Annotated in this window: 108 protein-coding genes and 2 tRNA genes (1 of these 110 running past the window's edge); 56 read left to right on the forward strand and 54 right to left on the reverse strand. The window is 65.8% G+C overall.

Annotated elements, in window-relative coordinates; all coding sequences use genetic code 11:
• Positions 1-120, reverse strand: partial view of a L,D-transpeptidase family protein gene (locus SOM61_RS18745; RefSeq protein WP_320475479.1) — the start only. The gene continues 897 nt to the left of window position 1, outside the view; the window shows 120 of its 1,017 coding nt (coding positions 1-120); its start codon is at positions 118-120; its stop codon lies off the left edge, out of view.
• A 123-nt stretch (positions 121-243) separates the two neighbouring features.
• On the opposite strand from SOM61_RS18745, the gene SOM61_RS18750 reads away from it, so the two are divergent.
• Positions 244-546, forward strand: coding sequence for a 2Fe-2S iron-sulfur cluster-binding protein (locus SOM61_RS18750; RefSeq protein WP_320475480.1), 303 nt, complete (start codon positions 244-246; stop codon positions 544-546).
• 5 nt (positions 547-551) lie between these two features.
• Here the strand turns inward: SOM61_RS18750 and SOM61_RS18755 are convergent, their stop codons facing one another.
• The gene (locus tag SOM61_RS18755) at positions 552-1,583 is read right to left on the reverse strand and encodes a GlxA family transcriptional regulator (protein ID WP_320475481.1); all 1,032 of its coding nucleotides are present in this window, start codon (positions 1,581-1,583) and stop codon (positions 552-554) included.
• Positions 1,584-1,722: 139 nt separating this feature from the next.
• Here SOM61_RS18755 and SOM61_RS18760 point away from each other — a divergent pair, with 139 nt between their 5' ends.
• On the forward strand, positions 1,723-2,829 hold the full coding sequence (locus tag SOM61_RS18760) for an S-(hydroxymethyl)glutathione dehydrogenase/class III alcohol dehydrogenase (protein WP_320475482.1): 1,107 nt from the start codon (positions 1,723-1,725) through the stop codon (positions 2,827-2,829).
• On the opposite strand, the gene SOM61_RS18765 is transcribed toward SOM61_RS18760, so the two are convergent.
• The 5 genes from SOM61_RS18765 to SOM61_RS18785 form a co-directional block, all read right to left on the reverse strand.
• Positions 2,823-3,701: an extracellular catalytic domain type 1 short-chain-length polyhydroxyalkanoate depolymerase gene (locus SOM61_RS18765; protein ID WP_320475483.1), complete on the reverse strand. Its 879-nt coding sequence runs from the start codon at positions 3,699-3,701 to the stop codon at positions 2,823-2,825. The genes SOM61_RS18760 and SOM61_RS18765 overlap by 7 nt on opposite strands.
• Before the next feature lie 76 nt (positions 3,702-3,777).
• Positions 3,778-4,989, reverse strand: a complete 1,212-nt coding sequence (locus SOM61_RS18770; protein ID WP_320475484.1) for a sensor histidine kinase — start codon at positions 4,987-4,989, stop codon at positions 3,778-3,780.
• Positions 4,982-5,692, reverse strand: a complete 711-nt coding sequence (locus SOM61_RS18775) for a response regulator transcription factor (RefSeq protein ID WP_320475485.1) — start codon at positions 5,690-5,692, stop codon at positions 4,982-4,984. Before SOM61_RS18775 ends, SOM61_RS18770 begins: the two co-directional genes overlap by 8 nt.
• 16 nt (positions 5,693-5,708) lie before the next feature.
• Entirely contained in the window at positions 5,709-6,716 is a 1,008-nt protein-coding gene (locus SOM61_RS18780) for a Kelch repeat-containing protein (protein WP_320475486.1), read from the reverse strand.
• Between the two features lie 17 nt (positions 6,717-6,733).
• Positions 6,734-7,627 carry an alpha/beta hydrolase family protein gene (locus SOM61_RS18785; RefSeq protein ID WP_320475487.1) on the reverse strand — a complete coding sequence of 298 codons (894 nt, stop codon included), beginning with the start codon at positions 7,625-7,627 and terminating at the stop codon, positions 6,734-6,736.
• A gap of 208 nt (positions 7,628-7,835) precedes the next feature.
• Between SOM61_RS18785 and SOM61_RS18790 the strand changes: the two genes are divergently transcribed.
• Positions 7,836-8,042, forward strand: coding sequence for a hypothetical protein (locus SOM61_RS18790; RefSeq protein ID WP_320475488.1), 207 nt, complete (start codon positions 7,836-7,838; stop codon positions 8,040-8,042).
• 13 nt (positions 8,043-8,055) lie between these two features.
• Here the strand turns inward: SOM61_RS18790 and SOM61_RS18795 are convergent, their stop codons facing one another.
• Positions 8,056-8,295, reverse strand: a complete 240-nt coding sequence (locus tag SOM61_RS18795) for a hypothetical protein (protein ID WP_320475489.1) — start codon at positions 8,293-8,295, stop codon at positions 8,056-8,058.
• A 186-nt stretch (positions 8,296-8,481) separates the two neighbouring features.
• Here SOM61_RS18795 and SOM61_RS18800 point away from each other — a divergent pair, with 186 nt between their 5' ends.
• The gene (locus tag SOM61_RS18800) at positions 8,482-8,622 is read left to right on the forward strand and encodes a hypothetical protein (RefSeq protein WP_320475490.1); all 141 of its coding nucleotides are present in this window, start codon (positions 8,482-8,484) and stop codon (positions 8,620-8,622) included.
• Positions 8,623-8,681: 59 nt separating this feature from the next.
• The gene (locus SOM61_RS18805) at positions 8,682-9,053 is read left to right on the forward strand and encodes a hypothetical protein (protein WP_320475491.1); all 372 of its coding nucleotides are present in this window, start codon (positions 8,682-8,684) and stop codon (positions 9,051-9,053) included.
• A 269-nt stretch (positions 9,054-9,322) separates the two neighbouring features.
• Here the strand turns inward: SOM61_RS18805 and SOM61_RS18810 are convergent, their stop codons facing one another.
• From SOM61_RS18810 to SOM61_RS18835, 6 genes are all read right to left on the reverse strand, one after another.
• The gene (locus SOM61_RS18810) at positions 9,323-9,544 is read right to left on the reverse strand and encodes a hypothetical protein (RefSeq protein ID WP_320475492.1); all 222 of its coding nucleotides are present in this window, start codon (positions 9,542-9,544) and stop codon (positions 9,323-9,325) included.
• A gap of 151 nt (positions 9,545-9,695) precedes the next feature.
• Positions 9,696-12,527, reverse strand: a complete 2,832-nt coding sequence (locus tag SOM61_RS18815) for a bifunctional diguanylate cyclase/phosphodiesterase (RefSeq protein WP_320475493.1) — start codon at positions 12,525-12,527, stop codon at positions 9,696-9,698.
• A gap of 138 nt (positions 12,528-12,665) precedes the next feature.
• Positions 12,666-13,442: a fused MFS/spermidine synthase gene (locus SOM61_RS18820; RefSeq protein ID WP_320475494.1), complete on the reverse strand. Its 777-nt coding sequence runs from the start codon at positions 13,440-13,442 to the stop codon at positions 12,666-12,668.
• Positions 13,443-13,496: 54 nt separating this feature from the next.
• A complete protein-coding gene (locus SOM61_RS18825) occupies positions 13,497-15,020 on the reverse strand; it encodes a CitMHS family transporter (protein WP_320475495.1) in 1,524 nt (507 codons plus the stop codon).
• Positions 15,021-15,169: 149 nt separating this feature from the next.
• On the reverse strand, positions 15,170-16,621 hold the full coding sequence (locus SOM61_RS18830) for a sensor histidine kinase (protein ID WP_320475496.1): 1,452 nt from the start codon (positions 16,619-16,621) through the stop codon (positions 15,170-15,172).
• 4 nt (positions 16,622-16,625) lie between these two features.
• Positions 16,626-17,312 (reverse strand): response regulator, encoded by a 687-nt coding sequence (locus tag SOM61_RS18835; protein WP_040777660.1) that lies wholly within the window; start codon positions 17,310-17,312, stop codon positions 16,626-16,628.
• A 123-nt stretch (positions 17,313-17,435) separates the two neighbouring features.
• Between SOM61_RS18835 and SOM61_RS18840 the strand changes: the two genes are divergently transcribed.
• Complete coding sequence (locus tag SOM61_RS18840) at positions 17,436-18,497, forward strand: porin (RefSeq protein WP_320475497.1); 1,062 nt, start codon at positions 17,436-17,438, stop codon at positions 18,495-18,497.
• 23 nt (positions 18,498-18,520) lie between these two features.
• The gene (locus SOM61_RS18845; RefSeq protein WP_320475498.1) at positions 18,521-19,519 is read left to right on the forward strand and encodes a tripartite tricarboxylate transporter substrate binding protein; all 999 of its coding nucleotides are present in this window, start codon (positions 18,521-18,523) and stop codon (positions 19,517-19,519) included.
• 1 nt (position 19,520) lies between these two features.
• Here the strand turns inward: SOM61_RS18845 and SOM61_RS18850 are convergent, their stop codons facing one another.
• Positions 19,521-20,129 (reverse strand): PEP-CTERM sorting domain-containing protein, encoded by a 609-nt coding sequence (locus tag SOM61_RS18850; RefSeq protein ID WP_320475499.1) that lies wholly within the window; start codon positions 20,127-20,129, stop codon positions 19,521-19,523.
• Positions 20,130-20,350: 221 nt separating this feature from the next.
• On the opposite strand from SOM61_RS18850, the gene SOM61_RS18855 reads away from it, so the two are divergent.
• The 4 genes from SOM61_RS18855 (at position 20,351) to SOM61_RS18870 (ending at position 23,592) form a co-directional block, all read left to right on the forward strand.
• On the forward strand, positions 20,351-20,974 hold the full coding sequence (locus tag SOM61_RS18855; RefSeq protein WP_123068905.1) for an exopolysaccharide biosynthesis protein: 624 nt from the start codon (positions 20,351-20,353) through the stop codon (positions 20,972-20,974).
• Between the two features lie 92 nt (positions 20,975-21,066).
• On the forward strand, positions 21,067-21,342 hold the full coding sequence (locus SOM61_RS18860; RefSeq protein WP_320475500.1) for a hypothetical protein: 276 nt from the start codon (positions 21,067-21,069) through the stop codon (positions 21,340-21,342).
• Complete coding sequence (locus SOM61_RS18865; RefSeq protein ID WP_320475501.1) at positions 21,332-22,516, forward strand: GGDEF domain-containing protein; 1,185 nt, start codon at positions 21,332-21,334, stop codon at positions 22,514-22,516. Before SOM61_RS18860 ends, SOM61_RS18865 begins: the two co-directional genes overlap by 11 nt.
• Before the next feature lie 89 nt (positions 22,517-22,605).
• Positions 22,606-23,592 (forward strand): Ppx/GppA phosphatase family protein, encoded by a 987-nt coding sequence (locus SOM61_RS18870; RefSeq protein ID WP_320475502.1) that lies wholly within the window; start codon positions 22,606-22,608, stop codon positions 23,590-23,592.
• Here SOM61_RS18870 and SOM61_RS18875 read toward each other — a convergent pair.
• On the reverse strand, positions 23,566-24,663 hold the full coding sequence (locus SOM61_RS18875; protein ID WP_147936724.1) for an AI-2E family transporter: 1,098 nt from the start codon (positions 24,661-24,663) through the stop codon (positions 23,566-23,568). The genes SOM61_RS18870 and SOM61_RS18875 overlap by 27 nt on opposite strands.
• Before the next feature lie 278 nt (positions 24,664-24,941).
• On the opposite strand from SOM61_RS18875, the gene SOM61_RS18880 reads away from it, so the two are divergent.
• Positions 24,942-25,445, forward strand: a complete 504-nt coding sequence (locus SOM61_RS18880; protein WP_320475503.1) for a hypothetical protein — start codon at positions 24,942-24,944, stop codon at positions 25,443-25,445.
• Between the two features lie 7 nt (positions 25,446-25,452).
• On the opposite strand, the gene SOM61_RS18885 is transcribed toward SOM61_RS18880, so the two are convergent.
• The 6 genes from SOM61_RS18885 to SOM61_RS18910 all read right to left on the reverse strand — a co-directional run bounded on the left by SOM61_RS18885 (position 25,453) and on the right by SOM61_RS18910 (position 29,931).
• Complete coding sequence (locus tag SOM61_RS18885) at positions 25,453-25,743, reverse strand: hypothetical protein (protein ID WP_123068909.1); 291 nt, start codon at positions 25,741-25,743, stop codon at positions 25,453-25,455.
• Positions 25,744-25,919: 176 nt separating this feature from the next.
• Entirely contained in the window at positions 25,920-26,564 is a 645-nt protein-coding gene (locus SOM61_RS18890; protein ID WP_320475504.1) for an ABC transporter ATP-binding protein, read from the reverse strand.
• A 15-nt stretch (positions 26,565-26,579) separates the two neighbouring features.
• Complete coding sequence (gene phnE, locus SOM61_RS18895) at positions 26,580-27,374, reverse strand: phosphonate ABC transporter, permease protein PhnE (protein ID WP_320475505.1); 795 nt, start codon at positions 27,372-27,374, stop codon at positions 26,580-26,582.
• On the reverse strand, positions 27,371-28,201 hold the full coding sequence (locus tag SOM61_RS18900; protein WP_320467768.1) for a PhnE/PtxC family ABC transporter permease: 831 nt from the start codon (positions 28,199-28,201) through the stop codon (positions 27,371-27,373). Before SOM61_RS18900 ends, phnE begins: the two co-directional genes overlap by 4 nt.
• Before the next feature lie 16 nt (positions 28,202-28,217).
• Entirely contained in the window at positions 28,218-29,033 is an 816-nt protein-coding gene (locus SOM61_RS18905) for a phosphonate ABC transporter ATP-binding protein (RefSeq protein WP_320467769.1), read from the reverse strand.
• Between the two features lie 19 nt (positions 29,034-29,052).
• Positions 29,053-29,931, reverse strand: coding sequence for a putative selenate ABC transporter substrate-binding protein (locus SOM61_RS18910; RefSeq protein ID WP_320475506.1), 879 nt, complete (start codon positions 29,929-29,931; stop codon positions 29,053-29,055).
• 307 nt (positions 29,932-30,238) lie between these two features.
• Between SOM61_RS18910 and egtD the strand changes: the two genes are divergently transcribed.
• The 3 genes from egtD to SOM61_RS18925 are packed head-to-tail and all read left to right on the forward strand — an operon-like array spanning position 30,239 to position 33,356.
• A complete protein-coding gene (gene egtD, locus SOM61_RS18915; RefSeq protein ID WP_320475507.1) occupies positions 30,239-31,189 on the forward strand; it encodes an L-histidine N(alpha)-methyltransferase in 951 nt (316 codons plus the stop codon).
• Positions 31,186-32,412 carry an ergothioneine biosynthesis protein EgtB gene (egtB, locus tag SOM61_RS18920; protein WP_320475508.1) on the forward strand — a complete coding sequence of 409 codons (1,227 nt, stop codon included), beginning with the start codon at positions 31,186-31,188 and terminating at the stop codon, positions 32,410-32,412. Before egtD ends, egtB begins: the two co-directional genes overlap by 4 nt.
• Complete coding sequence (locus SOM61_RS18925; protein ID WP_320475509.1) at positions 32,409-33,356, forward strand: YihY/virulence factor BrkB family protein; 948 nt, start codon at positions 32,409-32,411, stop codon at positions 33,354-33,356. The genes egtB and SOM61_RS18925 overlap by 4 nt, the downstream gene beginning before the upstream one ends.
• Before the next feature lie 51 nt (positions 33,357-33,407).
• Here the strand turns inward: SOM61_RS18925 and SOM61_RS18930 are convergent, their stop codons facing one another.
• Positions 33,408-34,373, reverse strand: coding sequence for a TerC family protein (locus SOM61_RS18930; protein WP_320475510.1), 966 nt, complete (start codon positions 34,371-34,373; stop codon positions 33,408-33,410).
• A gap of 148 nt (positions 34,374-34,521) precedes the next feature.
• On the opposite strand from SOM61_RS18930, the gene nhaR reads away from it, so the two are divergent.
• Positions 34,522-35,466 carry a transcriptional activator NhaR gene (nhaR, locus tag SOM61_RS18935; RefSeq protein WP_320475511.1) on the forward strand — a complete coding sequence of 315 codons (945 nt, stop codon included), beginning with the start codon at positions 34,522-34,524 and terminating at the stop codon, positions 35,464-35,466.
• A 33-nt stretch (positions 35,467-35,499) separates the two neighbouring features.
• Here the strand turns inward: nhaR and selD are convergent, their stop codons facing one another.
• The 3 genes from selD to SOM61_RS18950 all read right to left on the reverse strand — a co-directional run bounded on the left by selD (position 35,500) and on the right by SOM61_RS18950 (position 40,075).
• Positions 35,500-36,555, reverse strand: coding sequence for a selenide, water dikinase SelD (gene selD / locus SOM61_RS18940; protein WP_320475512.1), 1,056 nt, complete (start codon positions 36,553-36,555; stop codon positions 35,500-35,502).
• Between the two features lie 238 nt (positions 36,556-36,793).
• Entirely contained in the window at positions 36,794-38,377 is a 1,584-nt protein-coding gene (locus SOM61_RS18945; RefSeq protein ID WP_320475513.1) for a DEAD/DEAH box helicase, read from the reverse strand.
• Positions 38,378-38,743: 366 nt separating this feature from the next.
• Complete coding sequence (locus SOM61_RS18950; protein ID WP_320475514.1) at positions 38,744-40,075, reverse strand: transglycosylase SLT domain-containing protein; 1,332 nt, start codon at positions 40,073-40,075, stop codon at positions 38,744-38,746.
• Between the two features lie 325 nt (positions 40,076-40,400).
• Between SOM61_RS18950 and SOM61_RS18955 the strand changes: the two genes are divergently transcribed.
• Positions 40,401-40,967 (forward strand): DUF1415 domain-containing protein, encoded by a 567-nt coding sequence (locus tag SOM61_RS18955; RefSeq protein ID WP_320475515.1) that lies wholly within the window; start codon positions 40,401-40,403, stop codon positions 40,965-40,967.
• Positions 40,951-41,181, forward strand: coding sequence for a DUF1289 domain-containing protein (locus SOM61_RS18960; protein WP_320475516.1), 231 nt, complete (start codon positions 40,951-40,953; stop codon positions 41,179-41,181). Before SOM61_RS18955 ends, SOM61_RS18960 begins: the two co-directional genes overlap by 17 nt.
• 24 nt (positions 41,182-41,205) lie before the next feature.
• Here the strand turns inward: SOM61_RS18960 and SOM61_RS18965 are convergent, their stop codons facing one another.
• The gene (locus SOM61_RS18965; protein ID WP_320475517.1) at positions 41,206-41,715 is read right to left on the reverse strand and encodes a DUF1993 domain-containing protein; all 510 of its coding nucleotides are present in this window, start codon (positions 41,713-41,715) and stop codon (positions 41,206-41,208) included.
• Positions 41,716-41,866: 151 nt separating this feature from the next.
• On the opposite strand from SOM61_RS18965, the gene SOM61_RS18970 reads away from it, so the two are divergent.
• Positions 41,867-44,728 carry a sensor domain-containing protein gene (locus tag SOM61_RS18970; protein ID WP_320475518.1) on the forward strand — a complete coding sequence of 954 codons (2,862 nt, stop codon included), beginning with the start codon at positions 41,867-41,869 and terminating at the stop codon, positions 44,726-44,728.
• Positions 44,729-44,732: 4 nt separating this feature from the next.
• Positions 44,733-46,997, forward strand: a complete 2,265-nt coding sequence (locus SOM61_RS18975; RefSeq protein ID WP_320475519.1) for a xanthine dehydrogenase family protein molybdopterin-binding subunit — start codon at positions 44,733-44,735, stop codon at positions 46,995-46,997.
• A 3-nt stretch (positions 46,998-47,000) separates the two neighbouring features.
• On the opposite strand, the gene SOM61_RS18980 is transcribed toward SOM61_RS18975, so the two are convergent.
• Positions 47,001-47,900 (reverse strand): LysR family transcriptional regulator, encoded by a 900-nt coding sequence (locus SOM61_RS18980; protein ID WP_320475520.1) that lies wholly within the window; start codon positions 47,898-47,900, stop codon positions 47,001-47,003.
• A gap of 122 nt (positions 47,901-48,022) precedes the next feature.
• On the opposite strand from SOM61_RS18980, the gene SOM61_RS18985 reads away from it, so the two are divergent.
• The gene (locus SOM61_RS18985; RefSeq protein WP_320475521.1) at positions 48,023-48,496 is read left to right on the forward strand and encodes an AtaL-like protein; all 474 of its coding nucleotides are present in this window, start codon (positions 48,023-48,025) and stop codon (positions 48,494-48,496) included.
• A 23-nt stretch (positions 48,497-48,519) separates the two neighbouring features.
• On the opposite strand, the gene SOM61_RS18990 is transcribed toward SOM61_RS18985, so the two are convergent.
• Positions 48,520-48,945 (reverse strand): thioredoxin family protein, encoded by a 426-nt coding sequence (locus tag SOM61_RS18990; protein WP_320475522.1) that lies wholly within the window; start codon positions 48,943-48,945, stop codon positions 48,520-48,522.
• A gap of 99 nt (positions 48,946-49,044) precedes the next feature.
• Between SOM61_RS18990 and tsaB the strand changes: the two genes are divergently transcribed.
• The 4 genes from tsaB to SOM61_RS19010 are packed head-to-tail and all read left to right on the forward strand — an operon-like array spanning position 49,045 to position 52,031.
• A complete protein-coding gene (tsaB, locus tag SOM61_RS18995) occupies positions 49,045-49,755 on the forward strand; it encodes a tRNA (adenosine(37)-N6)-threonylcarbamoyltransferase complex dimerization subunit type 1 TsaB (protein ID WP_320475523.1) in 711 nt (236 codons plus the stop codon).
• Positions 49,752-50,219: a ribosomal protein S18-alanine N-acetyltransferase gene (gene rimI / locus SOM61_RS19000; protein WP_320475524.1), complete on the forward strand. Its 468-nt coding sequence runs from the start codon at positions 49,752-49,754 to the stop codon at positions 50,217-50,219. Before tsaB ends, rimI begins: the two co-directional genes overlap by 4 nt.
• The gene (locus SOM61_RS19005) at positions 50,216-51,097 is read left to right on the forward strand and encodes a uracil-DNA glycosylase (protein WP_320475525.1); all 882 of its coding nucleotides are present in this window, start codon (positions 50,216-50,218) and stop codon (positions 51,095-51,097) included. The genes rimI and SOM61_RS19005 overlap by 4 nt, the downstream gene beginning before the upstream one ends.
• Positions 51,081-52,031 carry a DUF1853 family protein gene (locus SOM61_RS19010; RefSeq protein WP_320475526.1) on the forward strand — a complete coding sequence of 317 codons (951 nt, stop codon included), beginning with the start codon at positions 51,081-51,083 and terminating at the stop codon, positions 52,029-52,031. The genes SOM61_RS19005 and SOM61_RS19010 overlap by 17 nt, the downstream gene beginning before the upstream one ends.
• Before the next feature lie 479 nt (positions 52,032-52,510).
• Here SOM61_RS19010 and lplT read toward each other — a convergent pair whose 3' ends face one another.
• Positions 52,511-53,770 carry a lysophospholipid transporter LplT gene (lplT, locus tag SOM61_RS19015; RefSeq protein ID WP_320475527.1) on the reverse strand — a complete coding sequence of 420 codons (1,260 nt, stop codon included), beginning with the start codon at positions 53,768-53,770 and terminating at the stop codon, positions 52,511-52,513.
• A gap of 159 nt (positions 53,771-53,929) precedes the next feature.
• Here lplT and alr point away from each other — a divergent pair, with 159 nt between their 5' ends.
• From alr to SOM61_RS19070, 11 genes are all read left to right on the forward strand, one after another.
• Positions 53,930-55,036 (forward strand): alanine racemase, encoded by a 1,107-nt coding sequence (gene alr, locus SOM61_RS19020; RefSeq protein ID WP_320475528.1) that lies wholly within the window; start codon positions 53,930-53,932, stop codon positions 55,034-55,036.
• Positions 55,037-55,067: 31 nt separating this feature from the next.
• Positions 55,068-56,444: a DNA repair protein RadA gene (gene radA, locus SOM61_RS19025; protein ID WP_147936697.1), complete on the forward strand. Its 1,377-nt coding sequence runs from the start codon at positions 55,068-55,070 to the stop codon at positions 56,442-56,444.
• Positions 56,445-56,538: 94 nt separating this feature from the next.
• Positions 56,539-56,859, forward strand: a complete 321-nt coding sequence (locus SOM61_RS19030; RefSeq protein ID WP_320475529.1) for a PilZ domain-containing protein — start codon at positions 56,539-56,541, stop codon at positions 56,857-56,859.
• Positions 56,860-57,364: 505 nt separating this feature from the next.
• The gene (gene pstS, locus SOM61_RS19035; protein WP_320475530.1) at positions 57,365-58,399 is read left to right on the forward strand and encodes a phosphate ABC transporter substrate-binding protein PstS; all 1,035 of its coding nucleotides are present in this window, start codon (positions 57,365-57,367) and stop codon (positions 58,397-58,399) included.
• A gap of 95 nt (positions 58,400-58,494) precedes the next feature.
• Positions 58,495-59,517, forward strand: coding sequence for a phosphate ABC transporter permease subunit PstC (gene pstC, locus SOM61_RS19040; protein WP_147936694.1), 1,023 nt, complete (start codon positions 58,495-58,497; stop codon positions 59,515-59,517).
• Positions 59,517-60,377, forward strand: coding sequence for a phosphate ABC transporter permease PstA (pstA, locus tag SOM61_RS19045; RefSeq protein ID WP_320475531.1), 861 nt, complete (start codon positions 59,517-59,519; stop codon positions 60,375-60,377). Before pstC ends, pstA begins: the two co-directional genes overlap by 1 nt.
• 35 nt (positions 60,378-60,412) lie before the next feature.
• Entirely contained in the window at positions 60,413-61,201 is a 789-nt protein-coding gene (gene pstB, locus SOM61_RS19050) for a phosphate ABC transporter ATP-binding protein PstB (protein WP_174348361.1), read from the forward strand.
• A 63-nt stretch (positions 61,202-61,264) separates the two neighbouring features.
• On the forward strand, positions 61,265-61,963 hold the full coding sequence (phoU, locus tag SOM61_RS19055) for a phosphate signaling complex protein PhoU (RefSeq protein WP_320475532.1): 699 nt from the start codon (positions 61,265-61,267) through the stop codon (positions 61,961-61,963).
• A gap of 4 nt (positions 61,964-61,967) precedes the next feature.
• On the forward strand, positions 61,968-62,654 hold the full coding sequence (locus SOM61_RS19060) for a response regulator (protein WP_123072181.1): 687 nt from the start codon (positions 61,968-61,970) through the stop codon (positions 62,652-62,654).
• Between the two features lie 18 nt (positions 62,655-62,672).
• On the forward strand, positions 62,673-63,965 hold the full coding sequence (gene phoR, locus SOM61_RS19065; protein ID WP_320475533.1) for a phosphate regulon sensor histidine kinase PhoR: 1,293 nt from the start codon (positions 62,673-62,675) through the stop codon (positions 63,963-63,965).
• A 630-nt stretch (positions 63,966-64,595) separates the two neighbouring features.
• Complete coding sequence (locus tag SOM61_RS19070) at positions 64,596-65,765, forward strand: acyltransferase family protein (protein ID WP_320475534.1); 1,170 nt, start codon at positions 64,596-64,598, stop codon at positions 65,763-65,765.
• 16 nt (positions 65,766-65,781) lie between these two features.
• Here the strand turns inward: SOM61_RS19070 and SOM61_RS19075 are convergent, their stop codons facing one another.
• Genes SOM61_RS19075 through SOM61_RS19090 form a run of 4 tightly spaced genes read right to left on the reverse strand, consistent with a single transcriptional unit; the run spans position 65,782 to position 68,811 of the window.
• Positions 65,782-66,126 carry a DUF3325 domain-containing protein gene (locus SOM61_RS19075; RefSeq protein WP_320475535.1) on the reverse strand — a complete coding sequence of 115 codons (345 nt, stop codon included), beginning with the start codon at positions 66,124-66,126 and terminating at the stop codon, positions 65,782-65,784.
• A complete protein-coding gene (locus SOM61_RS19080; protein WP_320475536.1) occupies positions 66,123-67,757 on the reverse strand; it encodes a PepSY-associated TM helix domain-containing protein in 1,635 nt (544 codons plus the stop codon). Before SOM61_RS19080 ends, SOM61_RS19075 begins: the two co-directional genes overlap by 4 nt.
• A complete protein-coding gene (locus SOM61_RS19085) occupies positions 67,754-68,041 on the reverse strand; it encodes a DUF3649 domain-containing protein (RefSeq protein ID WP_320475537.1) in 288 nt (95 codons plus the stop codon). Before SOM61_RS19085 ends, SOM61_RS19080 begins: the two co-directional genes overlap by 4 nt.
• A gap of 44 nt (positions 68,042-68,085) precedes the next feature.
• Complete coding sequence (locus SOM61_RS19090; RefSeq protein WP_320475538.1) at positions 68,086-68,811, reverse strand: DUF4198 domain-containing protein; 726 nt, start codon at positions 68,809-68,811, stop codon at positions 68,086-68,088.
• Positions 68,812-68,981: 170 nt separating this feature from the next.
• Here SOM61_RS19090 and SOM61_RS19095 point away from each other — a divergent pair, with 170 nt between their 5' ends.
• From SOM61_RS19095 to SOM61_RS19125, 7 genes are all read left to right on the forward strand, one after another.
• The gene (locus tag SOM61_RS19095) at positions 68,982-71,216 is read left to right on the forward strand and encodes a TonB-dependent siderophore receptor (RefSeq protein WP_320475539.1); all 2,235 of its coding nucleotides are present in this window, start codon (positions 68,982-68,984) and stop codon (positions 71,214-71,216) included.
• Positions 71,217-71,307: 91 nt separating this feature from the next.
• On the forward strand, positions 71,308-72,234 hold the full coding sequence (locus SOM61_RS19100) for a patatin-like phospholipase family protein (protein WP_320475540.1): 927 nt from the start codon (positions 71,308-71,310) through the stop codon (positions 72,232-72,234).
• Positions 72,235-72,247: 13 nt separating this feature from the next.
• Positions 72,248-72,658 carry a GlcG/HbpS family heme-binding protein gene (locus SOM61_RS19105; protein ID WP_320475541.1) on the forward strand — a complete coding sequence of 137 codons (411 nt, stop codon included), beginning with the start codon at positions 72,248-72,250 and terminating at the stop codon, positions 72,656-72,658.
• A gap of 307 nt (positions 72,659-72,965) precedes the next feature.
• The gene (gene carA / locus SOM61_RS19110; RefSeq protein ID WP_320475542.1) at positions 72,966-74,129 is read left to right on the forward strand and encodes a glutamine-hydrolyzing carbamoyl-phosphate synthase small subunit; all 1,164 of its coding nucleotides are present in this window, start codon (positions 72,966-72,968) and stop codon (positions 74,127-74,129) included.
• A 1-nt stretch (position 74,130) separates the two neighbouring features.
• Complete coding sequence (gene carB / locus SOM61_RS19115; protein ID WP_320475543.1) at positions 74,131-77,361, forward strand: carbamoyl-phosphate synthase large subunit; 3,231 nt, start codon at positions 74,131-74,133, stop codon at positions 77,359-77,361.
• Between the two features lie 135 nt (positions 77,362-77,496).
• Complete coding sequence (gene greA, locus SOM61_RS19120; protein WP_123072171.1) at positions 77,497-77,970, forward strand: transcription elongation factor GreA; 474 nt, start codon at positions 77,497-77,499, stop codon at positions 77,968-77,970.
• A gap of 38 nt (positions 77,971-78,008) precedes the next feature.
• Positions 78,009-78,446: a DUF4149 domain-containing protein gene (locus SOM61_RS19125; protein ID WP_320475544.1), complete on the forward strand. Its 438-nt coding sequence runs from the start codon at positions 78,009-78,011 to the stop codon at positions 78,444-78,446.
• Between the two features lie 49 nt (positions 78,447-78,495).
• Here the strand turns inward: SOM61_RS19125 and yhbY are convergent, their stop codons facing one another.
• Complete coding sequence (gene yhbY / locus SOM61_RS19130) at positions 78,496-78,966, reverse strand: ribosome assembly RNA-binding protein YhbY (protein ID WP_123072170.1); 471 nt, start codon at positions 78,964-78,966, stop codon at positions 78,496-78,498.
• A 44-nt stretch (positions 78,967-79,010) separates the two neighbouring features.
• On the opposite strand from yhbY, the gene SOM61_RS19135 reads away from it, so the two are divergent.
• From SOM61_RS19135 to SOM61_RS19160, 6 genes are all read left to right on the forward strand, one after another.
• A complete protein-coding gene (locus SOM61_RS19135; RefSeq protein ID WP_123072169.1) occupies positions 79,011-79,658 on the forward strand; it encodes an RlmE family RNA methyltransferase in 648 nt (215 codons plus the stop codon).
• A 227-nt stretch (positions 79,659-79,885) separates the two neighbouring features.
• Positions 79,886-81,769, forward strand: coding sequence for an ATP-dependent zinc metalloprotease FtsH (gene ftsH, locus SOM61_RS19140; RefSeq protein ID WP_147937026.1), 1,884 nt, complete (start codon positions 79,886-79,888; stop codon positions 81,767-81,769).
• A gap of 156 nt (positions 81,770-81,925) precedes the next feature.
• Positions 81,926-82,786 (forward strand): dihydropteroate synthase, encoded by an 861-nt coding sequence (gene folP / locus SOM61_RS19145; RefSeq protein ID WP_320475545.1) that lies wholly within the window; start codon positions 81,926-81,928, stop codon positions 82,784-82,786.
• A gap of 31 nt (positions 82,787-82,817) precedes the next feature.
• Positions 82,818-84,158 carry a phosphoglucosamine mutase gene (gene glmM / locus SOM61_RS19150; protein WP_320475546.1) on the forward strand — a complete coding sequence of 447 codons (1,341 nt, stop codon included), beginning with the start codon at positions 82,818-82,820 and terminating at the stop codon, positions 84,156-84,158.
• 75 nt (positions 84,159-84,233) lie between these two features.
• A tRNA-Pro gene (locus SOM61_RS19155) sits at positions 84,234-84,310 on the forward strand.
• 127 nt (positions 84,311-84,437) lie between these two features.
• Positions 84,438-84,514 (forward strand) — tRNA-Arg (locus tag SOM61_RS19160).
• Between the two features lie 39 nt (positions 84,515-84,553).
• Here the strand turns inward: SOM61_RS19160 and SOM61_RS19165 are convergent.
• A complete protein-coding gene (locus SOM61_RS19165) occupies positions 84,554-85,600 on the reverse strand; it encodes a DUF4214 domain-containing protein (RefSeq protein ID WP_320475547.1) in 1,047 nt (348 codons plus the stop codon).
• 145 nt (positions 85,601-85,745) lie between these two features.
• A complete protein-coding gene (locus SOM61_RS19170) occupies positions 85,746-86,156 on the reverse strand; it encodes a tellurite resistance TerB family protein (protein ID WP_320475548.1) in 411 nt (136 codons plus the stop codon).
• Positions 86,157-86,264: 108 nt separating this feature from the next.
• Between SOM61_RS19170 and SOM61_RS19175 the strand changes: the two genes are divergently transcribed.
• On the forward strand, positions 86,265-87,167 hold the full coding sequence (locus tag SOM61_RS19175) for a LysR family transcriptional regulator (protein ID WP_320475549.1): 903 nt from the start codon (positions 86,265-86,267) through the stop codon (positions 87,165-87,167).
• Here SOM61_RS19175 and SOM61_RS19180 read toward each other — a convergent pair.
• Positions 87,164-87,451 (reverse strand): hypothetical protein, encoded by a 288-nt coding sequence (locus tag SOM61_RS19180; protein ID WP_320475550.1) that lies wholly within the window; start codon positions 87,449-87,451, stop codon positions 87,164-87,166. The two genes, SOM61_RS19175 and SOM61_RS19180, sit on opposite strands and share 4 nt — an antisense overlap.
• Positions 87,448-88,182 carry an XRE family transcriptional regulator gene (locus SOM61_RS19185; protein ID WP_320475551.1) on the reverse strand — a complete coding sequence of 245 codons (735 nt, stop codon included), beginning with the start codon at positions 88,180-88,182 and terminating at the stop codon, positions 87,448-87,450. Before SOM61_RS19185 ends, SOM61_RS19180 begins: the two co-directional genes overlap by 4 nt.
• 153 nt (positions 88,183-88,335) lie before the next feature.
• On the opposite strand from SOM61_RS19185, the gene SOM61_RS19190 reads away from it, so the two are divergent.
• The 5 genes from SOM61_RS19190 (at position 88,336) to SOM61_RS19210 (ending at position 94,398) form a co-directional block, all read left to right on the forward strand.
• On the forward strand, positions 88,336-88,533 hold the full coding sequence (locus SOM61_RS19190) for a phage holin family protein (RefSeq protein ID WP_320475552.1): 198 nt from the start codon (positions 88,336-88,338) through the stop codon (positions 88,531-88,533).
• A 63-nt stretch (positions 88,534-88,596) separates the two neighbouring features.
• Positions 88,597-88,950 (forward strand): DUF5710 domain-containing protein, encoded by a 354-nt coding sequence (locus SOM61_RS19195; RefSeq protein WP_320475553.1) that lies wholly within the window; start codon positions 88,597-88,599, stop codon positions 88,948-88,950.
• Between the two features lie 129 nt (positions 88,951-89,079).
• Positions 89,080-90,741 (forward strand): cell envelope integrity protein TolA, encoded by a 1,662-nt coding sequence (gene tolA / locus SOM61_RS19200; RefSeq protein WP_320475554.1) that lies wholly within the window; start codon positions 89,080-89,082, stop codon positions 90,739-90,741.
• A gap of 236 nt (positions 90,742-90,977) precedes the next feature.
• Complete coding sequence (locus SOM61_RS19205; RefSeq protein WP_320475555.1) at positions 90,978-92,087, forward strand: polysaccharide biosynthesis/export family protein; 1,110 nt, start codon at positions 90,978-90,980, stop codon at positions 92,085-92,087.
• A gap of 37 nt (positions 92,088-92,124) precedes the next feature.
• A complete protein-coding gene (locus tag SOM61_RS19210; RefSeq protein ID WP_320475556.1) occupies positions 92,125-94,398 on the forward strand; it encodes a polysaccharide biosynthesis tyrosine autokinase in 2,274 nt (757 codons plus the stop codon).
• 229 nt (positions 94,399-94,627) lie between these two features.
• Here SOM61_RS19210 and SOM61_RS19215 read toward each other — a convergent pair whose 3' ends face one another.
• From SOM61_RS19215 to SOM61_RS19285, 15 genes are all read right to left on the reverse strand, one after another.
• Positions 94,628-95,827 carry an acyltransferase family protein gene (locus SOM61_RS19215; RefSeq protein WP_320475557.1) on the reverse strand — a complete coding sequence of 400 codons (1,200 nt, stop codon included), beginning with the start codon at positions 95,825-95,827 and terminating at the stop codon, positions 94,628-94,630.
• A 22-nt stretch (positions 95,828-95,849) separates the two neighbouring features.
• Positions 95,850-96,464, reverse strand: a complete 615-nt coding sequence (locus SOM61_RS19220) for a hypothetical protein (RefSeq protein ID WP_320475558.1) — start codon at positions 96,462-96,464, stop codon at positions 95,850-95,852.
• Between the two features lie 8 nt (positions 96,465-96,472).
• The gene (locus tag SOM61_RS19225; RefSeq protein WP_320475559.1) at positions 96,473-97,063 is read right to left on the reverse strand and encodes a sugar transferase; all 591 of its coding nucleotides are present in this window, start codon (positions 97,061-97,063) and stop codon (positions 96,473-96,475) included.
• Positions 97,060-98,277 carry a DegT/DnrJ/EryC1/StrS family aminotransferase gene (locus SOM61_RS19230; RefSeq protein WP_320475560.1) on the reverse strand — a complete coding sequence of 406 codons (1,218 nt, stop codon included), beginning with the start codon at positions 98,275-98,277 and terminating at the stop codon, positions 97,060-97,062. The genes SOM61_RS19225 and SOM61_RS19230 overlap by 4 nt, the downstream gene beginning before the upstream one ends.
• A complete protein-coding gene (locus SOM61_RS19235) occupies positions 98,270-99,547 on the reverse strand; it encodes a glycosyltransferase family 4 protein (protein ID WP_320475561.1) in 1,278 nt (425 codons plus the stop codon). The genes SOM61_RS19230 and SOM61_RS19235 overlap by 8 nt, the downstream gene beginning before the upstream one ends.
• A 24-nt stretch (positions 99,548-99,571) precedes the next feature.
• Positions 99,572-100,354, reverse strand: a complete 783-nt coding sequence (locus tag SOM61_RS19240) for a polysaccharide deacetylase family protein (protein WP_320475562.1) — start codon at positions 100,352-100,354, stop codon at positions 99,572-99,574.
• A complete protein-coding gene (locus SOM61_RS19245) occupies positions 100,351-101,037 on the reverse strand; it encodes a hypothetical protein (RefSeq protein ID WP_320475563.1) in 687 nt (228 codons plus the stop codon). Before SOM61_RS19245 ends, SOM61_RS19240 begins: the two co-directional genes overlap by 4 nt.
• A 106-nt stretch (positions 101,038-101,143) precedes the next feature.
• Positions 101,144-102,313, reverse strand: a complete 1,170-nt coding sequence (locus tag SOM61_RS19250) for a glycosyltransferase family 4 protein (protein WP_320475564.1) — start codon at positions 102,311-102,313, stop codon at positions 101,144-101,146.
• The gene (locus SOM61_RS19255; protein ID WP_320475565.1) at positions 102,219-103,583 is read right to left on the reverse strand and encodes a hypothetical protein; all 1,365 of its coding nucleotides are present in this window, start codon (positions 103,581-103,583) and stop codon (positions 102,219-102,221) included. The genes SOM61_RS19250 and SOM61_RS19255 overlap by 95 nt, the downstream gene beginning before the upstream one ends.
• Positions 103,580-104,827, reverse strand: a complete 1,248-nt coding sequence (locus SOM61_RS19260) for a lipopolysaccharide biosynthesis protein (RefSeq protein ID WP_320475566.1) — start codon at positions 104,825-104,827, stop codon at positions 103,580-103,582. The genes SOM61_RS19255 and SOM61_RS19260 overlap by 4 nt, the downstream gene beginning before the upstream one ends.
• Entirely contained in the window at positions 104,824-106,023 is a 1,200-nt protein-coding gene (locus SOM61_RS19265; RefSeq protein ID WP_320475567.1) for a DegT/DnrJ/EryC1/StrS family aminotransferase, read from the reverse strand. The genes SOM61_RS19260 and SOM61_RS19265 overlap by 4 nt, the downstream gene beginning before the upstream one ends.
• Before the next feature lie 3 nt (positions 106,024-106,026).
• Entirely contained in the window at positions 106,027-106,668 is a 642-nt protein-coding gene (locus tag SOM61_RS19270; protein WP_320475568.1) for an acyltransferase, read from the reverse strand.
• Positions 106,669-106,670: 2 nt separating this feature from the next.
• Entirely contained in the window at positions 106,671-107,732 is a 1,062-nt protein-coding gene (locus SOM61_RS19275) for a Gfo/Idh/MocA family protein (RefSeq protein WP_320475569.1), read from the reverse strand.
• Between the two features lie 70 nt (positions 107,733-107,802).
• Complete coding sequence (locus SOM61_RS19280; RefSeq protein ID WP_320475570.1) at positions 107,803-109,131, reverse strand: nucleotide sugar dehydrogenase; 1,329 nt, start codon at positions 109,129-109,131, stop codon at positions 107,803-107,805.
• Positions 109,132-109,242: 111 nt separating this feature from the next.
• Positions 109,243-111,282, reverse strand: a complete 2,040-nt coding sequence (locus SOM61_RS19285) for a polysaccharide biosynthesis protein (RefSeq protein WP_320475571.1) — start codon at positions 111,280-111,282, stop codon at positions 109,243-109,245.
• 425 nt (positions 111,283-111,707) lie between these two features.
• Between SOM61_RS19285 and SOM61_RS19290 the strand changes: the two genes are divergently transcribed.
• The coding region (locus SOM61_RS19290; RefSeq protein ID WP_414675032.1) for a transposase at positions 111,708-112,136 on the forward strand (429 nt) is incomplete at its 3' end.

Consider the following 112,136-nt stretch of genomic DNA (forward strand, 5'->3'; position numbering starts at 1 on the left):
TGTTCCCGCTGTAGTTTGTTGCTGGACAGGAGCTGGCTGGCCGACTGGCTGTTGCGCGAAGGCGGAAGGGAAAACGCCTCCAAGGGCGGCGATCAGGGTCAGTGCGGTGGCTTTTTTCATATGGTCTCCTGCAATATGCTTCTGGAAACCTTAGCGTAATGACATGAATCAACCGGGTCTGTGCGTGAACGAACCCTTCAAACTTGTCCGCTTTGTTCCAGCCGGCGCTACAATCGACGGACCATGCCGACCATCAGCCATACCGTCACCCTGGTTCCTCTTGGCGCCAGTTTTTCTGCGCAGGAAGATACGACCCTGCTGCAGGCCCTGGAGGCGGCCGGGCTCGATGCCCCCAGTTCTTGCCGCAATGGCACTTGCCGCACCTGCATCTGCCGCCTGCGCGAAGGCACGGTTGCCTATACCGTCGAGTGGCCCGGCCTGTCGTTCGACGAGAAACGTGAAAAGTATATTTTGCCTTGTGTGGCGCTGGCGCGCAGCGATTTGGTAGTCGATTTGCCGCTGGCGCGGCGGCTAGGGTTCGACTGAGGCGCTCAGGTGGCGCTCTCGAGACCGGTCGTGGCAAACCGTTCGCGGTACAGCTTCGGCGTAATGCCCAGCTTCTTCATGAACACCCGCCGCATATGCGCCTCATCGCTGAAGCAGGCGCGCGCGGCCACCGTCTTCAATGGCAAGCCAAGGTCGGCCAGCAGGTAGGTGGCCCGCTCGAAGCGGCTGGCCTCGACGAATTCCTGGGCGCTCAAGCCCACCTCTTGCTGGAACACCCGGGCAAAGTGGCGCTCGCTCATCATCGCCCTGGCGGCCAGTTGCGCCGTCGTGAAGCGTTCATGCAGATTGTCCAGGATCCAGTTTTGCAATTCGCGGATGTTCGGGCGCGCGGTGCGTTCGCTTCTCAGGTAGGAGCTGAACTGCGACTGGCCGCCGGGCCGCTTCAGGTAGACCACCATTTCGGTGGCCACCTCGAGCGCCAGGTCGCGGCCGAAATCTTCCTCGACCAGGGCCAGCGCCAGGTCCATGCCGGCGGTGACGCCGGCCGAGGTCCACAGCTTGCCGTCGCGGATGAAGATCGCGTCGGCCTCGACCGCGATGGCGGGGTGAAACGCCTGCAGGCGCTCGGCCACGCTCCAGTGGGTGGTGGCGCGCTTGCCGTCGAGCACCCCGGCGGCGGCGAGAAAGAAGGCGCCCGAACAGAGCGACGCCAGGCGTTCGATGCGGGGGCAGGCCGCCGCTATCCAGTCGACGATCGCGGCGCCGTCCGCCAGCGCGGCATCGATGTGGCGGGCGCCGACCACGATCGCGCTGTCGGGCAGGGCCAGCGTGTTCAAGACCTTGGTCGCCTCGAGCGACATCAGGGTATCCGACGCTACCGGGCCGAGACGGCTCGACGCAATGCGCACGTCGTAGCCGGGAGGGCAGCCACGCCGAGCGAGATGCAGATTGGCGTACTCGAACACCGACATCGGTCCGATCGCCTCCATCGCCTTGAAGCCGGGGTAGACCACGATGTCGACGGTCCGGGTGCGCTCTGTGCTGGCGTCGGTGGCGGGTGGGGGCGTGCTGGTCATGCGCCATTGTCGCCGCCGCGGGCGGCAAAATCCAGTCTTCATGCGGCAAAATCCTGCCATTCTCGCGTCCCGGTGCCCATGACAGGGACCGCAGCGCGCATACTCTGGGCCAATCACATCAATACAAGCGAGGAACATCATGAAAACCAAAGCAGCCGTCGCATGGCAGGCGGGCCAGCCGCTGACGATCGAAGAAGTCGACTTGCAAGGCCCGCGCGAAGGCGAGGTGCTGGTCGAACTGAAAGCCACCGGCATCTGCCACACCGATTACTACACGCTGTCGGGCGCCGATCCGGAAGGCCTGTTCCCGGCCATCCTGGGCCACGAGGGCGCCGGCGTCGTGGTCGACGTCGGCCCGGGTGTGACCACCCTGAAAAAGGACGACCACGTCATCCCGCTGTACACGCCGGAATGCCGCCAGTGCAAATTCTGCCTGTCGCGCAAGACCAATCTGTGCCAGGCGATCCGCTCGACCCAGGGCCGCGGCCTGATGCCCGACGCGACCTCCCGCTTCTCGCTGGACGGCAAGCCGCTGTTCCACTACATGGGGACGTCGACCTTCTCGAACTATATCGTGGTGCCCGAGATCGCGCTGGCGAAGATCCGCAGCGATGCGCCGTTCGACAAGGTCTGCTACATCGGCTGCGGCGTCACCACCGGGGTCGGCGCGGTGCTGTTCTCGGCCAAGGTGGAAGCCGGGGCCAATGTGGTCGTGTTCGGGCTTGGCGGCATCGGCCTGAACGTGATCCAGGCTGCGAAGATGGTGGGCGCCGACAAGATCATCGGCGTCGACATCAATCCGGCCCGCGAAGCCATGGCCCGCAAGTTCGGCATGACACACTTCATCAATCCGAACGAGGTCGCCAACGTGGTCGACCACATCGTGCAGCTGACCGACGGTGGCGCCGACTACAGCTTCGAATGCGTCGGCAACACCACGCTGATGCGCCAGGCGCTGGAGTGCACCCATAAAGGCTGGGGCCAGTCCTTCATCATCGGCGTGGCCGCCGCCGGCCAGGAAATCGCGACCCGTCCGTTCCAACTGGTGACCGGACGCGAATGGAAAGGCTCGGCCTTCGGCGGCGCGCGTGGCCGCACCGACGTGCCGAAGATCGTCGACTGGTACATGGAGGGCAAGCTCAATATCGACGACCTGATCACCCACCGCCTGCCGCTCGAACGCATCAACGAAGGTTTCGACCTGATGAAGAGCGGCGAATCGATCCGCTCGGTGGTGCTCTACTGACGGCGGTGCCGGCTGAAGAACTGCCACATCGTCTCGTTGGCGTCGATGTCGCGGGTCGTTGAGCCGATCGGCAGGCCGACGTTGAACGGGTCGGCGCCGGGCCAGGTATGGCCGCCGCCGGCGATGGTCGCCAGCGCTACGCTTTGCTGGCCGTTGCCGGCCTCGATCCAGGTGACGGTCGTACCGTCGCCGGGATCGGCGTCGATCGTGCGCTCCGTCTGCGCGCCGGAATTGATCCCGTTCTGCTTGAGCCAATAGCGATAGCTGTCCTGCGCCGACAGGTAGCCGTCTGGCTTGCCGTCGTAGGTAACCACCTTGTCGGCCGTGCCGTGCATGAGCAGCACGCCGACCCTGGAGGGTTTTGCGTGGTGCTGCACCACCGGTTCGGGCATCGGCGCGCCGACTGCGGCGACGGCCGCGAACAGCTGCGGCAATTCGGCGGCGATGCGCAGCGCGAAAAAGCCACCACGCGACAGGCCGGTGGCGTACACGCGTCCGGCGTCGACCCGGTAGTCCTGCTTCAGCTTGGCGAGCAGCGTTTCGGTGAAGCCGATGTCGTTCGTGCCTTCGCGGTAGGACTGGCCGAAGCCGACGTTCCAGTCCAGCTTGATCCCCAATGGATAGACGACGATGAAGCCGTGGCGGTCGGCCGCGCGGTTCATCTGCGTGTACAGCATCTGCTCGGCCATGCTCATGCCGCTGCCGTGGAAGTTGAACACGAGCGGATACGCCTTGTGCGGCGCGGCTGCATACCCCACCGGCGTGTAGACGAGGTAGCGCCGTTTTTCTTCCTGGTGCTGCAGGGATTGCACCTGGGCCAGGGCGGGAAGGGCGCTGCAGGCGAAAAGAAGAATACTGAACAGGATTTTCATTGTGCGTACGCGGTGAGTGGAGGAGTACGCAGGGTAGAAAACCGCCGGTGAAGCCGTGGTGAAATCCGCCGGCTTTTTATACGGAGCGCAGCGGAACGATGTCGACCCGGTAGGCCGCGCCGCCCGCATGGAAGTCGAGCGTCCAGTCCATGGCCGCGGCGATCCGCCCCAGCAGGTTCTGGCCGTGCAGGAAGCCCTGCACCTGGCCGGTCCGGTCCGCGTCGACCGTATTGGCGATACCCAGCACTCCATCGGTAAACGACAGCCGCAGTCGTGTTCCCGGTCCGCCGTGGAACAGGGCGTTACCCAGGCAGTTGTTCAGCAATAGCAGCGCCAGGTGGCGGTTGCCGACCACTTCCAATCGGTCCGGCAGGTCCAGCACCAGCCAATCGTCGACCAGGTCCTGGCCATCCACCAGCCGCAGCAGGCTCTCTTCGATGCAGCCGCGCAGCTCGAACGGCGCATGCGCCACTTGCTCTGCGCGCGCGAGCGCGAACAGCACCTCGATGGTGGCGCTCATTTGTGCGATCTCCGCCTGCAGCTGCGCCACGTCCGGATGGGGGACGGCCTGCGCCAGCGTGTTCTTCATCACCGTCAGCGGCGTGCGCAATTCGTGGCTGACGTCGCGCGTAAACGCGTGTTCGCGCGCCAGCGCCGCATGCAGTTCCTCGAAGGTGGCGCCCAGCCGCTCGGCCAGGTAGCCGATCTCGTCGCGGCGTTCGCGGGCGCCGAGCGCGACCTGCGCGCCGGGCCTGACCTGCCTGACCTCGTGCGCCAGGGTCTGCAAGGGCGACACCAGGCGCCTGGCCAGCAGCCAGGCCAGCAACAACGCTAGGCCGATCAGGCCGAGGGCGACGAAGATCAGCACGCCGCCGACGTCCTGGATCAGTTTCGAGACCACCAGCAGCGGCGCGACGTCGGCCAGCAGCCAGACGCGCTGCGCGCCCGGCCCCGCGCCAAGGTCGAGCGCGCGCAGGTGATAGTGATGGCCAGTCTGCGTGAAGATCTCGGCGCGCCGGGCGCCGGCCATAGCCTGGGAACGCGCCGCCGGTGGCAGCGTCTCGATGCGGGTGTGGGCGCGTATCAGGTCGTCGGCCGGCGGTTTGATGTCGCCATGGCGGTCGAAATGGGCGCTGACCGCGGCGGCTTCGCGCTGCAGCAGGCGCTCGACCAGCATGTCCTCGGTCACGTAGGCGATGACCAGGGCCAGGCCCGTATAGCAGATGCAGATCAGGACCGCGAACCCGGCCAGCGCAGCGAACAGGCCGTGCCGGATCGACCTAAACATCGGCCGCATCGTCCGTTTCGTCCAGCACCAGCCGGTAGCCGAGCTGCGGAATCGTCGCGATCATCTTGCCGCCGCCGGCCAGTTCGAGCTGCTTGCGTAGCGCATAGACATGCGATTTCAGGGCGTCGCTGTCGGGCGGATCGGCGCCCCACAGCGCGTGCATCAGCGCCGAGCGTGAGGCCGCGTGCGGATGGGCGTTGCACAGCGCGGACAGGAGCGTAACGCCGGACTGGGTCAGCGCCAGCGGCGCGCCGCGGTACAGGCAGCGCTTCTCGCGCACCAGCACGGTCAGCGGACCGACCTCTAAGGCCTGCTCGAGGTGCAGCTGCGAACGGCGCGCCAGCGCTTCGCAGCGCAGGGCCAGTTCGCGCAGGTCGAACGGCTTGGTCAGATAGTCGTCGGCGCCATCCCGGAAGCCGCGCGCCTTGTCTTCGAAAGCATCGCGCGCGGTCAGCATCAGTACCGGCACATTGCGCGGCGCGCGCGCCTTGATCGCGCGGCACACTTCCAGGCCGTCGAGGTCGGGCAGGTTCAGGTCGAGCAAGACCACGTCGTAGGGCTCGCGCGTGGCCAGGTCGATCGCGAGCGCGCCGCTGGCCGCGTGGTCGGGATGCCACCCCAACCCGCCCAGGAAGTCGACCACCTGGCGCGCGATGGTCGGATGGTCTTCCACCACCAGGACGCTCAAGGGGCGCTGCGCCATGCCTGGGCCTTGTCTCTCAGCGGGCCGGCAGCGCGAGCGCTTCGTGCGCGGCGCTGGCCGCGACCCCGACCTTCTCGCCGCCGCCCATCAGGAAGATGCGCTTGCCGGCCACCGCCGCACCGTGTCCATGGCGCGGCGTCGGCATGGCCGGCATGGCCGACCAGCGATCGCTGGCCGGGTCGTAGACCCAGGATTCGGCGAACACCTTGGCTTGCGGGACGAACTGCTCGCCGCCGAAGACGTACAGCTTTCCATCGTGGGCAGCCGCCGCCAGGCCGCCCTGGGCCAGCGGCATCGATGCCCGGGTCTCCCAGCGGTCGCTGGCCGGGTCATACACTTCCAGGGTCGCCACATTGACCGGACGCGACCTGCCGTCGGCATGCGCGACCATCTGGCGCCCGCCCACGACATAAATCTTGTTGTCGATCACGGCGCCGGCCGCGCTATTGCGCGCGCTGGGGGCGTCGGCGATGCGGGACCAGCGGCCGGTGCGTGGGTCCAGGGCCTCGGCCCGATTCGTGTCGGCGTGTTCGCTGATGTGCTTTGCTTCAGGGCTGGTCGGGATGCGGCCGCCGATGAAGTAGATCTTGTCGCCAACGGTGGCCACCACGCCTTCGGCCCGGGCTTGCGGCAGGGCGGGGCCGTTCGACCAGCGGTCGGCTTGCGGATCATAGATGAACACCGACGCGTGGGCGCGCCAGTCTGGAATCGCGCCGGAGAAGCCGCCGATGCCGTAGATCTTGCCGCCGGCCGCAGCCAGGGCGATGTGGTGGCGGCTTTCCGGCAGCGGCGCCAGCGTTTTCCAGACATTCGATGCCGGATCATAGGCTTCGAAGAGGTCCGTGAAGCCTGGGGCCGCACTCAGGATGCCGCCGGCCACGTAGATCTTGTCGTCCAATACGGTCGGATAGATTTCCTGGCGCGCCAGCGAGGCGTCGGCCACGCGCGACCAGGATTGCGCCAGGACGGCGCCGGAAGTGGCGAGCAAGCTCACCGCCAGCAGTGCCGGCACGATCGGTTTCAAGATAGGAACTCCGTTGATTATCGTTGGATGGCGAGCGCCTGTTCGATCACCCGCAGCACTTGTGGCCAGGCGTGGGAGGTCGCAGCGACTTCGTCGTAGTGGCTAGCCTCGGGCAGGATCACGACCTCGGCCGCGTCGCCGGCCGCTTTTGCCCGCGCCGCGTAGTCGTGGGCCACGCGCGGCGGCGAAATGGTGTCGAGCGCGCCCGTCACGAGCCAGGTGCGGCTGCCGTTGGGCATCAGGTCGGCGGCGTTGGTGTCGGCCAGCACATCGGGCCGTCCGGCGCTCGGCGTGCCGGCCAGTTGCGCGATATCGCGGTCGCAGCTGGACTTGATCAGCGCCGCCTCGTGGCGCAGGTCGGCCAGGCCGCCCAGGCTGACAATGCGGTCGACTTTCAGCCCATCGGTGCGGTACAGGGGGCTGCCGGCCGGGATGCGCGACCGGCCCGCGATCCATTGCACCAGCTGGCCGCCGGCCGAATGGCCGACCGCGACGATGCGTTCCAGGTCGAGCTTGTTAGCCGATGCATTGGCGGCGAGCAGGTCGAGCGCCGCATGCATGTCGAGGTACATGCCGGGATAGCCGCCGCCTTCCTCATCCACACGGCGGTATTCGACGTTCCAGACGGCGATGCCGCGCGCGGCCAGGGCGCCGGCCATATTGCGGAACTGCGTGATGCCGCCGAACTTGCTGGTCCAGCAGCCGCCATGCACCAGCACCGCCACCGGGAACGGTCCGGCGCCCTGCGGCACGAACAGTTCGGCGTATTGCGAGGGGGCGGGGCCATAGGCGAGCTTGGCGCTCGGAGCGGGGCCGGTCAGGGCCAGGTAGTCGTCGAGTTTCATGGGGGCGGCGTGGACGTTCAGGAGCGCGCCGAGCAGGAGGGCTGGAAGCAGGCTGGAAAGGCGCATGGGAGGTGTTGCTGGAGTGGATAAACCACCACTATAGCCGAGATGTAATGCTGCAGAACATTGCATTGGTGCTAGCTCAATCGAAAAACCGGGCTGCTTGATCCGTGCTAGTCTGCGCACGAGTGCACCATAGGCAACCGCGTTGCCTTCCATGTCATCGCGCGCCCGTCGGCAACGCCGCGGCACGCGTCCAACCTGAGAGGCCCAGATGAGCGAACTACAGTCGTACGAATCCATGCAAGAGCGCCGGCGCGAGCCCGTCGGCCAGCACCTTCATTCCACGCCCGACCCGGAATATCCGGGCGAACCGCCGGCGCCGCCAGCACCGCCGCCGGTGCCGGACGACGTTCCCGATCCGGTCAATGCCCCGGTCGAGGAACCCAGCCTGCCCGAACCCCCGATCCGGGCGAGCTAAGCGGTCGTGGGGCTCAGACCCCGGGCGTCCCCTGGCGGTTGCCTTCCGGCGCACTGCCGCCTTCATTGCCTTTCTTGCCGCCGTGCGGCTCACTCTCGTCGGCCTGCCGGTTGGATGGCAATGGAGGAATTCCGCGAATCATCTCATCGGTTTCGTGCTGTCCCGGAGAACGTTCGCCGCTACCGATGTCCGCTTCGTCGTACATCGCGCGACCCTTGTTCTTGGGATCGATACTGGGCGTCGGGTCGTTCATGCTGTGCTCCGCTAAAGTTGTCAATGTCGTACGATCCTAACAGGCCACCCGTAGTACCGGCGCGCGGCAGGACGTCCCATGGAGTGTTGCTTTTTCGTCGTCCATGACGCGGGTGTGCTCGCTGTCACATAGCGGCAACAATGCGGTTTCTATAATGAGCTTGTAACAATAAAAAAACAGGAGGAGATGATGGGTTCGACCTTGTACAACAAGATTTACCTGGGCCGCCGCCCGCTGCTGGGTTCCGCCCATGGCCGGCTTGCGCTGCTGCTCGGGGTGATTGCCGGCGCCGGGATCGGCTGGTACGCGCTGCGTTCGCTGCGCTGAAGGTTGCCGCGATGGGCCGGGGCGCGTACCATGCGCCCTTTGCTTAATTGAATGCGGTAATGAAAAACGAAAAGCTGACGACGGACGAATACGACGCGCTGGAACTGGTGCGCCGTGGTGGCAAGCAGGATCTGGCGACGGCCTGCGTTGGGCGCAACACCAAGCGCCTGTGCGGCATCAAGCTGATGTCCTTCGGCCGCGACAAGCGGTTGACGCTCACCGAAAAGGGCGAAGAAGTGCTGTTCCTGCGCCGCTGCGTGCTGGGCCTGCGCGCGCTCGCGGCCGACCCGATGGCGGCGGTCGACGAAGACGTGCTGCGCTTCCTGGGCCGCAAATCGCATATCCTGCCGCTCGAGGCGGGTGGCCATGCGCTGAGCGAGCGCGGCCGCGAATCGCTGGCCGACATCGACCAGCAGGAAGAACGTCGTTGATCCTGGAATTGGTGTCCGGAAAAATTCCGGGCGCTTGAAAGGCTGCTTCATAGGAGAAACCACGTCGTTCCCGCGCAGGCGGGAACCCAAGTCTGGTGCTTCAACGCTGCCCTTCCACGGAGTGGCTGCCCTACGCACTTGGGTTCCCGCCTGCGCGGGAACGACGTGTTGAGGCTGCGCGACTCACGTGCTCAGGCTGCGGGAACGACGTGTTGAGGCTGCGGGACTGGCGTACAAACGAACGCTGTGACTCCGGATTCAGTCAGACCTTAGCTGGCGCGCCGCAGCTTCGGATAGACCAGTGCCCGCACCGCCACCTCGGCCGGCACATTCATCGTGGCCAGGAATTCCGCAGCGCGCGCCAGGCCGAGCGTCGGGATCGACGCCACCGCCTGGTTCACCAGGTCGCGCGTGCGTCCGTCCACGCGCTGCCTGCGGCCGGCTTGCACGCCCGACTCGCTTGGCGCGTCTGGCGTCTCGTTGATCATCATGGTTTGTACTCCGTCAGTGCAATATAGGCACGAGTATTGTACGTCCACCGATAATCAAATGGCTATGGAAATGTTTTCGAGAATGCAATTTTGATGCTGCGCGGATAAGGGCGTTGCGGCCCTGCCTCGGGTGCCATTGCAATCCAAGTATTCAGACGGGCAGCGACGCTTCCTGCTCGACGATCTGCGCCGGCAGCGCGCGGCGCTGCAGCAGCAGCTGTTCAAATTCATGGGCCGCCAGCGGCTTGCTGAAGTAATAGCCCTGCATCTCGTCGCAGCCGCGGCTGCGCAGGTAGTCGAGCTGTTCCGCCGTCTCGACGCCCTCGGCGATCACCGCCAGCTTGAGGTTGTGGGCCAGGGCGATGATCGAGGTCACGATCGCGGCGTCGTTGGCGTCATGCGTGATGTCGGCCACGAAGGAGCGGTCGATCTTGAGCACGTCGATCGGGAAGCGCGACAGGTAGGAGAAGCTCGAGTAGCCGGTGCCGAAGTCGTCGATCGACAGGTTCACCCCGAGCGCCTTCATCCGGTGCAGCAACTCCACCGCCGGCGTGACGTCGCTCATGAACAGGCTTTCGGTCAGCTCGATCTCGAGGCAGGCCGGGTCCAGGCCGGTGTCGTTCAGGGCCGACTCCAGGCTTTGCAGCAGGTCGGGCGCGCCGAACTGGCGCGCCGACAGGTTCACCGCCACCCGCAGGCGCGGGAAGCCGGCATCCTGCCAGGCCTTGTTCTGGGCGCAGGCGGTGCGCATCACCCAGGCCCCGATCGAAACGATCAAGCCGGTTTCTTCGGCCACGCCGACGAAGCGGCTCGGCGGCACCATGCCCAGCTCCGGATGGTTCCAGCGGATCAGCGCTTCCATGCCCACGATCTGGCCGCTCTTGAGGTCGACCTGCGGCTGGTAGTGCAGCACGAATTCATCGCGTTCCAGGGCATTGTGCAGCGCGCTTTCGATGCGCACCCGCTCCAGCGATTCCTCGTTCATGGCCGGGGTATAGAACTGGAAGTTATTGCGGCCCAGTTTCTTGGCGCGGTACATGGCGATGTCGGCATGTTCGATCAGGTTGTCGCTCGACGTGCCTTCGCTTGGATACACCGCCACGCCGATCGAGCAGGTGACGAAGAACTCCTTGTTGCCGAGCATGACCGGCTGCGCCACCGCATCCATCACCCGCTGCACGATGGCCGGATTGAGCGGCTCGTCGGCGTGCTCGTTAAGGATCACCACGAATTCGTCGCCCGACAGGCGCGCCACGGTGTCGGCATCGCGCAGCGACGAGCGCAGGCGCGCCGCCACCGTCACCAGCAGCACGTCGCCGGCCTTGTGGCCCATGCTGTCGTTGACGAACTTGAAGCGGTCGAGGTCGATCAGCATCACCCATACCGGACGGCCGCTGCGGTTGGCGTAGGCGATCGCCTGGCCCAGGCGGTCCTGCAGCAGCGAGCGGTTGGGCAGGCCGGTCAGCACGTCGTGCTGGGCCACGTGGTGCACGCGCTGCTCGGTCAGCTTGCGTTCGGTGATGTCGCTGCCGGTGCCGCGGTAGCCCTGCAACACGCCATCGTCATCGAAGACGGGCTGGCCGTTCACGCAGAACCAGCGGGTATCGCCGTGGTCGTCGACGATCTGGTATTCGAGGTTGGCGAAGGCTTCGTGGGCCTGCATCCTGGCCAGGTGTTCGCGCCCACTCTCGCTGTCGAGCAGACCCTGCACGTATTCCCAGCGCGTCTTGCCGATCAGGCCCTGGACCGCCACGCCCGACTTCTCGGTGAAGCCGCCGGTGATCATCGTGAAGCGGAAATCCCGGTCCTGCTCCCAGTACCAGTCGGACGACATCGCGACCAGCTGGCGGAAGCGCTGCTCGCTTTGCAGCAGCGCCTTTTCGGCGCGCTCGCGCGCGGCCATGTCCTCGATCAGGTGGCGGTTGCTGCGGCGCAGGTCCGAGGTGCGCTGGCGCACCAGCTGCTGGACCTTACGCGCGCGCATCCCCGCCGATTGGACGAAGGCGGTGCCGAGCAGGGTCACCAGGATGCCGCCCACCAGCAGCGCCACCGAGGCCATGTGGTCGGCCAGGAAGGGGCGCGGCGCGGCGGCGACCTCGACCCGCCAAGGGCGTCCGCCGGCCTGCAGCACGGTGGCGCGCTCGCCATGATCCGGCCGCAGCCAGCTGGCCAGCGCCGCGCGCGCCCGGGGCCCGGTGGGTCCGGTCGACATCAGCAGCGCCGCCGGATCGGCCCGTTCGCCGGCATACACCGAGACGAAGATATCGCTGCGGTCCAGCAGGCCGGTCTCGAGCAGCGACTGGTGGATCAGTTCCTTGCCTCGGACGACGACCGCGGTATTGCCGAGCAGTTCGCCGCGTTCGCCGAGCACCGGCATGACCAGGTCGAAGACCGTGGTCCCCGTCCGCCTCAGCGTGAACAGACTGGTTGCGGTGGGCTGGCCGCTGTTCTTCGCTTCGTCGAGCGCGGTCATGAGCGATGCATCGCGGCCCAGGTCCAGGCCGAAGGCGCCCTCATTGCCGGCCATCGGCTCGACGTACTCGATCACGTGGTAGCGGCCGCGCGGCAGCGCCGGCGCCAGGCCGTTCGGTGTCATTTCCGTCAGGACGGCGCCCGGCAGCACGCGCTGCAGCTCGGCCTCGACCGCCGCGCGCTCGTGGGCCGGCACCACCCGGTGGTAATGGAAGGCCTGGATGAAGCGGTGCCGTTCCAGCAGGCGCGAGGTGAAATCGGCGAAGCGTTCGCGGCTGACCGGCTCGCCGTTCGAGAACAGCTGGTTGGTCACCGCCAGCACTTCGATCGCCCCGTCCATCCCCTGGCGCACCGCCGCCACCCTCTCGTCGGCGCGCTGGGCGAAGGCCAGCGCCATATTGTCGTACTCGAGGTGGCTGACGCCCACGAACAGGCCGAAGGAAGCGGCCAGGCCGCCGCCCAATGTGAGGGCCGCCGCGAGTGTCAGTGAACGGATCGGTCGGCGCGGCATCGGGTCGTGTTCCTGGGTGTGACAGTGTAGATGTTCAAAGAAAACTGCTTGCCGGTAGGCATTAGTCCGCGCAAGTGTGTCATAAACGCGATTAGCTCGCAAACGAATCATATCGTGCGAGACAATTCGGCCACACGCTCACGCCCGGCGCCGCGCCAGCCAGGCCACCAGCAGGCGCGCCAGCAAGCGGTTACTCCAGCCCAGACCGCGGCCTTGCTTGCATGCCATCCGGATAAGCAGGCGTTCGCCGCGGCCCGGCGCCGCGCCCGGGTGGGTGGGGCGGACCGCGAACAGGATCCGGTTATTGCCGGCGATGCGGGCAAACCAGGCCAGGCGGCCGTCGAAGGCGGCGCGCAGGCGCTGCAGCGCGCCCGCATACTGGGGATCGTAGGTAAACACGTTCGCCACCAGCACGCCGCCCGGATGCAGGGCGCGCCGGCAGGCGGCATAAAAGGCGCTGCCTGCGAGGGCTGACGGCAGGCCCTGGCTGTCGAAGCCATCGACCAGCAGCACGTCGCAGCAGCCCGGCATGCGCGCCAGGTAGTCGGCCGCGTCGCAGTGCAGGACACGCAGGCGGGCGTCGTCGGGCGGCAGGCAGAACTGGTCGCGCAGGGCAATCACGTCATCCCGGATCTCGAGCACGGTGATGCGGGCGCGCGGAAAATGGCGGTGGCAGAACTTGGCCAGCGAGCCGCCGCCCAGGCCGACCATCACGATGTGATGCGGATCGGGCACGAACAGCGCGAAGCACATCATGGCGCGCGTGTATTCGAGCACCAGCGCGTCGGGGCGTGAGAGCAGCATCTCGCTCTGGACGTCGCCGGGGGTGAATTCGAGGGTGCGGCGGTCGCCGTCGGTGCGCACCAGGGGCGGGCGGTCGTCGAGGGATGCGGGGCTGTCTAGGGGAGCGGGCATGCGGCAAAGTATATGCGAGCGGCGCGCCCGGTCGGCGCCGCCCGCATCGTGGTATCAGGAGCCAGGCCCCATCAGCGGCACCACGCCAAAGATGACGGCGGCCACCAGCATCACCAGCGAGGCCGAGATCGACCAGATCAGGGTATAGCGCTGATGATCGCCAAATTCGACCTTGCACATGCCGACCAGCAGATAGGTAGAAGCGACCAGGGGACTGAGCAGGTGCACCGGCTGGCCGATGACCGAGGCGCGGCCGATCTCCGCCGCCGTGATGCCATACACCTCGGCCGCCTTGGCCAGCACCGGCACCACGCCGAAATAGAAGGCGTCGTTCGAGATGAAGAAGGTGAACGGGATGCTCAGCAGGCCGGTGACGATCGCCATATAAGGCCCCATCCAGTCCGGCACCGCCGCGATCACGCTCAGGGCGATGGCGTCGACCATTTTCGTGCCCTGCAGGATGCCGACGAAGATGCCGGCCGCGAAGATCAGCGACACCACCGGCAGCACATTGGCCGCATGCGCCTCGATGCGTGCCTTCTGCGCTTCCAGCCCCGGATAGTTCACGGTGATGGCGATGGCGAAGAAGATCATGAACAGCACCGGCAGCGGCAGGGCGCCCAGCACCAGCAGCACCAGCAGCGCCACGGTCAACAGGAAGTTCACCCAGATCAGTTTGGGACGCGCGGTGTCGCGCGAGGACACGCCGACCGGCGGTTCGTCGCCACCGCCGGAACCACCCGATCCAGCCGATCCACCGGCGGCGCCGGCATCCGCTTCGATGCGGCCGGCCGAGAAGGCGTGCACATTGCCTTCGCGCGTGGCGGCGGCTGGAGCGGCGCTCCATTGGCCGGTGGTGCCGTTCATGCTGCCGGCCACCGCGAGTTCAGCGAATGCCGGCTGCAGGACAGGCGCTGGCGCCGCTTTCCTGACTTCGGCCCTGGCCTGGCCCGGCAGGCTCACGATGCCCAGGCGCTTGCGCTCCTTCATGCCCAGCATATAGGCCACGAACAGCACCCACACGGCAGTCACCGCCATCGCCGGGATCATCGGCACGAAGATGTCGCTCACGTCCACGCCCAGCGCGGTGGCGGCGCGCGCCGTCGGGCCGCCCCACGGCAGGATGTTGAAGACGCCGCCGGCCAGCATGATGACGCAGGCCATCACCAGGCGGCTCATCCCCAGGCGCATGTACAGCGGGAGCATGGCCGACACCGTGATCATATAGGTGGTGGCGCCGTCGCCGTCGAGCGAGATGAACATCGCCAGCGCGGCGGTGCCGACCACGATCTTCATCGGGTCGCCCTGCACCAGTTTCAGGATGATGCGCACGACCGGATCGAACAGGCCGGCGTCGATCATGATGCCGAAATACAGGATGGCGAACATCAGCATGACGCCGGTGGGGGCCAGCGAGCGGATCCCGTCCAGCATCATCGGGCCCAGGCCCGCGCCGAAGCCGCCGATCAGGCCGAAGGCGATCGGCACGACGATCAGCGCGACCAGCGCCGGCAGGCGCTTGGTCATGATCAGGAACATGAAGACGACGATCATCGAATAGGCGAGGATGGTCAGCATGTCATGCTCCGCGAGGGAAAAGGGATGGCGTGGCCAGGACGGCGCGCGCGAAAGCCGGCTGCTTCATGATGTCTCCGATCGTTGTCGTTGTGGGGTAGGCCCCCGTTTTCGCCAACTATAGGCCGCGCAAGCTTTCAATCAGCTTTCAATCAGCTTTCAGCGCGCGGCGCATCGAAGATCACCTCGACTTTCAGGCCGCCGGCGTCCGCGCGCCCGAGCGCCAGCGTGGCGCCGTGCAGGCTGGCGACGTCGCGCACGATCGCCAGCCCCAGCCCGGTGCCGCCGGGATTGGCTTCCAGCGTGGACTGGGCACGGTAGAAGGGCATCACCACCTTGTCGATCTCGGCCTCGACGATGCCGGGGCCGCTGTCGCTCACCGCCAGCACGACACGATCGTCGCGCCGTCCCACCCACAGCAGCACGCTGCCGCCCGCCGGCGTGTAGCGGATCGCATTGTCGACCAGGTTCGCCACCAGTTCGTGCAGCAGCAATTCCTGGCCGACGACCGTGGTGTCGGCGTCGGTCTCTGCCTCGAGCGCCAGGTCGATGCCTTTCTGCACCGCCGGCAGGGCCAGCTCCAGGCCCACCTGGCGCGCAATGGCCTCCAGCGCCACCGGCTGCGCCTGCTCCGAGCCGCCGCCATGCTCGATGCGCGCCAGCACCAGCAGGCGGTTGGCCAGGTGGATGGCCGAGTCGGTGGTGCCGGCGATCGACGCGACGATGGCGCGCATCGCCGCCGGATCGTTTTCACGCAGGGCCAGCGCGGCCTGGGTCTTGAGCACCGCGAGCGGGGTGCGCAGCTGGTGCGAGGCGTCGGCGATGAAGCGGCGCTGGCTGGCGATCAGGTCCTGCATGCGCGCCATGGTGCCGTTCATGGCCGCCACCAGCGGCCGCACCTCCTTGTGGACCAGGGCCTGGTCGATGGTCGACAGGTCGGACAGCGGACGCGTCTCGACCTCGTTCTTGAGCCGCATCAGCGGCCGCAGCACCAGGCGCACCGCGAACCACACCAGCGCCGCCACCGCCAGCACCAGCAAGGCCTGGCGCCACAGGGTGTTGAGCAGGATATCGCGCGACAGGGCGTTGCGGGCGTCGAGCGTCTCGCCGACCTGGATCAGGGCGATGCCGCGCATCGAATCGTCGTAGACCGGCTGCAGCAGGGCCGCGATGCGCACCGGTTCGCCGTTGTAGGTAGCGTGGTAGAAGCGCACCAGGGCCGGATACAGGTCGCTGCGCGGCACATTGGCCGGCACCGGCGGCAGGTCGCCGTAGCCGCTGACGGTCTCGCCATCCAGGCCGGTGACCTTGTAGTAGATGCGGCCCAGGGTATCGGTCTCAAAACTGTCCAGCGCCACATAAGGGACGTTGGCGACCACCTTGCCGTCTCTCACCGTCACGCGCTCGGCCAGCGCGCGCGTGGACGACAGCAGCGAACGGTCGTAGGCCACGTCGGCCGCTTCCAGCGCGTCGCGGTACAGCGACACGGCATTCGCCGCGACCAGCGCCACCAGCGGCAGGATCAGCCAGCGCAGCAGCTGCTGGCGCAGGCTGCCGAGCGGCCGCGCCGCGGCGCGTTGCAGCAGGGAGATGCGCTGGGCCATGGCCTCAGGCGGGCTTTTCTTGCATCAGGTAGCCGATGCCGCGCAGGGTGACGATGGCGGCGTCGCCGCCAGGGCGTTCGAGCTTCTTGCGGATGCGGTGGATGTATAGCTCGATGGCGTCCAGGTTGGCGTCGTCGCTCAGGGCGAACACTTCCTGGAACAGCTTTTCCTTCGACAGCGCGCGGCCCGGCCTCGCGATCAGCGCCTCGAGCACCGCGTGCTCGCGCGGCGTCAGCGCCAGCGGCTCGCCGCAATAGGAAAACATGCGCGAGACCGTGTCGAAGGCGAGCTGGCCGCAGCGGTGCACCAGCGCCTCGTTGCCGCTGCGCCGGCGCAGCAGCGCCTTTACGCGCGCTTCGAGCTCGGCCAGCTCGAACGGCTTGGCCAGGTAGTCGTCGGCGCCCAGGTTCAGACCCTGCACCTTGTCTTCCAGGCCGCCGCGCGCGGTCAGGATCAGCACCGGCGTGCCGCCGCGCGCGCCGCCGCGGGCGCGCAAGCGGCGCAGCACGTCCAGGCCATCCATGCGCGGCAGGGTCAGGTCCAGGATCACCAGCGCGTAGTCCTGGGTGTGCAGCAGGGCGTCGGCATCGGCGCCGGTGCTCGCGCATTCGACGGTCAGGTGGGCGTCGCGCAGCGCCTTCGACACCCAGTGCGACAGCTCGACATGGTCTTCAACTAGCAGGATTCTCATCGCGCCAGTGTAAGCGGAAAGGGCGGGTGGCGGAAAGGGCGCTGATTGAAAGCAAACTGAAAGCTGGCGGCGCATATAGTCGAGCGATAAAGCAGCACAACCATAACAAAATCCGGAGACACCATGAAGCAGTCGGCCCTCGCGCTCGCCGTCCTGGCAGCGCTTTCCCTGAACCATTCCGCCCACGCCCAGAGCAACGTACAGGTCTATGGCCTGATCGATGCCGGCGTCGAATACGTCAACCATGCCGGCGAGGACGGCGGCAACATGGTGCGCGTGATCTCGGGCGGCAAGAATACCTCGCGCTGGGGTTTTCGCGGCAGCGAAGAACTCGGTGGCGGCCTCAAGGCGATCTGGCAGCTCGAAGGCGGCATCCTGATGGATACCGGTGAAAGCGACGGCGCCGTGTTCAAGCGCCAGGCCTGGGTCGGCCTGGACGGTTCGCTCGGGCGCCTCGTGATCGGCCGCTCGTTCACCACCACCTATGAACTGGTGATCAAGTTCGATCCGCTGGGCTTCGCCCCCAATTATTCCTGGGCCACCGGCGCCAGCGCCACCGGGCCGTCGAAGTACGGCATGACGACCCAGTTCGACAACCTGGTCAAGTACACCGGTAAAAGCGGCGGCTTCACCTATGGCGCCACGGTCGGCCTGGGCGAGCGCTCGGGCAGCCTGGCCGAAGGCCGCAAGCTGGCGCTCGGCGGCTCGTGGTTCGGCGATGGCGGCCTGGGACTGATGGCCTCCTACGAACAGGTCAACGGCAATGCGGTAGCCGGCATGGCGGCGCGCGACGAGACCCGCGCCTACCACCTCGGCGCCGACTACCGCAGCGGCAAGTGGCGCTACAGCGCCGGCATGCGCGGCTACAAGCTCGATGCCGCCCGCGCCGGCGCCGACCTGCGCGCCGACACGTATTGGGGCGGGATCTCGCGCACGATCGACAACGTGACCCTCACTGGCGCCGTCTATCACGTGAACACGAAGGACGTGCCGACCGTCGAGGATGCCGACCCGACGATGTTCGTGGCGCGCGGCATGCTGGCGCTGTCCAAGCGCACCGATCTTTATCTGTCAGTGGCGCATGCGAAGGCCGACCACGGCCAGCTCGTCGGCCTGTCGCGCGACGACCCCGGTTTCGGCGCGACCCAGAGCGGCGTCACGGCCGGCATGCAGCATCGTTTCTGACCCGGGCCGACGTTGGCGCTATGATGCACACCATGAACTTCGTGCGTACTTTCCCGGCGATCCTCGGCATGGCCGCGGCCCTGGCCTGCCAGCCGGCTGCCGCCCAACTGGCCACCCAGCCGCGCGCCGAATGCCTGATCCCGTCCAAGCCCGGCGGCGGGATGGATCTGACCTGCAAGCTGGCCCAGAAAGCCCTGCACGGCCAGCCCGGGGCGCCCGAGCTGCAACTGAGCTACCTGCCGGGCGGCGTGGGGGCCGTGGCCTGGCACACCATCGTGTCGCAGCGCCGCGCCGAAGCCAATACCCTGGTCACCTTTTCCGGCGGTTCGGTGCTCAATCTCGCCCTCGGCAAATTCGGCGACGCCGACGTTGACGACGTGCGCTGGGTGGCGGCCTTCGGCGCCGACTACGGCATGATCGCGGTGCGCGCAGATTCGCCCTGGCAGTCGCTCGACGACCTGTTGAATGCCCTGAAGCGCGATCCTAAAAAAGTCTTGATCGGCATGTCCGGCACGGTCGGCAGCCAGGACTGGATCAAGATGGCGCTGCTGGCGCAGATGGCCGGCATCGACCCGCGCAAGATGCGCTTCGTCGCCCTCGAGGGCGGCGGCGAGCAGTTCATCGCGATGCAGGAAAATCACGTACAGGCGGTGTCGGGCGACACCTCCGAAGCCTTGCTGTACACGGGCGGTGGCAAGGTGAGGGTGCTGGCGGTGCTGTCGGAACAGCGGCTGCCGGGGGCATTGGCCGGTGTGAAGACCGCGCGCGAGCAGGGCTATGACGTGGTCTGGCCCGTGATCCGCGGCGTGTGGATGGGGCCGGACGTGCGCGAGGCCGACTACCGGCGCTGGGTGCAGGCTTTCGATAATATGGAAGCCAGCCCGGAATTCGCCGACAAACGGGCCCGGGCCGGGCTGTATCCGTTCTCGCTCACCGGCGATGCACTGACGCGGTATATCAAGCAGTCGGTCGCCGGCCACCACCGCCAGGCGCGGCAATTCAAGCTGCTGCGCGAACGCTAGTTCAGGACTGGCGGCGACGACGCAGTGCCCCGACGCCCAGCAGACCCGCACCCAGCAGGGTGATGCTGGCGGGTTCCGGGACGTCGACAGGAGGCTCATCGATGGCGGCGCCAACCGTCAGGTTGTCGAGACTGGCGAAGTTGGGCAGGCCCTCGCTGCTGAGGGTGATGGAGGCGATGGCGACGTCCGACGTAAAGCCGCGGTAGCTGTCGTCGAGCGAGTCGGGGGTGAAGCGCGTGATCGTGCCGTCGCTGAGCGCGATGATGATCTCGGCCGCGCGCAAGGCCAGGTCGACACCGGTATTGTAGAAATTGGCGCCGAAAGCGGTGACGTCGGCGCCCGTGAACGAGATGGTCAGCGAACTTGCGGAAGTCGAGGTTCCCACGAAGTCGCCGTTCCCGAACAGGCCCCGCCCGGCAAAGACCGTATAGGCATAATCGCCCTGCGCGTAGTCCAGCACGCGCGGCGCGTTCGCAATCGCGGTGTTGAAGGTTTCGGTGTAGGCGCCTCCCGCCACCTGCGACAGGAAAGAGGCGGACGAGGTATGGACGACGGCGGCATGGGCGGGTGCGAGCAAGGCAAGTGCAAGCAATGCAAAAGCATGTTTCATGGCGATCCTTTCAGGTTGGGGAGGTTGCATTTCGATAAACACAATGCCGCGGTTTGGCATGTATTGACAACAACGTCGACCCAGCGCAAATGGATGCGGACTCGCATGCGGTGCGACGGCGCGGCGCGGTGCACAATGACGATTGCGCTGCAATCGACAGTGCCGGCACCCGCTAACGCGTATACTGTCGCTCCGTCATTGAAACCAGGATTAGAAACGCAATGAACAGTGCCCCGATTTCCCAGACGCTCCGCTCGCTCGTCCGTTCCCTGCCGCGCACCGGCATCACCCTCAGCGAACTGATACAGCGCGTCGGTAACGATGGCCTGCTGATCCTGGTCACCCTGCTGACGCTGGTGTTCCTGATCCCGGTGTCGATTCCCGGCGTGAGCACCGTGTTCGGCGCCGCCATCCTGCTCATCAGCGTCAGCCGCCTGTTCGGCCGCAACCTGTGGATCCCGTCCAAGATCGAGCACCGCATCATCGGCACCCGCAAGCTGCGCCCGCTGCTGCGCAAGGCCTTGTCGTGGCTGAAAAAGCTCGAGCGGGTCAGCCGTCCGAACCGCATCCAGTGGCTGGTGGCGAGCGGCACCATGGCAGTCATCAACAACCTGGCCCTGATCCTGGGCGCCGTGCTGCTGATGATGCCTTTCGGTCTGATTCCATTCAGCAATACCTTCCCGGCGGTGGCGATCCTGTTCCTGGCCATCGGCCTGCTGCAGCGCGACGGCCTGTGCATCCTGCTGGGCCACGTCAGCAATGTCGTGACGATCCTGTATTTCGCCGTCCTGATCGGCGGCGGCGGCCTGGCCATCCGCGAGGTGTTCAACCGCTTTGCCGGCTGAGGTTGATGTCCCGGAGCAACGTCGGGGCGGAAGAGTTGGCTTGTTGCAAAGCATCTTCTTCTGATAAGCTGGCCGCTGCGACGAAAGAGCCCATGTTCCTGGACCATCCCACCATGACCGCGACCAATGCCGCGGCCGAGCCTGACCGCCTGGAGCGGCTGCAGCGCGTGTACGGCTACGCGGCGGCGCTGGCGGACGGCTCTGGAGATGGCGGTTTCGTCGATAAAGTCACCCAGCTGCACGATCACAAGGGCACCCTGATCGTGTTCTGGCACGAACCGCCCCTGGATGCGGAGCGGGACTATTTCACCCGCGCCTGGGCCAGCAAGGTCGGCGACGGCACCCTGAACGTCGAACATGAGTACTGACACAATGATGCTGGACGCGTCGACCATGGTCCTGGTACTGGCATTGGGCAACCTGACCCTGTGCGCGCTGCTGACCTTCTTCAATCACGGACCGACCCGCTCGCCGGCGCTGGTGCTGTGGAGCCTGTCGAAACAGATCCAGGGCGGCGCGTGGCTGCTGCTGGCCCTGGGCGATGCCGGCGTGGTGCCGGCCCCGATCGCGGTGCCGGGCGGCTATGCCTTGCTGTTCGCCGGCGTGGCGGTCGAAGGCGGCGCCTCGTGGGAAGCTGCGCGCCGACGCGGCTGGCGCACCCCGACCATCATCGTCGGCGGCCTCGCCATCCTGGGCTTCTTCCTGTGTTACCTGATCGACGAGGAAGCCTTGCGCGCCGTGGCGGCCTCGCTGCTGCTGGGCGGCTTCTATTTCTCGGGCGCGCTGGCCCTGGCCTGGCGCTGGCGCGACGTCAGCCTGCTGCAGCGCTTCCTGGCGCTGGCCAGCATGGCGCTGGCCCTGGTGGTGGCCTCGCGCGGCCTGTCGGTGCTGCTGCTTCCCGGCGGCTGGGGCTGGCTGACGAGCGAGCTGCTGGGCCAGTTATCCAGCGGGGCGCTGTACCTGCTCATGCTCGGCAATGCCTTCGGCGTGCTGCTCCTGACGCGCGAACGCCTGCAGGACGCGCTCGAGCGCGCCGAGGTGGTCGATCCGCTGACCGACGCGCCGAACCGGCGCGGCTTCTTCCAGCTGCTGGCGCCGTGGATGGCGCTGGCGCGCCGCCCGGGCATGCCGACCGCGCTGGTGGTGTTCGATCCGGACGGTTTCAAGCGCGTCAACGACAGCTACGGCCATCCGGCCGGCGACGTCGTGCTGCGCCAGATGGTCGAGCTGTGCCGGCGCCAGCTGCGCGACAGCGACCAGCTGGGGCGCGTGGTCGGCGTGGAGTTCGCGCTCCTGCTGCCGCGCACCAGTCTCACCGAGGCCGCGCTGGTGGCCGAGCGCATCCGTGCCGCGCTCGAGTCAACGCCGTTCAAGGGCGAGCGCGCGATGATCAAACTGACCGCCAGCTTCGGCGTTACCACCATCCGCCCCGAGGACAGCACCACGACCCTGTTCCAGCGCGCCGACGAAGCCTTGCAACAGGCCCGGCAGGCGGGACGCAACCGGGTGGAGCTGGCCAGCGAGACGCTGGCCGAGGTTTGAGCGGTCTCGCTTAAGAAAGAGTTCGCATCGCGCCGTCACGCGCATGTCACGGACGCGGCTTATCCTGCGGCCTGTTCAAAGGACATGCCATGCAAGCCTCATCGATCGAATCACCTGAACCACCTGTCTATGCCGCCGTCGAGCTGGGCTCGGACAGTTTCCGCCTGCACGTCGGACATGTCGAGGACGGCGTGCTGCGCCTGGTCGCCACCATGGCCGAGCCGGTCCGGCTGGCCGCGACGCTCGACGAGGACGGCATGCTGTGCACGGCCGCGATGCGGCGCGCGCTGGACTGCCTCGACGCCTTCCGCGGTGCGCTCGATGCCTGGCGCCCGCAGGCGGTGCGCGTGGTGGCCACCTCGGCCCTGCGCATGGCGCGCAATGCGGCGCTGTTTCTGCCCGCGGCCGGCAAGGCGCTGGGCCGGCCGATCGAACTCATCGCGGGCGACGAGGCCGGGCGCCTGGTCTACCTGGGCGTGGCGGCCTCGCTAGGCGCACAGGACACCGCTGCGCGGCTGGTGGTGGATATCGGCAGCGGCTCGACCGAACTGGTGCTGGGGCAGGGCGCCGCGATCCGGCGCATCGAATCGTTCGCCGTCGGCGCCGTGCGCCAGAGCCTGACCTTTTTCCCGGATGGGCGCCTGGACGCGACCGGTTTCGACGCCGCGGTGCGTTCGAGTCGCAGCCGCTTCGCCGAGGCCCGGCTGGGAGTGCCGCGCTGGCAGCAGGCGTATGGCGCCTGCGGCACGGTGCGCGCGCTGGCCGAGATCGCGCAGTTGCACGGCGAAGAAGGACTCTTGCGCCGTGCCGACCTCGAGCGCCTGCGCGCTGACTTCATCGGGATCGGCCACGTGGCCGGCGTGCGCCAGGCCTATCCGGCGGCCGAGCGCGCCTCGCACCTGCCGGGTGGGCTGGCGATCTTGATCGGTTTGATGGAAGAACTCGACATCGCCGAGCTGGTCGCGGTGCAGGCCGGCCTGCGCGTGGGCGCTCTGTGGGATTTGCACCAGCGGGCGGCGGCGGTAGGCCCCGCCGCGCTGGTCGATTCGTTAGCGCATCCGCTCGGCGTCGCCTGACGCCTCGGTGGCCGGCGCCTGCGGCGGCGGCACGGTCAGCAGCGCGGTGCCCGGCGGCTCGTCGCGCAGCCAGCCGAACAGGATCGCCATCATCAGCGGGCCGACGAACAGGCCGATCACGCCCAGGGTCGAGACGCCGCCCAGCAGGCCGAACAGCACCGCCAGGAAGGGCAGGTTGACGCGCTGCCCGATCAGTTTCGGGCGGATGAATTTATCGACCAGGAACAGCTCGACCGCGCCCCAGGTGAACAGGCCCAGCGCCTCGGCCGAATGGCCCTGGCCGAACAGCAGCAGCGAGACCATCGTGAACGACAGCGGGGCGCCGCCCGGAATCAGGGCCAGGTAGCCGGTGATCACGCCCAGCAGCACCGGGGCCGGCGCGCCGGCCACCCAGTAGGCCACGCCCAGCACGATGCCTTCCAGGATCGCGATCGAACCGAGTCCCAGCGCGGTGCCGCGTACCGACAGCGGCAGCACGCGCCGCAGCTTGGTGTACTGGTCGGGCAGCAGGCGCGCGCCGGCGCGGTCGATGTAGTGCATGACGGCCGAGCCGTGCACATACAGCACGAACAGCGTGAGCAGGGTGAGGAACAGGTACAGGGCGTTGGCCAGGATCGTCGAACCCCAGACGCGCGCGGTGTCGGTCAGGTGCGGCATGAAGTCGCCCACCGTGGTGCGTACCAGCGCGTTGAGTCCGCCCGGCACGGCGAGATGCTCGAGCCACCATTTGACGGCCGGTTCGGCTACCAGCGGCAGGTTGGCCAGCCAGTCCGGCACCGGCACCCCGGTCTGGTTGAAGCTGATGAGCATACGCTGCAGGCTGGCCAGCTCGTAGGTGAGCGTATGGAACAGCAGCACCGACGGCCCGACAAAGCTGACGATCAGGAGCAGCAGCATGAAGCTGGCGCTGGCCAGCGGCGCCCAGCCGCGCCGGAGCAGGCGCTGGTGCAACGGCCAGGTGATCACCGCCAGCAGGCCGGCCCAGGCGATCGAGCCGACGAAATGTTGCAACAGGAAGGCCAGGGCGATGGCGAACAGCACCGGCAGGATCAAATGAGCTTTGTTGCGCATACTGGCCCGGATTGAATCACGTTTTCCTCAAAAAGTTTCTACGTCGCGCAGAGTTTACAGCAGAGTTGTCCGCTCGAAAGAATAATACAGGATGCATTCCCATAAAAGCGGAGTTTACAGAATGAATACTTCTGAAAAACAGGAAGCCGCTCCTATGAAGATCGTATTGTGACACCGATCGGCGCCGGCGGCAGCAAGCGCGCGCGGTATGTACGGCGTCCTGCGGGAAGCGGCTAAATCGTTTATACTATTTGGCCTCGCAACGATGGAGCAGCACCATGCCACGCAAGCCGGCGACCGCGCCCGAACCAGCAGCAACGCGCGCGCAGCGCCCCAAGGCGAAGAGCGCCATTCCAAAGCCGGCGGTCAGGACCCTGGCGAAGGCCGCGACCAAGCCTGCAGCCAGGCCGGCCGCCAAGGCCACCAAGGCCGCGACGGCAAAGGGTGGAATCAAGGCCGCGGTCAAGTCGGCCGCCAGGGCGCTTGCGAATCCGCCGGCCAGGAAGGCAGTAGCCAAGCCAGGGGGGAAGGTCGTGGAACGCGCTCCTGTCCTGGATGCGCGCCCGGTGCTGGTGCGCGACAGCTTCACCATGCCCGAGCAGGAATACGCGGTGCTGCTTGAAGTCAAGCAGGCCTGTTTGCGGGCCGGCATCGACGTCAAGAAGAGCGAGCTGCTGCGCATCGGCGTCGCCCTATTGGGCCAGCTCGACGTGGCCACCCTGCAGGGCGTGCTGGCGGCGCTGCCCCAGCTCAAGACCGGGCGTCCGCCGGCGCAGGAGTAAACACGCGCTAGTGGATCGCCGACGCGCTCGTCAATTCCTTGAGTTCGCGGATCGGGATATTCGATTTTTCGTGCATGCGCAGCAGGATCGTCGCGCCGACATTGAGTTTGCGGTGGCGGATCTTGCTGATGATCGGCGGCTGCACTTCGAGCACGCGGCACAGCTCCGCGTCGTTCTTCAGCTGCAAACGCTCGATCAGGGTATCGAGCAGTTTGTTGGGTACGAAACTCGAGGGCTCGAGCGCCCGCGCTCGATGCATGGCCTCGAGCATTTCCTGTTTTTTCTGTCGTACGGTCATGTCGATTCTCCAATATGAAAACATGATTCAAGACAGATCGACTGTTCTGGAAAACGATCCACGCCTGTTGTATTCGCTTTATCGCGGCGGGTCGTTGTGATATTACTACGATTATGTTGCGCACGATTCGCGAAATTTAACTAAAAATGCCGCAATTGTTCGTTTCTTCCAAGAACTTATGCTAATTTCAGTCCGGAATGCGTCAGTAGCAGCACCTTGTCGGCCATGGCGGCCGCGGAGTGGGAGTGGGTGACCATGATGGCCCCGGCGCCGTGGGCGCGGGTCTCATGGCGTAATAGCTGGAGGATGACGTCGGCCGTTTCCGGATCGAGGTTGCCGGTAGGTTCATCCGCGAGCAGCAGGGCCGGGCGGTGCACCAGGGCGCGCGCGATCGCCACCCGCTGCAGTTCGCCGCCCGAAAGCTGGCGCGGGAAATCGTCGCCCCGTCCTTGCAGACCGACGGCGTCCAGCATCAGCTCGGCCCGCCCGGCGGGCTCCTTGTTGAGCAGCAGCGGCAGCGCCACGTTCTGGCGCAGGGTCAGGTGCGGCAGCACATGAAAGGCCTGGAAGATGAAGCCCATGCGGGTGCGCCGCAGGCGGGTGGCGGCATCGTCGTCGAGGCTGGACATCGGCGCGCCGTCCACGATCACCTGGCCGGCGTCGGGCGTGTCGAGGCCCGCGATGAGGTTGAGCAGGGTGGACTTGCCGACACCCGATTCGCCCATGATCGCCACGAACTCGCCGGCCTGGAAAACATGCGACAGCTGCGCCAGCACGGTGCGGCCGCCGTAGGATTTGGTGAGCTGGTCGAGTTCGAGCATGCAGTTGATACCGGTCTATCGGGTCAGGGCGCGCCGCAGCGCGTAACTGGCCGCATCGACCAGGGCCACCAGCACCAGCATCGCGATCACCACGGTGGCCGCGCTGGGCATCTGGAACAGCGACAGGTGGTACTTGAGCATCTGGCCCAGGCCGCCGGCCCCGACCACGCCAAGCACCGCCGCCGCGCGAATATTGTTCTCCCAGCGGTACAGCGTATACGACAGCATCTGCGGCAACGCCTGGGGCAGCGTAGCGTACAGGAACGCCGCCAGCGGCCGCGCGCCATTGGTGCGCAGGGTCTCTTCGGCATGCGGTTCGACGTTTTCCAGGGCGTCGGCGAACAGCCGGCCCAGCACCCCGGCCGTGTGCGCGGCCAGCGCCATGGTGCCGGCCATCGGCCCCAGTCCGGCCAGCACCAGCAGCACCGCGGCCCACACCAGTTCAGGAATCGAGCGCAGCACATTGAGCACCAGGCGCGTGGCGGCGCGCGCCACGCGGCCCAGGCGTCCGGCGCCGGCCAGCGCCAGCGGCAGGCCGACGATGGCGGCGAGCAGGGTGCCGATGGCCGACATGGCCAGCGTCTCCCACAGCGCGCCCAGCGTCTTGACGAGGAAGGGCGTGCTGGTCTCGGGCGGCGCGAAGCCGGCCAGGAATTCGCGCGCCGAATCGACCGCCTCGGTGGTGAAGAAGGCGCTCCACTGCAGCGGCAGCGAGGCGAAGCTCGCCACCACCAGGGCCGAGAGGCCAAGCAGGATCAGCCAGCTCGTGAGGTCGCGCGGCGGAGCCGGTGGCAACGTAGATTGCTTCATCCGAGCCTCCGGCGCAGCAGTTTCGACACCAGGTCGGCCGCCGCCACCAGCAGCACGAACATGATCAGCATGGTGGCGACTTCGCCGCCGGCCATCATCTTGGTCGATTCGTCCAGGCGCTGGCCCAGGCCGCCGGCGCCGACGAAGCCCATCACCGCCGAGCCGCGGATCGCGCACTCCCAGCGGTACACCGTGTACGACACCAGTTCGGCGCTCGAATCGGGCAGGGCGCCGTACAGCAGCGCCGGCAGGCGAGCGCTGCCATTGGCGAGCAGGACGTCGGTGGCGTGGGCGTCGCTCGACTCGAGGATCTCGGCATACACCTTGGCCAGCATGCCGCTGTATGACAGGGCGATTGCCAGCACGCCGGCGGTCGGCCCGAGGCCGACGATGCGCACGAACAGCAGCGCCCACACGAGTTCCGGCACCGAACGCAGGATCATCAGGATCCAGCGCAGGCCCTGGCGCACGAGCGCCGCGAACGGATGGACGCGGCCGGTGCCCAGGCGCGAGATCGACAGGCGTTCGGTGATGACGAAGGTGGCGGGAATCGCCACCAGCAAGGCCAGCGTGAGGCCGGCGGTGGCGATCGCCACCGTCTGCCAGGTCTCGCGCAGCACCATGGCCAGGAATTCAGGGTCGGTGGCGGGCACCAGGAAATCGGACAGGAACATCCCGGCCGCGCGCAGGCTTTGCGCATCGAACAGCAGCCAGGGCTTGAATTCGGCGCCCGCCAGCAATGGGTACAGCAGGACGATGAAGATCGCGGCCCAGGTGACGCGGTTGCGCCACGCGGGATCGCGGTGAAGAACTGCTTGATCGGACATTAGAAGCAAACGCCCATCAGAAGCAGGCGCCGACGGCGATCTGGCCGGGTGTGTCGTGCGGTGTTTCAGGCGGCATGTCGACCTGCTCATTGGCGTACAGCTCGGCGATCATGGCGTCGCTGACGTCGTCGCGCGCCGCATCGAACACGATGCGGCCGTCGCGCAGGCCGATCAGTCGCCCGAACTGCTCGCGCGCCAGGTCGACCTGGTGCAGGCTGCAGACCAGGGTCGCACCCCGTTGTTGCGCTTCCTGGCGCAAGGTGGCCAGGGTGTGGCGCGCCAGCGCCGGGTCGAGCGCCGAGATCGGCTCGTCGACCAGTAGTGCTTCGGCGCTCGATAACAGCAGGCGCGCCAGGCCGCAGCGCTGACGTTCGCCGCCCGACAGGCGGTCGACCCGCGCATACAGTTTGTCGCCCAGCGAAAAGCGCGCCAGTGCGGCGTGCGCGGCGTCGGGATCTTGTGGACGCACCAGCGAGGCAAGGGCCTGCCACAGCGACCAGTGCGGCAGGCGCGCGGCCAGCACTGCCGTCACCACGCGCTGGCGCGGCGGCAAGGGCGGCGCCTGCGGCGCCAGGAACAGGCGCGAGCGCAGGTGGTGGCGCTCTGCGCCGGTCAACTGCCAGGGATCCTGGCCGAAGATTTCAAGCGTGCCCTCGGCCGGCCGGTGGGCGCAGGCGAGGGTGGACAAGAGGGTGGTCTTGCCGGCCCCGGAGGGGCCGATCAGGGCGACCTGCTCGCCGGCGCGGATCGTGAGGTCGAGCGCGTGCAGGGCCGGCGCGCGGCTGCCGGCCAGGTGGCGCACGGTCAGATTGCGCAGGCGGTAGGTCGCCATGGTGAATCGCTTTCCCTGATTACTTCAGCAGGCCCGCATTGCGTGCGGCGGCCTCGATCGCGCCATAGTTGGCGGTCTTGGTCGGCACGAACCTGGTGGCGCGCTGCAGGTCGAGGATCTGCTTGCCTTCGGCGGTCGAGCCGTCCAGCGCCAGGAAGGCGTCGGTGATCTTTTTCTTGAGCGCCGGATCCATGTCGGTGCGCACGGTCCAGTTGTAGTCGAAGTAGCCCGGGGTGGTGTAGAACACGCGCACCTGTTTCGGATCGACCTTCTTGGTCTCGACCAGCTTTTCCCAGACCGAGATGTTCAGCGCGCCGGCATCGACCTTGCCGCCGGCCACGGCGGCCACGGTCGCGTCATGCGCGCCCGAGAAGGCGATGCGCTTCAGGTCGGTGTCCGGGTTGACTTTGGCTTGCAGCAGGAACGAGCGTGGCATCAGGTGGCCCGAAGTCGACGATTCCGAACCGAAGGCCAGGGTCTTGCCCTTCAGGTCTTCCAGCTTGGTGATGCCTGGCACGGTGGTGATGAAGACCGAACGGAATTTCTCGTCTTCCTCGCGCTGCACCAGCGGGGTGACCTGGCCCTTGCTGCGCACATTGGCTTGCACGAAGGTGAAGCCGCCGAACCAGACCATGTCGATCTTGCGGTTGATCAGGCCTTCGACCGAGGCGGCGTAGTCCGTCACCGGGGTGAATTCGACCTTCAGGCCGGTGGCCTTGGCCAGGTATTCGCCCAGCGGCTTGAACTTGCGCTGCAGTTCGGTCGGCGATTCGTCGGGGATGGCCGAGACGCGCAGCACGCCATTGCTCTGGGCCGAAGCGGCGCCGGCGATCAGCATCGTGCCAGCAGCGGCTGCGCACAGGGTTTTCAGGACGTGACGGCGAATGGACATGGTCATGGAAGCTCTTATGGGTGACGAAGTACCGGTAAAAGTACTGGTTAATGAAACGTGGAAACGAATTATAAATGCCCGACAGTCCGGGATGGGTATTCCACGTGGCAAAAGACCACTGTTTTCCCACTATGCAACGGCGGGTATTTACCGGCACGCTAGAATTGTGGCGCGCACAGCAAAAATAGAGAATCCGCTATGATGGATAAAACAGCAATACATAGACGTTAAACTCATATGCCATCTCGCATGGTGCGGCGTGGCGGCACGAATGATAAACCTTATGCTGACATCCTGCACATCGGACAAGCCCATGGCTGCCTCCACCTCCGCAATCGCCAACGCCCACGATGCACAAGAGCTGCACGCAGGCCTCGGCGCGGCTGAACCCTGCATTTCGCCCAAATTCCTGTACGACGCGCTCGGCTCCAAGCTGTTCGAGGCGATCTGCGAACTGCCCGAGTATTATCCAACCCGCACCGAGGCGGCGATCTTCGAGCGCCATGGCGCCGAGATCGCGCGCGTGGCCGGCAGTGGCGCCACCATGATCGACCTCGGCGCCGGCAACTGCGCCAAGGCCGCCAAGCTGTTTCCGCTGCTGCAGCCGGCGCAATATGTGGCGGTCGACATCTCCAGCGAATTCACGCATGACGCCCTGGCGCGCCTGCGCCAGCGTTTCCCGCAGATCGCGATGGAAGCGCTGGGCATGGATTTCTCGAACCGCTTCGAGCTGCCCGAGCTGGTGCGCGCCGAGCGCCGCCTGTTCTTCTATCCCGGCTCGTCGCTCGGCAATTTCACGCCCGAACAGGCGCACGAGTTCCTGATGCGCCTGCGCGCGCAGTGCGGGCCGGACGGCGGCATCCTGATCGGCATCGACCTGGCCAAGGACAAAGCCACGCTCGACGCTGCCTATGACGACGCGCTGGGCGTGACTGCCGCCTTCAACCTGAATATCCTGCGCCATGTGAACGGCTTGGTCGACGCCGACTTCGACATCCGCCAATGGCGCCACCACGGTTTCTACAACGCCGCGCGCGGACGCATCGAGATGCACCTTGAGGCGCGCACCGCGCAAGAGGTGCACTGGCGCGGCGGCGCGCGCCGCTTCGAAGCAGGCGACTGCATCCATACCGAGAACAGCTATAAATACCAGCAGGCCGACGCCATCGGGCTGCTGGAGCGTTCCGGTTTCGAGGCGACCCGCGTCTGGACCGACCCCCAGCGCTGGTTCGCGGTGATCCACGCACAGGCTATTTCCCTATGAATATGCTGCGCGACGAGGGCCTGCAGCGCATCTTCGCCGAAGTGCGCGGCCGTTCGCTGCACCTTGCCGAGGCGCTGTCCGACGAAGACTGCTGCGCGCAGTCGATGCCCGACGCCAGCCCGATCAAGTGGCACCTGGCGCACACCACCTGGTTCTTCGAGACCTTCATCCTCGAGCCGCGCGAGCCGGGTTTCGCGCCGTTCCACCCGGCGTTCAGGGTCATTTTCAATTCTTACTACAACGGCGTCGGCGACAAGCATCCGCGCCCGCAGCGCGGCCTGCTCACGCGGCCGGCACTGGGCGAGGTGAAGGCCTACCGCCACGACGTCGACCGCCGCATGGACGCCTTGCTGGCGCGCGGCATCGACGACGCGCTGGCGAGTTTGGTCGAACTGGGCCTGCAGCACGAGCAGCAGCACCAGGAGCTGATGCTTACCGACGTCAAGCACCTGCTGGCGCAGAATCCCCTGTATCCGGCCTATGCGGCCGATCCCCTGGCGGCCTCCCAGCCGGCGCCGCAGCTCGAGTGGCTGCCGTTCGAGGGAGGCCTGGCCGAGATCGGCCACAAGGGCACGGACTTTTGCTTCGACAACGAGCTGCCGCGCCACCGCACCTATGTGGCGCCGTTCGCGCTGGCCTCGCGCCTCGTCACCAATGGCGAGTATCGCGAGTTCATCGAGGCCGGCGGCTATCGCGACCCCGCCCTGTGGCTGGCCGAGGGCTGGGACCGGGTGTGTTCGGGCGAGATGTCGCATCCGCTGTACTGGATCGAGCAGGACGATGGCTGGCACGAGTTCACGCTGCACGGCGTGCAGCCGCTCGACCCCGAGCGTCCCGTCACCCACGTCTCGCTATACGAAGCCGACGCCTATGCGCGCTGGCGCGGCGCACGCTTGCCGACCGAGGCGGAATGGGAATTCGCGGCGCGCCAGGCCAGCCTGGGTGGGCTGCCGACCCATCATCCGGCGGCGGCCAGCGGCGCCGGCCTGCAGCAGATGTTCGGCGCCTGCTGGCAGTGGACGGGCAGCAGCTACGCGCCATACCCCGGCTATGCGCCGGCGCCGGGCGCCATCGGCGAATACAACGGCAAGTTCATGATCAACCAGTACGTGCTGCGCGGCTCGTCCTGCGCCACGCCCGAAGGCCATACGCGCGCCAGCTACCGTAATTTCTTCCCATCCGGCGCGCGCTGGCAGTTCACCGGCATCCGGCTGGCAAGATGAGCCGGCGGCGTGACTGGCGCGCGCGCCTGAAGGACCAGCGCGCCAATATCTACATCCTGTCGCATCCCCTCAAGTTCACCCTGCAGGTGTTGAAGGGCTTTCGCGCCAACCAGGGCCTGCTGCTGGCCGGCGCCGTTGCCTATTACGCACTGCTGTCGATCGTGCCCTTCCTGATGCTGGTGGTGGTGGTCCTGTCTCACTTCATCGACCCGCACGAATTGCTCGACACCTTGCGGCGCTACCTCGAACTGCTGGTGCCGGGGCAGTCGCGCCCGATCGTGACCGAGGTTGCCAACTTCCTGCAGGACCGCCAGCTGCTGACCTGGGTGCTGGCGCTGACCATGCTGTTTTTCAGCTCACTTGCGTTTACCGTGCTGGAAAATGCGATGAGCGTGATCTTCGTGCACCGGGTCGCGGTGCGGCGGCGCCACTTCATGGTCTCGGCCGTACTGCCTTATTGCTACATCCTGGCGCTGGGCATCGGCATCATGGTGGTGACCCTGGTTGCCGGCGCGCTGCAGGTGATGGGCTCCGAGAGCGTATGGCTGTTCAACTACAAGTGGTCGCTGGGCGGGGTGTCGGGGGTGTTGCTGTATCTGCTGGGACTGGCGGGCGAGATCCTGGTGCTGACCTCGATCTACCTGGTGATGCCGGTGGGCCGGCTGTCGATCTGGCACGCCTTCATCGGCGGCGCGACGGCGGCGCTGTTGTGGGAAGTCGCACGCCACGTGCTGGTCTGGTATTTCTCGACCCTGTCGCAGGTGAACCTGGTGTATGGCTCGATGACGACCGCGATCGTGGTGATGTTCTCGCTGGAGATTGCGGCCACCTTGTTGCTGCTGGGAGCCCAGGTGATCGCCGAGTACGAGCGGGTGGGGCAGTCCGGCGGCGGGGAGCCGCCGGCCAAGCCAACGTGCGATATTCCGCCGCTGGCGCGGGGTTGAAAAAAAGGGTGGACGGCATAGCCGCCCACCCTATTCATCATTTCGGATGTATTACTTTGCTTCGTCTTTCGGCTTGATCATCAGGCTGGCGATGCAGCTACCGGCGATCAGGACTGCCACGACGGTCAGCGAAGCCTGCACCGGGATGTGATACCACGGCATGATCAGCATCTTGACGCCGATGAAGGTCAGGACCATCGCCAGGCCATACTTGAGCAGGTGGAAGCGGTCAGCCACGTCGACCAGCAGGAAGTACAGCGCACGCAAGCCCAAAATCGCGAACATATTCGACGTGAACACGATGAACGGGTCGGTCGTGATCGCGAAAATCGCCGGGATCGAGTCCACCGCGAAGATCAGGTCGGTCACCTCGATCAGGATCAGCACCAGGAACAGCGGCGTCACGTAACGCAGGCCGTCCTTTTGCACGAAGAACTTCTCGCCATGGTCGCCGTCGGCCACGCGCAGGTGCTTGCGCGCCAGCTTCAGGATTGGGTTATTGGCCACATCCGGCTCTTCGTCGACCGCCACCAGCATGCGGATACCGGTGAACAGCAGGAAGGCGCCGAACAGGTACAGGACCCAGCTGAATTCACTCACGACCCAGGCGCCGGCGCTGATCATGACAGCGCGCATGATGATCGCACCCAGCACGCCATAGATCAGGACGCGGCGCTGGTATTGCTGCGGCACCTGGAAGGCGGTAAAGATCAGCAGGAACACGAAGACGTTGTCGACCGACAGCGCTTTCTCGATCAGGTAACCGGAGAAGAACTCGAGCGACTTCTGGCTCGCGATCTCGGGGCCGGCGGTGTCTTTCAGGTAGAAATACAGACAGGCGTTGAAGATCAGCGCCAGGCTGACCCAGACCAGCGACCAGATGCCGGCTTCCTTGACGCTGACCTTATGCGCCTTGTTGCCGCCGAAGACGAACAGGTCGAGTGCGAGCATGACCAGTACGAAGCCGACGAAGCCGGCCCACATCATGGGACTTGCGATGGTTTCCAATCCGTTCATCGGGCACTCCTTGTACTGACAGTGAGACGAGGGGGCATGACAGTCCTCCAATGGGTAAAAACCACACTATAGGTCGCACCAATACATCGTACAAATCGAATATAGTTTGATGTAACATCGAGTTTTTCGATCTTTACGCGAGAGCGCCTTGTCGACACTCAACTATAAACACCTGCGTTATTTCTGGATGGTAGCGAAAACCGGCAGCATTGCGCGCGCAGCCGAACAGCTCCACCTGACGCCGCACTCGATCTCGGGCCAGCTATCCGAGTTCGCCGACAGCCTGGGCGTGGAGCTGTTCCGCCGCGTCGGGCGCAAGCTCGAACTGACCGACACCGGGCGCCGCATCGTGAGCTATGCCGAAGCCATTTTCAATACGGGCGACGAGCTGCTGGAGCTGGTGCGCGACCAGGCTTTCGCGACCACGTCCTATCGCGTCGGTTGCGCCGATTCGGTGTCCAAGCTGATCGCCGTCGACCTGGTCGAGCCGGCGCTCAGGCTGAAAGACCCTGTCAAGCTGATCTGCCGCGAAGGGCGGCTGGACAGCCTGATCGCCGACCTGGCCGTGCACCGGCTCGACCTGGTGGTCGCCGACCGCCCGATCCCGGGCCACTTCAGCGTGCGCGCCTACAACCACTTGCTGGGCGAGAGCCCGATGACGGCCTTCTGCACCGAAGCGCTGGCGGCGGCGTTCGACCAGCCATTCCCGGCCTGCCTGCACAATGCCCCGATGCTGCTGCCAGGCGAGGATTTTGCGATCCACCAGCGCCTGCTGCGCTGGCTCGAGCGCTGCGACGTGCATCCGCGCGTGGTGGGGGAGTTCGACGACAGCGCCATGATCCAGGCCTTCGGCCGCTCGGGCGCCGGCGTGTTCTTCGCGCCGAGCGTGATCGCGGCCCAGGTCAGCAGCCAGTACGGCCTGGTCGCGTTGGGCGAGGTCGAGTCGGTGGTCGAGCAGGTGTATGCGATCACGACCGAGCGCCGCATGAGCCATCCGGCCACCGTGGCGATCAGCAGGCTGGCACGCGACAAGCTGTTTGCGCGTGGCGATGGCCGCAGTGAGAGTGGGGGCGACGGGGGAAGTGGCGACTGAAGGGCGCCGCGCGGCGCCCGGGTCGGTAATACGTCAGGCGCGAACGCTGACGCCGGCGGCGCCGGCGTCGATGCGGCCGACCACCGCCGCATCCGCAAACCCTTCGCGGGCGAACAGGGCCAGCACCTCGTCGACCGAGGCCGGATCGCAGGCCACCAGCAGGCCGCCCGAGGTTTGTGGATCGGTCAGCAGCGCGCGCTGGGCTGGGGTGAGGGCCTCGTCGAGCGCCACGTCCTTGCCGTAGGCATCCCAGTTGCGTCCCGAGGCGCCGGTGAAGAAGCCGTCGTGCGCCAGTTGCAGCACGCCGGGCAGCAGCGGGATCGCCGGCATGTCGAGTTGCGCATGCAGCTGGGCGCCGCGCGCGAGTTCGAGCAGGTGGCCCAAGAGGCCGAAGCCGGTGACGTCGGTCATGGCGTGCACGCCAGGCATGTCGGCCAGCAGGCGGCCCGGCTTGTTCAATTTGGTGGTGTTGGCGATCATGGCCGCATAGCCGTCCTCGCCCAGCACGCCCTTCTTGAGTGCGGCCGACAGCACGCCCACGCCCAGCGGTTTGCCCAGCACCAGCACGTCGCCGGCGCGGGCGGCGCTGTTCTTCTTGACCTTAGACGGGTGCACCAGGCCCATCACCACCAGGCCATAGATCGGCTCGACGGAATCGATCGTGTGGCCGCCGGCGATCGGGATGCCGGCTTCGCGGCAGATGGATGCGCCGCCTTCCAGGATCTGGCCGATGGTCTCGAGCGGCAGCTTGTTGATCGGCATGCCGACCAGGGCCAGCGCCATGATCGGGGTCCCGCCCATCGCGTACACGTCCGAGATCGCATTGGTGGCGGCGATGCGGCCGAAGTCGAACGGATCGTCGACGATCGGCATGAAGAAATCGGTGGTGGCGACCAGCGCCTGCTCGTCATTGAGCAGGTAGACCGCGGCGTCGTCCGAGGTCTCGATGCCGACCATCAGCTCCTTCGGCAGCGGAAAGCCGCCGGACGACTTGAGGATCTCGGCCAGCACGCCGGGCGCGATCTTGCAGCCGCAGCCGCCCCCGTGCGAGAACGAGGTGAGTTTGATGGGTTGGTCGAGGGTGCTCATGGCATGTCCGGTGATCGTTGATGGTCGAATTATCGCGCAAGTTCGGCGCGGGCGCTTGGCGGCAAGCTGGCGACGTAATTTTTCGTTGGCCCAAAAACGTCGTCCCCGCGAAGGCGGGGACCCAAGTTAATATGCGCCGCCACTTCGCTTGAAGTAATCGGCGCATCGAGAAACTTGGGTCCCCGCCTGCGCGGGGACGACGTGGTTACTGCAGTTTGTGCTGTTAAGCGTTCGGAGACTACTCGCCGAACGAACGGCGGGCGCCGTCCATCGAGCGCGGGTGGGCGCCCTTGTAGCCGCCTTCGCGGCGCTGGCCCTGGCCTTCGCGCGGTCCGCCGAAGCGGTTGCCGTCGCGTGGCGCACGGTCGGCGGCCGGACGGTCGCCTTGTGGACGCGGCGCGTAACCTTCGCGCGGGCCACGGTCGGCGTAACGGCTCTCGCCGGCAGGGCGGTCGCCCTGCGGACGCGCCGCGAAGCCTTCGCGTGGCGCGCGGTCGGCGTAACCGCCTTCACGCGGGCCGGTCGGCTTGCCGAAGCCGCGCTGTGCCGGCTTGGCGGCATTGCGGCCGTCGCCCGGCTTCCAGCCCGGACGCGCTGCCGTGCGTGGCGCCGCGCTGCGCTTCGGCTCGAAACCTTCGACCACATTGACCGGAATCGGCTGGCGGGTGAAGCGTTCGATGCGACGGATGTTCATGTTCTCGGCGTGGTTGACCAGCGAGATCGCGGTGCCGTTGCGGCCGGCGCGGCCGGTACGGCCGATACGGTGCACGTAGTCTTCCGGGAACTTCGGCAGGTCGTAGTTCACCACGTGGGTGATGCTTGGCACGTCGATGCCGCGCGCGGCGACGTCGGTGGCCACCAGCACGCGCACGCTGCCGCGGCGCATGCCGTCGAGCGTGCGGTTACGGGCGCCCTGGTGCATGTCGCCATGCAGTGCGGCGGCGGCGAAGCCGGCGATGTTCAGGCGGTCGGCGATCATGTCGGCGTCACGCTTGGTGGCGGTGAACACCACGGCCTGGTCCATCGACTCGTCGCGCAGCAGGTGGTCGAGCAGGCGGTTCTTGTGCGACAGGTCGTCGACAAAGTGCACGCGCTGCACGATGTTCTCGTGGCGGTTGCCGGCGCTGGCGATCTGGATCGTCATCGGATCGGTGGTGATGCGACGGGCCATATTGCCCACGACGCCTTCCAGGGTTGCCGAGAACAGCATGGTCTGGCGGGTCGACGGGGTAGCGGCGACGATCTTCTCGATGTCGTCGATGAAGCCCATGTCGAGCATGCGGTCGGCTTCGTCCAGCACCAGGATCTCGAGCTGCGAGAAGTCGATCTTGCCCGAGTCCATATGGTCGATCAGGCGGCCCGGGGTGGCGACCAGGATTTCAGGATTCTTGGCCAGCAGTTGCATCTGCTTCGGGTACGGCATGCCGCCCAGGATCGAGACGCAGCGCACGCGGCGCATATGGGCCGTATACTTGTCGGTGTTGCTGGTCACTTGCAGTGCCAGTTCGCGGGTCGGGGTCAGGACCAGCATCTTTGGTTGCGCCGGCTTGAAACGGACGCGCTCGCCGCGTGCCTTGGCAGCCTGCGCTTCTTGCGCAGGGGTCTTGCCGACCGGGGTAGGCTCGGCGTTGGCCAGGCGATGCAGGGCCGGCAGCATGAAGGCCGCGGTCTTGCCCGAACCGGTTTGCGAGGACACCAGCAGGTCGCGGCCGGCGATGGCTGCAGGGACGGCTTGCGCCTGGACCGGGGTCGGGGTGGTGTAGCCGCTGTCGACGACTGCCTGGACGATGGACGCGTGCAGGCCAAGTGCTTCAAAACTCATGTGTTCTTACTTTCGAAATAAATCATGCGTTCGCACATGTGGCGCGAACGTAAAAATGCAACGCGAACCGACAAACGAAATGACTTAGTAGTGAAAGAAATTTCGGCACAAAAGCTTTGCGCCGGGACGGTGTCTGGAAACGACACACAAGGCGGGAGGCTTTGGAAAGGCGCTCTATGTCGAGCTGCCTGGGGTTTGCGTAGCTGCTGGTTGTACTGCTAACGCTGTTGCTGCCGGCTCATCGAATCTCCTGGAGATCGTATCGAGCGGGCGCGATGTCGCAGCGCACAAACGGAACTATACAGGTTTTTCCGATTCTTTGCACGACGGTGAACAAAACTGTGCAGCTAATGCTGCACAGCAACATCAGCGCTGCTTGCGCGCCGACGAGGTATTGCGGGCGATGCGCTTGCCGGTCTTGCTGCTCGCGGCCTTGGCCTTGACGCGCGAGGCATTGCGCTTGGCCTTGCCGCGGTCGGCCTCGAAGGCGACGACGGCGTTCTCGATGATGTTCTCGGCGATGTCGCCATGGCTCGAGGCCGAGGTCTTCGGCACCAGGATCGTCGAGCCGGCTTTCAGGCGCGATTGTGGCGGGATATTGTTGGCCTGGCGGATGACTTCGGGCGTGGTGCCGAACTTCGAGGCCAGCTGGGCGATGGTCACGCGGGCGCCGGTGATCCTGTGCGTGGTCCAGGTCGACAGCGCATGGCCCCATTGCGCCAGGTTGATGTGGAATTTCTCGGCGTTCTCGGTCGGCAGCAGGATCTTGGTGCGCTCGCCGCCGATGATCACCGGCTTCTTGAATTGCGGATTGAGCGCCTTGAATTCGTCGAGCGACATTTCGGCCAGTTGGGCCGCGATGGCCAGGTCGATGTCGCTGGTCTTGTCGACCGTGGTGAAATAAGGCTGGTTGTCGATCGCCGGCAGGGTGACGCCGTACTGCGATGGATTGGCCACCACGTTCTTGACCGCCTGCAGCTTCGGCACGTAGTTGCGGGTCTCGGCCGGCATCAGCTCGGCCAGGCTGTCGAAGTCGGTCGGCTTGCCCAGTTCCTGGTTTTTCTTGATGGCGCGCTGGACATTGCCCTCGCCCCAGTTATACGCCGCCAGGGCCAGCGGCCAGTCGCCGAACATCGTGTACAGGCGCTGCAGATAGGAGAGGGCGGCGTCGGTCGAGGCGACCACGCCGCGCCGTTCGTCCTTGAACATATTCTGGCGCAGGTCGAAATCCTTGCCGGTGCCCGGCACGAACTGCCACAGGCCGGCGGCGTTGGCGCTCGACATGGCTTGCGGATTGAAAGCCGATTCGATCACCGGCAGCAGCGCCAGTTCGGTCGGCATGCCGCGTTTTTCCAGCTCCGACACCACGTGGTACAGATAAGGCGAGGCGCGCCCGGAAATGCGCGACAGGTTGCCCGGGTGCGCCGCATAGGCCTGGGCGTGGCGCGCCACCAGGGCATTGTTCAGGTCGGGAATCGCATAGCCGCTGCGGATGCGGCCCCAGACGTCGGTCTCGCGGTATTCGTCGGCATCCAGTTTCATTGTCGATGGCGACAGCGCCGGGCGTTCGTAGCTGGAAGCGGCGTGGGCGCCAGAAGCCGGGGCCGCGTCCATCGCCTGGCAGAGCGGTGCTGCCGCCAGGAGGGCCAGCGCAGCCAGGGTGAAGATGGAACGTTTGGTGTCGTGCATGGGCTTCATGTGAGGCGCTTCCAGTGTTGCGTCCAGGAACGAACGGACAGGACAAGAGGGCAGTGTACGTATCAATTGTCGAGTCAGTCAAGAATTAAGTCGCTGTCGTTACAATTCAAATCGAAGGATAGATGTCATCCGTTGGCATCATGAAAACGGAAGATGCCGCACATATCACGGATATTGCCGAGCAGGGCGCTTTTTGTCCGACCCATCTCGGATAATGGTCGCGTCTGGCAAACCTTAGCGCCGTGGCGGGGTCGAACTATGAGTGGGCGCAAAGAGTGCGTACAATCCAGTCTTTGCCGTTCACTTTGCTTTCGAAAGTTTCACCATGAGCACCCCCAATCTGAACGCCGACGATGACGCCATCGTCGCCGCCACCCGCAAGTGGCTGGAGCGCGCCGTCATCGGCCTCAATCTCTGTCCCTTCGCCAAGTCGGTCCATGTCAAGGAGCAGGTGCGCTACGTCGTCTCAAACGCCACCACGCCCGAGCAATTGCTTGAGACCTTGATGGACGAGTTGCAGCGCCTGTCCGATACCAGCCCCGAGCAGATCGACACGACCTTGCTGATCCACCCCTTCGTGCTGAACGATTTCGAGGACTACAACGAATTCCTGGACGTGGCCGACGTCGCGGTCGAGGACATGCAGCTCGACGGTGAGTTGCAGGTGGCTTCTTTCCACCCTGATTACCAGTTCGCGGACAGCGACGCCAACGACATCGCGAACTACACCAACCGCGCGCCGTACCCGATCCTGCACCTGCTGCGCGAGGACAGCATCGCGCGCGCGGTCGACGCCTTCCCGGAAGCGGAAGAGATCTTCGAAAAGAATATCGCGACCATGGAAAAGCTCGGCCACGAAGGCTGGGACAAGCTCGATGTCGGCCCGGCCTGAAGACAGCGCCGCAGTGGCGCGGGCGGCACCGGCGCCGGCCGAACGTCCCGATACCCCGTGCGTGGCGGTGTGCTCGACCACCTTCGACGAGGTGTGCCGCGGCTGCGGCCGCACGGTCGCAGAAGTCGCCCACTGGGTGTCGATGGACGCTGCCGCGAAGGAAGTCGTGTGGCAGCGCATCCTGGCGCAGGGTTATCCGCGCCGGAACAGTTAATCAAGTTAACTGCCCTGGAGCCTGTCAATAGGCCCCGATGAAATCCTTCTTGCCGATCGGGACGCCGTTGTGGCGCAGGATCGCGTAGGCCGTCGTCACGTGGAAGAAGAATTGCGGCAACGCGAAGTGGGTCAGGTAGTGCGCGCCGTCGTCGAAATGGCGGGCCCGCTCGCCGCTGCCGTGGGTGATGGCGCGGGTGGCGCCGGCTTCCACGTCCGCTTGTTCCAGGCTGTCGATGAAGCCCAGCGTCTTGCTGATGCGCTGCTGCAGCTCGGCGAAGCTGCGCTCGCCATCCTCGTAGCGCGGCGGCTCGACCCCGGCCAGGCGCGCACTGGCGCCCTTGGCGAAGTCGGTGGCAATCTGGATTTGTTTGGCCAGCGGGAACATGTCGGGATAGAGGCGCGCCTGCAGCAGGGCGTCCGGCTCGATGCGGCGTTCCTGGGCGTGGGCCTCGGCTTTTTCGAGCACGGCGGCCAGGCTGCCCAGCAACTGGCGGAACACCGGCACCGAAGCGGCATACAGGGAATGGCTCATCTGGTTCTCCTATGTAAGAATCGCCCCATCATAGCAAGTCCTGTCGCGCGCCGCCGACGGTGTCATCCGCATAGTTAGTGACTCCCGGCAAGCAACTGTGCATAATCTGGCAATCCTTTATGCATCGGGCTCGCCCGACAGTCCCGCGTCCATGTCGAGTCCCGTTGCCCGCACCCCGTCCCGCCTGCGTTCGCTGTACGGCCGTTCGCTTTACGGTGCACTGCTGCTGGTGGTGTTCGCCGGCCTGCTGGCCCCCGCCGTGGTCGGCAGCTACCTGCTGGTCGGCCTGCAGCAGTACGCAGGCGCAAGCCTGAACGACACGTTGCAGGGCAATTACGCGCTGGTGCTGGCGCTGCAACTGGCGGTGTCGCTGCTCCTGATCGCGCTGCTGCTGCGGCGCCGCCTGCTGTCGCCCCTGCGCCAGCTGATGCGCTTTTCGGACCGCCTGGCGCGCGGCGACTTCGAGACCCCGCTGGCGCTGTCGGCCCACGACGAGCTGGGGCGGCTGGGCGAGCAGATGGAGCGCATGCGCCTGGCGATCCGCGACCTGTTCGCCGACGTCGCGCGCCGCGAGGAACAGTTCCGCACCATCGTGACCCAGGTCCCGGGCGCCGTCTATCGCGCGCGGGCGGGCGGGGCGATCGAATTCGTCAGCGACGAGATCGAGAAGATCACCGGCTACCCGTCGGCGCGCTTCATGTGCGCCACCACCGAGGACTGGGCCGCCATCGTCCATCCGGAAGACCGGCGCGCCTACCACCGCACCGTGCGCGACGCAGCCCTGTCGGGCGCCGCCTTCGAGATGGAATACCGGATCGTCGACGCCCACGGCATCGAGCGCTGGGTGCAGGAGCACGGCCAGCCGCAGGCCGCCTGGGATCCGGCGCTGCATGGGCCGGATGGCGTGCGGGTGGACGGCATCATCTCGGACATCAGCGAGCGCCGCCACGACGAGATGCGCATCGAGGCGCTGCTGGCCGAGCAGGGCGCGATCCTGGACAACGTCATGTTCGGCGTGCTGTTCGTGCGCCAGCGCCGCATCGTCTCCAGCAACCGCCGCTGCGAAGAGCTGTTCGGCTACGGCGAAGGCGAGATGGTGGGGCAGTCGACCGCGATCCTGTATCCCAACCAGGCAGACTACGAACGCATCGGCGTCGAACAGTATCCGCTGCTCGAGAAAAGCATGGACCTGGGCGAGGAGCGCCAGCTGCGCCACCGCGACGGCAGCCTGTTCTGGTGCCTGATGAGCGGCTGTGCGCTGGAGCCGAACCGCGCCAACGAGGGCAGCATCTGGGTGTTCGCCGACATCACCGAACGCAAGCTGGCCGAGGAAAAGCTGCGCCTGTCGGCCAATGTGCTGGAACACATCGCCGACGGCGTGATGGTGCTCGACGTGCATGGCCGGATCGTGGCCACCAATCCGGCCTTCACCCGCATCACCGGCTATGCCGAGCAGGAGGCCCTGGGGCGCACGTCGAGCCTGTCCTCCCACGCCCAAGCCGGCACCCGCAACGATCCCGCCCTGTACCAGGAACTGTGGCGCGAGCTCGCCGTATCCGGCTTCTGGCGCGGCGAGATCTGGGACACGCGCAAGGGCGGCGAAGCCTACCTGGAAGCGCTCACGGTGTCGGCGGTGCGCGACGACGATGGCGCCACCACCCACTATGTATGCGTGTTCAGCGACATCACGCGCGAGCGCGAATCGCAGATCCAGCTCGACCACCTGGCCCACCACGATGCGCTGACCGCGCTGCCCAACCGCCTGCTGTACCACGACCGCCTGCGCCACGCGATGGCGCGCGCCGAACGCGACGACGAGCAGCTGGCGGTGATGTTCATCGACCTCGACCGCTTCAAGAACGTCAACGACACGCTCGGCCACCACGTGGGCGACGAGTTGCTCAAGCAGGCGGCGCTGGCGCTGTCGCGCTGCCTGCGCGAAGGCGACACCCTGGCCCGCCTGGGCGGCGACGAATTCATCGTGCTGCTGGAAGACGTCGACGGCGTGCGTGGCGCCACGCGCGTGGCCGACAAGCTGATGGCGATGTTCGAGCAGCCCTTCGACGTCTCGGGCTACGAGCTGTTCGTCACCGGCAGCGCCGGCATCAGCCTGTATCCGCAGGACGGGCGCGACATGCACATCCTGATCCGCAATGCCGACGTGGCGATGTACCAGGCCAAGGCGCGCGGCCGCAACGGCTACCGGTTCTACGCACCGGCGATGAGCGGCGACGGCGAGCTGCGCCTGCGCATGGAGGCGTTGCTGCGGCGCGCGATCGACAAGCACGAGATCCATCTGGCCTACCAGCCGCAGGTCGAGATCGACAGCGGCCGCCTGATCGGGGTCGAGGCCCTGCTGCGCTGGAACAGTCCCGAACTGGGGCAGGTCGCGCCGAGCAGTTTCATCCCGCTGGCCGAGGACACCGGCTTCATCGGCCAGCTGGGCCAGTGGGTGCTGCAGGAAGCCTGCCGCCAGATGGTGGCCTGGGAAGCGCACGGCCTGTCGGTGCCGAAGATCGCCGTCAACCTGTCGGTGCGCCAGTTCGAGCGCGGCGGCATGGCGGCGGCCGTGGCCGGGGTCTTGCAGGACACCGGCCTGGCGCCGCATCGGCTGCAGCTCGAGGTGACGGAATCGGTGATCATGAACACGGGCGACGCGCTGCAGTACGTGAACGACCTGCACGCGATCGGTGTGTGCCTTGCGATCGACGACTTCGGCACCGGGTATTCGTCGCTGGCCTACCTGAAGCAGCTGCCGGTGCAGACCCTCAAGATCGACCGCAGCTTCATCAAGGACATCCCGCAGGATCCGGACGACGAGGCGATCGCGATCGCCATCATCCAGCTCGGCAAGAGCATGAACCTGTCGGTGATCGCCGAAGGCGTCGAGCGCGAGGACCAGGCCGCGTTTTTGCTGCGCCACGGCTGCAACCTCGCCCAGGGCTATTTGTATGGCAAGCCGCTCGCGCACGACGAGATCCTGGCGCGCTGGGGAGTGACGCACGATGCGTAAAAATATGCCTGCACCCGGCCGCCGCAACTTCCTGCTGGCCGGCCTGGCCGCCGGCGGCGCGCTGCTGATCGGCTGGGGCGCGCAGCCGCCGCGCCAGCGCCTGCATCCTTCGCGCCCGCTGGCGCTGGCCGGCGACGAGGTCGCGCTCAATGGCTGGGTCGCGCTCGCGCCCGACGGCACGGTGTCGGTGGTGGTGCCGCGCAGCGAAATGGGGCAGGGCGTGCACACGGCGCTGCCGATGCTGTTGGCCGAGGAACTCGACATCGGCCTGGACGCGGTGCGCGTCATCGCACCGCCGATCGACAAGATCTATGCCAACGTCACGGTGCTGAGCGAAAACCTGCCGTTCCACCCGGACGACGGCGGCCGTACGGCCCAGGGCGCCCAGTGGCTGATGGCCAAGATCGGCCGCGAGCTGGGCATCATGTTCACCGGCGGCTCGAGCAGCGTGCGCGATGCCTGGCTGCCGATGCGCGAAGCGGGCGCGGTGGCGCGCGCGATGCTGGTGAAGGCGGCTGCGCAGGAGTGGGGCGCGCGGGTGGATGATTGCCGCACCGCGGACGGCTTCGTGATCCGCGCCGACGGCCGCAGCGCCGGTTATGGCGCGCTGGCCGGGCTGGCGGCGCAGGCTGGCGGCGGTCTTACCGCGCGCGACGTGCGCCTGAAGGAACCGAAACATTTCCGCCTGATCGGCAAGCCATTGCCGCGCCTGGACAGCCGCGCCAAGTCCGACGGCAGCGCGCGCTTCGGCATCGATGCGCGCCCGGCCGGAATGGTGTACGCGGCCCTGACGATGGCGCCGACGATCGGCGCCACGGTCGCGGCGTTCGACGCCGACGCGGTGCGCCGCATGCCGGGCGTGCTGGCCGTGGTCGACGTTTCGTCCGCGCTCGAGGGCCGCACCGGCGCCGGAGCCGGCGTGGCGGTGGTGGCGTCGACCTGGTGGCAGGCGCGCCAGGCGGCCCAGGCCCTGCCGGTCACCTGGCAGCCGGGCGAGGGTGCGACGCTGTCGAGCGCCGCCGTCCTGGCCGGCCTGGCGCGCGCGCTCGATGAGGAGCGCGGCTACGTCTATCACGAGACGGGTGCGCAAGAGGTCGCGGGCGCCGTGCGCACGCTGCAAGCCGAATACCGCGCGCCGTTTTTGGCGCATGCGGCGCTGGAGCCGGTGAACTGCACCGCCCAGGTGGCGCACGGCAAGGTGCGGCTGTGGGCCTCGACCCAGGTGCCAAGCATCGCGGTCGACTGCGCCGCGCGCGTGGCCGGGGTGGCGCGCGAGGACGTGGCGATCGAGGTCATGCTGCTGGGCGGCGGCTTCGGGCGCCGGCTCGAAGTCGACATGGTGGCGCAGGCGGTGGCCGTCGCCAGGGCCACGGGCGGCCAGCCGGTGCAGCTGATCTGGACCCGCGAGCAGGACACGATGCACGACGTCTACCGGCCGGCGGCGCTGGCGCGCTTCACCGCCCAGCTGGACGAGGACGGCGCCATCCTGGCCTGGGATAACCGATCGGCGAGCGGCTCCGTCGGCCACCAGTACGTGGAACGCAGCCTGGGTCTGCCGGGCGTGGGGCCGGACAAGACCACCGCCGAGGGCGAGTACGACCATCAATATGCGATCCCGAACCAGCGCGTGGCGCACGTGATCGTGGACAGCCAGGTGCCGATCGGCTACTGGCGCTCGGTCGGGCATTCGCACAATGCCTTCTTCAAGGAGTCGTTCCTGGACGAGGTGGCGCACGCCGGCGGACAGGATCCGGTGGCCTTGCGGCGCACCCTGCTGGCGGGCCAGCCGCGCGCGCTGGCGGTGCTCGATGCGGCGGTGGCCGCTGCCGGCCAGGCGCCGGCGGGACGCGCGCACGGCGTGGCGCTGCACCGCTCGTTCGGCAGCACGGTGGCCCAGGTGGCCGAGGTGTCGGTCGCGGATGGAGAAATTCGCGTGCACCGGGTGGTGTGCGCGATCGATTGCGGCCTGGCGGTCAATCCGAATATCGTGGCCCAGCAGGTCGAGTCGGGCGTGGTGTTTGGGCTGTCGGCGGCGCTGGCCGGCGAGATCACGATCGAGGCTGGGAAGATCCAGCAGTCGAACTTCGGCGACTATCCGCTGCCGCGCATGGGGCAGGTGCCGCATGTGGAAACCATCGTGATGGCCAGCAGCGCGCATCCGGAAGGCGTGGGCGAGCCAGCCGTGCCGCCGGTGGCGCCGGCGGTGGCGGCGGGGGTGTTCAAGCTGACCGGCAAGCGCCTGCGCAGCCTGCCTTTGAAGTTGGCTTGATCGCTAGCGGCCGCCGGCGATGCAGGCCGCCAGTTCGTCCGGCGTCCCTTTCGGGAACGCTTCCTTGAGGTAGTCGAGAAAGGCCGACACCCTGGCGCCGAGCAGGCGCCGCGAAGGATACAACGCCCACAGGGCGACCTCCGGCGCATCCACATCGCCCCAGTGCACGAGGGTGCCGGCGGCCAGGTCGTGGCTGACGAGCGACAGCGGCAGACGCCCGGCGCCGACGCCGGCGCGCACCGCATCGCGTACCATGATGAGCGACGACAGTGTCAGGACGGGGTCGACCATCATGCAGGTCGTGCCAGTGCCGGTATCCGGGAGCAGCTTCCATGCGCTGTCGCCCGCACCGCGCACGACGGCCGGCGCCGGCTTTCCTTCCCTCGGGCGCGCCACGCCGGGATCGGCCACCACCACCAGCCGGTCGCGCAGAAAGATGCGCCCGACGAGCTGCTCGTCCGGATCAGGATCGACCCGGATTGCCAGGTCATAGCCTTCCTCGACCATGTCGACACTGCGGTCTTCGGTCGTGATCTCGAGCTTCACGTCGGGATAACGCAGGGCGAAGCCGGCGGCCAGCTTGCCCATCGCGAGCTGCGAGAACAGCAGCGGCGCGCTGATGCGCAGGCGGCCACGCGGGCGGTCCGCACCCGACGCGATCGCCTCGGCTGTCGCGTCGATCTCGGCCAGCAAGACCCGGGTGCGCTCGTGCAGCGCCAGCCCCTCCTGGGTCAACTTGAGCGTGCGCGCGCCCCGTTCGAGCAGGCGCAGGCCGAGGCCGGCCTCCAGTTCGGCCACCCGGCGCGACAGGGTGGCCTTCGGCCGGCCGCTGGCGCGCGCGGCGCGGCCAAAGCCGCCGTGGCGGGCGACGAGATTGAAATCGGCAAGCGCAAGCAAGTCCATGTGTTCCACCATTGAGACAGGGTGTCCAAATATAACGGCTTTCGGACCGTGTGTGGGATGCGTAGCATACGAAGTGTCAGCCGACATCACCCTCTCAACATCAGCCCACCAAGGAGAACGCCATGATTTATTCGACCGCCACCGTCCCCGTGAACCCGCAAGGCGAAACCCCGTTGACCCGCGCCCAGGCCTGGGCCGGCCTGGTGCGCAAGGCGCGCGACGCACGCCTGTTCCTGCCGCCGGGCCTGTGCACCCGCTCCGACGTGGCGGAAGAGAGCGCGACGCACATCGTGCGCGAGGCCACGATCGCAGGCCAGGACCTGCGCGAAATCATCGGCTTCGAAGTGGAGCGCAAGGTGTCCTTCTTCCAGGCCTCGGGCCCGCGCGAAGGCGTCATCGTCAATGAACTGTTCGAGGATGCCGAGGGCGCGCTGCAGCTGCGCTTCTACTGCTACCTGGGTTTGCGTGACAAGGCGCCGGGCGGCGCGGAAGAACAGGCCGAGCAGGCCTGGATGGATGGCGAGAACGGCTACCGCAGCGCCTTGCTGTCGACGCTCAAGCGCACGCGCGAACTGCTGGCGCAGGGACAGCTTTGACGCTTGAGTCGATCAGGACGGAGTCAGTCCGGCGCGCCGAGCAGCACGCGCAGATTGGATTCCTCTTGCCAGGTCCGGCGTTCTTCGCTCGACTGCGCCAGGCGCGCCAATTCGGCATCGCTCTGCTCGGCCTGGGCCTGGATCAGCCGATCGGCCACGCCGCCGTCCGGCACCATGGTGCCAAAGAAGGCGACCGTGCCGCCGCGCTGCAGCAGCAGGGTCGGGAAATTATCGACGTCGAGGTCGCCCACCAGGTCGGCCTGGTCTTCGATGTCGATCCAGACGAACTGCTTGTCCGGGTGGCGCAGCGCCAGCTCTTCGAAGGTGGCGCGATAGGTGGCGCAGGTGCCGCACCAGGCGGCGCACAGGCAGGCAATGGTCCAGCCATCGCCATGGACGGCGGCGGCGACGGCGTCGCGGGTGGTGGAGTCGAGGGTCAGGCTCTGCATGTGCGGCATTGTACAGCGACTTTTTAATCGTGTTGCACTGCGATGGCGATTCGCGGCGCCACCATGGAAGGCGCCGGGCCGAGAGGTTAAAATAGCGACATGTCTACCATCCTTGCTATCGAAACCTCGGCCGAGCTGGCGTCCTGCGCGCTGCTGGTCGGGGACAATGTCATCGTGCGCTCGACCCCCGGCGTGCGCAGCCACTCGCAATCGGTCCTGCCCATGGTGCAGGAGTTGTTGAACGAGGCCGGCATCGCGCTGGCCGACTGCGACGCCGTCGCTTTCGGCGCCGGTCCCGGCTCCTTCACCGGCGTGCGCACGGCTTGCGGCGTGGCCCAGGGCCTGGCCTATGGCGCCAAACTGCCTGTGCTGCCGCTGGTGACGCTGGAAGCGATGGCCGAAGCCTGCCGCGCCGCCACCGGCGCCGATCAGGTGCTGGCCGTGCTCGACGCACGCATGGGCGAGGTGTACTGGGCTCAGTACCGGTTCCTCGATGGTGGCTGGAGCGAAGTAGTGGCGCCGACCCTGTCGGCGCCGCAGGACGTGGCGCCGCTCGCGGCAGAGGGCCTGCAAGCTTGCGGTAATGGCTTCGCAGAGTATGCCGACGCCTTCGCCGACAAGCCGTTTGCACAAGCCGCGCTGCCCGACATCGTGCCGCATGCGCGCGAGCTGGCGCTGCTGGCGCGCGCCGCGCTGGCGGCGGGGCAGGGCGTACCTGCGGCCCAGGCCCAGCCGATCTACCTGCGCAACAAGGTCGCTTATACGAGCGCCGAGCGTCAGGCGATCAATCAGGCCAAGGCTGGCGCATGAGGGAGCTGGAAGGCACCGGCTTGCGTCTGGCCCCGATGACGGCGGCCGACGTGGACGAGGTATGGGCGCTGGAGTGCGGCGTCTTTCCCTATCCCTGGAGCCGCGGTAACTTCGTCGATTCCGTGGTCAGCGGCTACGATTGCTGGACCGTGCGCGATGCGGCCGGCGAGCTGGCCGGCTACTATCTGCTGATGTACGCGCTCGACGAGGCGCACCTGCTCGACGTCGCCGTGGCCGGCAAGCGCCAGCGCCAGGGCCTGGGCCGGCGCCTGCTCGACGAGGTCGCGGCGCGCGCGCGCAGCCAGGGCATGACCTCGATCCTGCTCGAGGTGCGGCCGTCGAATGAACGGGCGCTGGACGTGTATCGGCGCCATGGCTATGTCCATATCGGCCGCCGCAAGGGCTATTATCCGGCCGGCCCGGCAAGCCGCGAGGATGCGATCGTGATGAGGCTGGATTTATGAAGAACACGAGCCAGCGCGATGCGCTGTTCCTGGCCGAGATGGGCATCGGCCCGCTGTGGCAGCTGCGCGATGTGCCGCAGTCCGAGGCGGATCCGGTGGCCGAAGCGGCCGTCGTCGAGGCGGCGCCGGAAGCCGCCGCGCCTGCAGTGGCGCCAGTTGCTGCACCTGCGCCTGCATCTGAGCCGGCACCGGCCGCGCGCGTCCACACGCCGCTGTCCGCGCCGCCTTACCGCAATCCGCCGCCGGTTGCCGACGACTCGGCCTGGGACGACAGCGCCGCGCCCGAACCGGTGGCGCCCGACGTCGCTCATCTGGACTGGGCCGGGCTGCGCCAGGTGATCGTCGCTTGCAAGGATTGCGCCTGCGGCGAGGGCCGCAAGCCGGTGTACGGCGCCGGTCCGCGCCAGGCGCGCTGGCTGATCGCCGCCGGCACCCCGAGCGCGCTCGACGAAGAGGCCGGCCAGCCGCTCACGGGCGACGCCGGCAAGCTGCTCGACAATATGCTGCACGCGGTCGGTCTGGCGCGCGAGCGCGATGTCTATGTCACGCCGCTGGTCAAATGCCGGCCGCTGAACGCGAAAGGCGGCGACCGCGCGCCGACGCCGGGCGAGATCGCCGCCTGCCGTCCCTTCGTCGAACGCGAGCTGGCGCTGACCGGGGCCACGACCGTGCTGACCCTGGGCCAGGTCGCGACCAACGGCCTGCTGGGCCGCGCGCTGCAAGAGCCGCTGGCCGGCGCCCGCGGCGAGGTCCATCGTCTTGGCGAAACGCCGCTGGTGGCGACGCTGCATCCGGGCGAACTGCTGCTGCGCAGCGAAAACAAGGCGCTGGCCTGGGCCGACCTGTGCCGGGCGCGATCCCTTGGACCGCGCGGCTAGTTACCAGGCCGGCTTTCACTGCCGCTGGGGTCACCTGCGGCAGGACCGGGTGCGCGCACTGGCCTGGCTGCTCGACTCGCCCGACCTGCTCGATGCGGCCGCGCCTGAGTGGGTCGGCCGCATCGCCACACTTGGCCCCGTCACGCAAGACGTGGCCGACTGGCTGGCCCGACTCGACCAGGACCCCGCCAGACTCGACGCGGCCCTGGGCGACAAGACGTACACCCGGCTCGGGCTGTACGCCGAAAAGTTGATGGCCTTTTATTTTGCCGAGCAGGGCCGTTTGGTGCGCCACGGCCTGCAGGTGCGCGCCAGCCGCAACGACACGATAGGCGAATTCGACTTCCTGCTCGAGCGCGGCCCCGAGGCGCTGACGCACATCGAATTCGCCACCAAGTTCTACCTGCTCGATGGCGGCGGATCGAACGAATTCGACGCCCTGGTCGGCCCCAACCTGGCCGATACCCTGGGCCTCAAGATGCGCAAGGTCTTCGAGCGCCAGCTGGCGCTGGGCGAGCACCCCGCGGCACAGGCGCTGCTGCCGCTCCCCGTGACCCAGGCCCAAGCCCTCATCAAGGGCTGGCTGTTCTACCCGTCCGGCAGTTGGCCGGCGATGCAGGGCATCACGTCCGCCCACTGCCGCGGCTTCTGGTGCGCGCTCGACGAACTGGACGCAGTCCCCGGCGAGGATTTCCTGATCCTGCCCAAGCTCCAGTGGCTCGCCCCATTGCGCGCGCAGCCGGCAGTGCCACTGATGACCCGTCCCCAACTCGCCGCCGCCCTGGCGACGCAGTTCGCATCCCCCAACACACCCGTCCTGGTCGCGACCATGCGCCGCCAAGACGAATTCATCGAAGAAGTCGACCGCGGCTTCATCGTCCCCAACGACTGGCGCTCACGCGCCGCACAAGCGCGGCTGGCCAAGCCAGCCTGACCCCCGCCACCCCTCCAATGAGGGTCAGAGTCGAATTGTTTGACAACTTTCCGGAACCCCCGGTAATTCACCCCCGAGTCCTCCCTTCCCAGGTGGCCGACTCGACAGTAAACAATGAGGGTCGGAGTCGAATTGTTTGACAACTTTGAGGAATTGTCCAATAAATCGACTCTGACCCTCATTATTTTTTTGCTGGTCGGATCAGTTTAAGTGGAGGGATGGCAATAAGTGCGGAGGATGCTGAGCCGCAGCGGAATGTACCGACAATGAACTGCCAAACTTCCCCATATTTTCTTGCAAAATAATTAGGGTCAGAGTCGATTTATTGAGCAATTTCCCGCGCCGGCGGGTAATTGGGGTCAGAGTGCGCTGTCCGCGCAAGTGCTTGTGGTAATCAGCTTACTTGATCGCGCACCGAGCAATGGCTGGCGCGAAACGTTGTCAAACAATTCGACACTGACCCTCATTGGGGGCTGGGGTCAGTGTTTGCCTTCGCCGATCAGGCCGAGCGAGTCGTGTTCGCGCTGGTTGAGGGTGTGGCGGCGCTGGATCAGGAGCATGATGCCGGCGACCGACAGGCCGAAGATGACGATGATGATGTCCAGATCCAGGTTCAGGGTGATCATGACCGCGTAGGCGGCCAGCATGACCAGGATCGACAGGTTCTCGTTGAAGTTCTGCACCGCGATCGAGTGGCCAGCGCTCATCAGCACGTGGCCGCGGTGCTGCAGCAGCGCGTTCATCGGCACCACGAAGAAGCCCGACAGGAAACCGATCAGGGCCAGCAGCGGGTAGGCCACCGTCACCGAGTGCACGAACACCATGCTGGTCACGACCAGGCCCATGATGATGCCCATCGGGATCACGGTCAGCGACTTGCGCAGCGGAATCATGCGCGCCGCCATCGCCGCGCCCAGCGCCACGCCGATCGCGACCACGCCGATCAGGTTCGTGGCCTTGTCCAGCGGCATGCCGAGCGAGCGCTCGGCCCATTTCAGCACGATGAATTGCAGGGTGGCGCCGGCGCCCCAGAACAGCGTCGTCACTGCCAGCGAAATCTGGCCCAGCTTGTCGCGCCACAAGGTGGCCGAGCAGTTGGCGAAATCGGCGATCAGCTTGGCCGGATTGCGTTCCTGGTGCTCGTAGCGGGCGCCGGTGTCCGGAATGCGCAGGTTGAACAGGGCGGCCAGGATATAGATGCCGACCACCACCGCCATCGCCGCTTCGGCGCCGGTCGTGATGCCCAGGTTCGCGAAAGCCTCGAACGACAGCAGGAAGGCCGTGCCGCGCTCGCTCACCAGCGTGCCGCCGAGCACGGTGCCGAGGATGATCGACATCACGGTCAGTCCCTCGATCCAGCCATTGGCGGGCACGAGTTTTTCGGGCGGCAGCAGTTCGGTCAGGATGCCGTACTTGGCGGGCGAATACACGGCCGCGCCGAAGCCGACCACGGCATACGAGATCAGGGGATGGATGGTGAAGAACATCAGCGCACAGCCGAAGACCTTGATGATGTTCGCGATGAACATCACGCGCCCCTTGGGCAGCGCATCGGCGAAGGCGCCCACGAAAGCGGCGAGCAAGACGTAGAACAGCACGAATGACAGCTTCAGCAACGGCGTCAGCGATGCCGGCGCGTCCATTGCGACGAGCAGGCTGATCGCCACAAACAGGAGCGCGTTATCCGCCAGCGACGAGAAGAACTGCGCCGCCATGATGGTATAGAAACCACGGTTCATTCGAGAATTCACAAATCTGGTCCGGGTTGCTTTATACCATGAATGCATAGACAGGCGAAACGGGAAACGGTGCTACGGCGCCGCCGCGCGGCCCGCTCCGGTAAAATAGGCACTTGACGTTTTATACCGGATTCCTTCCGTTTTTCTTAAAAGATTGCCATGCCGCGTCCGCTCTTCGCCACCATCCACCTCGATTCCATGCAACACAACCTCGCCCAGGCGCGCAGCTGCGCACCGCTGGCGAAGATCTGGGCCGTCGTGAAAGCCGATGCCTACGGCCACGGCCTGGAACGCGCGCTGCGGGGCTTTTCCACCGCCGACGGCCTGGCGCTGGTCGAGCTGGAAAGCGCGATCCGCCTGCGCGAACTCGGCTGGATCAAGCCGATTCTTTTATTAGAGGGATTCTTCGAAGCGGCCGATGTGCCCATGCTGGCCGAGCACAATATCGCCACCGCCGTGCACAGCATCGAGCAGGTCAAGCTGCTCGAGTACACGCAGCTGTACCGCCCGATCGACGTTTACCTCAAGATGAACACGGGGATGAACCGCCTGGGCTTTCCGCCCGCTGAATATGCCGCCGCCTGGCAGCGCCTGCGCGCTATCCGCGACGTGCGCTCGATCACCCACATGACCCACTTCGCCAATGCCGACGAGCTGGAACATCCGCGCCTGACGATCGCCGAGCAGGTGCGGCGATTCCAGCTGGGGGCGGCCGACCTTGCCGGCGAGCGCAGCCTGTCGAATTCGGGCGGCGTGCTGCACCAGGCCGAACTCGCCGGCCAGCTGTCGAACGACTGGGTCCGCCCCGGCATCATGCTGTACGGCGGCACGCCGGGCGGGCGCAGCGCCCTGGAGTTCGGCCTGCGTCCCACCATGACCCTGCGCTCCGAAGTAATCGGCATCCAGCATATCGGGCCGGGCGACACGGTCGGCTACGGCAGCCGCTTCGAGGCCGAAGGCCCGATGACGATCGGCGTGGTGGCCTGCGGCTATGCCGACGGCTACCCGCGCAGCGCGCCGCACGGCACGCCGGTGATCGTCGACGGCGTGCGCACCACCCTGGTCGGCCGGGTCTCGATGGACATGATGACCGTCGACCTGACGCCCATCCCCAACGCCCGCATCGGCAGCAAGGTCACCCTGTGGGGCGACGGTTTGCCGATCGACGACGTGGCCCAGGCCGCGGGCACCATCGGCTATGAGCTGATGTGCGCGCTGGCGCCGCGCGTGCGCGTGACCGAAGGCCGTCTCGGCACCGACGGTTGAACCGCGGCCCGACAATCCCCATATAGACACGATGGCAAAAGCAAAAACCAACTACACCTGCAGCGAGTGCGGCGCGATCTCCACCCGCTGGACCGGCCAGTGCGCCGATTGCAAGGCATGGAACACGATGGTCGAGACGGTCGTCGACACGCCCGGCGTGAACCGCATGTCGCAGACCCCGCACCGCAGCCTGGCGCAGACGGCGCCGGTGCTGTCCCTGGCCGACATCGAGGCGATCGACGTGCCGCGCTTCGGCACCGGCATCGAGGAATTCGACCGCGTGCTGGGCGGCGGCCTGGTGGCCGGCGGCGTGGTCCTGATCGGCGGCGACCCCGGCATCGGCAAGTCGACCCTGCTGCTGCAGGCGCTGTCCAGTCTTTCCACCGTCCGCAGCACCCTCTACGTCAGCGGCGAGGAATCGGGCGCCCAGATCGCACTGCGCGCGAAGCGCCTGGCGGTGGATGCGAAAGACCTGAAGTTGCAGGCCGAGATCCAGCTCGAGAAAATCCTCGGCACCATCGCCGACTTGAAGCCCGACGTGGTGGTGATCGACTCGATCCAGACCATGTATTCGGATGCGCTCACGTCGGCCCCCGGCTCGGTGGCCCAGGTGCGCGAGTGCGCGGCCCAGCTCACGCGGGTGGCCAAGCAAACCGGCGTCACCATCATCCTGGTCGGCCATGTTACCAAGGAGGGCGCGCTGGCCGGCCCGCGCGTGCTGGAGCACATCGTCGACACCGTGCTGTATTTCGAAGGCGATACGCAGTCGAGCTACCGCCTGGTGCGGGCGATCAAGAACCGCTTCGGCGCGGTGAACGAGCTGGGCGTGTTCGCGATGACCGAGAAGGGCTTGAAGGGCGTGTCGAATCCTTCCGCCCTGTTCCTGTCGCAGCACGACAGCCAGGTGCCGGGTTCCTGCGTGATGGTGACCCAGGAGGGCACGAGACCGCTGTTGGTCGAAATTCAAGCACTGGTCGATACCAGCCACCTGCCCAACGCGCGCCGCCTGTCCGTTGGGTTGGAACAGAATCGGCTGGCGATGCTGCTGGCGGTCCTGCACCGCCACGCCGGCATCGCGGCCTTCGACCAGGACGTGTTCATCAACGCGGTCGGCGGCGTCAAGATCACCGAACCGGCGGCCGACCTTGCCGTGCTCCTGGCGATCAACTCGTCGATGCGCAACAAGCCGCTGCCGCGTGGGCTGGTGGTGTTCGGCGAGGTCGGCCTGGCCGGCGAAATCCGGCCGGCGCCGCGCGGCCAGGAACGCCTGCGCGAAGCGGCCAAGCTGGGCTTCTCGCTGGCGGTGATCCCGAAATCGAATGCGCCGAAGGGCAAGATCGAGGGCATGCGCATCATTACCGTCGAACGCATCGAGGAGGCGTTCAATAAGTTGCGCGAGGTCGACTGATCGTCAATACCTGCCAAGCGGGCTGGGCTATTGCCTGTCGGATTTTTTGAAAGATTCTATAATTGTGTCTTGTTCACTGTATTCGGCTAAACACGTGTATCAAGACCAAAGGAAATCTCCACGCAAGGTGTACCGCACCAAGGCCATGCTCGCCATGGACGGCCAGCCGCCCATCGGCGGCAAGACCACCGACGTCGGCGCCAATGGCGTGAGCATCAGCCTGGCCGATCCGCTGGCGGTCGGGCAGGGCGGGCAACTGGCTTTCGACCTGCTGGTCGAGGGCGGCTTCGTCACCATCCATACGCGGGTCAAGGTGTCGTATTGCATTTTCAGCAGCGGTGAATTCAAGGTCGGCTTCCAGTTCCTGCAGCCCGACCTGGCCGCGGTGACGGCGCTGGCGCGCTTCATGCGATAAATGTCATGAAGGCGGCAGTTCGACAATGACGCCTTGTATACGACAAGCGGCGAGCGCCATCGGCCTCGCCGCCTGCTGTATTGACCCACTGAGCGGGCCATTCGCTATTCGTGATAGCGGTCGTGTAAATCGGAGGAACTGCCGCGGACTTCCTGGTAAATCTCGAACGCCACGAGGGCGGCCAGTCCGCTCAGAATCCCCATCACCATCAGATCTAACATATAAAACAAAACGCCTGTCGGCATCCCCTCCATGTCATGACTACCATCTCAGGGTAGCAGGCAATGGTGTATTTACAAGTATCCACAATGCGGAACATGACAATATTCGGTTGACGCCGATTTCCATCCGCGCGCCGCGTCGCTCCCGGGGATGACATCCTTGCGCGCGTGTCATGTTCATGTCACATTGGCCAAATATGTCATGAACCTGTCACATTCGCCCGTTAGACTGCGGCTCATCGTCAGCGGGACCGTCCCGTGGTGTCACTTCCAAAGGATCCGATATGCGCATGAAGCACTTCTTCGTCTCGATCGCCCTGGCCGCAACGGCATTCTCCGCCAGCGCCCAGAACGTCAACATCACCGGCGCCGGCGCGACCTTCCCATACCCGATCTATGCCAAGTGGGCCGAGCTGTACAAGGCGGCTTCCGGCGTAGGCCTGAATTACCAGTCGGTGGGTTCGGGCGCCGGCATCAAGCAGATCAAGGCCAAGACCGTCGACTTCGGCGCGTCCGACATGCCGCTGGCAGCGAATGAACTGAATGCCGCGGGCCTGTTCCAGTTCCCGGCCGTGATGGGCGGCGTGGTGCCGATCGTGAACCTGGACGGCATCGCCCCGGGCCAGATGAAGCTGAGCGGCGCCGTCATCGCCGACATCTACATGGGCAAGATCGTCAAGTGGAACGCGCCGCAGATCGCCGCGCTGAACCCGGGCGTCAAGCTGCCGGCCTCCGACATCACCGTCGTGCGCCGTGCCGACAGCTCGGGCACCTCGTTCCTGTGGACCGACTACCTGAGCAAGGTCAGCCCGACCTGGAAATCGACCATCGGCGCCGGCACCACCGTCAAGTGGGCGGTCGGCGTGGGCGGCAAGGGCAACGAAGGCGTTGCCGCCAACGTGCAGCGCATCAAGGGCGGCATCGGCTACGTCGAGTGGGCCTACGCCAAGAAGAACAAGATGTCGCACACCCAGCTGCAAGGCGCCGACGGCAGCTGGCTGCAGCCTTCGGACGACGCCTTTAAGGCGGCCGCCGCCGGCGCCGACTGGAAGGGCACCCCGGGCTTCGCGGTGGTATTGACCCACCAGCCGGGCAAGGGCGCATGGCCCGTGACCGGCGCCTCCTACATCCTGGTCCACAAGACCCAGGATGCCGCCAAGGGCCAGCAAGTGCTGAAGTTCTTCGACTGGGCCTACAAGAACGGCGCGCCGTCGGCCGCCGAACTGGACTACGTGCCGATGCCGGCCGAAGTCACCAAGCTGGTGCAGGATACCTGGCGCGCCAACCTGAAGGACGCGGCCGGCAAGGCGCTCTGGTAATCCACATTTCCCAAACCCGGGAGGGCCGGCGCGACCGGTCTTTCCGCATGCCAGCGATATTGACAAAACGATATTGATAACGAGTCCATAAGACCATGAGCGCCCACCCATCCGTCACCGTAAACGACCTGTCCGACAAGGCCGCAGCCGAAGACGCCCGCCACTACGAAGCCTTGCGCGGCACCATGCGCAACCAGCGTATCCAGGACTTCTTCTTCCACAAGATCACCTTGCTGTTCGCCGCTTCGGTGCTGCTGGTGCTGGTCGGGATCATCATCTCGCTGGCGATCGGCGCCGCGCCGGCATTCAGCCAGTTCGGGCCGGGCTTCATCACCCGCGTCGAATGGGATCCGGTGAACGACGAATTCGGCGCCATGATCGCGATCTGGGGCACGCTGGCCACCTCGATCATCGCGCTGGCAGTCGCGTTCCCGATCAGCTTCGGGATCGCCCTGTTCCTCACCGAGATTTGCCCGGCCTGGCTGCGCCGCCCGCTGGGCACCGCGGTCGAACTGCTGGCCGGCGTGCCGTCGATCATCTACGGCATGTGGGGCCTGTTCGTGTTTGCGCCTTTGTTCGCTGAATACGTGCAGCCGGCGCTGAAGGAAACCATCGGCCAGCTGCCGATCATCGGGGCTATCTTCCAGGGACCGACCATGGGCATCGGCATCATGACTGCCGGCCTGATCCTGGCGATCATGATCATTCCCTTCATCGCTTCGGTGATGCGCGACGTGTTCGAGATCGTGCCGACCGTGCTCAAGGAATCGGCGTATGGCCTGGGCTGCACCCGGTGGGAAGTGGTGCGCAAGGTCGTGCTGCCGTACACCCGCAATGGTGTGGTGGGCGGCGTGATGCTGGGCCTGGGCCGCGCGCTGGGCGAGACCATGGCAGTCACCTTCGTGATCGGTAATGCCCACTCGCTGTCGGCGTCGCTGTTCTCGCCGGGTAATTCGATTTCGTCGACCCTGGCCAACGAGTTTGCCGAAGCAGCCACCGCGCTGCATTCGTCGTCGCTGTTTGCGCTGGCCCTGATCCTGTTCGGCATCACCTTCATCGTGCTGTCGGCCGCCAAGCTGATGCTGGTGGGTATGTCGCGTAATGAAGGCACCAAATAATGAATAACGCTGTCAAGAACCCTGTTTATCGCAAGCGCCTGCTGGCGCACCGCATCGGCATCACCCTGTCGGTGTGCGCCATGGGCATCGGCCTGGCCTTCCTGGCCTGGATCTTGTGGACCCTGCTGTACAACGGCCTGGGCGGCTTGAGCTCGACCCTGCTGACGGCCGATACGCCAGCCCCGGGCACCCCGGGCGGAGGCTTGCGCAACGCCATTGTCGGTAGCGTGATGATGGTCGGCCTGTCGACCCTGGTCTCGACCCCGATCGGCATCCTGGCCGGCATCTATCTGGCAGAGTACGGCGAGAACAACAAGTTCGCACAGATCACGCGCTTCGTGACCGACATCATGCTTTCGGCGCCATCGATCGTGATCGGCCTGTTCGTGTACGCGATCTACGTGGCCAATGTGCAGCACTTCTCGGGCTACGCCGGCTCCATCGCGCTGTCCCTGATCGCGGTTCCGGTTGTGGTGCGTACTACCGACAATATGCTGCGCCTGGTGCCAGCCAGCCTGCTGGAAGCCGCCTATGCCCTCGGTGCGCCGCACTGGAAAGTGGCGATCACGGTGCGCCTGCGCGCCGTCAAGGCCGGCGTCGTGACCGGCGTGCTGCTGGCGATTGCCCGCGTCACCGGCGAAACCGCGCCGCTGCTGTTCACCGCGCTGAACAACCAGTTCTACAGCAACGACATGAACGCGCCGCTGGCCAACCTGCCGGTGGTGATCTATACCTACGCCATGAGCCCGTATGACGACTGGCGCTCGCTGGCCTGGGCCGGCGCACTGCTGGTGACTGCTACCGTGCTGTTGCTGAACATCCTGTCGCGGACCCTGTTCAGCCAAAAAACTCCGCGTTAATCGACCTGATAAAAGACAAAGTGATGAACCAAGCCATGCTCAATACGACTCCGACCCCGGCCGCTGCAAAAGCCAAGACGATCGAAATCGAAGGCCTGAACTTTTTTTACGGTAAGACGCAGAGCCTGAAGGATGTCTCGCTCGACATCCACGCCAAGCAGGTGACGGCCTTCATCGGCCCGTCGGGCTGCGGCAAGTCGACCCTGCTGCGCACGCTGAACCGGATGTACGACCTGTACCCGGGCCAGCGCGCCGAAGGCTCGATCATGTACCGCGGCCGCAATATCCTGGAGCCGGGTGTCGACGTCAACATGCTGCGCGCCAAGGTCGGCATGGTGTTCCAGAAGCCGACCCCATTCCCGATGTCGATCTACGACAACATCGCCTTTGGCGTGCGCTTGTACGAAAACCTGTCGAAGGGCGAGATGGACGAGCGCGTGGAATGGGCCCTGAAAAAGGCGGCCCTGTGGGAAGAAGCCAAGGACAAATTGAACAAGAGCGGCCTGTCGCTGTCGGGCGGCCAGCAGCAGCGCCTGTGCATCGCGCGCGGCGTGGCGGTCAAGCCAGACGTCCTGCTGCTCGACGAACCGACCTCGGCGCTGGACCCGATCTCGACCGCGAAGATCGAGGAACTGATCAGCGAGCTGAAGCAGGATTACACGATCACCATCGTGACCCATAATATGCAACAAGCCGCGCGTTGCTCGGATTACACTGCCTACATGTATCTTGGCGAGCTGGTCGAATTCGGCGAGACCGACCAGATCTTCATGAATCCGGCGCGCAAGGAAACGCAAGACTATATTACCGGCCGCTTCGGCTGATACGACCCGGTTGCTCATTTTGCCGGCCCCGCCGGCTTCACAAGAATATTTGACGGAGAAGTTATGACAGGCGAGCATTCATCCAAGCAGTACGACCAGGAACTCGAGGGCATCCGTTCCCAGGTCTTGCTGATGGGCGGCATGGTGGAAACCCAGTTCGAGGAAGCGCTCGAGTGCTTCCGCATCGGCGACATCCCGCGCGCCGAGCGCGTGATGGCCGAAGACCAGGCCGTCAACCAGCTCGAAGTCTCGCTCGACGACGCCTGCAGCCACCTGATCGTCAAGCGCCAGCCGACCGCCAACGACCTGCGCACCGTAATGGCCACCATCAAGGTCATCACCGACCTGGAGCGCATCGGCGACGAGGCGACCAAGGTCGCGCGCACCGCGAAAAGCCTGCACGAGCGCGGCGTTACGGGCTTTGCCCACTACGACATGATCCGCACCATCGCCAAGGCGACCTCGGAACTGCTGCACGATTCGCTGGATGCGTTTGCGCGCCTGGACGGCAAGCAGGCCTTGCAGATCATCGCCGGCGACGAGGTGGTCGACCACGAGTTCCGCACCATCCTGCGCAGCATGGTCACCTACATGATGGAAGACCCGCGCACGATCTCGTCGGCGCTGGACACGCTGTGGGTGGCGAAGGCGATCGAGCGCATCGGCGACCACGCCAAGAACATCGCCGAGTACGTGATCTACGTGGTCGAAGGCCGCGACATCCGTCACAGCAAGGTAGTGCTCGACCAGGTGGCGGAATAATACGATGGCAGACAACACCTCGGTCCTGGTCGTTGAAGACGAGCCGGCGATCGTCGAGCTGGTGACTTATTCGCTGCGCGAGGCTGGCTGGGACATCCGCACCGCCGACACCACCGCCGGCGCCTGGGAGAGCATCAGCCGGGGCAAGCCCGACCTGCTGCTGCTCGACTGGATGCTGCCCGACCAGAGCGGCCTGCGTTTGCTGTCGCGCCTGCGCGCCGACCGTGACTTCCAGGACCTGCCGGTGATCATGCTGACGGCAAAAAGCATGGAAGAGGACAAGCTGGCGGGCCTGAACAACGGCGCCGACGACTACATCACCAAGCCGTTCTCGCCGCGCGAGCTGCTGGCGCGTTCGCGCGCGCTGCTGCGCCGCAAGAGCCCGCACCTGGCCGAGGCGCCGCTGCGCGCCGGCACGGTGACGCTCGATCCGAACAGCTGCACGGTGACGGTCGAGAACCAGCAGATCGACATCGGCAACGCAGAGTACAAGCTCTTGAAGTACCTGATGGCGCATCGGGAGCGCGTGTTCTCGCGCGCCCAGCTGCTCGACAAGGTGTGGGGCGACCACGCCGTGATCGAGGAGCGCACGGTCGACGTGCACGTGCTGCGCCTGCGCAAGGCACTGAAATCGGCCGATGGCCTGATCCGCACGGTGCGCAGCGTCGGCTACATGCTGTCCGAGAAATAAGCGGTGTCGAAGGACGCGATGAATCCCAAGCTGTTGTTCTGGGTGCCGGCGCTGCTGCGCACGGCGCTGCTGTTCGCCGTGTCCGGCGTGGTGTGGTGGTGGTTCGGTCTCGTGGCTGCGCTGTCGCTGGCGCTGGCCGGGATGGCGGTCGCCGTGTTCACGCAATTGTCGTACCTGTACAAGCTGGGCGAGTGGCTGGAAGAGCCGCACAGCACGCGCCTGCCGGACGGCTGGGGCGCCTGGACGGATGCGTTTGCCCGTCTTTACCGCCTGCGGCGCGACGACGAGCGCCACCAGGCCGAGCTGACCGAATGGCTGGCGCGCTTCCGCCAGGCGATGCACCTGCTGCCGGAAGGCGTTGCCATCATGGACGACGTGCTGTTCCTGGAGTGGTGCAATCCGGCGGTCGAGCGTCACCTGGGCCTGACGATGGAGCGCGACAAGGGCCTGCGCGTCACGAACCTGGTGCGCCATCCGGACTTCATCGACTACATCGTGCTGGGGCGCTACGAGCAGCCGCTGACGCTGTCGTTCCGCGGCCGCAAGCTGGAATGCCGCATCATCCCGTTCGAGAACCGGCGCCAGATCCTGGTGACGCACGACGCCACCGACACCGAGCGCATCGAAGCGATGCGGCGCGACTTCATCGCCAACGCCTCGCACGAGCTGCGCACGCCGCTGACGGTGATCGTGGGCTTCCTCGAGATCGCGCTGTCCGATCCGGGCATCGACGTCGCCACGCGGATGTCGCACCTGAACCTGATGACGGAGCAGGCGCACCGCATGCAGCGCCTGATCCAGGACATGCTGACCCTGTCGCGGCTGGAGTCGGACGAATATCCGCTCAAGCGCGAGAAGGTGGACGTGCGCAGCCTGATCGACTCGATCGCGGCCGAGGCGCGCGCGCTATCGGGCGGGCGGCACCAGATCGAGGTCGCGGTCGACGGCCCCGACGTGATGGGCAGCATGGAAGAACTGCGCAGCGCCTTCGCCAACCTGGCCTCGAACGCGGTGCGCTACTCGCCGAACGGCGGCACGATCCGCCTGGCCTGGACCCGCGGCGTCGATGCGCTGAGTTTCGCGGTAACGGATTGCGGCATCGGCATCGACCCCGAACACATCCCGCGCCTGACCGAGCGTTTCTACCGCGTCGACAAGAGCCGTTCGCGCGAAACGCAGGGCACCGGCCTCGGCCTGGCGATCGTCAAGCACGTCCTGCTGCGCCACGGCGGCAAGCTGACGATCACCTCGCAGCCAGGCAAAGGCAGCACTTTCTCCGCCTCGCTCCCCAACACCTCACTACCCGCCTGACCCCACCACAATTAGGGTCAGAGTCGAATTGTTTGACAACTTTGTGAAATACTGAGGGGCTCTGTGTTCGCTTCAAGAGCCCTGATGCATTTTGCTCGCAGGATAATTAGGGTCAGAGTCGAATTAATGGCAATTCTCAGAAATTGCTCAATAAATCGACTCTGACCCTAATTAATTTTTGGGTGTTTTTTCGGTGAGGGGAAATTGTTCAGCTATGAACAATTTGCTCTCGAAGAACTTACCGAAAAACGTGTCTGCAAGCAGTTGAATCACTCATTTTCGGTGCAAAGCGCATGAGGGTCAGAGTCGAATTATCGAGCAACTTTAAAAGTTGTCAAACAATTCGACTCTGACCCTAATTGTCTTTTCAGAAAGCTGTGGCTGGGGAATGGTAGTAAGGGAAGAGAGGGGGTCGAAAATAGGAAATTGCTCGGTAATTCGACTCTGACCCTAATTGCGCCCTAATTGCGGGCCGGCGTGAGGCGCTGAGGTGTGGGTCGATGAGGCGGGCGCGTTCCAGCTGGGGCATCGGGGCGGTGCGATGTGTCGGGAATGCGGTTAGGCGGACATATCTTTAGACAAGTGGCGTGCTTTTGTTTTATCGTTGCCTCCTTACTTTGGAGGCAAGATTTGAGCAGCGACCATTTATCACCGCATTACGCATCCTATGCCTTCGGCCTGGACCTCGTCCGCTTCGGCTGCGCGCTGGTGGTGGCGCTGTTTCATTTTACGTGGCGGATCCCGAATGAAGCCCATATCATGCCGTTCGGGTGGGTCGGGGTGCAGGTCTTCTTCGTCATCTCGGGCGTCGTCATCGCCAACTCGGCCATCGCCTCCACGCCGTACCGCTTCGCGCGCAATCGCTTCCTGCGTCTGTATCCGGCGGCCTGGGTCGCTGCTGCGATCAGCTTCGCGATCCTGTCGGTCGTGCCCACGCCGGCCTATTACGCGCTGGGCATCGGCGTAAATCCCGAGTGGTGGGCGTTCGCCAGCTCCGTGATGCTGGTGGGCGAGGATGCGCTGGCCACCGCCTACTGGACCTTGCCGATCGAGATCGCCTTCTATGCCCTGGTGTTCATCGCACTGCTGCGGGGACGGGTGCGGCTGCGCGCGGTGGCGCGATTGCTGGCCGTGGCCAGCAGCGCCTACCTGGTTTCCCTGTTCTATCTGCTGGTGACGACGTCCGGGCCGGGCGTGCTCGACCTCGGCTACGGCCTGAAGAACATGCTGCTGCTGCGCCACGGCGTCTTCTTTGCGATCGGGATCTATCTATGGATGGCGACGCAGCGGCAGCCGCTGGACCGCAGCGACCGGGTCCTGTTCGGGCTGTCCCTGGCGGCGGCGGCGCTCGAGATCGTCTGCCGCTCGGTGAGCCTGACGACCATCTTTGCCGCCGGCGATGCGGGACCGCTGGACATCAGGTGGGTGACGGTTGGCGCGCTGCTGGCCTTCGCGGCGCTGCTGGCGGCGATCCGCGTCTGCCTCGTCAATGCGAAACGCTGGACGCCTTCCGCGCGCACGGCGGCCAGGATACGGATGCTCGGCCTGGTCACCTATCCGTTCTACCTCGTGCACGAGGTCGTCGGCGGGGCGATGCTCGTTGTCGCCAGCGACAGGGGCCTGGGCCGGCCGGCCGCCCTGACGCTGGCCATCGTCGCGACGCTGGCCGTGGCCTGGCTGATCGCCGCGTTCGCCGAACCGGCCCTCAGGCGGGCGATCGTCCGGGGCGCGCGGTGGATTCGTGGTTCGGGCGTGCGGATCGGGATGGCCCCGGGCGCCGACGAGCGGCTGCCGAAATAGGACCGAAGGAATCGCCTCAGGCCAGCAGGGCCACCAGCAGCGCCAGTGCCGGCACGCCGATCCACGCTGCCTGGATCGCGCGGCGCGGCGCATACTGCAGCAGCAGCGTGACGCTCCAGGCGGACAGCGACAGCACGCCGCACCACACGACCGGTCCGATATGCCAGCCGCAGGCCGCGATGCAGGCGCCGAAGGACAGCGCCAGTGCGAGCCAGCCCAGCAGGCGCAAGTGCAGGCGCAGACGCGCGTCCGGCTCCGCGCCGCGGCCGTGGATGTCGGCGTAATGGCGGTCCATCGACAGGCCCTTGGCGGCGAAGCCGCTATAGGCCAGCGCCGTGCCGGCCAGGATCAGTGCACTCATGCAGCCTCCAGCTTGTTGGTCGTCACGTCGGCCGGCGCCGGCTTCTTGGCCGCCGCCGGCTTTTTCGGCCTGCCCAGCCACCAGGCCGCGTAGCCGAGCAGCAGGCCGAGCGCCAGCACCACCAGGTCGAAGCCGGCCACCGCACGCAGGGCCGGGCCGCCGAACAGGCTCACGCCCAGGTGGGTGTCGGTCGTGAGCGCGTTCAGTACCGGGATCCCTGCCAGCAGCAGCGCGCCCAGCGTCAGCTGGAAGCGCCACATCGCGCGCGTCGGGCGGATCTGGGCCAGCAGCGCGGCCAGGCCCCAGGCGATGAAGAAGCAGTTGGCTTCGAGGTTCGTGCGCTGCGCGATCTCGACCGGCAGCAGGCGGTTGGCCCAGAAGTAGACCGCGAAGGCGATCGGCAGGCCGGCGATGGCGCCGATGTTCAGGGCATCGACCAGGCGCACCCCGAAGCCGGCCTTGCCGCCTTTGGCGATCGCCTTGGCGTACTTCTGGCGCTCCTTCACGCCCCACAGCAGGGCGCCGGTGGCGACCATCGCGGTGCCGGCCAGGCCGCACACGAAGAACAGCGCGCGCAGCAGCGGGTCGGCGAAGTGGGCCACGTGCAGGCCGTAGATGGCGGCGCGCGCGTCCAGGGTGGTGCTCATTGGCTTGGCGCCGGACAGCAGCGTGCCGCTCGCGCCGTCGAAGGTCATGGTCGGCTCGATGTTCGACAGCTGCTGGCCGGCAGGACGATGCAGCTCGATCCGGGCGTTGGCGTCGTTCGGGTTGGTCACCACCACGCGCGTCGGCGCCTGGCCCCAGGCACGTTCGGCCTGCAGCAGCATCGGCGCGATGTCGACCAGCGGCGCGAATTCCTTCGCCGGCTTCACCCGTTCGGCGTTCGGGAACACGTCCGCGAACATGGCGTTCTGCTCGGCGCCGTACAGCGCCTTGGTGGGCGAGGGCATGTACATGAACATCAGCGTGACCAGGCCGGTGTACGTGATCATCAGGTGGAAAGGCAGCGCCAGCACTGCAGTGGCGTTGTGCGCGTCGAGCCATGAACGCTGGCCCTTTTTGGGACGGAAGGTGAAGAAGTCCTTGAAGATGCGCTTATGCGTGATCACGCCGCTGACGATGGCAACCAGCATGAACATGGCGGCGATGCCGACGATCCAGCGGCCCCAGATCGCCGACATGTAGTACAGGTCGAAATGCAGGCGGTACAGGAACTCGCCGCCGCGGGTGTCGCGCGGCGCGGCGGTGTTCTCGCCGGTCATCGGATCGAGCGTGAAGTTCTGGGTGCGGAAGGCCGCGCGCCGTTCTTCACGGGTCATGCCCTTCTTCGGCGGGTTGGTCCAGCTGGCGTAGATCAGCGGATTGCGCTCGTGCGGCAGGTCGAGGAACCAGGCATTGGCCTTCGGCGCGCGCTGCTGCAGCTCGCGCACCGCGAGCGTGGCCGATTCGGCCGGCGTCACCCGTGACGGCGCATCGGCCGCCTTGTGCAGCTCGGGCTTCATCCAGAACGTGATTTCGTGCTTGTAGTAGGCGGCGGTGCCGCCCATGAACACCAGCAGCAGCAGCCAGCACACCAGGAGGCCCGACCAGGTGTGCACCCATGCCATCGATTGGCGCAAGCCTTCCTTCATGACGCCCTCCCGGCGATCCATAACACAGCGCCCAATACGCTGCTCGTTGCCACTACCCCGACCCAGGCGCGCAGCGCGCTGGTCGTGGCGAACACCCACAGGATGACGCAGGTATAGACCACGAAGGAGAGCAGGGTGGCGATGGTGACGGCGTCGGCGCGCGGCAGCGGCAGCGCGATGGCGATCAGGGCGCTGGCGATCGAGGTCAGCACATAGCCGCCGGCAATGGCCGCGACCGCGCGCGCGGCCACGCCGCCGCGGTAGCGCCAGGTGAGGGTAGTCATCGGACTCGGGCCTTTCTATCTAAGACGGACGGCGCGGACGGCGATCAGTGCTCGGCGCCCGGCGCCAGTGCAGGGCCCGCGGCCAGGGCCGCGATGCCTTTCGGCTGCACCACGGTCAGCGACGACGTATGGCTGGCGCTGGCGTACTGCACGCCGGCGCGCTCGCCGCCGGTCTTGTCGGTATGCGCCGTCTCCAGCACATAGGTGCCTTTCCACGGCAGGTCGAACTTCACCGCGCCGTTGGCGTCGGCCAGCGCTTCCTTCGACCAGCCGCTCGGCACGGTGATCGCCACCTTCGCCTTCGGCAGCGGCTGGCCTTTATAAAACACCTTGAATTCGCCGGCCGTGCCGGTCGGGACGATGTCCAGCGCCAGCTTCGGCTGCTGCGCGGCGAAGCTGGTCGCCAGGCGCGCGGCCGGGATCCAGATGTGCTGACTCGTCTTGCCATCCTTGGTCGTTTCCCAGCCCGGATAGGCATTGTCTTCGGCCACGATCGCGTCGCCCGCCGCCAGGCTGGCGCCGCCGACCACATAGCCCTTGGCCGTCTTCTCGAGCGTGAGCGCGGTCTCTCCGGAAGCCTTGAGCAGGGTCGCGCGCGGCGCGACGAACTTGTCCAGCAGGCCGGGCGTGGTCTCGCGTTGGTTCAGGCCGAACTCGCCGAACTGCAGCTTCACCGTCTTGCCATCCTGCTCCAGCCAGACGTGGTGCGCCTGGGCGGCAGGCGCGATTGCAGCAAGGGCGAGGAGCGAGGAGAGCAGCAGTTTCTTCATGGTCTTTATTCTCTTTATGAGGTGTGGTCGAGTCGGATGATTCCAGCGGCTTTGCCAAATAAAGCATGTCTCTTTTGGCAGAAGCGGCAAATATGTGCGTTGCGTCAACTATTCAACACGAATTATAATGCGAATCATTCTCATTATCAAAACACTTTCAAGGAGTGATCATGTTGCGCCCAGTGCCATCCGTTGTATCCGATCCAACGCCCGTCGCCCGTCTCGTGCGCCAGGCCACCGCACTGTGCGCAAGCGCCGCCTTGCTGTCCCCGCTGGCCGCCATGGCCGCTGCCCCTGCCGCTCCCGATGCGCCGGACGAGATCGCCACTGACGCGATCCCCACCGTCAACATCACGGGCAAGCACGACGCCACCACCGAAAAGAGCAAGTCGTTCACCACCCGTTCCTCGACCCTGTTCAAGGGCGAGCAAGATATCCGCGACACGCCGCAGCCGGTGACCGTCATCACCCGCCAGTTGATGGAAGAGCGCAATATGCTCGACCTGACCGACGTGCTCACCAATACCGCCGGCATCACGGTCGACTACACCGACAGCGAGCGCATCGCCTACAACTCGCGCGGCTTCCGCGTCGATGCCATGCAGATCGATGGGCTCAGCTACAAGCAGTCCGGCGCCTACTTCATCCAGCCGGACACGGCCGTCCTGGACCGGGTCGAACTGCTGCGCGGCGCCTCGGGCATGCTGCGCGGTTCCGGCAGCCCTTCCGCCACCGTGAATATGGTGCGCAAGCTGCCGACGGCCGCCTTCCAGGCATCAAGCGGCCTGACGGTCGGCTCGTGGGACCGCCGCCGGGTCGAGATGGACGTGTCGACCCCGCTCAATGAGAGCGGTTCGGTACGGGGCCGGGTGGTGGCGGTGAAGGACAAGAAGGACTTGTTCCAGGATGGGCGCGAAGAAGACCGTGAAGTGCTGTACGGCGTGGTCCAGGCCGACCTGACGCCGCGCACCACGGTGACCGCCTGGCTGCAGCACACCGACCTCGATGCCACCGGCGCCTGGGGCGGTTTGCCGGGCAACTTCGACGGTTCCTCGCTGAACCTGCCGATCGACACCTTTCTGGGCGCCAGCTGGAACCGCTGGAACCGCTACAACGACCAGGCCCAGATCGGCATCGAACACCGCTTCGACAATGGCTGGAGCGTGCGCGCGAACGCCGGTTATCTCGGGATGCGCCTCAAGACCAATGGCTTCAAGCAGACGTATATCGCGCGCACCAGCACGACCAATCCCTACCTGATGGACATGACGACGTCGCAGTACACCGGCGACGACAGCCGCCAGCAGGCGCTGAGCATCGTCGCCAATGGCCCGTTCACGCTGTTCGGACGCAAGCACACGCTGGTGGTGGGCGCCGAGCGCGTGTACGACCGGACGATCGCCACCTACGGCGCGGGCACCCTGTTCAAGCAGACCATCGACATCCGCACCTTCGATCCGTATTCGACCTATCCGGAGCGCGAGGTGACGACGATGCCGGCCGGCGGCGCCGCACCGACCGTGACGACCAATAACGGCGCCTACGCCACGGCGCGCTTTTCGCTGGCGGACCCGCTGGCCGTCCTGCTCGGCGCCCGCCTGAGCTGGTACGAAACCGAGCGCCGCACCAATGGCAGCGGCTTCAAGGTCACGCGCGAAGCCACGCCGTATGTCGGCGTTGTCTATGACTTGTCGAACGAGATCAGCGCCTACGCCAGCTATACCGAGATCTTCGAGCCGCAGGAGGCGCGCGGCGCCGACGGCAACCTGCTCGAACCGGTCATCGGCGAGGACATCGAGCTCGGCCTGAAAGGGGAGTTCTTCGGCGGCCGCTTGAACGCCTCGATGGGCTTGTTCCAGGTCGAAAACGTCGGCCGCGCGATCGAGGACACGTCGTCGGTCAATCCCTGCCCTCCGACCAACCTGACCGGCTTCTGCCGCATCGCCGGCGGCAAGGAGCGCAGCGAGGGCCTGGAAGCGGAAGTGTCGGGCGAAGTCTTGCCTGGCTGGCAACTGATGGCTGGCTATACCAACACCCGTACCAAATACGTGAGCGGCACCGCCGCCAACACCGGCCAGCCGCTGCGCACCATCGATCCGAAACACCAGCTGCGCCTGTTCACCAGCTATAGCCCGAACCGCTCCGGCCCGGGCTGGACCGTCGGCGGCGGCGTGAACATGCAGAGCGATTCCTATGTGCGCGGCGCCGGCCTGACCGCGACCCAGGGTGGCTACGGCGTCGCCAACGCCATGCTCGCCTGGCGCTTCAGCGACAAGCTGTCGGTGCAGGCCAATGTGAACAATCTGTTCGACAAGGTCTACTACAAGAAATTCGGTCCGACCGGCCTGGCCTGGTACTACGGCGACCCACGCAGTGTGTCGCTGAGCCTGCGCGGCAGCCTGTAATCGCTGTTGCCGGTCCGCCCCCATGGCGGACCTTGCGTCGAGGGGAACGAGCCGGGGTACAATCCCAGCCTCGTTCCTTTCGGCACATTCCATGCTCTCTCGTCGTACCTCCCTCGCGGCCTGCGCCGCACTGCTCCTCTGCGCCTGCGGCAGCACGCCGGTCCAGACGCCGGTCCCGGCCGCTCCGGCCGTCGTTCCTCCGGCGGCCGCGCCCCTGCCGCCCAAGAAGATCCGTATCGGCCTGGCCCTCGGCGGCGGCGCCGCGCGCGGCTTCGCCCATATCGGCGTGATCAAGGCCCTCGAGGCCCAGGGCATCTATCCGGAGATCGTGGTCGGCACCAGCGCCGGCTCGGTGGTCGGCTCGCTGTATGCATCGGGCCTGAACGGCTTCGCCCTGCAAAAAACGGCCCTCGCCATGGACGAGGCGACCATCTCGGACTGGGCCATGCCGTGGCTCAGCAAATCGAGTGGCCTGCTCAAGGGCGAGGCGCTGCAGAATTATGTGAACAAGGCGATCGGCAATGTTCCGATGGAAAAGCTGAAATTGCGCTTCGGCGCCGTGGCGACCGACCTCAAGAGCGGCCAGCCGATCCTGTTCAACCGCGGCAATACCGGGATGGCGGTGCGCGCCTCGTCGGCTGTGCCGAGCGTGTTCCAGCCGGTCAAGATCGGTAACAAGGAATATGTCGACGGCGGCCTGGTGGCGCCGGTGCCGGTGCGCTTCGTGCGCGAGATGGGCGCCGATTTCATTATCGCCGTCAATATCTCGAGCGCGACCGAAGGCGCGGCCACGGCCAGCTCGCTCGACGTGCTGATGCAGACCTTCAGCATCATGGGCCAGCGCCTGAACCATTTCGAACTGAAGGACGCCGACATCGTGATCACGCCCGCGCTCGGCAATATGGGATCGAGCGATTTCGGCGGACGCAATCTCGCCATCCTGGCCGGCGAGCAGGCCGCCGCCGCCGTCATGCCGCAAATCAAAGCCAAGCTCAAGCTCCGACAGCAAATTCCATAAGAAAGGCAATACCGTGAACACCAAACCCTACCTGACCCTGGCGGACGTGAAGAAAATCGGCGCAGCCGCCGAAGCCGAAGCCGTCAACAATGGCTGGAACGTCTCGATCGCCATCGTCGACGACGGCGGCCACCTGCTGTGGCAGCAGCGCCTGGACGGCGCGCCGCCGGTCTCGTCGTATATCGCGCCCGCCAAGGCCAATACCGCCGCCCTCGGCCGCCGCGAATCGAAGCTCTACGAAGACGTGATCAATGGCGGCCGCATGTCCTTCCTGAGCGCGCCGAAGCTGGAAGGCATGCTCGAAGGCGGCGTGCCGGTGATCGTCGACGGCCACGTGATCGGCGCCGTCGGCGTTTCGGGCGTCAAGTCGGAACAGGACGTGCAGATCGCGCGGGCAGGGATTGCCGCACTGAGCGCCGTCTGAGCGCCACCTGAGGACAAGTTGCGGGCGCCATATTGCACCCGCAACATAAGTTTCAGCAGGGCAGGGAAGATGGCCGGGCGTGTCATCTTCCGTGAATTTGCTGGCGGGTGTGTGGCAGCGCCGCATTGCCGAACATCAGAGTTCGCGCTATAATTCGGAAGTTTATCTAATTCAAACTTAGCCGTAGCGCATACCCACCATCCCTCATTCAACATGACCTCCAACACCGGGCGGCTCTACTGCGTCCAGGACAGTTGGATGTCGGTCTGACGTGGCGAAGCTACGGCAACTTTTTCGGGAGTTGCCCTTGCCGCCATTTTTTTCTGGCCCCTCCGTTCCAGCCATCCTGGCACTTGCTGACGGGACCATCTTCAAAGGATATTCCATTGGTGCCGTCGGTCATACGACCGGCGAAGTGGTGTTCAACACCGCGATCACCGGCTACCAGGAAATCCTGACCGATCCGAGCTACTCGCGCCAGATCGTTACCCTGACCTATCCGCACATCGGCAACTACGGCGTGAACAGCGCCGACGTCGAATCGAGCAAGGTGCACGCCGCCGGCCTGATCATCCGTGACCTGCCGCTCTTGGCCTCGAACTTCCGTTCGACCCAATCGCTGGGCGACTATCTCAAGCAAGAGAACGTGGTTGCCATCGCCGGCATCGATACCCGCAAACTGACCCGCATCCTGCGCGAAAAAGGCGCCCAGGCCGGCGCGATCCTGACCGCCGCCCAAGGCGCCGAGCCGTCGCCAGCCCAGGCGCTGGAACTGGCGCGCTCGTTCCCGGGTCTGGCCGGCATGGACCTGGCAAAGGTCGTGTCCGTTACTGAGCCTTACGAGTTCACCGAAACCGAGTGGAAACTGGGTGCAGGTTTCGGCAAGCAGACCAATCCTAAATACCATGTGGTCGCCTTCGACTACGGCGTCAAGCGCAACATCCTGCGCATGCTGGCCGAACGCGGCTGCAAGGTCACCGTGCTGCCGGCGCAATCGACCGCCGCCGACGCGCTGGCGCTCAATCCGGACGGTATCTTCCTGGCCAACGGCCCGGGCGACCCGGAGCCATGCGATTACGCCATTGCGGCCTCGCGCGAGCTGATCGAAAAAGGCATCCCGACCTTCGGCATCTGCCTCGGTCACCAGATCATGGCGCTGGCGTCCGGCGCCAAGACCATGAAGATGAAGTTCGGCCACCATGGCGCCAACCACCCGGTGCAGGACCTGGACAGCAAGAAGGTCTTGATCACCTCGCAGAACCACGGCTTCGCGGTCGATCCGGAAACCTTGCCGGTCAACTGCCGCGTGACCCACGTCTCGCTGTTCGACGGCTCGCTGCAGGGCTTCGCCCGCACGGACAAACCGGCGTTCTGCTTCCAGGGCCACCCGGAAGCCTCGCCCGGTCCGACCGACGTCGCCTACCTGTTTGACCGCTTCATCGGCCTGATGCAAGCAGCGGAGAAAAAATAATATGCCAAAACGTAGTGATATCAAAAGCATCCTGATCATCGGCGCCGGCCCGATCGTCATCGGCCAGGCAGTCGAATTCGACTACTCCGGCGCCCAGGCCTGCAAGGCCTTGCGCGAAGAAGGCTACAAGGTCATCCTGGTCAATTCGAACCCGGCGACCATCATGACCGACCCGGAAACGGCGGACGTGACCTATATCGAGCCGATCACCTGGAAGGTCGTCGAGCGCATCATCGAGAAAGAGCGTCCTGACGCGATCCTGCCGACCATGGGCGGCCAGACCGCGCTGAACTGCGCACTCGACCTGCACCGCCACGGCGTGCTGGACAAGTACAAGGTCGAGCTGATCGGCGCCACGCCAGAAGCGATCGACAAGGCCGAAGACCGTTCGAAGTTCAAGGACGCGATGACCAAGATCGGCCTGGGCTCGGCGCGTTCGGGCGTGGCCCACTCGATGGACGAAGCCTGGACCGTGCAGCGCGAGCTGGGCTTCCCGACCATCATCCGTCCTTCGTTCACGATGGGCGGCAGCGGCGGCGGCATCGCCTACAACGAAGAAGAATTCGAAGCGATCTGCAAGCGCGGCCTGGAAGCATCGCCGACCAACGAGCTGCTGATCGAAGAATCGCTGCTCGGCTGGAAAGAGTATGAGATGGAAGTTGTTCGCGACAAGAACGACAACTGCATCATCATCTGCTCGATCGAGAACCTGGATCCGATGGGCGTGCACACCGGCGACTCGATCACCGTGGCGCCGGCGCAGACCCTGACCGACAAGGAATACCAGATCATGCGTAACGCGTCGATCGACGTGCTGCGCGAGATCGGCGTCGACACGGGCGGCTCGAACGTGCAGTTCTCGATCAACCCGAAGGACGGCCGCATGATCGTCATCGAGATGAACCCGCGCGTGTCGCGTTCGTCGGCGCTGGCCTCGAAAGCGACCGGATTCCCGATCGCCAAGGTGGCCGCGAAACTGGCGGTCGGCTTCACGCTGGATGAGCTGCGCAACGAGATCACCGGCGGCGCGACCCCGGCCTCGTTCGAGCCGTCGATCGACTACGTCGTCACCAAGATCCCACGCTTCACGTTCGAGAAATTCCCGACCGCCGACAAGCACCTGACTACGCAGATGAAGTCGGTCGGTGAAGTCATGGCGATGGGCCGCACCTTCCAGGAATCGTTCCAGAAAGCCCTGCGCGGCCTGGAAGTCGGTGTCGACGGCCTGAACGAAAAAACCCGCGACCGCGAAAAGATCGAGGAAGAGCTGGGCGAACCTGGCCCGGACCGCATCTGGTATGTGGGTGACGCTTTCGCCCAGGGCTTCACCCTGGAAGAAGTGCACAACCTGACCAAGATCGATCCATGGTTCCTGGTGCAGATCAAGGAGATCGTGGACATCGAGCTGTGGCTCGAGACCCAGACCCTGGAGTCGCTGGACAAGCCGCTGCTGTACAAGCTCAAGCAAAAAGGTTTCGCCGACCGCCGCCTGGCCTTCTTGTTGAAGGTCGAGCCGATGGCCGTGCGCGCCCGCCGCCATGAGCTGGGCATCCGTCCGGTCTACAAGCGGGTCGATACCTGCGCCGCCGAATTCGCGACCGACACCGCCTATATGTACTCGACGTACGATGAGGAGTGCGAGTCGAACCCGACCGACAAGAAGAAGATCATGGTGCTGGGCGGTGGCCCGAACCGTATCGGCCAGGGCATCGAGTTCGACTACTGCTGCGTGCACGCCGCCCTGGCCATGCGCGAAGACGGCTACGAGACCATCATGGTCAACTGCAATCCAGAGACCGTGTCGACCGACTACGATACCTCGGACCGCCTGTACTTCGAGTCGCTGACCCTGGAAGACGTGCTCGAGATCGTGGAACTGGAAAAGCCGGTCGGCGTGATCGTGCAGTACGGCGGCCAGACCCCGCTGAAGCTGGCGCTGGACCTGGAAGCGAACGGCGTGCCGATCATCGGCACCTCGCCGGACATGATCGACGCCGCCGAAGACCGCGAGCGTTTCCAGCAGCTGCTGCAAAAGCTGGATCTGCGCCAGCCGCCGAACCGCACCGCGCGCACCGAAGCCGACGCCCTGGCGCTGGCCGAAGAGATCGGCTACCCGCTGGTGGTGCGTCCTTCGTATGTGCTGGGTGGCCGCGCGATGGAAATCGTCCACGAGCAGCGCGACCTGGAGCGCTATATGCGCGAAGCGGTCAAGGTCTCGCACGATTCGCCGGTGCTGCTCGACCGCTTCCTGAACGACGCCATCGAAGTCGACGTCGACTGCATCTCGGACGGCGAAGCGACCTTCATCGGCGGCGTGATGGAACACATCGAACAGGCCGGCGTGCACTCGGGCGACTCGGCCTGCTCGCTGCCGCCGTACTCGCTGTCGCAAAGCACGATCGATGAACTCAAGCGCCAGACCTCGCTGATGGCCAAGGCCCTGAACGTGGTCGGCCTGATGAACGTGCAGTTCGCGATCAAGCAGTCGGAAGAAAACGGCCAGACCGTCGACACCGTCTATGTGCTGGAAGTGAACCCGCGCGCCTCGCGCACCGTGCCGTTCGTTTCGAAGGCGACCGGCCTGCAGCTGGCCAAGATCGCGGCGCGCTGCATGGTCGGCCAGACGCTGGCGCAGCAGGGCATCACCAAAGAGGTGATCCCGCCGTTCTACAGCGTCAAGGAAGTCGTGTTCCCGTTCGTGAAGTTCCCGGGCGTCGACACCATCCTGGGGCCAGAGATGAAATCGACCGGCGAAGTGATGGGCGTGGGCACCACCTTCGGCGAAGCCTTCGTCAAATCGCAGCTGGCGGCCGGCATCAAGCTGCCGAAGTCGGGCACGGTGTTCCTGTCGGTGAAGTCGTCCGACAAGCCGCGCACCGTGGCCGTGGCGCGCGACCTGGTGGCGCTGGGCTTCGACCTGGTGGCGACCAAGGGCACCGCGGCCGTGATCGCTGCCGCCGGCATTCCTGTACGTTCGGTGAACAAGGTGCTGGAAGGCCGTCCGCACGTGGTCGACATGATCAAGAACCGTGAAATCGTGATGGTCGTGAACACGGTTGAGGAAAAGCGCAGCGCGATCAACGATTCGCGCGCGATCCGTACCTCGGCACTGGCGGCGCACGTGGTGACCTACACCACGATCTTCGGCGCCGAAGCGGCGATCGAGGGCATGCGTCACATCGACGAACTGCGCGTGTACGATTTACAAGGCCTGCATAAAACCTTACACTAAGCACACGCAGTACCCGTAGGACAGCTTAGTACACAAGTGAACCACAGAGCTCGCGCGGCCTTGGCGCCGCGTGCCTCTGTGGTTTTCGCTTTGAGATGCTACGGGTGTCCCGTACAACACAAACAGCAGAGAACCATGAACACACCACTGACCAAATTCGGCGCAGAACTCCTGAAAGAAGAGCTGCACCAGCTCAAGACCAAGGAGCGCCGCATCGTGATCGACGCGATCGCCGAGGCGCGTTCGCATGGCGACCTGTCCGAAAACGCCGAGTACGACGCCGCCAAGGAGCGCCAGGCCTTCGTCGAAGGCCGCATCGCCGAGCTCGAAGGCAAGCTCTCGACCGCCCAGGTCATCGATCCGTCGACGCTCGACGCCGAAGGCCGCGTGGTGTTCGGCGCCACGGTCGACCTCGAAGACCTGGAATCGGGCCAGAAAGTCACCTACCAGATCGTCGGCATGGATGAAGCCGACCTGAAACTGAACAAGGTCTCGGTGACCTCGCCGATCGCGCGCGCGCTGATCGGCAAGTTTGCCGAAGACGTGGTCGAAGTGCAGGCCCCGTCGGGTCCGCGCGAATACGAAATCCTCGAAGTCCGCTACGTCTGATGGAAGGGACCGCGGCCAGCGGAGTCAAGGCAGGGCGCTTGCCGGCCGCGCGCCTGCTGGTGGCCGCGCTGTGGGCGGGTGTCCTTTGGGCGCTCGGCTATATCGCGGCGCCGGCGGCGTTCGCGGTCCTTGGCAGCGTGCAGGCGGGCGACCTGGTGGCGGTGCTGCTCACGCGCCAGGCGTGGCTGTCTATCGCCTGTGCTGTGGTACTGCTGGTCTTGCTGCGGGTGTCGACCGACCTGGCGCCGCCGCGCCGGCGTTTTCTGAACCTGCTGGTGCTGGCGATGCTGGTGTGTACGCTGGTGATTTTCGTCGGGCTGCAGCCGGCCATGGCGCAATTGCGTGAGCTGGCAGGGCCGGGCGGGGTGAGGGCGTCGCCGTACTGGACGCAGTTCGCCGTGATGCATGGGGTGTCGCAGCTCTTCTATCTCGTGCAGAGCTTGCTTGGAGCGTGGCTGCTGGTCAGGTTGCGTTGAGCGCAAACTGTACCGACGTAAAAAAACCGGGTTGCCCCGGTTTTTTTGTTCACTTATTCAGCGAATTTTTCTTGGAACTGGTCTGACGCGGCTTGGCGCGCTTGATGTTGCCGCCGGCGGTGACGCGTTCGTTCCCTTTCAGCATGACCTTGGTGACGCTCGGCTTCTTGGTGCCGCTGGCGCTGGCCTTGACGATGGTGACTTCGCGCATGCCCGGGCCCGATTTGCCGCTGCGCTCCTTGACCGCCTCTTTCTTTGGACGGTAGAGGACCAGCAGCTTGCCGATGTGCTGGACCTGGGCGGTATCGAGGTCGGTGGCGATCTGGTCGTACATGGCGACGCGCGCTTCGCGGTCGTCGCCGAACACGCGCACCTTGATCAGGCCGTGTGCGTCGAGACTGGCCGAGATTTCCTTGACGACGGATTCGGTAAGGCCGGCTTCGCCGATCATGACGACTGGATTGAGCCCGTGAGCTTCTGCGCGCAGGGCACTGCGCTCGGCCGGTGTGAGTTTGATCATAACTATATTTTTTGATGTACCTATAAAAGCAGTATTCTACGCGAATGGCCAAGAACAAATTAAACAAAAACTGGTTACACGACCATATTAACGATCCCTACGTGAAACTTGCACAGAAAGAGGGTTATCGGGCACGTGCGGCCTACAAACTCAAGGAGATCGACGAGGCTGAAAAGCTCATCAAGTCCGGTCACACCGTGGTCGACCTCGGTTGCACCCCCGGCAGCTGGGCCCAGTACACCCGGCGCAAGCTGGCAGGCAAGGACGGCGGCGGCATCAACGGCACCATCATCGGCCTGGACATCCTGCCGATGGAAGCCATCGCGGACGTTCAATATATCCAGGGTGACTTCCGCGAGGAAGAAGTGCTCTCCCAGCTGGATACTGTCCTGTCCGGCCGCAGGGTCGATGTGGTGCTGTCCGATATGGCGCCCAATTTGTCCGGCATCAGTCATGCCGATGCGGCGCGCATGGAACATTTAATCGATCTGGCGATCGAATTTTCGCAGGCCCACCTGAAACCCGAAGGGGCATTACTGGTAAAGTGCTTTAAAGACATGGGTTTTACACAAATCCTGGAAAAATTCCGGACCGAATTCAAGGTGGTGAAACAGGTCAAGCCCAAAGCGAGTCGCGACAAATCATCCGAGATTTTCCTGCTGGGGCGCGGCCTGAAGAACCCATCGGCGTAAACCTGCATCCGGGCATAGAATTGCCCCTTGAAATCCCGGCGCGCGGCCATACATCTGCCGCGTGATCCCGCTGCTTGCGCCCCCTTACGGGGCGGCCTGCGGCCATTGGGACGTAAAAACATAGTATTTTGGCACTATTGCCTGCGCCGCGTGGCGGTGTCGGCTTATTGCGGGTAAAATCAGAATACTGAAATCGGTAGAGATGCAATTGCATCGGAGGAGTGCTCGTGAATAATATGTTTTCCAAATCCGCCATCTGGGTGGTCGTCGCGCTGCTGTTGTTCATGCTGTTCAAGCAGTTCGACACCCATAGCGTCGCCGGCGGCAGCAAGACCATTGCTTATTCCGAGCTGCTCGATGAGATCAAACAACGTCGCATCAAGGATGTGACGATCGAAGGCTCGAATATCACCGCCACCCGCAGCGACGATTCCAAGGTGCGCGCGACCGCGACCATCCTGGACCGCGGCCTGATCGGCGACCTGCGTGAAAACGGCGTGCGCTTCGACGTGAAGCCGCCCGAGGAGCCATCGTTCCTGCAGCAGGTGTTCATTTCGTGGTTCCCGATGCTGCTCCTGATCGGCGTCTGGGTGTTCTTCATGCGCCAGATGCAGGGCGGCGGCAAGGGCGGCGCTTTCTCCTTCGGCAAGTCGAAGGCGCGCATGCTCGACGAAACCAATAACACCGTTACCTTCGCCGACGTCGCCGGTTGCGACGAAGCGAAAGAAGAAGTCTCGGAGATCGTCGACTTCCTCAAGGATCCCACCAAGTTCCAGAAACTGGGCGGCCGCATTCCACGCGGCGTGCTGATGGTCGGTCCTCCAGGTACCGGTAAGACCCTGTTGGCGCGCGCTATCGCCGGCGAAGCCAAGGTGCCGTTCTTCTCGATCTCGGGTTCCGACTTCGTCGAGATGTTCGTCGGCGTCGGTGCGTCGCGTGTTCGCGACATGTTCGAGAATGCCAAGAAGCATTCGCCTTGCATCATCTTCATCGACGAGATCGACGCGGTCGGCCGTCACCGTGGCGCCGGCATGGGCGGCGGCAACGACGAACGCGAACAAACCCTTAACCAGTTGCTGGTGGAGATGGACGGTTTCGAAGCCCAGTCGGGCGTGATCGTGATCGCCGCCACCAACCGCGCCGACGTGCTGGACAAGGCGCTGCTGCGTCCGGGCCGTTTCGACCGCCAGGTGATGGTGGGCCTGCCGGACATCCGCGGCCGCGAACAGATCCTCAACGTGCACATGCGTAAAGTGCCGATCGGCACCGACGTCAAGGCCGACATCCTGGCGCGCGGCACCCCGGGCTTCTCGGGCGCCGACCTGGCCAACCTGGTCAACGAAGCGGCGCTGTTCGCCGCACGCCGCAGCAAACGCCTGGTCGAGATGATCGACTTCGAAGATGCCAAGGACAAGATCTTTATGGGGCCGGAGCGCAAGTCGATGGTCATGCGCGAAGAGGAACGCCGCAATACGGCTTACCACGAGTCGGGCCACGCGGTGGTCGCCAAGCTGCTGCCGAAGGCCGATCCGGTGCACAAGGTCACGATCATGCCGCGCGGTTACGCGCTGGGCCTGACCTGGCAGCTGCCGGAGCATGACGCGTTGTCCGGCTACAAAGACAAGATGCTCGAGGAAATCTCGATCCTGTTCGGCGGCCGTATTGCTGAAGAGATCTTTGTCGGCCAGATGTCGACCGGCGCCTCGAACGACTTCTCGCGCGCCACCAAGCTGGCACGCTCGATGGTGACCCGCTTCGGCATGTCCGACAGCATGGGCGTGATGGTCTACGAAGACAGCGAGAACGAAGGCTTCTTCGGCGGCGCCACCAAGACCATCTCGGAAGCGACGCAGCAAAAGGTCGACGCCGAAATCCGCGCCATCCTCGACACGCAGTACGCGCTGGCACGCCGTCTGCTGGAAGAGAACCGTGACAAGGTCGAGATGATGACCAAGGCGCTGCTCGACTGGGAAACCATCGATTCCGAGCAGATCAACGACATCATGGCCGGCCGCGAGCCGCGCCAGCCGAAGACCGTGCTGACCAAGCGCACGCCGCCTGGCGACAGTGGCTCGGGCGGTGTGGCGCCGAATGCCACCGCACCGGCCTGACGCTGTCTCCCCCCTCAAAGGCACCCGTCAGGGTGCCTTTTTTGTTTTGCAAAAAGCTGGGGTCAGGTCTGACTTTCGGACACGAGCTCAACCTTTAAATACATTTATTGTCGAGGTCGTGTCTGATTGTCAGACCTGACCCCGCTGTTTTACGCCATGACCAAGAAACTGCAATGCGGCCACTTCAGCTTCGCGCTGGAGGGGGCCGAATCTGTCTATCCAGTGGTGATGGGCATCCTGAACATTACGCCGGACTCGTTTTCCGACGGCGGTCGCTACCAGGGCCTCGAATTCGCGCTGACCCATGCCGAGGCCATGATCAAGAATGGCGCCACGATGATCGACATCGGCGGCGAATCGACCCGTCCCGGCTCGCCGAGCGTGCCGCTGGACGAAGAGCTGCGGCGCGTGATGCCGACCCTGTATGCGCTGCGCACGCTCGACGTGGCGCTGTCGGTCGATACCTGCAAACCGGAGGTCATGCGCGAAGCGCTGATCGCCGGCGCCGACATGATCAACGACATCAACGGCTTCCGTGCGCCGGGCGCGATCGCCGCGGTGCAGGACAGCGATTGCGGCCTGTGCGTCATGCACATGCAGGCCACGCCCGACACCATGCAGCAGGCGCCGCGTTACGACGACGTGGTGGGGGAGGTGATCGCCTTCCTGCGCGAGCGCGTGGATGCGATGACCGCGGCCGGCATCGAGCGCGAGCGTATCTGCGTCGATCCCGGCTTCGGCTTCGGCAAGACAGTCGAGCACAACTATGCATTGCTGCGCGGCTTGCCGCGCATGCGCGAGGAACTTGGCCTGCCGGTATTGGCCGGCATGTCGCGCAAATCCATGATCGGCGCCGTGACCGGGCGTCCGGTCGAACAGCGGGTGGCCGGCAGCATCGGCGCGGCATTGGCTGCGGTAGCGCATGGCGCTAGAATCGTGCGTGTGCATGATGTGGCGGAGACTGTCGATGCCCTGAAAGTGTGGCATGCGGCGACGCATCCACTCTCGGTCCTGTAAAAATCGTTTCAATAAGAGAAAAGAGAACTAGATGGCACGGAAATATTTCGGCACCGATGGCATTCGTGGCACGGTGGGCGTTGCGCCAATTACTCCTGAATTCGTGATGCGTCTCGGCTATGCCGCCGGCACCGTCCTGGCCAAGGGCCGCAAGTCGAGCAGCGGTCGCCCGGTCGTCCTGATCGGCAAGGACACCCGCATCTCGGGCTATATGCTCGAAGCGGCGCTGGAAGCCGGCCTGTCCGCCGCGGGCGTCGATTCGATGCTGGCCGGCCCGATGCCGACCCCCGCCATCGCCTACCTGACCCGCGCACTGCGCCTGCAGGCCGGCGTCGTGATCTCGGCCTCGCACAATCCCTTCCAGGACAACGGCATCAAGTTTTTCTCGGAACACGGCACCAAGCTGCCGGACGCCGTCGAGCTCGAGATCGAAGAAGCGATCGACCAGCCGATGGGCTGCGTCGCCTCCGATAAACTCGGCCGCGCGACCCGCCTGCGCGACGCCCAGGGCCGCTACATCGAATTCTGCAAGAGCACCTTCCCGAACGAGCTCGACCTGCGCGGCCTGAAGATCGTCGTCGACAGCGCCCACGGCGCCGCCTATAACATCGCACCGCACGTGTTCCACGAACTGGGCGCCGAAGTAATCTCGATCGGCGCCCAGCCGGACGGCTTCAATATCAACGCCGGCTTTGGCGCCACCGCGCCGAAGGCGCTGTCCGAAGCCGTGGTGGCCAACAAGGCCGACCTCGGCATCGCGCTGGACGGCGACGCCGATCGCCTGATCATGGTGGACGCCAACGGCCGCGTCTATAACGGCGACGAGCTGCTGTACGTGATGGTGCGCGACCGCATGAGCACCGGCCCGGTGGCGGGCGCCGTCGGCACCCTGATGACGAATATGGCGCTCGAAGTCGCTTTCAAGCAGATGGGCATCGGCTTCGCGCGCGCCAAGGTCGGCGACCGCTACGTGCTGGAAGTCATGAAAGAACGCGGCTGGCTGTTCGGCGGCGAAGGCTCGGGCCACTTGCTGGCGCTGGACAAGCACAGCACCGGCGACGGCATCGTGTCGGCGTTGCAAGTACTGTCGGCCCTGGTGCGCGGCAATAAATCGCTGGCGGAATGCTGCAGCGAGCTGCAATTGTTCCCGCAGACCCTGATCAACAAGAAGGTTACGCCGGGCTTCGACTGGACCAGCGACCAGGCCCTGGTGGCCGAGAAGGAAGCGGTCGAGCGCGAGCTGGGCGACAACGGCCGCGTGCTGATCCGTGCGTCCGGCACCGAACCGTTGATCCGCGTGATGGTGGAAGCGAAAGAGGCGGCCATGGCTGAAAGCATGGCGCGCCGTATCGCGGACAAGCTGGCTGCCTGATTAAATCGCCAGTCCGGCCAGATGCAGGCAGGGGCTGGCGTTTCGCGTCGCCATCGCTTATAATGTTTCTCACGGCGGAGTGTAGCGCAGCCCGGTAGCGCACCTGGTTTGGGACCAGGGGGTCCAAGGTTCGAATCCTTGTACTCCGACCAAAAGATTCATCAAGGCAGGCCGTCATAGACGGCCTGTTTTGTTTTCAGCATCGCTACGCCAGCAAGGCTTGCATTGTCATATTGCAAGTATCAATGCTGGGGGTTTATAGTAGCGCCTCTTCCAAGACCGCCCTTAGCTCAGTCGGATAGAGCAACGGCCTTCTAAGCCGTGGGTCGGGGGTTCGATTCCCTCAGGGCGGGCCACACTGCGTCACTCGATGCGCTGTTCGACCTACTTGCTGATCAGGTCACGATGAACTCGTAACCTGCCTCCAGCGAACCGATCACCTTCGCCTGGTTTTCCGGGCTTTCGCTGAACCCGACGAGCATATCGGCCACCGTCGCCTTCTTGCTGTCCAGCGCATCCAGCCAGTAGTCAAATCCCTTCGCATCCGGTGCACGGTCGAGCACGTTCGCATAGAGCAGGGTGATGATGTCCGCATTGCTGGCCGCAGGGCCGACCAGCTTGCCAAATTCGGACGAGTGGACGAAGGCGTCCGCCACCGCGTGCAGGCTCGCCCCGTCCCCCATCTTGCCCATCCAGTATCCAAGGCCAACCTTGTCCGGCGTGCGGTCGAAGGCCGCCTGGTACAGGCGATAGGCCTCGGCCGGGAAGCCCGTGGTCTCGTAGGAAATGACATCGCCGCCCTCGAAGGACAGCCGCTCGACGTTGCCCAAGGTGTCGACGCCGTCCAGGCCCAGCAGGTCGCTGACCGTGATCGTGCCGTTTTTCACGCTGACCGTGTATTCGTCGCGATAGCCTTCCAGCACGAAGGTGTCGATGCCGGCGCCGCCGTCGACGAAGTCGTCCGAGCGCGTGCCATACAGCATGTCGTGGCCGCCGCTGCCGACGATGGTGTTGGCCGGCAGGTAGACCGGCACCCGGTCTTCGTAGACGTTCAGGCTGGCATAGGTGTCGTAGTAGCCCTGGCTCCACGATGCGTCGATGTAGTACCAGCCGGAATACGGGGCGACGAAGGACGCGTAGTCATACCCATAGGCGCCACTGCCATCGTCGCTGGCAATTTCCCGGCCATCGTCGTCGTAGATGCGCAAGTCAATGGGATCGAAGTAACTGCCGCTCTGGACCGTATAGGCCATGCCCCTGGTGGCGTGGAAGACGAAGATGTCGTCCTGGCTGGCATACGGGTCATGGGTGCCGAAGTTGGCGGTGCGGCCGTAATACTGGCCGAGATCCGGGTCGTGCACCGGCCGCAGGTCGAGCTGCCGGGACCAGTCCATCTCGGACGGCGTCAGCTTGTACCGGTACTCCTGGGAATAATTCGACATGATGGACCTCGCGCAATGTGAGGTCTTCATTGTATGGCTGGGCTAGTCCAGCAATATATTGAAATGGTGTCGCTTTGTAACGGCGGCGCCTCGAATTGCAAGCATGTCTTTCAATGTATGCATGCGAGGGCGCCACCCCGTCTCGTCAAAGCGCGCTGTCGGCCTCGACGCCCGAGCCAGCCCAGGCGTGCATCGCGCGGCGCAGCAGCCTGCGCTCGCGGTGGTCGATCACGTTGTCGGCGCGCACGATCTCGAGCATGCCCTTGAGGACAGTGGCGCGGAGCAGCTCGTCCTGCACCTCGCCCAGCAGGCGATCGATCGTCTCGGGCGCGATCTCGACCATGCCGGCTTCGCGGTCGGCGCTGGTCGCCAGCAAGTCCTGGGTCAGCTCGCCCGCCGTGTCGTCGAAGGTGTCTTCGCTCACCCGCAGCGCCCCGAGTACGCCGCTGCGGTGCAGGCTCTTGAGTTCCTGCGGCGCGATGCGGCCGTCGACGATCATGGCCAGCGCCAGCAGGCGGCACATCGCTTTCGGGCTGTTGGTGGGATAACTTCTCATTGCATTCCTCGCTTCTTCAAGAACTGGGAGTCATCAATATACGGCGCGATTATTCGAAAGTAAAATCGAGTAATCTTTCGAAATCATTCCATTTCTTGGTGGTATTGCATGATCAATTACAAGCACCTCCAATACTTTCATGCGGTCGCGACGGTGGGCAGCGTGGCGCGCGCCGCGGAACAGCTGCACGTGTCGCCGCAGGCGATCAGCACCCAGTTGCAGGTGCTGGAAGACCAGCTTGGCGAGGAATTGCTGCGCAAGAAGGGGCGTGGGCTGGCCTTGACCGAAGCCGGCAAGACGGTGCTGCGCTATGCGGACCAGATCTTCAGCCTCGGCAACGAGCTGGAGCAGGCAGTGCGGCGCGGCGTGTTCACGGAGACCGAAACCCTGCGGGTCGGCCTGTGCGACGTGATCGCCAAGACGATGGCCTTCCGCCTGCTGCAGCCGGCGCGTGACGCCGGCCTGGCCATGCACCTGGTGTGCAGGGAAGGGCGCTTCGCTGACCTGATGGAAGACCTGAGCGCGCACCGGCTCGACCTGCTGATCTCGGACCAGGGCCTGCCGCCCGGCGGCGCGGTGCGCGGCCACAGTCACCTGCTGGGGTCGAGCACGGTGACCGTGGTCGCTCATCGCGATGTCTGCCGGCGCTGGGACGGGCCATTCCCGCAACGCCTGAAGGGCGCGCCGTTCCTGATGCCGGGCGAGGACGCGGCCCTGCACAGCCAGCTCAAGGCCTGGCTCGAAGCGCATGGACTGCGTCCGATCGTGGTGGGCGAATTCGACGATGGCGCCTTGCTCGGTTCCTTCGCCGGCGCAGGCGCCGGTTTCATGGTGGCGCCGACCGTGCTGGCGGATTCGCTGTGCGCGCAGTATGGACTGGAGCACGTGGGCGTGATCGATTCGATCGTCGAGCAGATCTATGCCGTAACGGTCGAGCGGCGCGTGCACCACCCGGCGTTGCAGCGCATCCTGGAGCGCGCGCCCAACGCCTTTGGGCAGGTGACGCCCTAGAACGGCAAGGTGCTGTCGTCGGGCGGCGGGCCGTCGAGATCGATCTCTCGTTCGACCATGTCGGCAAGGTCGAGTTCCGGCAGCAGCGCGTGCGCATCGAATTGCGCGTAGGCCAGCGTCGGATGCGCGCGCGGCGCCGCCAGCATGACCGGCAGGCGCGGAAACCAGGGGCCGAGCCGCGCCAGCAGGGCGTCGCCGGCACCGGTCCGCAGGCAATCGGGAGGGGTGAAGACGAGCGCCAGCCGGATGCCGCGCACGGTGACGATGCCGCCGGTCAGTGTCAAATGCGGTCGCTTTCCTTGCGCACCACGCGCCCGATGACGATGCATTCGCCGCCCTGGCACAGCTTGCGGTGGTATTTGCGCCCATCGACGTTGTCCGAGGTCAGCCACCACTGGCCGGCGTCGCGCGCCAGGCGCTTGACCACGGCCTCGCCCTCGTAGTTGAAGGCGTACACGGCGCCGTCGACCAACTTGGTGTCGAGCGTGTTGATGACCACGATGTCGCCCGCGTACAACGAGGGCTCCATGCTCTCGCCTTTGACGTAGATGGCGATCAGGTGCGACGGACTGTATTGGTTGCGCTCGAGCCAGGTGCGGCGCATGCCGAGCGTACCGCCGTCACGCTTTTCCGGCTCGGTCTGGTAGCCGGTGATGCCGGCCGACAGCCGCAGCTTGACCATCGGGATCTGCACGAAACCATCGTCGTCGCCTTCGGCCGCCACCACCCGCAGGGCGTTCGTCACGCCGCCAGGGGGCGCTTCGTTCGCCGACACGCCCGACATCGACGCCAGGATGTCGGGCGGCAGGCTGCGGCCGGTGACGCGCGAAATGGCGAGCAGCTGCTTCAGGTTCGGGCTGTGCTTTTCGTTTTCCCAGTGCGAGATATTGGCTTTGGTATTGCCGCGCTCGGTGCCGAGCTCGAGCGCCAGCCGCGCGCCGAGCGCCGTCCCGGACAGCCCGGCGGCGGTGCGCGCTTCCCTGACCCAGCCTGCAATCGTCGTCTGAATATCCATGCAGGCATGGTATAGGAAAACTATACAGAAGAGTATAGTTTTTATTTACTGATGTGGTATAGTTTTCCTATACTTTCATCAACCGCATTGAGCTGGGTCAGGAGACGGTACGGCTGTTCTTGCGCCGACTCAGGGCGAAGCAGGGGAGACACAATGATCATTGACATATACCTGCGCCTTGCCGGCGCCGACCTGGCGACGTCGCTGACGCTGTCCGACCTCGGCATCCTGGTCGGCATCCTCGCCGGCCTGCTGGGAGCGCTCGTCAACCTGGTATACACCTGGCGCAAGGACCGCCGCGAGCAGCGCGAGAGCGACGCGGCGTGGGCCAGGCGCAAGAACGAGGAATGAACCGGGGCCGGCCCCTGTAGAATAGCGGGCTGCATTGATATCGATACCGGAGCATCTACGTCCATGGTTTTCCTCACCGTCCCTTACGCCGAGAAGGACGCCGCCAAGGCGCTCGGCGCCCGCTGGAACCCGACCCGAAAACGCTGGTATGTGCCGGATGGCGTCGCCACTGAACCGTTCGCCAAGTGGATCGACGGTGCGCCCGACGCAGCGGCGCCGTCTGCGAAGCCGGGCCGGGTCGACAGCTACCAGGGCAAGACCGTGGTCGGCCTGCACTATATCGAACTGACGCACGACTGCAACCCGATGCAGGCCTGCCCGACCTGTACCGAGCAACTGGCCGGCACGGCCTGGGCCGACGCCCAGGCCAGGTTAAGGGTTGTGGTCGGCGCCATGCCGGGCACCTCGAGCAAGTGAAAGCCGCCGCCAGGGCGATGCGTCGGGCACGAACTTTGCGCCCTCGGACGGATTTGAATCGTGCGCGTCTCGCCTTACTGCTGAGTAAACGCTAAGATGCCAGCTTGACAATACTGCGCAAGCGATCACATGAGCAAAGCGACTGCTGGCAGGCGCGGATACGACCAGGCACGCAGCAATCGCCGCCTGGGCGTGGGCATTGCCATCTCGGTCTTGTTGCACGGGTTGTTGCTGTCGCTGCAGTTCGGTGTGCCCGGCCTCGATCTCGGTGGCGGCGGACCGATCAACGTCACACTGGCGCCTTCTCCGGAGGCGCCGCCGGCGACCGCCCCGATTCCCCCCTTGCCGGACACGCCGGCGCCGCCCACGACGCCTGCACCGCAGCCGGCCCCCGCGCCGGCGCGCGGCCTGCGCCTCGTCGATCCGCCGCCGCCGCCGATCGTCCAGGCCGAGGGGCGGCCACCGGCCCAGGCCCGGCGCCCGAAGCGTCCCAAGCCGCCCGCGCCGAAGCGCAGGCTGCGCGAGGTGCCGCCTCCGGTCATCGTCGCCGCGCCGGATCCGGAATCGGAATTCACGGTCCCCGTGCCCTTACCGGACGTCGTACCTGAATCGTTGCAGGAGGCGCCGGCGCTGGCCGACGCGGTCGTGGACGAAGCGCCGGCGGAACCGGCCGAGGTTGTGGACACCGGACCGGACCTCGTCGCCCAGGAGGCCGAAAAAGAACGCCAGCGCGTATTGGCGGTGGAACAGGAGCTGGAACGACTGGCGCAGGCGGAGCGTGACGCCGCCGAGCGACTGGCGCAGGAGCGCGACGAACAGGCGCGGATGGAACAGCAGCGGCGCGAGCAGGAACGCCTGGCGGCGGAGGACGAGGCGCAGATCGCGCAACTACGCGACGCCGAGCGCCTGCAAGCGCAGGAACTGGCCGCGCGCGAGCAGGCCGCCGAGCAGGCGCTGCGCCAGGCGCAGATGCAGGAACGGAAGCGGGAGCAAGAACGCGCCGAACGGCAACGCCTCGAAGCGCAGCGCCTCGCGCAGGAGGCGGCCGAGCGCCAGCGCATCGAGGAACTCGCGCGACAACAACTGGCGCAACAACAGGCGGACGAGCAGGCGAGACGACAGGCGCAACAGCAGGTGGAACAGCAGGCGCGCGCCGAGGCTGAACGCCTGGCGCGCCAGCAGGCGGAAGAAGCCGCGCGCCAGGCCGCCGCGCAGCGGATGCCGGCACAGGCGCCTGGCCCCGGCGCGGGTGCGGCGGCGATGGAGTCCATGCCCGTTGGCCCGGGCCAGGGCGCCGGCAGCGGTGGCGCAAGCCAGCCCGGCGTCGGATCGCTGGCCGGCTTGCCCGGCAACCGCGCCCGTGAGCTGCTGCGCGGCGTGACCATCCCCAGCGTGAATGCGCCCGCCACGCCGGCCGAGCGGGCCATGGGCGGGCGTCGGGTGCTGGCCGACGGCGGCGAGCGCGATGCGCCGCTGCGCCTCTATGTCGACAGCGTGCGCCAGAAGCTGGAGCGCAACGCGGTGCTGGGAGGTTCGCGCCTGTCGCTGCAGGACGTGCGCATCGATCCGCTGGTCAGCGTGTCGCTGCGCAGCGATGGCAGCATCGACGACGTCACCATCATCCGCTCGAGCGGGCGGGCCGACATGGACGACGCGGTGCGCCGCTTCGTGCGCCTGAATGCCCGCTATTCCGCGTTTCCGCCGAATGTCGCTGCACAATTTGACATCATCGAGATCCGCCGCATCTGGCGCTTCGCCGATGGACTCAAGCTGATCGAAGAAATGCGTTGAGCTACCCTGTGCGAAGCCCGCCACGCCGTTGCCCCTCGCACCCGACCTAACCGACGCCGCCGGTCCCCATTTGATGCGCTGCAAAGCCAAGCCTGATGGACGCCGTACTCTGAACTGAATCGTTCACCTACTGCGAGTATTTTTGATAGGCAACAATCATGGCTTGGCTTCGTTCAGTTGCAATCAGCGTTTTGCCGTGGGCTTCAAGGTGCGCACCACGGTCGGGTCGCGAGCCAGTGTCCGCGTTCACCGTCGGCCTGATGTTTGCCCTGTGTCTCGCCCTGACGGCCTGCGCGACCGGCATCGGCTTCCGTGAGGCGGGGCGCTCGGGCGGTCCCGGCGCCGCGTCGGCGCCCACCACCGAGCTGATTACCGATACCCTGATCGAGACAGAGCGCGCGGCGCAGGCCAGCGTGGCCCGGCAAGACCTCACACCCCTGTTCGTGTCTCCGCCGCCGCCGTACACCATCGGGCGCGGCGACATCCTGTCGATCGTGGTCTGGGACCATCCGGAGCTGGCCGCCGGTGGCATGACCATGGCCACCTCGGCCGCCGACAGCGGCGTCGTCCAGCCGAACGCCGCGCCGCCCGGCTTCGCGGTCGACCACCAGGGCCGCATCCAGTTTCCCCTGATCGGCCTGCTCAGCCTTGACGGCAAGACCGAGGAAGAAGCGCGTGCCCTGCTCACCGGCAAGCTCGCGCGCTATATCGCCAATCCGAACGTCACCTTGCGCGTGCAGGCCTACCGCAGCCGCCGCGTGTATGTCGATGGCGAGGTGCGCACGCCTGGTCTGCAGGCGATCGACGACATCCCGATGACGCTGGTCGAGGCCCTGAACCGCGCCGGCGGCATGCAGCCGGGCGCCGACCAGAGCCGCATCGTGATCGAGCGTGGCGACGAGCGCTACCAGGTCAATCTGCGCGAGCTGGTGCAGAAGGGCGTCAATCCCGGCACCATCCTGCTGGCGCATGGCGACGTCGTGCGCGTGCATTCGCGCGACGAGAGCAAGGTGTTCGTCTCGGGCGAGGTGATCTCGCCGAAGGCGCTCACCATGCACAACGGCCGGCTCACGCTCAACGAGGCGCTGGGCGAGACGGGCGGCATCAGTCCCCTGAGCGGTGACGCGCGCCAGGTGTACGTGGTGCGCAAGGCGCCGGACCGCACCCGTGTGTTCCGGCTCGACGCGCGCGACTCGGGCGCGCTGGCGATGGCCGAGACCTTCGAGCTGCGGCCCAAGGACGTGGTGTACGTCGCGGCCTCGCCGCTGGCGAACTGGAACCGCCACCTGAGCCTGCTGTTCCCGGGCGCGTTGACCAATGCCGTTGGCGTCACGAATCGTCCCTGAGCAGCACACTGCCTGAGCTGTCCCTAGGAGTCTCGCCATGACCAGCCCGCACGAGGCGCATTCGCTCAAACAAGTCTCGCACAGCCCGCCGGTGCTGTCGGTACCGTTCGACCCACGTCCGCCCGAACCCTTGCCAGAAGAATCCACGGTCGACCTGAAGGGCTATCTCAATACCCTGTACGACAGCCGCTGGCTGATCGGCAGCATCACGGCCATTATCACGATCGTCGCCGTCCTGTATGCGCTGGTGGCCAATCCGGTCTACGAAGCGAACCTGATGATCCACGTCGAGGAAGAAAGTCCGAACGCCTCGAAGAACATCCTGAGCGAGGCCTCGTCGCTGTTCGAGACCAAGAAGGCGGCGATCGCCGAGATGGAGCTGCTGCGCTCGCGCATGGTGGTCTCGCGCGCGGTCGACAACCTGCAGCTGTACGTCGAGGTGCAGCCGAAGTACTTCCCGGTGCTGGGTTCGTGGTTCGCCAACCAGAACGGCGGCGCGCTGTCGAAGCCTGGGCTGTTCGGCTATGGCGGCTTCGTATGGGGTGGTGAGCGCGCGGCGGTATCGGTGTTCGAGGTCCCCGACAGCTGGCTCAACCGTGAATTCGTGATCACCGCGCGCGCCAACAACCGCTATCGCTTTTCCGGAGGCGGCCAGCGCATCGCCTTCGATGCCAGCGTCGGCCAGCGTTACCGGGTGCAGACGCCGGACGGGCTGGTCGAGATCAAGGTCGATCGCCTGGTCTCCAATCCCGGCGCACGCTTCAAGATCAAGCGCAAGTCGCGCCTGGGCACGATCCAGGGCATCCAGCGTTCCATGGTCATCACGGAGCAGGGCAAGCAGTCGGGTGTGATCGAGGTCAAGATGCAGGGCCAGGACGCCGACCGCATCAACAGCCTGCTGAGCGAGATCGGCCGTGAATACATGCGCCAGAACCTGGCGCGCAAGACCGAGGAAGCCGAAAAGTCGCTGGCTTTCCTGAACCAGCAACTGCCGATCCTGAAGCGCCAGCTGGAGCAGTCCGAAGACCGCTATAACCAGTTCCGCAATGCCCATGGCACGGTCGACCTGCGCGAAGAGGCGCGCATGAGCCTGGCGCAGGCGGCGGCCGCGCGGGCGCGCCGCATGGAGCTGATGCAGAAAAAGACCGAATTGCTGGCCCGATTCACCGAAGATCATCCGGTGGTCGCCGCCATCAATCGCCAGCGGCGCGAGGTCGATGCCGAGATCGAGGCGATCGCGGCACGCATCCGCACCTTGCCGGTGATGGAGCAGGACGAGGCGCGCCTGACGCGCGACATCAAGGTCAATACCGATCTCTATACGGCCCTGTCGAACACGGCCCAGCAGCTGCGCCTGATTTCGGTCGGCCGGGTCAGCAATGTGCGCCTGGTCGATGCGCCGATCGAGCCCGAGCGGCCGATCAAGCCGAACCGGCCGTTGATCGTGGCGCTGGCGGTGGTCACCGGGCTATTCCTTGGCACACTGCTCGCGTTCACCCGCAAGACCATGCGCGGCGGGATCGACGATCCGGCCAAGATCGAGCGGCTGTTGCGGGCGCGGGTGGTGTATGCCTCCATTCCGCACAGCGGCAACGAGGACAAGCTCATGCGCAAGGTCAAGCCGGATGGTGGATTGCCGCTGCTGGCCCAGATCCTGCCCGAGGACCCTGCCGTCGAGAGCTTGCGCAGCTTCCGCGCCGCCTTGCGCTTCTCCATGCCGCACTTCAAGAACAATGTGGTCATGATCGCCGGACCCACGCGTGGGCTCGGAAAATCCTTCGTGACCGCCAATTTCGCGGCGGTGATGGCGGCCAGCGGCATGCGGGTGCTGCTGATCGACGCCGACCTGCGCAACGGGCACCTGCACCGCTATTTCGGCGTCGATCGCTCGCGCGGCCTGTCGCGCGCCATCGCGGGCGCCATGCCGGTCGACGAGGTCATCCACCGGAGCGTGCTGGACAACCTGGATTTCATTCCGACCGGAGAGCTGCCGAACAACCGTTCGGAGTTTCTGCTGCAACTGAACCTTGGTAATCTGCTCGAGCTGGTCAGTGGGCGCTACGACCTGGTGCTGCTCGACCCGCCGCCATTGCTGGCGGTGGCAGATGCGCTCATCATCGGCGCCCATGCCGGCGCCGTGTTCATCGTGGCCCGCTCGGGCGTGACGACCGAGAACCACATCAACGAGTCGATCAAGCGCCTCAACCACGCCGGCATTTCGCCGCGCGGGGTGCTGTTCAACGATATGGCGCTGCGGCTTGGCGAACACCGCTCGCAGTACGGGACGGCGCAACTGGGGTACGCCGCCTGAGAGGAGGGCGGCGGGCGTCCTGGCCGCGATGGTCTGCCGGCGCCGCTTCTTGTGTTGTGTCTGCCTACGGCTGCGCCGCAGGACCTGGCGCGCTGCACCTGGCGCACTGCAGCATAGACACAGCATTCATTCCATCAAACGGTGTGCCGGCCATCGCGTAGTCTGATTTCCGACTGCGCTGGCCAGCGAGCGCACCGGCAAGCACACTCACCGACCGGCATCGACCCACTCAATCCGGCGACAGGACCGACACGGTGGGACGGTTGCTGCGTGGCGCGAGCAGCCAATCCTTCACAGCCCGGCGGATGCGGAAGGTATTGCGCTCGAATGCCAGGTAGAACACATAGGCGATGCCGATCAGGCCCAGAAGCAGGGCGCCGTACCAGAGGTAGTCGGGCGTCAAGAAGGGATCGAGCTGTTCGCGTCCGAATGTCTTGCCGCCGATGTGGATCGCCAGGAAGATCAGCGGCAGGTGGGTGACGTACAGGGTGAACGAGAACTCGGAGAAGAAGGTGGCGATGCGGTTGATGCGCAGGAAGCGCGGCGCGGAAGGATCGACCGGCTGGTGCAGCGAGGACAGCAACAGCAGCAGGGGAACGCTGCAAATCATGTCTTGCACGAAGGATTCCGGCACCAGTTCGTTATTGCTGCCGGTCAGGCGGTAATAGCTGAACAGGCCCATCGTCAGCAGGCCCAGCACCAGGCGCAGGCCGTTCCCGCAATGCAGCTCGATGCGCGAGAACGCCGCCCCGAGCAGCCACAGCATGAAGTACATCGAGATCATCTTCGGCAGCACGATCACCAGCACCACGAAGGCGGCCGCACAGGCGAGGCGCTTGAAGCGGCCATGGCCGAACAGCACCAGGGCCAGCAGCGGGAACTGCACGTAATACCAGGTCTCGTAGGTCAGGCTCCACAAGGCGTAGTTGCCACCAAAATTCGGGACGAGGAAAGTCTGCAGGCCGAGCAGGTTGCCGACGAAGCTCGCGGCCGAGTAGTTATTTGATGGCGATACATCGATCGCCCCGGGCTGGGCCACGCCGATGACTAGGCCGACCACGAGGATCAGCACCAGGGTCGGCAGCAGGACGGTCCATAGCCGGGTGACGCGGTCGATCGCATAGTTGGCCAGGGCGCGCGGCTGGTGCAGGCGGTTCAGCAGGCTGCCGCCTACGAGCCAGCCGCTGATCAGGAAGAACACCACCACCGCCTGGTGGGCGAAACCGGTTACGAAGGCGAATACCTGGTAAGCCAGCGTCGGGTCTTCCAGCGAGCGCAGGCCGGGATAGATTTCGGAGCGCAGGTGGCCGGCGGCGACCTCGAGCGCGGCGACGCCGCGCAGCAGCGAGAGCGCCAGCGATTGCAGCGGATGGTCGTGCAGGTTGGACTGGGCCCGACAGCGGATCGTGGGAAGCGAGAGGGACGGCATGGTGAAGCTCCTTTCTGCAGTGTTAGCAGGCATCCCAGGGATAGGGATGGCTGTTGCCCGACAGCGCGAGGGCCACCAGGATCATCCAGTAGCCGACGTGCGCGAATTCCATCAGCCAGGCGCCGACCGCGAGTACCGGCAGCGACCACCAGATCGCCGGCAGCAGCCGGGCCCGCTCCAGGTCGTCCGACCAGGCGGCGCCGAGCAGGCTGGCGGCGGCACCCAGCAGCCAGCCGCTGAAGGCTTCGGCGGCCGTGTGCTCGCCCGTCACGACCAGCAGCGCCGCGACGATCAGGCCCAGCAGCAGGCCGAGCGCCAGGCCCACCCGCGCCGCGATCTGGCCCTGGCCCTGGCGCAACAGCAGCATCCAGGCCGCGAACGGATAGAGCGCGCCGACCAGCGTCGCGTGGCCGCTGATCGCCTTGAACTCGAGCATGGAGAAATCGGTGCCCCAGCCCAGGTGCGCAATCTTGCTGCCGCCGACCAGCACCACTGCCGCGCCGAAACATGCGCCCCAGCGCAGCGCCGTGCGCCAGGCCCCGGCGGCCAGCAACCACGCTGCCAGCGCCGCTCCCAGCGGCAGCGCGACGTCGAGGTCGCCCAGGTGCAGCACGCGCAGCATCGTCCGGTCTTCCACGTGACTACTTAGCGAACGATCGCGGCCAGGGTGCGCAGGATGATCTTCACGTCGATCCAGAAGGTCCGTTCGCGCACGTAGCGCACGTAGTAGTGCAGCTTGGCCGGCAGCACGGTGTCGATATAGGCGCGTTCCGGGTCGCCCGCGCGCGCCAGCACCGCGTTCTCGTCCTTGTAGAGGATCGAGGCCCAATCGGTGATGCCGGGCGCGACCGACAGCACGATGCGGCGCAGCGGCTCGGGATAGTGGGCCACGTAGCGCGGCACCTCGGGCCGCGGTCCCACCAGGCTCATGCTTCCATTGACAACGTTGAACAGCTGCGGCAGCTCGTCCAGCTTGTAGCGCCGCAGCATGGCGCCGGCGTGGGTGATGCGCGGGTCGGCGCCGACCGTGAGTTCCGGACCGCCGTCGCGCCTCTGATGCATGGTTCGGAATTTATAGATCGTAAACAAGGTCGCACCGCGCCCGACGCGCTGCTGGCGGTACAGCACGGGGCCCGGCGAATCCCATTTGATCCACAAGGCGATCGCGATCAGCAAGGGCGACAGCAGCAGCAATCCCGCCAGCGACGCCGCCACGTCGAACAGGCGCTTGCTCATGACAGCAGGTCGTGCAGCGCCGCGATCACCCGCTCCTGGTCGGCGTCGCCCATGCGGGTGTATAGCGGCAAGGTCAACATCGCCCCGAAGGCGGCCTCGGCGACCGGGAAGTCGGCGGCGCGCAGGCTGCAGCTGTCGCGCCAGTAGGGCTGGCGGTGCAGCGGGATGAAGTGCACGCTGGTGCCGATGCCGCGTTCGGCCAGCCGCGCGATCAGCGCGTCGCGTCCACCGTGCGCCGTGCCTGCGTTGTGCGCGCCGTCCACGCCATCAGGCGCCGCATGCTCCAGGCGCACCACGTACAGGTGCCAGGCGTGGGTCGAGCCGGAACCCGGCGCCGGGCGCGCCGGCAGGGTCAGGGGCAGGCTGGCCAAGGCCGCATCGTAGCGTGCGGCCAGTTCACTGCGGCGCCCCTGGAAGCGGTCGATCTTGCGCAGCTGCTCGATGCCGATCGCGGACGCGATATCGGTCAGGTTGTACTTGAAGCCGGCGGCAACCACCTCGTAGTACCAGGAGGGCGTGCGCGCGGTGTAGCGGTCGAAGGCGTCGCGGCTGATGCCATGCAGGCGCATGCAGCGGATCCGCTCGGCCAGCCGGGGGTCGCGGGTGACGACCATGCCGCCCTCGCCGGTGGTCATGGTCTTGTTGGCATAGAAGCTGAATACCGTCACGTCGCTGTCGAGCGTGCCCACCAACCGGCCATGGTGGCGCGTGGGGAAGGCATGGGCGGCGTCCTCGATCACGCGCAGGCCGTGGCGGCGCGCGAGACCGCCGATGGCGTCCATGTCGGCCGCCATCCCGGCGAAGTGCACGGGGATGATCGCGCGCGTGCGCGGCGTGATCGCGGCGGCCACCGCGGCCGGGTCCAGGTTGAGGGTGTGCGGGTCGGCATCGACGAACACCGGGCGGGCGCCGAGGTAGCGCACGACTTCGGCGCTGGCGGTGAAGGTCAGGGTCGGCACGATGACTTCGTCGTCCGGCCCGATGCCGGCCGCTTCCAGCGCGAGGTGCAGGCCGGCGGTGGCGGAGTTGACGGCGATCGCCTCGACTTCGCCGCCGAGGTAGTCGCGAAAGGCGGTTTCGAAGCGCCGCGTGACGGGGCCGGTGGTGACCCAGCCGGAGCGCAGGCAGGCTTCGACCGCGCGGATCTCTTCTTCGCCGATGTCCGGCAGGGCGAAGGGTAAAAAGGTGTCTGCGGGCAGCATCTGGTCAGGCATGGTGGGTCTCCTGTGCGAGTACGGCAAGGAAGCGTCGGGCCAGGACTGGATAGCTCAGGTGGTCGAGCACGTGGCGGCGGCCGCGCACGCCCAGCGCCCGGCGCGTGCGTGGATCGAGCGCCATCAGGCGCGCCAGCCCCTCGGCCAGGGCGGACGGATCGTCGGGCGCCACGCTGACGCCGCAGCCGGTTTCCGCCACCGGATCGTTGCCGGCCTCGACCGCATGCAGGACCGGACAAGCCGCCATCATGTAATCGAGCAGCTTGTTGGGCGCGATGCCGAAGCGGTACAGCGGCTGGCGCCGCCACCCGAGGAAGGCGATGTCGAAGCGCGCCAGCAGGGCCGGGATGGCGCGTTTCGGGACCGGGTCGACGAAGTGGACATGGTCGAGCCCGAGCGAACGCGCCTGGCGCCGTAGCCGGTCCTTTTCGGGGCCGGCGCCGACCAGTACGAAGGCGAACGGCCGCTGGCGCAGCAGGTGGGCGGAGTCGAGCAGGGTGTCGAGCGCATTGGCCAGGCCGTGGCTGCCGGCATAGCCGACGATCGCCCGTCCCTCGGCATGCAGGCGGCCAAGAAGCGCAGCGACGGCTGGTGGCAACGCCTCCCGGCATGGGGCATCCGCAGGCGACGGCATGCCGGCGGCCGGCCATTCGTCCGGATCCACGCCGTTCGGGATCAGGTGCAGCTTGTGCGGCGCCATGCCGCGCGCCTCCAGGTGTTCGCGTACCCGGGGCAGGATCGAGACGATGGCGTCGGCGTGGCGGCAGGCGTGGTTCTCGGCCGCCTGCAGCAGCATGATGAAAGGATGGTGGCGCGAATGGCCGCCCAGTTCCATCGGCGACAGCGGCCACAGGTCATGCACCTCGTGCAGCAGGCGCGCTCCCGCCAGGCGGGCGATCCGGTGGGCCGGCCAGATGTCGAGCGGATAGGTGCTGGAGGCGATCACGGCTTGCGGCGCGAAGGTCTGCGCCAGGCGCGGAGCTTCACGCCACAGGCGCGCCACGAAGGCCAGCATATTGCGCACGCGGCCGGCGCCATTGCCGGCATAGGCGGGGGTGCGCAGCCAGGTGTAGTGGATGCCGTCGATGTCTTCGGCAAGGCGGTCGCGGCCGGCCATGGTGGGCCCCTGGCGGCGCAGGTGCGACTGCGAGGCGGCGACGATGTGCACCCGGTGCCCGGCGCGTACCCATTCGCGCGCCAGGTAATAGGGGCGGTACTCCATGCCGTGGTGAACCGAGCCGGCGTAGTGGTTGATGAGAAGGATGTTCATATCAGATGCGTCATATCCGATGCGTCATATGCGCCACGCCATTTCCTCGACCAGGCGCCGCCAGTTGCAGCGGGTGTTCTCGATCCAGTTGGTTTCCCATTGCACCGGGTGGGTGAGCATGCAGATGCGTTCGTAGTGGCCGAGGGCGCCGAAGGGCGACATCGGCGTGTAGTAGACGGGATGCTTGCGGTCGCTGATATACAGGTCGAGTCCGCGCAGCAATTCGGCGTCGTAGGATTCGCATTCGATGCCGCAACGGGTGCGCAGCGCGCGGTCGCGCAGCAGCTCGTGGTTGATCACGTTCAGGCGGCGGTTGGCGAAGTCGCCATGGCTGGCCACGGTGGCCAGCGGCGCGCCCAGGCGCGACGCGATCTGACCGATATTGCGTGCGAACAGTTCGCGGATCTCGGGAAAGCGCAGGCGCAGCTCGTCGCCCTTGCGGATGCGGTGGCGCTTGGCGAAATCGGCGACCTCTTCGTAGTGGTAGCTGGCTTCGCTGCCGGCCGCTTCGATCTCGCGCATGAAGCCGTAGTCGAGGGTGCAGAGGCGAAAGTAATAGCTGGCCCGGACGCCGTGCCGGGCCTCGAGCGCGAACATCTTCTTTGCCGTGCGCAGGTCGCTGTCGATGTCATGGCGGTGCACCAGCGTCTTGCGCGGCGTGTCCTGGCGGTTCAGGTTGCGGAAGAAGCTGCGCACCGATACCTGTGCGTAGCCGGCGTCGTTCGCCGCCTGCAGCAGCGAGGCGTACTCACCGAGGCGGCTGGGCATCAGGTAGTCGGCATACACCCGGTTGAGGAAAGTCTTCATTGCAGTGAATACTGTGCTCGATAGGGCTGAAAACCCAGGATGGTCTTGAAGGTCTTGAGGCCGGGCTGGGCGCCGAAGAAGGTGTCGTACATGACGTAGTGCACCTCCTGTTCGTCGATCAGGCGGCTGATGGTTTCCACCAGCAGCAGGTGCATGATGCCGTCGTTATTGCGAAAGCCCAGCATTTGCGAAAAGGCGGCGAAATTCCCATAGATGGCGAGGCTCGCGTATGCGACCAGTTTTCCTTGTGGATCGAGAATGCCGTGATGGCGGAAATGCGGCAGCGTGTCGAATGCCTCGCGTTTCTCCGTATATTTGCGGTCCATCGGGCGGCCTTGCCGCGTATCGAGCGAGGTATTGATGGCGTGGATGTCGTCGATGTAATCGTTGCGGTCGATGTCGACGAAACGGTAGCCGCGCCTGCGCGCCCGTTTGGCGTGATAGCCGCCGTGGTTCTTCGCCTTGATCTGCTCCTCGTAGGCATGGCGGTCGGCGAAGCGCGACAGGTCGATCAGTGCCGCGCCGACGGTCTTGGCGCGAATGAGGCGAAAGCGCGGATGCGGCCGGGTGAAGGCGCGGTAGGTCGTGCGGATATCTTCCGGATCGATATGCTCGTGAAAACAGAGTTTCGCAACCGGCAAATTAATGGCTTGAATAAATGTGTTGTAGTGTTGCAAGAACATATTCTCACCTCTAAGTCTGCTTTACACGATAAGGTGGATCGCCGTGCGTTTCCTTGAAACCGCTTAAACGATGGGCGCTGGCGCGGCATGATTTTTTTTCTGTTTGCTAGGTCAGCGCCAGGCGGTGGGCCAATGGATGCCGGGTCAGGTCGGCATAGAATCGCACCAGTTTCTGCGCCTCGTTTTTCCAGTTATAGGTCTGCTCGACAGCACGCCGGCCATTGGCGCCCATCCGCCGGGCCCGTTGCGGATCCTGCGCCAGGTGGTCGATGGCGGCGGCGATGGCAACCGGATCGCGCGGGTCGACGCACAGGCCGCAATCGCTGGCCTCGACGATGGCGCGCCAGCGCGGGAAATCCGACGCGATCACGGGAATGCCGGCCGCCATGTATTCGAACATCTTGACCGGCAGCGCATCGCGGTAGCTCGCGGTCGGCAGCAGGGTGACCAGGCCGGCGAAGGCGTTTTCCATGACCCGGCCCACGCCGGCGCGGTCGAGGTGGCCGAGCGCGCGGATGCGGGTCCAGCCCGGCAGCAGCGCCATATCGCGCGCGAGCGCCGGGTCGGCGAAGCTGCCGGCCAGGGCCAGCCGGGCCGGGGTGCGCAGCAGGGCGCAGGCCCGCACCATTTCGCGGATGCCGCGGATCGCCGAGATGCTGCCGACGTAGCAGATTTCGGTGCGCGCGTCCCAGCTGCGTTCGGGAGCGAATTCCTCTGGCAGCGGATAGTTGGCGACGTCGATCGTCTGCCCATTGCAGCGCGCGAGCCGCTCGCGGATATGGGGCGTGGCGGCCAGCAGGCCGTCGAGGCGGGCGCAGGCGTAGCGTTCATAGCGGGCGTACAGGCCTGCCGCCAGGCGCGCGATGCCAGGCGCCAGATAGGGTTTGTCGAGCAGCTGGGTCGGCACGTCTTCGTGGGCATCGAACACGACGCGCATGCCTGCGCGCCGCAGGCGCAGGCCGGCCGGCAATAGCTCCGGGTCGTGCAACTGGTAGGCGTCGGCATCGAAGGCCAGCGCGCGCGCGGCGACCCGGCGCGTGGTCCACAGCATGCGGTCCAAACGCGCCACGAGAGCGTTTGGACGGCGCCCCGACGGGCCGCCTGCGTGTTTTCCGGCGTCGACGATCCGGACGCCGTCGCGCAGTTCGTCGCCGAGGCCGTCGGCCACCACCAGGATCACCTCATGACCGTGGTTGGCCAGCGTGCGGCATTGCTTGATGAAGATCCTGGTGTCGTAGCGCGGATGCGCCGAGGTCAGGTGGACGATGCGCGGCATGTTTCCTCTCGTAGGCATAGCGGCTGCAGGCGCCGAGGGTGGCGCTGAGCAGCATGTCAGTAAAGTAATGGGACGTCAGCAGCAACAGGACGGTGACGCAGGCGAAGGCGAAGGCCAGCAGGAACAGCGGGCGCCGGCGTGCGGCGAAGTACTCGTGGAAGAACATCGGCGTGATCGGCACGATGGAAAGCGCGGCCACGTAGAGCATGCCGAACAGGCCGAGGTCGACCCAGGCCGACAGCACGTTGTGCGAGTAATGGCCGGGCTTGTAGCTGCCATAGTCGCCCAGGATGGGGTGGGCGGCGATCGATTGCAGCGCATGCACGGTCAGCTGCTGGCGCTTGTTGGCCGAGGTCGAGTGCGACAGGTCGAACAGTTCGAGGATGCGGTTCGAGGGCAGGGACGCCAGGATCTGGTCGAGGTAGAGGCCGACGGTGGCGGCGATGCACACGCCGGCCAGCACGAAGTACAGTTTATGGCGCGAATAATAGAATTCGATCACGGGAATCGCGAACAGCAGGGCCACGAACTCGCTGCGCGCGGTGTTGACGAACAGCGTGGCCGCGCCCACAGCATGCAAGGCCAGGCGCAGCGGCAGCCTGCGCGTGAACGTGGCCACCGCGAGGTAAGTAAACAGGTAGGAGCGCGAGAAACCCTGGTAGGTGGCGAGCGCATTGGTGTCCTTGGCGATGCCGAGCGCGCCGAGGTAGAACACGCCGTCGACCGAATACGAGAACACGATGGTCGACATCCCGGCCAGGCTGAGCAGGCCGACGGCGCGGAAGCGCCGGCTGGCGAAGTCGATGAAGCAGAACTGGATGTAGACCAGCACCATGAACAGGATGGCGAGCATGTGGTAGACCACGATGGCGCGGTTGGCGCCAGCCGCCCCATTGACCACCGCCACGCCCACGAAATACGCGAAGAAGACGCCGTAGTGGATGTCGACCAGGGTCAGGCGCCGAGTGTCGCGCCGCATGCGGGCAAGGTAAACCAGGCACATCGGGCCGGCAAAGGCCAGTGCCACCGGGCCGAAGTAACCGCCCAGGAAGGCGCCCGTGGTGCCGGTGCCGAGCAGGGTATGGTAGAAGAAGAAGCCCGGGAACAGCATGAAGAAGCAGGCGATCATCAGCCATTGCTCGCGCCGGGCGCGCGCCGCGCCGCGGGGCTGGGTGGGCCCGCCCTGCAGTGCCAGCTGCCAGATGTCGGGTGCGGCGCCTGCATGCAGGGCCGGAGGCGGAGCTGGATGCGTCGTGGACGAGGTATTCATGCGGTGGCCAGCCCGTTGCGCGAGCAGTTCCAGGACATGTGCAGGTAGACCAGGTAGAGGCAGGAATAGCCGATCACGTACCACAGCACGTTATCGTGCACGCTGCCCGGCAGCAGGAAGGCGCCGAGGGTGGTGGCGAACAGCGTGACCTGCCACAGCAGGTCGGCCTTCTGGCGGCCGGCCACGAAGAACACATAGCTCAGCGGACTGGCGACGAAGTTGAGCAGGAACAGCGGCGCCATCAGCTGGGCCAGTTCTCCCGCCTCGCGCCAGGAGGCGCCGAACACGGAGGCGAACAGGGCCGGAGCGAAGGCCATCAGCAACAGTGCCGGGCCGATGCCCAGCACCAGCAGCGCCTTGAAGGTGTGGCGGTAGGTGCGGCTGCAATTGCCGTGCTCGCGGAATTCGAGCACCGATTCGCGCTTGAAGACCTCGAGCACCGAGGCCGCCAGCAGCGACACCGGCGCCGACAGCACGCGCTGGGTCAGCGCGTACAGGCCGGCGGCCAGCACGCCGTGGCGCATCCCGATCAGGAACAGCGGCAACTGGCTGACGGCGCCATTGAGCAGGTTCGACGGCAGCGAGTAGCGCCAGAAGGCCTGGTGACGCCGCAGGTAGGCGCGTTGCTCGGGGTCGGGCAGCCAGGCGACGGGCGCGCGCGGTGGACGCAGCAGGCGCCGCGCATACAGGTAGCCGGCCAGCAGGCCGCACAGGTGGCCGGCGATCAGGCCGGACCCGCCAAGTCCGGCGTACAGCAGCGTGAGCTGGGTGACGACGATGACGGCGGCCGCCACCACCTTGGCGCGCGCCGCCTTGCCGAAGGCATTGTGCGAGGTGGCATAGGCGAGCGTGGTCTGCATGCAGGCGATCAGCCAGGCGCCGGCGCCGATCGTGAGCAGGGCCGCCCAGGGCAGGTGCAGGGCCGGTTCGAAGCCGGCCAGCCGCGCCATGGTGGCAATCAGGGTCAGCAGCAATGCGGCGATGGTGGCGCTGTAGAACACGACCCGGAAGCAGGTGCGCTGGTGCTGTTCTTCGTGGTCGAGGATCATCGCCGCCTCCATGCGCAGGGTGGCGCCAATCGCCGACAGCGCGATCACGCCGAGCCAGACGCTGTAGGCGCCCAGTTCTTGCGGCGTGCACATGCGCGTCAGCAGCGGCGCCGCCAGCAGCGGCAGGGCCTGCGCGCCGAGGGCGCCACCGAGGACGGTGGAGACGTGGCGCCAGAATGGCGGCAAATGCCTCATGAAGTGGTGGCGGGAGTGGTGGCGGTGGAGGCGACCGGGGTGACCGAAGCAGGCGCCACCTCGTCTGGCGCCACCTCGTCCGGCGTCACGGCGGGCATCGCGCCGCGCGTCTTGCGACAGGCGTCGAGCAAGGCCCTGGCCACCCGCTGCACGCCGGCATTGTCGAGGAACGGCCCCATCGGCAAGCTGAGGACACGGCGGGCCAGTCCTTCGGCCACCGGATAGGCGTCCGGCGCCAGGTGGGCATAGGCGGCCTGGCGGTGGATCGGCACCGGGTAGTGGACGGCGGTCGGGATGCCGGCGGCGCCGAGCTTCCCGCGCACCCGCTCGCGGTCGTCGACCAGCACCGTGTACTGGGCATGGACGCTGCTGCGGTCGTTGCGCACGGCGAGGACGGGAATCTGGTGGCGCAGCAGCGCGTCGTACTCGGCCGCGGCGCGCTGGCGCTGTTCGACTTCCCATTCGAAGCGCTCGAGCTTGGCCAGCACCACGGCGCACTGCAGGGTGTCCATGCGTCCGCCCACGCCCAGCCGGGTGTGCACGTAGCGGTGCGACTGGCCGTGGACGCGGATCTCGCGCATGGCCTGGGCCAGGGCGTCGTCGTCGGTGAACAGGGCGCCGCCGTCGCCATAGCAGCCCAGCGGCTTGCTGGGGAAGAAGCTGGTGCAGCCGATCGTGGACAGGTGGCAGCTCTGGCGGCCGCGGTAGGTGGCGCCAAAGCTCTGGGCGGCGTCCTCGATGACGGCGATGCCGTAGGGCTCGGCGATCGCGTTGATGGCGTCCATGTCGGCCGGCTGGCCGTACAGCGAGACCGGAAGGATGGCGCGCGTGCGCGGCGTGATGCGCTCGGCGACCAGGCGCGCGTCGATATTGCCGGTGGCGGCTTCGACGTCGGCGAACACCGGGGTGGCGCCCACCAGCATCACGGCTTCGGCCGCGGCGATGAAGGAGAACGGGGTGGTGATCACCTCGTCGCCGGCCTTGATGCCGAGCGCCATCATGGCGATGATGAGCGCCTCGGTCCCGGACGACACGGTGATGCAGTGGCGCGCGCCGGTACGGGCCGCCAGGCGCGCCTCGAGCTCGGCCACCTCGGGGCCGAGGATGTACTGCCCGTGGTCGAGGACGGCCTGGATGCGGCTGTTGATCAGCTCGCGCGAGGCGAGATATTGCGACTTGAGGTCGATGAAGTCCATGGATTATCCTCGTGCGGCGCTCTGGCTCGAGCTGGGGTTCGGGTCGTTGCCAATCAGGTCGCTTGCGCTGTCGGCAGCGCGGCAGACGCTGTCTTGCAGGACGTAGGACTCGCCGGTATGCGGGCAGCGCGCTTCGCCATTGCCGGTCAGGGGCAGGGGCAGGCGGTCGCCGGTGCGGCTGATCCAGCCGATCTGGCGCGCCGGCACGCCCGCCACCAGCGCATGCGGCGCGACGTCGCGGTTGACCACGGCGCCGGCGGCGACGAAGGCGTACTGGCCGATCGTCACGCCGCACACCACGGTGGCATTGGCGCCGATGGTGGCCCCGCGCCGCACCAGGGTGCGCCGGTACTCGTGCTTGCGCGGCACCGCGGCGCGCGGGTTGTAGACGTTGGTGAACACCATGCTGGGACCGCAGAAGACGTCGTCTTCGAGGGTCACGGCGTCGTAGATCGAGACGTTGTTCTGGATCTTGACCCCGTTGCCGATGCACACGTCGTTGCCGACGAAGACGTTCTGGCCCAGCGAGCAGGCGGCGCCGATGCGCGCGCCGGCGCAGACGTGGGCGAAGTGCCAGACGTGGGTGTCGTCGCCGAGCTGGGCGCCGCGGTCGACGATGGCGCTGGAATGGATGATGATTGCCATGGTCAGTACTCCAGCGGCAGGGCGACGCGGCGGCCGTCGCGCGCCGAGCGGTAGGCGGCGACCAGCACCTCGAGCGATTTGAGGCCTTCGCGGCCGTCGGTCTCGGGCTCGGCCTCGCCGCGCAGCACGCGGATCACGTTGTCGTAATAGAGCGGATGGCCGAAGCCATAGACCGAGGTGGTCTGGTAGCTGGCATCAAGCACCAGCGCGTCGTCGGGATCGGGCTGCGCGAATTCCCATTGCTGGACTTCGTTGACGGCGACGCCGCCAATGCGCGCGCTGCCATGCTCGCCGAGGATGGTGATCGAGCCTTCGAGGTTGCGCGGCCAGGCCAGCATGGTGACGTTCATCGAGCCCAGCGCGCCATTGCGCCAGCGCAGGCTCATCACGCCGGTATCCTCGACCTCGATGTCGCGCGCCAGGGTGGCGGTATAGGCTTGCAGGCTTTCGATCGGGCCGACGATCCATTCGAGCAGGTCGACATAGTGGCTGGCCTGGTTCATGAAGGCGCCGCCGTCGAATTCCCAGGTGCCGCGCCAGCCGGCGCTGCGGTAGTACGCGTCGGGGCGGGTCCAGAACACATTGAGGTTGACCATGTAGATACGGCCGAAGCGCTTTTTCTCGACGGCGCGCTTGAGCAGTTGCAGGGTGGCGTTGCGGCGGTTCTGCTTGACCACGAACAGCCGTACCCCGGCCTCGTCGGCGGCGGCAACCATGCGCTTGCCGTCTTCCCAGCGCGTGGCCATCGGCTTTTCGGTGATCACGTGGCGGCCGGCTGCGGCGATGCGGATCGCCTGGCCCGGATGCAGGCCGGACGGGGTGGCGAGCACGAAGGCGTCGGCGTCGAGCTCGGCCAGCATGCGATCGAGGCTGGCATACGGGCGGGCGCCCCCGATGCCGGCGGCTTCTTCGCGCGCGCGCGGATCGATGTCGCAGACGCCGGCCAGTTCGCAGCGGTCGGCGTGCTCGCGCATGGCGTTCATGTGATTGCGCGCGATGCGGCCGCAGCCGACCAGGGCGAAGCGGATCTTGCGGTCGAGGATGGGAGGAGGGTAGTGGCGCATGCGGGCTCCGGGCGTGGCTGTGGATATCGATGAATCGGGCGTGGACGGGTCGGATCGGCGGGCCGGCCGCTCAGGCCTGCACCACGTTCGGCAAGCGGTTCGGGTACACGCCGCGGGTGTCGACGATCAGGTTGGCGTACTGGCGCACCAGGTCGTAGTCGAAGGCGCTGTGGCTGGTGGCCAGCAGCACCACGTCGTAGGACGCGAGCGAGGAAGGTGTCAGGGGCACGCTCGACAGCTCGAAATGGTGTTCGCGCATGCGCGGGAAGACCGGGACGTGCGGGTCGGAATAGTCGACCGCCGCGCCGCGCGCGCGCAGCAGCTCCATCAGCGCCACCGAGGGCGACTCGCGCATGTCTTCGACGTCCTTCTTGTAGGAGATGCCCAGCACCAGGATGCGGCTGCCCATTACCGCGCGGCCGCGCTCGTTGAGGGCGTCGGCCACCTTGCCGACCACCCAACCCGGCATGTCGCTGTTGATCTCGCCGGCCAGCTCGATGAAGCGGGTGTGCAGGCCGTACTGGCGCGCCTTCCAGGTGAGATAGAAGGGGTCGATCGGGATGCAGTGCCCGCCCAGGCCGGGGCCGGGGTAATACGGGGTGAAGCCGAACGGCTTGGTGGCGGCGGCGCGGATCACCTCGTGGATGTCGATGCCCATGCGGTCGGCGATGATCTTCATCTCGTTGACCAGGCCGATATTGACGGCGCGGTGGATGTTCTCGAGCAGCTTGGTCAGTTCGGCCGCGCGTGTCGAGCTGACCGGCACCACCGTGTCGATGGCGGCGCGGTACAGGGCCAGGCCGGCTTCCAGGCAGGCATTGGTGGAGCCGCCGCATACCTTGGGGATGGTGCGGGTATGGAAATCGGGATTGCCCGGGTCTTCGCGCTCGGGCGAGAACACGAGGAACACGTCCTGGCCGACGCGCAGGCCGCGCGACTCCAGGCGCGGACGCAGCTCTTCCTCGGTGGTGCCGGGGTAGGTGGTGCTTTCGAGCGACAGCAGCTGGCCGGGCCGCATGTGCGGCAGCAGCGATTCGACGGTGCCGATCACGAACGACAGGTCGGGTTCGCGGTAGGCGGTGAGCGGGGTGGGAACGCAGATGATCAGGGCGTCGGCCTCGCTGGTACGCGCGAAGTCGGTGCTGGCCATGAAGCCGGCGGCGCGCGCCGCCTCGATCGCCGTGGCATCGATGTGGGCGATGTAGCTGCCGCCGTGGTTGAGCCGCGCGACCTTGTCGGCGTCGACGTCGATCCCGAGTACACGAAAGCCTTCGGCGGCGTAGCGCAGCGCCAGCGGCAGGCCGACGTAGCCGAGGCCGATGATGCAGATCACGGCATGGCGGTCGCGCAGCCGGGCCAGCAGCTGCTCCAGTTGAACTGATTGGTTCTCGTCTCGCATGGGTTCCTCGACAATATCGGTATGACGACGGGTATGACAGCAGGTATGACAGCAACGATGTAACGGTGACAGCGTGATGGCGACGGTGTGAAGCGGCGGCGCTGGCCGCCCCTAGATCCGGAACGGTACGAACTTGCGAATCAGGCCGACGGGCACGGGCTCCTCGACCGGCGCCTGCGGCAAGGGCACCGGCGTCGAGGGCAGGTATTCGGACACGATGGCCTTGACCATCGACTCGATGGGGCCGCGCTCGTGGGTCTCGCAGGCCATCATGAGGCAGGTGATGCAGGTCTCGAGCACGCTGGGCCGCAGCGCGCTTTCTTTCATGCGCATGATGCGCGGGTGCTCGCTCGGGAAGACGGTGCCGTCGGTGAGCAGTTCTTCGTGCAGTTTTTCGCCCGGGAACAGGCCGATGAACTCGATCTCGACGTCGCCGCGCGGTTGCTGGGGCGTGCGCTCGGTGAGACCGTACATGGCGATCATGGTGCGCGCCAGGTCTAGGATGCGCACCGGCTCGCCCATGTCGAGCACGAACACGTCGCCGCCCTTGGCCATGGCGCCGGCCTGGATCACCAGCTGGGCCGCCTCGGGGATGAGCATGAAGTAGCGCGACACCTCGGGATGGGTGATCGTCACCGGCCCACCGCGCGTGATCTGGCGCTGGAACAGGGGAATCACCGACCCCGAGGAACCCAGCACATTGCCGAAGCGGACCATGCAGAATGTGGTGCCTGCGCGGTTGCCTTCGCGGTTGCCGGCCCCATTGCCGGCGCCATCGCCCGGTGCGCCGCCACCGGCGGCGCGGGCGGCGGCGGCCTGGAAGATCAGTTCGGCGATGCGCTTGCTGGCGCCCATGATATTGGTCGGCCGCACCGCCTTGTCGCTCGAGATCAGCACGCAGGTCTGGACGCCGTGGTGGGCCGCGGCGGCGGCGATGATCTGGGCCCCCAGCACATTGTTGCGCAGGCCTTCGACGATATTGGTCTCGACCAGCGGCACGTGCTTGTAGGCGGCGGCGTGATAGATGGTGTCGATGCCGCCCGCGGCCAGCACCCGCTCGACCAGGTCGGCGTTGCAGACCGAGCCCAGGTGGGCGTGGATGGGCAGGTCGGGAAAGCGCGCCGCCAGCTCTTGCCGGATCGTGTACAGGGCGTATTCGGAATGGTCGACCAGGTGCAGGCGCGCCGGGCTCAGGGTGACGATCTGGCGACAGAGCTCGCTGCCGATGGAACCGCCGGCGCCCGTCACCAGCACCCCCTGGCCGCGCACGCAGCGTGCGAACAGGTCGAGCCGCGGCGGCACCGGCGGCCGGCCGAGCAGGTCTTCGAACTTGATTTCGCGGATGGCGTCGCGCAGGACCGACTTGTCGTTGGCCTTGTCGTCGGCCAGGTCGACCAGCCGGGTGAGGATTTTGGTGGGTACGCCGGCCTGGCCCAGGCGCTGCATCAGCTCGCGCAGGCGTTCCGGTGCGGCGGTGGGCAGGGCGATGACGATGGTGCGGATGCCGAGCGCGGCGCCGAGTTCGACCAGGCGCGAGGTGTGGAACACGCGCAGGCCAGCCACGGTGCGCTCGTTCAGCGCGTGCTTGTCGTCGAAGAAGCACAGCGGGCGGTATTCGTCGCCGTCGCGCATGGTCTGGGCCAGCCGGGCGCCGGCCTCGCCGGCGCCGTAGATGGCGACCGCCAGCGCCTTGCCGGCGCAGGGACCGCGCTTGCTGCGCAGCAGCTTGCGCACGCCGATCCGCGATACGACGACATAAGAAAAAGCGATGAACCAATATATCGCCAGCGCGCTGCGCGGAAATCGCGCCTCATTGAGGAATACCAAAGTGAGATAGGCACATAATACCGCAATGCCCAATGCGAGACCGGTAAGGGTGAGCAGGCGATGGTCGATAAAGCGGATGACGGCCCGGTATAAATCGGATAGCCAGAAAGCCATTATCGTCAGCACCGCCACCAGTAAATAAGAGCCGGGCCCAAATTGTTTTGCAAGCTGTAAATCGCCACCGCGCAATATCATTGCGATTAAAAAACACACGGGAAGCGCAACCAGGTCGACCCCGATGGCCAGGGCGGCCTTCGCAGTGCGGTGCATGGACACGATTCTTGCGCAGAGCTGGTGAGACAGGCTGTAGCGTTGAATTGACATGGCAATCGGCTTCTCGCTGAAAGAGAACGACGTGCTGCTGCAATCAAAATAATGGTTTACTGCACGACCAGGCGTTTGAATAACTACTGCGCTGAGTGGGGTTGGCTTTGCGGATTGGTCTTGTGTGTATAAGCTTATTATCTGTCCGAGATTGAATGGCGGGTTTGAGATCACTCAACAGCGATCAGGGATATAATGCGTGAAAAGGGAAGTTGAAATGAAGAAGCGAATGCAAGAAATGGCGCTGGATAATAATTTCTGGCGGCTATTTCTTTAAATCAGGGTATTCGAGAAAAGGCGGGATCGGCGTATGCCGACGGGAATGGCGGAAACAAGAGGCGCTGTCATCGTTAGATATGGATGAGCATTGAACTGCTGAGCTGATCCGCGGTCCAATCCCAGTCACTATCGATCGGGAGCGCGTCATGAAAGCGCCGAAGTTCGCGAAGCTGGTCGCCCAACTACCGCTACTGAACCAGCCGCAGCGTCAGCAGGTACTCGCCGCCCTGCATCCCGCCGCCGGGCTCGACCGGGTGGTTGCCCTCATCGGCGAGCTACGGTCAAAGGTACGCTGCTGCCCGGATTGCGGCTGCGAGCGTTGCCACCGGCACGGCCAGGCCAACGACTTGCAACGCTTCCGCTGCTGCGCGTGCGGCCGCACCTTCAACGACCTGACCGGCACGCCGCTCGCGCGGCTCAGGCACAAGGGCAAGTGGCTCGATTATCTGGACACGGTGCTCGATTCCCGCACAGTCCGCTCGGCGGCCAAGCGTCTCAGCGTGCACCCCAACACGACGTTTCGCTGGCGTCATCGCTTTCTCGACCGCGTCAAGGACGACCGGCCCGAGCGCCTC

Source organism: Massilia sp. CFBP9012, from assembly GCF_034045115.1.
GTDB lineage: Bacteria > Pseudomonadota > Gammaproteobacteria > Burkholderiales > Burkholderiaceae_D > Telluria.

Excerpts from the sequence above, each read along its gene's own strand:
- SOM61_RS18770 (WP_320475484.1), bottom strand. The coding sequence starts at position 4,989 with ATGTTTAGGTCGATCCGGCACGGCCTGTTCGCTGCGCTGGCCGGGTTC.
- SOM61_RS19275 (WP_320475569.1), bottom strand. The coding sequence starts at position 107,732 with ATGCGCCACTACCCTCCTCCCATCCTCGACCGCAAGATCCGCTTCGCC.
- SOM61_RS18910 (WP_320475506.1), bottom strand. The coding sequence starts at position 29,931 with ATGACCATGTCCATTCGCCGTCACGTCCTGAAAACCCTGTGCGCAGCC.
- SOM61_RS18865 (WP_320475501.1), top strand. The coding sequence starts at position 21,332 with ATGAGTACTGACACAATGATGCTGGACGCGTCGACCATGGTCCTGGTA.
- SOM61_RS18960 (WP_320475516.1), top strand. The coding sequence starts at position 40,951 with ATGTCGGCCCGGCCTGAAGACAGCGCCGCAGTGGCGCGGGCGGCACCG.
- SOM61_RS19135 (WP_123072169.1), top strand. The coding sequence starts at position 79,011 with ATGGCCAAGAACAAATTAAACAAAAACTGGTTACACGACCATATTAAC.
- pstA (WP_320475531.1), top strand. The coding sequence starts at position 59,517 with ATGAATAACGCTGTCAAGAACCCTGTTTATCGCAAGCGCCTGCTGGCG.
- egtD (WP_320475507.1), top strand. The coding sequence starts at position 30,239 with ATGGCTGCCTCCACCTCCGCAATCGCCAACGCCCACGATGCACAAGAG.
- SOM61_RS18790 (WP_320475488.1), top strand. The coding sequence starts at position 7,836 with ATGAGCGAACTACAGTCGTACGAATCCATGCAAGAGCGCCGGCGCGAG.
- SOM61_RS18875 (WP_147936724.1), bottom strand. The coding sequence starts at position 24,663 with ATGCGCAACAAAGCTCATTTGATCCTGCCGGTGCTGTTCGCCATCGCC.
- SOM61_RS18885 (WP_123068909.1), bottom strand. The coding sequence starts at position 25,743 with ATGACCGTACGACAGAAAAAACAGGAAATGCTCGAGGCCATGCATCGA.
- SOM61_RS18800 (WP_320475490.1), top strand. The coding sequence starts at position 8,482 with ATGATGGGTTCGACCTTGTACAACAAGATTTACCTGGGCCGCCGCCCG.
- phoU (WP_320475532.1), top strand. The coding sequence starts at position 61,265 with ATGACAGGCGAGCATTCATCCAAGCAGTACGACCAGGAACTCGAGGGC.
- SOM61_RS18900 (WP_320467768.1), bottom strand. The coding sequence starts at position 28,201 with ATGTCCGATCAAGCAGTTCTTCACCGCGATCCCGCGTGGCGCAACCGC.
- SOM61_RS18815 (WP_320475493.1), bottom strand. The coding sequence starts at position 12,527 with ATGCCGCGCCGACCGATCCGTTCACTGACACTCGCGGCGGCCCTCACA.
- SOM61_RS18950 (WP_320475514.1), bottom strand. The coding sequence starts at position 40,075 with ATGAAGCCCATGCACGACACCAAACGTTCCATCTTCACCCTGGCTGCG.
- SOM61_RS19165 (WP_320475547.1), bottom strand. The coding sequence starts at position 85,600 with ATGTCGAATTATTCCCAGGAGTACCGGTACAAGCTGACGCCGTCCGAG.
- SOM61_RS18905 (WP_320467769.1), bottom strand. The coding sequence starts at position 29,033 with ATGGCGACCTACCGCCTGCGCAATCTGACCGTGCGCCACCTGGCCGGC.
- SOM61_RS18830 (WP_320475496.1), bottom strand. The coding sequence starts at position 16,621 with ATGGCCCAGCGCATCTCCCTGCTGCAACGCGCCGCGGCGCGGCCGCTC.
- SOM61_RS18805 (WP_320475491.1), top strand. The coding sequence starts at position 8,682 with ATGAAAAACGAAAAGCTGACGACGGACGAATACGACGCGCTGGAACTG.
- lplT (WP_320475527.1), bottom strand. The coding sequence starts at position 53,770 with ATGAACCGTGGTTTCTATACCATCATGGCGGCGCAGTTCTTCTCGTCG.
- phnE (WP_320475505.1), bottom strand. The coding sequence starts at position 27,374 with ATGAAGCAATCTACGTTGCCACCGGCTCCGCCGCGCGACCTCACGAGC.
- SOM61_RS18985 (WP_320475521.1), top strand. The coding sequence starts at position 48,023 with ATGATTTATTCGACCGCCACCGTCCCCGTGAACCCGCAAGGCGAAACC.
- tolA (WP_320475554.1), top strand. The coding sequence starts at position 89,080 with ATGAGCAAAGCGACTGCTGGCAGGCGCGGATACGACCAGGCACGCAGC.
- SOM61_RS19005 (WP_320475525.1), top strand. The coding sequence starts at position 50,216 with ATGAAGAACACGAGCCAGCGCGATGCGCTGTTCCTGGCCGAGATGGGC.
- SOM61_RS19240 (WP_320475562.1), bottom strand. The coding sequence starts at position 100,354 with ATGAAGACTTTCCTCAACCGGGTGTATGCCGACTACCTGATGCCCAGC.
- SOM61_RS18750 (WP_320475480.1), top strand. The coding sequence starts at position 244 with ATGCCGACCATCAGCCATACCGTCACCCTGGTTCCTCTTGGCGCCAGT.
- yhbY (WP_123072170.1), bottom strand. The coding sequence starts at position 78,966 with ATGATCAAACTCACACCGGCCGAGCGCAGTGCCCTGCGCGCAGAAGCT.
- SOM61_RS18755 (WP_320475481.1), bottom strand. The coding sequence starts at position 1,583 with ATGACCAGCACGCCCCCACCCGCCACCGACGCCAGCACAGAGCGCACC.
- SOM61_RS19235 (WP_320475561.1), bottom strand. The coding sequence starts at position 99,547 with ATGAACATCCTTCTCATCAACCACTACGCCGGCTCGGTTCACCACGGC.
- SOM61_RS18925 (WP_320475509.1), top strand. The coding sequence starts at position 32,409 with ATGAGCCGGCGGCGTGACTGGCGCGCGCGCCTGAAGGACCAGCGCGCC.
- glmM (WP_320475546.1), top strand. The coding sequence starts at position 82,818 with ATGGCACGGAAATATTTCGGCACCGATGGCATTCGTGGCACGGTGGGC.
- SOM61_RS19215 (WP_320475557.1), bottom strand. The coding sequence starts at position 95,827 with ATGCCGTCCCTCTCGCTTCCCACGATCCGCTGTCGGGCCCAGTCCAAC.
- SOM61_RS18765 (WP_320475483.1), bottom strand. The coding sequence starts at position 3,701 with ATGAAAATCCTGTTCAGTATTCTTCTTTTCGCCTGCAGCGCCCTTCCC.
- SOM61_RS18990 (WP_320475522.1), bottom strand. The coding sequence starts at position 48,945 with ATGCAGAGCCTGACCCTCGACTCCACCACCCGCGACGCCGTCGCCGCC.
- rimI (WP_320475524.1), top strand. The coding sequence starts at position 49,752 with ATGAGGGAGCTGGAAGGCACCGGCTTGCGTCTGGCCCCGATGACGGCG.
- SOM61_RS18930 (WP_320475510.1), bottom strand. The coding sequence starts at position 34,373 with ATGAACGGATTGGAAACCATCGCAAGTCCCATGATGTGGGCCGGCTTC.
- SOM61_RS19185 (WP_320475551.1), bottom strand. The coding sequence starts at position 88,182 with ATGGATATTCAGACGACGATTGCAGGCTGGGTCAGGGAAGCGCGCACC.
- alr (WP_320475528.1), top strand. The coding sequence starts at position 53,930 with ATGCCGCGTCCGCTCTTCGCCACCATCCACCTCGATTCCATGCAACAC.
- SOM61_RS18860 (WP_320475500.1), top strand. The coding sequence starts at position 21,067 with ATGTTCCTGGACCATCCCACCATGACCGCGACCAATGCCGCGGCCGAG.
- SOM61_RS19100 (WP_320475540.1), top strand. The coding sequence starts at position 71,308 with ATGCTCTCTCGTCGTACCTCCCTCGCGGCCTGCGCCGCACTGCTCCTC.
- SOM61_RS18845 (WP_320475498.1), top strand. The coding sequence starts at position 18,521 with ATGCACACCATGAACTTCGTGCGTACTTTCCCGGCGATCCTCGGCATG.
- SOM61_RS18955 (WP_320475515.1), top strand. The coding sequence starts at position 40,401 with ATGAGCACCCCCAATCTGAACGCCGACGATGACGCCATCGTCGCCGCC.
- SOM61_RS18810 (WP_320475492.1), bottom strand. The coding sequence starts at position 9,544 with ATGATGATCAACGAGACGCCAGACGCGCCAAGCGAGTCGGGCGTGCAA.
- SOM61_RS18760 (WP_320475482.1), top strand. The coding sequence starts at position 1,723 with ATGAAAACCAAAGCAGCCGTCGCATGGCAGGCGGGCCAGCCGCTGACG.
- SOM61_RS18825 (WP_320475495.1), bottom strand. The coding sequence starts at position 15,020 with ATGCTGACCATCCTCGCCTATTCGATGATCGTCGTCTTCATGTTCCTG.
- SOM61_RS19265 (WP_320475567.1), bottom strand. The coding sequence starts at position 106,023 with ATGGACTTCATCGACCTCAAGTCGCAATATCTCGCCTCGCGCGAGCTG.
- SOM61_RS18965 (WP_320475517.1), bottom strand. The coding sequence starts at position 41,715 with ATGAGCCATTCCCTGTATGCCGCTTCGGTGCCGGTGTTCCGCCAGTTG.
- SOM61_RS19245 (WP_320475563.1), bottom strand. The coding sequence starts at position 101,037 with ATGTTCTTGCAACACTACAACACATTTATTCAAGCCATTAATTTGCCG.
- SOM61_RS18850 (WP_320475499.1), bottom strand. The coding sequence starts at position 20,129 with ATGAAACATGCTTTTGCATTGCTTGCACTTGCCTTGCTCGCACCCGCC.
- SOM61_RS19090 (WP_320475538.1), bottom strand. The coding sequence starts at position 68,811 with ATGAAGAAACTGCTGCTCTCCTCGCTCCTCGCCCTTGCTGCAATCGCG.
- pstS (WP_320475530.1), top strand. The coding sequence starts at position 57,365 with ATGCGCATGAAGCACTTCTTCGTCTCGATCGCCCTGGCCGCAACGGCA.
- SOM61_RS19285 (WP_320475571.1), bottom strand. The coding sequence starts at position 111,282 with ATGTCAATTCAACGCTACAGCCTGTCTCACCAGCTCTGCGCAAGAATC.
- SOM61_RS19255 (WP_320475565.1), bottom strand. The coding sequence starts at position 103,583 with ATGAATACCTCGTCCACGACGCATCCAGCTCCGCCTCCGGCCCTGCAT.
- SOM61_RS18870 (WP_320475502.1), top strand. The coding sequence starts at position 22,606 with ATGCAAGCCTCATCGATCGAATCACCTGAACCACCTGTCTATGCCGCC.
- SOM61_RS18785 (WP_320475487.1), bottom strand. The coding sequence starts at position 7,627 with ATGCGCCTTTCCAGCCTGCTTCCAGCCCTCCTGCTCGGCGCGCTCCTG.
- SOM61_RS19060 (WP_123072181.1), top strand. The coding sequence starts at position 61,968 with ATGGCAGACAACACCTCGGTCCTGGTCGTTGAAGACGAGCCGGCGATC.
- SOM61_RS19190 (WP_320475552.1), top strand. The coding sequence starts at position 88,336 with ATGATCATTGACATATACCTGCGCCTTGCCGGCGCCGACCTGGCGACG.
- pstB (WP_174348361.1), top strand. The coding sequence starts at position 60,413 with ATGCTCAATACGACTCCGACCCCGGCCGCTGCAAAAGCCAAGACGATC.
- egtB (WP_320475508.1), top strand. The coding sequence starts at position 31,186 with ATGAATATGCTGCGCGACGAGGGCCTGCAGCGCATCTTCGCCGAAGTG.
- greA (WP_123072171.1), top strand. The coding sequence starts at position 77,497 with ATGAACACACCACTGACCAAATTCGGCGCAGAACTCCTGAAAGAAGAG.
- SOM61_RS18835 (WP_040777660.1), bottom strand. The coding sequence starts at position 17,312 with ATGAGAATCCTGCTAGTTGAAGACCATGTCGAGCTGTCGCACTGGGTG.
- SOM61_RS19095 (WP_320475539.1), top strand. The coding sequence starts at position 68,982 with ATGTTGCGCCCAGTGCCATCCGTTGTATCCGATCCAACGCCCGTCGCC.
- radA (WP_147936697.1), top strand. The coding sequence starts at position 55,068 with ATGGCAAAAGCAAAAACCAACTACACCTGCAGCGAGTGCGGCGCGATC.
- SOM61_RS18975 (WP_320475519.1), top strand. The coding sequence starts at position 44,733 with ATGCCTGCACCCGGCCGCCGCAACTTCCTGCTGGCCGGCCTGGCCGCC.
- phoR (WP_320475533.1), top strand. The coding sequence starts at position 62,673 with ATGAATCCCAAGCTGTTGTTCTGGGTGCCGGCGCTGCTGCGCACGGCG.
- selD (WP_320475512.1), bottom strand. The coding sequence starts at position 36,555 with ATGAGCACCCTCGACCAACCCATCAAACTCACCTCGTTCTCGCACGGG.
- SOM61_RS19085 (WP_320475537.1), bottom strand. The coding sequence starts at position 68,041 with ATGACTACCCTCACCTGGCGCTACCGCGGCGGCGTGGCCGCGCGCGCG.
- SOM61_RS19170 (WP_320475548.1), bottom strand. The coding sequence starts at position 86,156 with ATGAGAAGTTATCCCACCAACAGCCCGAAAGCGATGTGCCGCCTGCTG.
- carB (WP_320475543.1), top strand. The coding sequence starts at position 74,131 with ATGCCAAAACGTAGTGATATCAAAAGCATCCTGATCATCGGCGCCGGC.
- folP (WP_320475545.1), top strand. The coding sequence starts at position 81,926 with ATGACCAAGAAACTGCAATGCGGCCACTTCAGCTTCGCGCTGGAGGGG.
- SOM61_RS19175 (WP_320475549.1), top strand. The coding sequence starts at position 86,265 with ATGATCAATTACAAGCACCTCCAATACTTTCATGCGGTCGCGACGGTG.
- SOM61_RS18820 (WP_320475494.1), bottom strand. The coding sequence starts at position 13,442 with ATGCCCGCTCCCCTAGACAGCCCCGCATCCCTCGACGACCGCCCGCCC.
- SOM61_RS18980 (WP_320475520.1), bottom strand. The coding sequence starts at position 47,900 with ATGGACTTGCTTGCGCTTGCCGATTTCAATCTCGTCGCCCGCCACGGC.
- SOM61_RS19280 (WP_320475570.1), bottom strand. The coding sequence starts at position 109,131 with ATGCGAGACGAGAACCAATCAGTTCAACTGGAGCAGCTGCTGGCCCGG.
- SOM61_RS19075 (WP_320475535.1), bottom strand. The coding sequence starts at position 66,126 with ATGAGTGCACTGATCCTGGCCGGCACGGCGCTGGCCTATAGCGGCTTC.
- tsaB (WP_320475523.1), top strand. The coding sequence starts at position 49,045 with ATGTCTACCATCCTTGCTATCGAAACCTCGGCCGAGCTGGCGTCCTGC.
- SOM61_RS18970 (WP_320475518.1), top strand. The coding sequence starts at position 41,867 with ATGTCGAGTCCCGTTGCCCGCACCCCGTCCCGCCTGCGTTCGCTGTAC.
- SOM61_RS19250 (WP_320475564.1), bottom strand. The coding sequence starts at position 102,313 with ATGCCGCGCATCGTCCACCTGACCTCGGCGCATCCGCGCTACGACACC.
- SOM61_RS18855 (WP_123068905.1), top strand. The coding sequence starts at position 20,351 with ATGAACAGTGCCCCGATTTCCCAGACGCTCCGCTCGCTCGTCCGTTCC.
- SOM61_RS19260 (WP_320475566.1), bottom strand. The coding sequence starts at position 104,827 with ATGAGGCATTTGCCGCCATTCTGGCGCCACGTCTCCACCGTCCTCGGT.
- SOM61_RS18945 (WP_320475513.1), bottom strand. The coding sequence starts at position 38,377 with ATGAGTTTTGAAGCACTTGGCCTGCACGCGTCCATCGTCCAGGCAGTC.
- SOM61_RS19225 (WP_320475559.1), bottom strand. The coding sequence starts at position 97,063 with ATGAGCAAGCGCCTGTTCGACGTGGCGGCGTCGCTGGCGGGATTGCTG.
- SOM61_RS18775 (WP_320475485.1), bottom strand. The coding sequence starts at position 5,692 with ATGGCGCAGCGCCCCTTGAGCGTCCTGGTGGTGGAAGACCATCCGACC.
- SOM61_RS18880 (WP_320475503.1), top strand. The coding sequence starts at position 24,942 with ATGCCACGCAAGCCGGCGACCGCGCCCGAACCAGCAGCAACGCGCGCG.
- SOM61_RS18795 (WP_320475489.1), bottom strand. The coding sequence starts at position 8,295 with ATGAACGACCCGACGCCCAGTATCGATCCCAAGAACAAGGGTCGCGCG.
- SOM61_RS19210 (WP_320475556.1), top strand. The coding sequence starts at position 92,125 with ATGACCAGCCCGCACGAGGCGCATTCGCTCAAACAAGTCTCGCACAGC.
- SOM61_RS19230 (WP_320475560.1), bottom strand. The coding sequence starts at position 98,277 with ATGCCTGACCAGATGCTGCCCGCAGACACCTTTTTACCCTTCGCCCTG.
- SOM61_RS18840 (WP_320475497.1), top strand. The coding sequence starts at position 17,436 with ATGAAGCAGTCGGCCCTCGCGCTCGCCGTCCTGGCAGCGCTTTCCCTG.
- pstC (WP_147936694.1), top strand. The coding sequence starts at position 58,495 with ATGAGCGCCCACCCATCCGTCACCGTAAACGACCTGTCCGACAAGGCC.
- SOM61_RS19270 (WP_320475568.1), bottom strand. The coding sequence starts at position 106,668 with ATGGCAATCATCATCCATTCCAGCGCCATCGTCGACCGCGGCGCCCAG.
- SOM61_RS19195 (WP_320475553.1), top strand. The coding sequence starts at position 88,597 with ATGGTTTTCCTCACCGTCCCTTACGCCGAGAAGGACGCCGCCAAGGCG.
- SOM61_RS19080 (WP_320475536.1), bottom strand. The coding sequence starts at position 67,757 with ATGAAGGAAGGCTTGCGCCAATCGATGGCATGGGTGCACACCTGGTCG.
- SOM61_RS18890 (WP_320475504.1), bottom strand. The coding sequence starts at position 26,564 with ATGCTCGAACTCGACCAGCTCACCAAATCCTACGGCGGCCGCACCGTG.